Origin of the sequence: Enterobacter sp. AC1 (genome assembly GCF_050434705.1) — a bacterium.
Classification (GTDB): domain Bacteria; phylum Pseudomonadota; class Gammaproteobacteria; order Enterobacterales; family Enterobacteriaceae; genus Enterobacter; species Enterobacter cloacae_L.
Genome location: NZ_JBNDIZ010000012.1, coordinates 1 through 104,057, shown reverse-complemented (window position 1 = coordinate 104,057; position 104,057 = coordinate 1). Strand labels below are relative to the sequence as shown.

At 56.0% G+C, this 104,057-nt stretch carries 94 protein-coding genes and 1 riboswitch; of the genes, 49 read left to right on the top strand and 45 right to left on the bottom strand.

Features of this window, described 5'->3' with window-relative positions; all coding sequences use genetic code 11:
- Window positions 1–147: 147 nt before the first annotated feature.
- Window positions 148–651: a molybdopterin-guanine dinucleotide biosynthesis protein MobB gene (gene mobB, locus M2433_RS22830; protein WP_429057824.1), complete on the bottom strand. Its 504-nt coding sequence runs from the start codon at window positions 649–651 to the stop codon at window positions 148–150.
- Window positions 648–1,232, bottom strand: a complete 585-nt coding sequence (mobA, locus tag M2433_RS22825) for a molybdenum cofactor guanylyltransferase MobA (RefSeq protein ID WP_429057823.1) — start codon at window positions 1,230–1,232, stop codon at window positions 648–650. Before mobA ends, mobB begins: the two co-directional genes overlap by 4 nt.
- Before the next feature lie 68 nt (window positions 1,233–1,300).
- On the opposite strand from mobA, the gene M2433_RS22820 reads away from it, so the two are divergent.
- The 3 genes from M2433_RS22820 to dsbA all read left to right on the top strand — a co-directional run bounded on the left by M2433_RS22820 (window position 1,301) and on the right by dsbA (window position 3,283).
- A complete protein-coding gene (locus tag M2433_RS22820) occupies window positions 1,301–1,570 on the top strand; it encodes a YihD family protein (RefSeq protein WP_003861904.1) in 270 nt (89 codons plus the stop codon).
- Window positions 1,571–1,645: 75 nt separating this feature from the next.
- On the top strand, window positions 1,646–2,632 hold the full coding sequence (locus M2433_RS22815) for a serine/threonine protein kinase (protein ID WP_429057820.1): 987 nt from the start codon (window positions 1,646–1,648) through the stop codon (window positions 2,630–2,632).
- A gap of 27 nt (window positions 2,633–2,659) precedes the next feature.
- Window positions 2,660–3,283 (top strand): thiol:disulfide interchange protein DsbA, encoded by a 624-nt coding sequence (gene dsbA / locus M2433_RS22810; protein WP_429057818.1) that lies wholly within the window; start codon window positions 2,660–2,662, stop codon window positions 3,281–3,283.
- Between the two features lie 23 nt (window positions 3,284–3,306).
- On the opposite strand, the gene M2433_RS22805 is transcribed toward dsbA, so the two are convergent.
- Window positions 3,307–4,215: an acyltransferase gene (locus M2433_RS22805; RefSeq protein ID WP_429057816.1), complete on the bottom strand. Its 909-nt coding sequence runs from the start codon at window positions 4,213–4,215 to the stop codon at window positions 3,307–3,309.
- Window positions 4,216–4,655: 440 nt separating this feature from the next.
- Here M2433_RS22805 and polA point away from each other — a divergent pair, with 440 nt between their 5' ends.
- Window positions 4,656–7,448: a DNA polymerase I gene (gene polA, locus M2433_RS22800; RefSeq protein WP_429057815.1), complete on the top strand. Its 2,793-nt coding sequence runs from the start codon at window positions 4,656–4,658 to the stop codon at window positions 7,446–7,448.
- A 312-nt stretch (window positions 7,449–7,760) separates the two neighbouring features.
- On the opposite strand, the gene yihA is transcribed toward polA, so the two are convergent.
- Window positions 7,761–8,390, bottom strand: a complete 630-nt coding sequence (yihA, locus tag M2433_RS22795; RefSeq protein WP_023309768.1) for a ribosome biogenesis GTP-binding protein YihA/YsxC — start codon at window positions 8,388–8,390, stop codon at window positions 7,761–7,763.
- A 578-nt stretch (window positions 8,391–8,968) separates the two neighbouring features.
- Between yihA and yihI the strand changes: the two genes are divergently transcribed.
- Both yihI and hemN read left to right on the top strand, forming a co-directional pair.
- Window positions 8,969–9,484 carry a Der GTPase-activating protein YihI gene (yihI, locus tag M2433_RS22790; protein ID WP_047345538.1) on the top strand — a complete coding sequence of 172 codons (516 nt, stop codon included), beginning with the start codon at window positions 8,969–8,971 and terminating at the stop codon, window positions 9,482–9,484.
- A 188-nt stretch (window positions 9,485–9,672) separates the two neighbouring features.
- Window positions 9,673–11,046: an oxygen-independent coproporphyrinogen III oxidase gene (gene hemN / locus M2433_RS22785; protein ID WP_429057812.1), complete on the top strand. Its 1,374-nt coding sequence runs from the start codon at window positions 9,673–9,675 to the stop codon at window positions 11,044–11,046.
- A gap of 66 nt (window positions 11,047–11,112) precedes the next feature.
- Here hemN and M2433_RS22780 read toward each other — a convergent pair whose 3' ends face one another.
- From M2433_RS22780 to glnA, 4 genes are all read right to left on the bottom strand, one after another.
- On the bottom strand, window positions 11,113–11,223 hold the full coding sequence (locus M2433_RS22780) for a YshB family small membrane protein (protein WP_032670298.1): 111 nt from the start codon (window positions 11,221–11,223) through the stop codon (window positions 11,113–11,115).
- A 110-nt stretch (window positions 11,224–11,333) separates the two neighbouring features.
- Window positions 11,334–12,746, bottom strand: coding sequence for a nitrogen regulation protein NR(I) (gene glnG, locus M2433_RS22775; RefSeq protein ID WP_028014893.1), 1,413 nt, complete (start codon window positions 12,744–12,746; stop codon window positions 11,334–11,336).
- An 11-nt stretch (window positions 12,747–12,757) separates the two neighbouring features.
- Window positions 12,758–13,807: a nitrogen regulation protein NR(II) gene (glnL, locus tag M2433_RS22770; RefSeq protein WP_014885760.1), complete on the bottom strand. Its 1,050-nt coding sequence runs from the start codon at window positions 13,805–13,807 to the stop codon at window positions 12,758–12,760.
- Between the two features lie 170 nt (window positions 13,808–13,977).
- Complete coding sequence (glnA, locus tag M2433_RS22765) at window positions 13,978–15,387, bottom strand: glutamate--ammonia ligase (protein WP_023333896.1); 1,410 nt, start codon at window positions 15,385–15,387, stop codon at window positions 13,978–13,980.
- A 378-nt stretch (window positions 15,388–15,765) separates the two neighbouring features.
- Between glnA and typA the strand changes: the two genes are divergently transcribed.
- The 5 genes from typA (at window position 15,766) to fabY (ending at window position 20,614) form a co-directional block, all read left to right on the top strand.
- Entirely contained in the window at window positions 15,766–17,589 is a 1,824-nt protein-coding gene (gene typA / locus M2433_RS22760) for a ribosome-dependent GTPase TypA (RefSeq protein WP_023333895.1), read from the top strand.
- A 130-nt stretch (window positions 17,590–17,719) separates the two neighbouring features.
- The gene (yihX, locus tag M2433_RS22755) at window positions 17,720–18,319 is read left to right on the top strand and encodes a glucose-1-phosphatase (protein WP_429057810.1); all 600 of its coding nucleotides are present in this window, start codon (window positions 17,720–17,722) and stop codon (window positions 18,317–18,319) included.
- Complete coding sequence (locus tag M2433_RS22750; protein ID WP_047345533.1) at window positions 18,313–19,194, top strand: virulence factor BrkB family protein; 882 nt, start codon at window positions 18,313–18,315, stop codon at window positions 19,192–19,194. Before yihX ends, M2433_RS22750 begins: the two co-directional genes overlap by 7 nt.
- Window positions 19,191–19,628 carry a D-aminoacyl-tRNA deacylase gene (gene dtd, locus M2433_RS22745; RefSeq protein WP_047345532.1) on the top strand — a complete coding sequence of 146 codons (438 nt, stop codon included), beginning with the start codon at window positions 19,191–19,193 and terminating at the stop codon, window positions 19,626–19,628. Before M2433_RS22750 ends, dtd begins: the two co-directional genes overlap by 4 nt.
- A 44-nt stretch (window positions 19,629–19,672) precedes the next feature.
- On the top strand, window positions 19,673–20,614 hold the full coding sequence (gene fabY, locus M2433_RS22740; RefSeq protein WP_429057809.1) for a fatty acid biosynthesis protein FabY: 942 nt from the start codon (window positions 19,673–19,675) through the stop codon (window positions 20,612–20,614).
- 11 nt (window positions 20,615–20,625) lie between these two features.
- On the opposite strand, the gene M2433_RS22735 is transcribed toward fabY, so the two are convergent.
- Window positions 20,626–21,543: an alpha/beta hydrolase gene (locus M2433_RS22735; protein ID WP_429057808.1), complete on the bottom strand. Its 918-nt coding sequence runs from the start codon at window positions 21,541–21,543 to the stop codon at window positions 20,626–20,628.
- Window positions 21,544–21,741: 198 nt separating this feature from the next.
- On the opposite strand from M2433_RS22735, the gene M2433_RS22730 reads away from it, so the two are divergent.
- Both M2433_RS22730 and M2433_RS22725 read left to right on the top strand, forming a co-directional pair.
- Complete coding sequence (locus M2433_RS22730; RefSeq protein ID WP_045909092.1) at window positions 21,742–21,984, top strand: ribbon-helix-helix protein, CopG family; 243 nt, start codon at window positions 21,742–21,744, stop codon at window positions 21,982–21,984.
- A 2-nt stretch (window positions 21,985–21,986) separates the two neighbouring features.
- On the top strand, window positions 21,987–22,358 hold the full coding sequence (locus M2433_RS22725; RefSeq protein WP_429057806.1) for a type II toxin-antitoxin system VapC family toxin: 372 nt from the start codon (window positions 21,987–21,989) through the stop codon (window positions 22,356–22,358).
- Between the two features lie 38 nt (window positions 22,359–22,396).
- Here the strand turns inward: M2433_RS22725 and fdhE are convergent, their stop codons facing one another.
- The 4 genes from fdhE to fdnG are packed head-to-tail and all read right to left on the bottom strand — an operon-like array spanning window position 22,397 to window position 27,920.
- On the bottom strand, window positions 22,397–23,326 hold the full coding sequence (gene fdhE, locus M2433_RS22720) for a formate dehydrogenase accessory protein FdhE (RefSeq protein ID WP_047345529.1): 930 nt from the start codon (window positions 23,324–23,326) through the stop codon (window positions 22,397–22,399).
- Window positions 23,323–23,958: a formate dehydrogenase cytochrome b556 subunit gene (gene fdoI / locus M2433_RS22715; RefSeq protein ID WP_429057805.1), complete on the bottom strand. Its 636-nt coding sequence runs from the start codon at window positions 23,956–23,958 to the stop codon at window positions 23,323–23,325. The genes fdhE and fdoI overlap by 4 nt, the downstream gene beginning before the upstream one ends.
- A complete protein-coding gene (gene fdxH, locus M2433_RS22710) occupies window positions 23,955–24,857 on the bottom strand; it encodes a formate dehydrogenase subunit beta (protein ID WP_429057804.1) in 903 nt (300 codons plus the stop codon). Before fdxH ends, fdoI begins: the two co-directional genes overlap by 4 nt.
- A 12-nt stretch (window positions 24,858–24,869) precedes the next feature.
- Window positions 24,870–27,920, bottom strand: coding sequence for a formate dehydrogenase-N subunit alpha (fdnG, locus tag M2433_RS22705; protein ID WP_123138606.1), 3,051 nt, complete (start codon window positions 27,918–27,920; stop codon window positions 24,870–24,872).
- A gap of 371 nt (window positions 27,921–28,291) precedes the next feature.
- Between fdnG and fdhD the strand changes: the two genes are divergently transcribed.
- Both fdhD and M2433_RS22695 read left to right on the top strand, forming a co-directional pair.
- A complete protein-coding gene (fdhD, locus tag M2433_RS22700) occupies window positions 28,292–29,128 on the top strand; it encodes a formate dehydrogenase accessory sulfurtransferase FdhD (protein ID WP_063431197.1) in 837 nt (278 codons plus the stop codon).
- 114 nt (window positions 29,129–29,242) lie between these two features.
- The gene (locus M2433_RS22695; RefSeq protein ID WP_023309747.1) at window positions 29,243–29,455 is read left to right on the top strand and encodes a DUF1471 domain-containing protein; all 213 of its coding nucleotides are present in this window, start codon (window positions 29,243–29,245) and stop codon (window positions 29,453–29,455) included.
- 40 nt (window positions 29,456–29,495) lie between these two features.
- Here M2433_RS22695 and M2433_RS22690 read toward each other — a convergent pair whose 3' ends face one another.
- Both M2433_RS22690 and M2433_RS22685 read right to left on the bottom strand, forming a co-directional pair.
- Complete coding sequence (locus M2433_RS22690; RefSeq protein WP_059311776.1) at window positions 29,496–29,819, bottom strand: AzlD domain-containing protein; 324 nt, start codon at window positions 29,817–29,819, stop codon at window positions 29,496–29,498.
- Window positions 29,819–30,478: an AzlC family ABC transporter permease gene (locus M2433_RS22685; RefSeq protein WP_429057803.1), complete on the bottom strand. Its 660-nt coding sequence runs from the start codon at window positions 30,476–30,478 to the stop codon at window positions 29,819–29,821. The genes M2433_RS22690 and M2433_RS22685 overlap by 1 nt, the downstream gene beginning before the upstream one ends.
- A 102-nt stretch (window positions 30,479–30,580) precedes the next feature.
- On the opposite strand from M2433_RS22685, the gene M2433_RS22680 reads away from it, so the two are divergent.
- The 4 genes from M2433_RS22680 to M2433_RS22665 all read left to right on the top strand — a co-directional run bounded on the left by M2433_RS22680 (window position 30,581) and on the right by M2433_RS22665 (window position 35,692).
- Window positions 30,581–31,129, top strand: a complete 549-nt coding sequence (locus M2433_RS22680) for a helix-turn-helix domain-containing protein (RefSeq protein WP_429057802.1) — start codon at window positions 30,581–30,583, stop codon at window positions 31,127–31,129.
- Between the two features lie 17 nt (window positions 31,130–31,146).
- The gene (locus M2433_RS22675) at window positions 31,147–32,142 is read left to right on the top strand and encodes a LacI family DNA-binding transcriptional regulator (RefSeq protein WP_059311778.1); all 996 of its coding nucleotides are present in this window, start codon (window positions 31,147–31,149) and stop codon (window positions 32,140–32,142) included.
- 104 nt (window positions 32,143–32,246) lie between these two features.
- Window positions 32,247–34,370: an alpha-galactosidase gene (locus M2433_RS22670; RefSeq protein ID WP_429057801.1), complete on the top strand. Its 2,124-nt coding sequence runs from the start codon at window positions 32,247–32,249 to the stop codon at window positions 34,368–34,370.
- A 44-nt stretch (window positions 34,371–34,414) separates the two neighbouring features.
- Window positions 34,415–35,692: an MFS transporter gene (locus M2433_RS22665; RefSeq protein WP_429057800.1), complete on the top strand. Its 1,278-nt coding sequence runs from the start codon at window positions 34,415–34,417 to the stop codon at window positions 35,690–35,692.
- On the opposite strand, the gene rhaM is transcribed toward M2433_RS22665, so the two are convergent.
- The 5 genes from rhaM to rhaB all read right to left on the bottom strand — a co-directional run bounded on the left by rhaM (window position 35,680) and on the right by rhaB (window position 40,862).
- A complete protein-coding gene (gene rhaM / locus M2433_RS22660) occupies window positions 35,680–35,994 on the bottom strand; it encodes an L-rhamnose mutarotase (protein ID WP_429057798.1) in 315 nt (104 codons plus the stop codon). The genes M2433_RS22665 and rhaM overlap by 13 nt on opposite strands.
- Window positions 35,991–37,139: a lactaldehyde reductase gene (gene fucO / locus M2433_RS22655; RefSeq protein WP_429057797.1), complete on the bottom strand. Its 1,149-nt coding sequence runs from the start codon at window positions 37,137–37,139 to the stop codon at window positions 35,991–35,993. The genes rhaM and fucO overlap by 4 nt, the downstream gene beginning before the upstream one ends.
- A 46-nt stretch (window positions 37,140–37,185) precedes the next feature.
- Entirely contained in the window at window positions 37,186–38,016 is an 831-nt protein-coding gene (rhaD, locus tag M2433_RS22650) for a rhamnulose-1-phosphate aldolase (protein ID WP_429057795.1), read from the bottom strand.
- 120 nt (window positions 38,017–38,136) lie between these two features.
- Entirely contained in the window at window positions 38,137–39,396 is a 1,260-nt protein-coding gene (rhaA, locus tag M2433_RS22645) for an L-rhamnose isomerase (protein ID WP_429057793.1), read from the bottom strand.
- Window positions 39,393–40,862: a rhamnulokinase gene (rhaB, locus tag M2433_RS22640; protein WP_059311785.1), complete on the bottom strand. Its 1,470-nt coding sequence runs from the start codon at window positions 40,860–40,862 to the stop codon at window positions 39,393–39,395. Before rhaB ends, rhaA begins: the two co-directional genes overlap by 4 nt.
- A gap of 301 nt (window positions 40,863–41,163) precedes the next feature.
- On the opposite strand from rhaB, the gene rhaS reads away from it, so the two are divergent.
- Window positions 41,164–42,000 carry an HTH-type transcriptional activator RhaS gene (gene rhaS / locus M2433_RS22635; RefSeq protein ID WP_429057792.1) on the top strand — a complete coding sequence of 279 codons (837 nt, stop codon included), beginning with the start codon at window positions 41,164–41,166 and terminating at the stop codon, window positions 41,998–42,000.
- Between the two features lie 73 nt (window positions 42,001–42,073).
- Entirely contained in the window at window positions 42,074–42,922 is an 849-nt protein-coding gene (gene rhaR, locus M2433_RS22630; protein ID WP_429057791.1) for an HTH-type transcriptional activator RhaR, read from the top strand.
- Here rhaR and rhaT read toward each other — a convergent pair whose 3' ends face one another.
- A complete protein-coding gene (gene rhaT / locus M2433_RS22625; RefSeq protein ID WP_057072168.1) occupies window positions 42,923–43,957 on the bottom strand; it encodes an L-rhamnose/proton symporter RhaT in 1,035 nt (344 codons plus the stop codon). It abuts the gene before it with no gap.
- Window positions 43,958–44,245: 288 nt separating this feature from the next.
- Here rhaT and sodA point away from each other — a divergent pair, with 288 nt between their 5' ends.
- The gene (gene sodA / locus M2433_RS22620; protein WP_004203668.1) at window positions 44,246–44,866 is read left to right on the top strand and encodes a superoxide dismutase [Mn]; all 621 of its coding nucleotides are present in this window, start codon (window positions 44,246–44,248) and stop codon (window positions 44,864–44,866) included.
- A gap of 7 nt (window positions 44,867–44,873) precedes the next feature.
- Window positions 44,874–45,611, top strand: a complete 738-nt coding sequence (yiiM, locus tag M2433_RS22615; RefSeq protein ID WP_429057789.1) for a 6-hydroxyaminopurine reductase — start codon at window positions 44,874–44,876, stop codon at window positions 45,609–45,611.
- Window positions 45,612–45,709: 98 nt separating this feature from the next.
- On the opposite strand, the gene cpxA is transcribed toward yiiM, so the two are convergent.
- Both cpxA and cpxR read right to left on the bottom strand, forming a co-directional pair.
- Window positions 45,710–47,083: an envelope stress sensor histidine kinase CpxA gene (gene cpxA / locus M2433_RS22610; RefSeq protein WP_023309731.1), complete on the bottom strand. Its 1,374-nt coding sequence runs from the start codon at window positions 47,081–47,083 to the stop codon at window positions 45,710–45,712.
- Entirely contained in the window at window positions 47,080–47,778 is a 699-nt protein-coding gene (cpxR, locus tag M2433_RS22605) for an envelope stress response regulator transcription factor CpxR (protein WP_006179159.1), read from the bottom strand. Before cpxR ends, cpxA begins: the two co-directional genes overlap by 4 nt.
- A 150-nt stretch (window positions 47,779–47,928) precedes the next feature.
- On the opposite strand from cpxR, the gene cpxP reads away from it, so the two are divergent.
- The 6 genes from cpxP (at window position 47,929) to M2433_RS22575 (ending at window position 54,042) form a co-directional block, all read left to right on the top strand.
- Window positions 47,929–48,435 carry a cell-envelope stress modulator CpxP gene (cpxP, locus tag M2433_RS22600; protein WP_059311790.1) on the top strand — a complete coding sequence of 169 codons (507 nt, stop codon included), beginning with the start codon at window positions 47,929–47,931 and terminating at the stop codon, window positions 48,433–48,435.
- A 153-nt stretch (window positions 48,436–48,588) separates the two neighbouring features.
- Window positions 48,589–49,482 carry a CDF family cation-efflux transporter FieF gene (gene fieF / locus M2433_RS22595; protein ID WP_429057786.1) on the top strand — a complete coding sequence of 298 codons (894 nt, stop codon included), beginning with the start codon at window positions 48,589–48,591 and terminating at the stop codon, window positions 49,480–49,482.
- Window positions 49,483–49,656: 174 nt separating this feature from the next.
- The gene (gene pfkA, locus M2433_RS22590) at window positions 49,657–50,619 is read left to right on the top strand and encodes a 6-phosphofructokinase (protein WP_023309696.1); all 963 of its coding nucleotides are present in this window, start codon (window positions 49,657–49,659) and stop codon (window positions 50,617–50,619) included.
- Between the two features lie 204 nt (window positions 50,620–50,823).
- Complete coding sequence (locus M2433_RS22585) at window positions 50,824–51,813, top strand: sulfate ABC transporter substrate-binding protein (protein WP_134347561.1); 990 nt, start codon at window positions 50,824–50,826, stop codon at window positions 51,811–51,813.
- Between the two features lie 107 nt (window positions 51,814–51,920).
- A complete protein-coding gene (locus M2433_RS22580; protein WP_059311799.1) occupies window positions 51,921–52,664 on the top strand; it encodes a CDP-diacylglycerol diphosphatase in 744 nt (247 codons plus the stop codon).
- A 73-nt stretch (window positions 52,665–52,737) separates the two neighbouring features.
- Entirely contained in the window at window positions 52,738–54,042 is a 1,305-nt protein-coding gene (locus M2433_RS22575; protein ID WP_429057784.1) for an SLC13 family permease, read from the top strand.
- A 47-nt stretch (window positions 54,043–54,089) separates the two neighbouring features.
- Here M2433_RS22575 and tpiA read toward each other — a convergent pair whose 3' ends face one another.
- Both tpiA and M2433_RS22565 read right to left on the bottom strand, forming a co-directional pair.
- Window positions 54,090–54,857, bottom strand: a complete 768-nt coding sequence (tpiA, locus tag M2433_RS22570; protein ID WP_003862019.1) for a triose-phosphate isomerase — start codon at window positions 54,855–54,857, stop codon at window positions 54,090–54,092.
- A 111-nt stretch (window positions 54,858–54,968) separates the two neighbouring features.
- Window positions 54,969–55,565, bottom strand: coding sequence for a DUF1454 family protein (locus tag M2433_RS22565; RefSeq protein ID WP_429057783.1), 597 nt, complete (start codon window positions 55,563–55,565; stop codon window positions 54,969–54,971).
- Between the two features lie 112 nt (window positions 55,566–55,677).
- Between M2433_RS22565 and M2433_RS22560 the strand changes: the two genes are divergently transcribed.
- The gene (locus M2433_RS22560; protein ID WP_023293600.1) at window positions 55,678–56,097 is read left to right on the top strand and encodes a DUF805 domain-containing protein; all 420 of its coding nucleotides are present in this window, start codon (window positions 55,678–55,680) and stop codon (window positions 56,095–56,097) included.
- On the opposite strand, the gene fpr is transcribed toward M2433_RS22560, so the two are convergent.
- From fpr to M2433_RS22540, 4 genes are all read right to left on the bottom strand, one after another.
- Window positions 56,098–56,844 carry a ferredoxin--NADP(+) reductase gene (gene fpr / locus M2433_RS22555; protein WP_429057781.1) on the bottom strand — a complete coding sequence of 249 codons (747 nt, stop codon included), beginning with the start codon at window positions 56,842–56,844 and terminating at the stop codon, window positions 56,098–56,100.
- A gap of 96 nt (window positions 56,845–56,940) precedes the next feature.
- Window positions 56,941–57,951, bottom strand: a complete 1,011-nt coding sequence (gene glpX / locus M2433_RS22550; protein ID WP_429057779.1) for a class II fructose-bisphosphatase — start codon at window positions 57,949–57,951, stop codon at window positions 56,941–56,943.
- 154 nt (window positions 57,952–58,105) lie between these two features.
- A complete protein-coding gene (gene glpK / locus M2433_RS22545) occupies window positions 58,106–59,614 on the bottom strand; it encodes a glycerol kinase GlpK (protein WP_059311795.1) in 1,509 nt (502 codons plus the stop codon).
- Window positions 59,615–59,635: 21 nt separating this feature from the next.
- Window positions 59,636–60,481, bottom strand: a complete 846-nt coding sequence (locus M2433_RS22540; RefSeq protein WP_010436934.1) for an MIP/aquaporin family protein — start codon at window positions 60,479–60,481, stop codon at window positions 59,636–59,638.
- A gap of 399 nt (window positions 60,482–60,880) precedes the next feature.
- Here M2433_RS22540 and zapB point away from each other — a divergent pair, with 399 nt between their 5' ends.
- Window positions 60,881–61,120, top strand: a complete 240-nt coding sequence (gene zapB / locus M2433_RS22535; RefSeq protein ID WP_010436935.1) for a septal ring assembly protein ZapB — start codon at window positions 60,881–60,883, stop codon at window positions 61,118–61,120.
- A 582-nt stretch (window positions 61,121–61,702) separates the two neighbouring features.
- On the opposite strand, the gene rraA is transcribed toward zapB, so the two are convergent.
- The 7 genes from rraA to priA form a co-directional block, all read right to left on the bottom strand.
- Window positions 61,703–62,188 (bottom strand): ribonuclease E activity regulator RraA, encoded by a 486-nt coding sequence (gene rraA, locus M2433_RS22530; protein ID WP_025758826.1) that lies wholly within the window; start codon window positions 62,186–62,188, stop codon window positions 61,703–61,705.
- Between the two features lie 92 nt (window positions 62,189–62,280).
- Window positions 62,281–63,201: a 1,4-dihydroxy-2-naphthoate polyprenyltransferase gene (menA, locus tag M2433_RS22525; RefSeq protein ID WP_032639965.1), complete on the bottom strand. Its 921-nt coding sequence runs from the start codon at window positions 63,199–63,201 to the stop codon at window positions 62,281–62,283.
- A gap of 68 nt (window positions 63,202–63,269) precedes the next feature.
- Window positions 63,270–64,604, bottom strand: coding sequence for an HslU--HslV peptidase ATPase subunit (gene hslU, locus M2433_RS22520; protein WP_023309685.1), 1,335 nt, complete (start codon window positions 64,602–64,604; stop codon window positions 63,270–63,272).
- A gap of 9 nt (window positions 64,605–64,613) precedes the next feature.
- A complete protein-coding gene (gene hslV / locus M2433_RS22515) occupies window positions 64,614–65,144 on the bottom strand; it encodes an ATP-dependent protease subunit HslV (RefSeq protein WP_008501802.1) in 531 nt (176 codons plus the stop codon).
- A gap of 94 nt (window positions 65,145–65,238) precedes the next feature.
- Window positions 65,239–66,237: a cell division protein FtsN gene (gene ftsN, locus M2433_RS22510; RefSeq protein WP_429057776.1), complete on the bottom strand. Its 999-nt coding sequence runs from the start codon at window positions 66,235–66,237 to the stop codon at window positions 65,239–65,241.
- 93 nt (window positions 66,238–66,330) lie between these two features.
- Window positions 66,331–67,356, bottom strand: a complete 1,026-nt coding sequence (gene cytR / locus M2433_RS22505) for a DNA-binding transcriptional regulator CytR (protein WP_047345506.1) — start codon at window positions 67,354–67,356, stop codon at window positions 66,331–66,333.
- 119 nt (window positions 67,357–67,475) lie between these two features.
- A complete protein-coding gene (gene priA / locus M2433_RS22500; RefSeq protein ID WP_429057775.1) occupies window positions 67,476–69,671 on the bottom strand; it encodes a primosomal protein N' in 2,196 nt (731 codons plus the stop codon).
- Between the two features lie 200 nt (window positions 69,672–69,871).
- Between priA and rpmE the strand changes: the two genes are divergently transcribed.
- Window positions 69,872–70,084, top strand: a complete 213-nt coding sequence (gene rpmE / locus M2433_RS22495; protein WP_003862040.1) for a 50S ribosomal protein L31 — start codon at window positions 69,872–69,874, stop codon at window positions 70,082–70,084.
- A gap of 48 nt (window positions 70,085–70,132) precedes the next feature.
- Here the strand turns inward: rpmE and metJ are convergent, their stop codons facing one another.
- Window positions 70,133–70,450, bottom strand: a complete 318-nt coding sequence (metJ, locus tag M2433_RS22490) for a met regulon transcriptional regulator MetJ (RefSeq protein ID WP_003862042.1) — start codon at window positions 70,448–70,450, stop codon at window positions 70,133–70,135.
- A 276-nt stretch (window positions 70,451–70,726) separates the two neighbouring features.
- Here metJ and metB point away from each other — a divergent pair, with 276 nt between their 5' ends.
- The 4 genes from metB (at window position 70,727) to katG (ending at window position 77,808) form a co-directional block, all read left to right on the top strand.
- Entirely contained in the window at window positions 70,727–71,887 is a 1,161-nt protein-coding gene (gene metB / locus M2433_RS22485) for a cystathionine gamma-synthase (RefSeq protein WP_429057772.1), read from the top strand.
- A 2-nt stretch (window positions 71,888–71,889) separates the two neighbouring features.
- A complete protein-coding gene (locus M2433_RS22480; RefSeq protein WP_047345503.1) occupies window positions 71,890–74,322 on the top strand; it encodes a bifunctional aspartate kinase/homoserine dehydrogenase II in 2,433 nt (810 codons plus the stop codon).
- Between the two features lie 269 nt (window positions 74,323–74,591).
- Window positions 74,592–75,479, top strand: coding sequence for a methylenetetrahydrofolate reductase (gene metF / locus M2433_RS22475; protein WP_059312366.1), 888 nt, complete (start codon window positions 74,592–74,594; stop codon window positions 75,477–75,479).
- A 148-nt stretch (window positions 75,480–75,627) separates the two neighbouring features.
- Entirely contained in the window at window positions 75,628–77,808 is a 2,181-nt protein-coding gene (gene katG, locus M2433_RS22470; RefSeq protein ID WP_429057770.1) for a catalase/peroxidase HPI, read from the top strand.
- 84 nt (window positions 77,809–77,892) lie between these two features.
- Here katG and gldA read toward each other — a convergent pair whose 3' ends face one another.
- From gldA to ptsP, 3 genes are read right to left on the bottom strand one after another with little or no spacing between them, the layout of a single operon-like run.
- Complete coding sequence (gene gldA, locus M2433_RS22465) at window positions 77,893–78,996, bottom strand: bifunctional L-1,2-propanediol dehydrogenase/glycerol dehydrogenase (RefSeq protein ID WP_429057768.1); 1,104 nt, start codon at window positions 78,994–78,996, stop codon at window positions 77,893–77,895.
- 12 nt (window positions 78,997–79,008) lie between these two features.
- A complete protein-coding gene (fsa, locus tag M2433_RS22460) occupies window positions 79,009–79,671 on the bottom strand; it encodes a fructose-6-phosphate aldolase (protein ID WP_429057766.1) in 663 nt (220 codons plus the stop codon).
- A 14-nt stretch (window positions 79,672–79,685) separates the two neighbouring features.
- A complete protein-coding gene (ptsP, locus tag M2433_RS22455; RefSeq protein WP_429057765.1) occupies window positions 79,686–82,187 on the bottom strand; it encodes a phosphoenolpyruvate--protein phosphotransferase in 2,502 nt (833 codons plus the stop codon).
- Window positions 82,188–82,492: 305 nt separating this feature from the next.
- On the opposite strand from ptsP, the gene M2433_RS22450 reads away from it, so the two are divergent.
- Genes M2433_RS22450 through M2433_RS22430 form a run of 5 tightly spaced genes read left to right on the top strand, consistent with a single transcriptional unit; the run spans window position 82,493 to window position 87,453 of the window.
- A complete protein-coding gene (locus M2433_RS22450; protein ID WP_429057764.1) occupies window positions 82,493–83,572 on the top strand; it encodes a PTS fructose transporter subunit EIIC in 1,080 nt (359 codons plus the stop codon).
- Window positions 83,573–83,586: 14 nt separating this feature from the next.
- Window positions 83,587–83,907, top strand: coding sequence for a PTS fructose-like transporter subunit IIB (locus tag M2433_RS22445; RefSeq protein WP_429057762.1), 321 nt, complete (start codon window positions 83,587–83,589; stop codon window positions 83,905–83,907).
- 51 nt (window positions 83,908–83,958) lie between these two features.
- Entirely contained in the window at window positions 83,959–86,253 is a 2,295-nt protein-coding gene (locus M2433_RS22440; protein ID WP_429057760.1) for a formate C-acetyltransferase, read from the top strand.
- Window positions 86,219–87,094, top strand: a complete 876-nt coding sequence (locus M2433_RS22435) for a [formate-C-acetyltransferase]-activating enzyme (protein ID WP_429057759.1) — start codon at window positions 86,219–86,221, stop codon at window positions 87,092–87,094. Before M2433_RS22440 ends, M2433_RS22435 begins: the two co-directional genes overlap by 35 nt.
- Window positions 87,095–87,096: 2 nt before the next feature.
- The gene (locus M2433_RS22430) at window positions 87,097–87,453 is read left to right on the top strand and encodes a PTS fructose-like transporter subunit IIB (protein ID WP_429057757.1); all 357 of its coding nucleotides are present in this window, start codon (window positions 87,097–87,099) and stop codon (window positions 87,451–87,453) included.
- Here the strand turns inward: M2433_RS22430 and M2433_RS22425 are convergent.
- The 3 genes from M2433_RS22425 to argE all read right to left on the bottom strand — a co-directional run bounded on the left by M2433_RS22425 (window position 87,440) and on the right by argE (window position 92,455).
- Entirely contained in the window at window positions 87,440–88,288 is an 849-nt protein-coding gene (locus M2433_RS22425) for a helix-turn-helix transcriptional regulator (protein WP_429057756.1), read from the bottom strand. The two genes, M2433_RS22430 and M2433_RS22425, sit on opposite strands and share 14 nt — an antisense overlap.
- 55 nt (window positions 88,289–88,343) lie before the next feature.
- The gene (gene ppc, locus M2433_RS22420) at window positions 88,344–90,995 is read right to left on the bottom strand and encodes a phosphoenolpyruvate carboxylase (RefSeq protein WP_429057754.1); all 2,652 of its coding nucleotides are present in this window, start codon (window positions 90,993–90,995) and stop codon (window positions 88,344–88,346) included.
- A gap of 308 nt (window positions 90,996–91,303) precedes the next feature.
- Window positions 91,304–92,455, bottom strand: a complete 1,152-nt coding sequence (gene argE, locus M2433_RS22415) for an acetylornithine deacetylase (protein ID WP_023309677.1) — start codon at window positions 92,453–92,455, stop codon at window positions 91,304–91,306.
- Window positions 92,456–92,543: 88 nt separating this feature from the next.
- On the opposite strand from argE, the gene argC reads away from it, so the two are divergent.
- The 4 genes from argC to oxyR all read left to right on the top strand — a co-directional run bounded on the left by argC (window position 92,544) and on the right by oxyR (window position 97,019).
- Window positions 92,544–93,548, top strand: coding sequence for an N-acetyl-gamma-glutamyl-phosphate reductase (argC, locus tag M2433_RS22410; protein ID WP_429057752.1), 1,005 nt, complete (start codon window positions 92,544–92,546; stop codon window positions 93,546–93,548).
- 6 nt (window positions 93,549–93,554) lie between these two features.
- The gene (gene argB, locus M2433_RS22405; protein ID WP_128568645.1) at window positions 93,555–94,331 is read left to right on the top strand and encodes an acetylglutamate kinase; all 777 of its coding nucleotides are present in this window, start codon (window positions 93,555–93,557) and stop codon (window positions 94,329–94,331) included.
- Window positions 94,332–94,405: 74 nt separating this feature from the next.
- The gene (gene argH / locus M2433_RS22400) at window positions 94,406–95,779 is read left to right on the top strand and encodes an argininosuccinate lyase (RefSeq protein WP_429057751.1); all 1,374 of its coding nucleotides are present in this window, start codon (window positions 94,406–94,408) and stop codon (window positions 95,777–95,779) included.
- Between the two features lie 313 nt (window positions 95,780–96,092).
- Window positions 96,093–97,019: a DNA-binding transcriptional regulator OxyR gene (gene oxyR, locus M2433_RS22395; protein WP_429057749.1), complete on the top strand. Its 927-nt coding sequence runs from the start codon at window positions 96,093–96,095 to the stop codon at window positions 97,017–97,019.
- On the opposite strand, the gene sthA is transcribed toward oxyR, so the two are convergent.
- Window positions 96,993–98,393: a Si-specific NAD(P)(+) transhydrogenase gene (gene sthA / locus M2433_RS22390; protein ID WP_003862057.1), complete on the bottom strand. Its 1,401-nt coding sequence runs from the start codon at window positions 98,391–98,393 to the stop codon at window positions 96,993–96,995. The two genes, oxyR and sthA, sit on opposite strands and share 27 nt — an antisense overlap.
- Before the next feature lie 196 nt (window positions 98,394–98,589).
- Between sthA and fabR the strand changes: the two genes are divergently transcribed.
- Window positions 98,590–99,228 carry an HTH-type transcriptional repressor FabR gene (gene fabR, locus M2433_RS22385; protein WP_008501784.1) on the top strand — a complete coding sequence of 213 codons (639 nt, stop codon included), beginning with the start codon at window positions 98,590–98,592 and terminating at the stop codon, window positions 99,226–99,228.
- 9 nt (window positions 99,229–99,237) lie between these two features.
- Window positions 99,238–99,597: a YijD family membrane protein gene (locus M2433_RS22380; RefSeq protein ID WP_042713638.1), complete on the top strand. Its 360-nt coding sequence runs from the start codon at window positions 99,238–99,240 to the stop codon at window positions 99,595–99,597.
- A 79-nt stretch (window positions 99,598–99,676) separates the two neighbouring features.
- Here the strand turns inward: M2433_RS22380 and trmA are convergent, their stop codons facing one another.
- Window positions 99,677–100,777: a tRNA (uridine(54)-C5)-methyltransferase TrmA gene (gene trmA / locus M2433_RS22375; RefSeq protein WP_429057746.1), complete on the bottom strand. Its 1,101-nt coding sequence runs from the start codon at window positions 100,775–100,777 to the stop codon at window positions 99,677–99,679.
- A gap of 104 nt (window positions 100,778–100,881) precedes the next feature.
- A riboswitch (cobalamin riboswitch) is annotated at window positions 100,882–101,057 on the top strand.
- 66 nt (window positions 101,058–101,123) lie between these two features.
- Between trmA and btuB the strand changes: the two genes are divergently transcribed.
- Together btuB and murI are read left to right on the top strand one after the other, a co-directional pair.
- A complete protein-coding gene (btuB, locus tag M2433_RS22370; protein ID WP_429057745.1) occupies window positions 101,124–102,962 on the top strand; it encodes a TonB-dependent vitamin B12 receptor BtuB in 1,839 nt (612 codons plus the stop codon).
- Window positions 102,907–103,758: a glutamate racemase gene (gene murI / locus M2433_RS22365; protein ID WP_429057743.1), complete on the top strand. Its 852-nt coding sequence runs from the start codon at window positions 102,907–102,909 to the stop codon at window positions 103,756–103,758. Before btuB ends, murI begins: the two co-directional genes overlap by 56 nt.
- Window positions 103,759–104,057 lie beyond the last annotated feature (299 nt).

Genomic DNA, 104,057 nt, shown 5'->3' with positions numbered 1-104,057 from the left:
CGATGGTAGTGTGGGGTCTCCCCATGTGAGAGTAGGGAACTGCCAGGCATCAAATAAGTAGAGAGGCCATCCGCAAGGATGGCCTTTTTGCGTTTTTGAATCACCGAATTTTGTAGGTCGGGTAAGGCAAAGCCGCCATCCGGCAAGTCAGACCTCACTCCACGCCACAATAAACTCCGCAATCCCATCCACATCGTTTAAATCCAGCAGCGGAACCTCAAGCGACAGCACAACATCACTGGCTACGGCAATCACGTGCTCATCAAGCGCTAACTCGCTGACATCATGCCCGACATCGCTTCGGAACAGCAGGATCTTAGGCACGGCCTCATGCTTAAAACCCTCAACCAGCACCAGATCCAGCGTGGAATGATCCATCCGGCTAACCAGATAAGCCAGATCCAGCGGTGCTTCATCCGGCGTTTCTGTCATTAATGCCCAGCGCTGAGTACTTGCCACCATCATTTGCGCGGCACCCGCTTTACGCAACTCATAGCTATCTTTTCCCGGTTTATCGACATCCATATTATGGTGGGTGTGCTTGATCAACCCTGGACGAATGCCTCTGGCACAAAGGGAAGGAATGAGCTTCTTCAGCAGAGTGGTTTTCCCGGTCCCGCTCCAGGCGGAAATGGCTACAACAGGTATCATCTTTTCTCCTGCATCATCTGCAAATCTTCACTCGTATTCACGTTCACAAACGCTGGTTTCAAATCGCTAAAATCAACGGAATGGCCGCCGGACTCGCGCATAAAGACCATCACCCTGCGCTCTCCCGCAGCCAGATATGCCTGCAGGGCAGGCGCTAACGATCGGTGCATCAACGCGATTGCAGGATGGTCACGCTCGCCGTCATGTACCCAAACCACAGGCGCTGCGCCACGGAGCAGTAACAAACGCTCGACAAGGCAGGACGGAATAAACGGCGTATCGCAGGGACAGAACATAAACCACTCTCCGTGCGACTGTTGCATGACCGAAAGCATACCGGCCAGCGGTCCCGGGTAATCCTCAAGGCTATCCTGATAAACGGCGTACCCGCTGCGCTGGTAAGTGGCAATATGCCTGTTCGCACTGATGGCCATTGTGGTCACCTGGCCTGCAAGCGTATCAGCGACACATTGCCATAAGGGTTTGCCGTTAAGGAGCTGGAGCCCCTTATCTTTTCCCCCCATTCGTGTTGCTCGGCCACCCGCCAGAACGACCCCGATGATTTCCTGGCTACGATTCACAAATATCGCCTCTTTTATTGTGGGATTGACCCTGCTAACGTGTCACTCTAAATGAAAGGAGCACCACCATGAAATGTAAACGTCTGAATGAAGTTATTGAACTCCTCCAGCCCGCCTGGCAAAAAGAGCCAGAGCTGAATCTGATGCAATTTTTACAGAAACTGGCGAAAGAGTCAGGTTTTGACGGCGAACTAGCAGACCTTTCTGACGACATCCTGATCTATCACCTCAAAATGCGTGACTCTGCCAAAGATGCTGTTATTCCTGGTATTCAGAAAGATTATGAGGAAGATTTTAAGACCGCATTATTGCGCGCCCGAGGCGTAATTAAAGAGTAAAAGCTTGTAAGCGGCGGCACCGAAATCGCCACAAGATGATATCCTGAATCATTCGTATAATTTCCGGATGATCGGATGAACGACCAGGCTTTTACTTTCCAGACATTACACCCGGACACCATTATGGATGCCCTGTTTGAACAGGGCATTCGGGTGGATTCCGGGCTAACGCCGTTAAACAGCTACGAAAACCGCGTCTATCAATTTCAGGATGAGGATCGTCAGCGCTTCGTCGTAAAGTTCTATCGTCCTGAACGCTGGTCCGCAGAACAAATTCAGGAAGAGCATCAGTTTGCTCACGATCTGCTGGATGACGATGTCCCCGTTGCCGCACCGCTAAAATTCAATAACCAGACGCTCCTCACGCACGAAGGGTTTTATTACGCGGTATTCCCGAGTCTGGGTGGTCGCCAGTTTGAGGCGGATAATATCGATCAAATGGAGTGGGTGGCTCGCTATCTGGGGCGTATACACCAGACGGGACGCAAAAAAGCCTTTATTGTCCGCCCGACTATCGGGATTCAGGAATACCTTCTTGAACCGCGTGAAATATTTGAAACGTCTGCAATGATCCCTGCTGCGCTAAAGGATGATTTCCTCAACGCCACCGATAAGCTGATTGCTGCGGTTAAAACCTGCTGGCGCGATGATATTTCCGTTTTGCGCCTGCATGGCGATTGTCACGCCGGCAATATTCTTTGGCGTGATGGCCCGCTGTTTGTCGATCTCGATGATGCGCGCATGGGCCCAGCTGTACAGGATCTGTGGATGCTGCTCAATGGCGACAAAGCCGAGCAACGCATGCAGCTTGAAACCATTATTGAAGCCTACGAAGAGTTTAGTCCGTTTAATTCAGACGAAATTGCCCTGATTGAGCCTTTACGTGCTATGCGTTTTGTTTATTATCTCGCATGGTTAATCAGGCGTTGGGACGATCCCGCATTTCCTCGAAATTTCCCGTGGCTTACCGGAGAGGATTACTGGCGTAGCCAGATATCTACATTTACTGAGCAGGTCAAGGTTCTTCAGGAGCCCCCTCTGCAATTAACGCCGATGTATTAATTAGACACACCCAGGAGAGAGTTAATCATGAAAAAAATTTGGCTGGCGCTGGCAGGTATGATTCTGGCATTTAGCGCTTCTGCGGCGCAGTTTACCGACGGCAAACAGTACATCACGCTGGACAAGCCTGTCGCTGGCGAGCCACAGGTTCTGGAGTTCTTCTCGTTCTATTGCCCACATTGCTATCAGTTCGAGCAGGTACTGCATGTTTCTGACAACGTGAAGAAAAAGCTGCCTGAAGGCACTAAAATGACCAAGTACCACGTTGAGTTCCTGGGTCCATTGGGTAAAGACCTGACTCAGGCGTGGGCGGTAGCTATCGCACTGGGCGTTGAAGATAAGGTAACGTCCCCATTGTTTGAAGCCGTGCAGAAAACCCAGACCGTTCAGACCACTGCGGATATCCGTAAAGTGTTCGTAGATGCCGGCGTGAAAGGTGAAGATTATGACGCAGCATGGAACAGCTTTGTGGTGAAGTCACTGGTGGCTCAGCAGGAAAAAGCGGCGGCTGACCTGCAGCTTCAGGGCGTTCCGGCGATGTTTGTTAATGGCAAATACCAGCTGAATATGCAGGGCATGGACACCAGCAGCATGGATATCTTTGTACAGCAGTACGCCGATACCGTGAAATACCTGGTTGAGAAGAAGTAATTTCGCTGATGTAAAAACGCCGGTCACTGACCGGCGTTTTTGTATGAAGATTTAATGCTGTTTATCTGTTCGTCTTTCTCTTTCCAGAGCGCATTAAGCCACTGCTGGAAACGACGCTTGAAATTCTTATCGTTAACATAGTCACCATGCAGTTCGGCATCTATCGGGACCAGATCGACACGTACAACAATGCGCGTCAGTTTGCCGCTGAGCATATCGAAGAACGGCGTCCTATCGTTTTCCGGATAGCAGAGCGTGACGTTAAGGAGCTTATCGAACTGCGTGCCCAGCACATTAAGCGCCATCGCAATGCCCGCGGCCTTTGGCGGCAGCAGGTTCTGATAAGGGGAACGAGTTTGTTGGTGCTTCTCTTGCGTAAATCGGGAGCCTTCAACAAAGTTTACGATGGTGGTTGGATGCGCGCGAAACTTTTCGCAGGAACGGCGTGTGGTCTCCACATCCTTACCGCGACGCTCCGGATGACGAATCAAATAGCTGCGCGAATAGCGTTTCATAAACGGCATATCGAGCGCCCAGCAGGCCAGGCCGATAAAAGGTACCCAGGCGAGCTGCTGTTTAAGGAAGTATTTATTCATCGGGATGTGTTTGCGGAAAAGCACACACAACACCACGATATCAGCCCAGCTGTGATGATTGCAGATCAGCAGATACCAGTTTTTTTTGTTGAGGCTCTCCAGCCCTTTGACATCCCACTTCAGGTGTGGGTTCAGGCACAACAGGACTGCCAGTCCTTCACACCAGCAGTACATCATGAAATTACAAAATGCGGACACGGCTCGCCACACCGCGGGTACAGGCAGCAGCAGTTTAACGAGCCCGGCGATAATGATCGGCACAGAACAGGCGATAGTCACCAGGATAGTTAAAATGATGCTTAACAGTAATGTTATTGCAGCGAGCAATCTCGACATGATGAGCTTTTTCAAATGGTTAGCTGTAAGTGGGCAGCCGACTATTCGGCGCTGGGCGCTGATTTTATCAGAAAACAGACAAAGTAATGGGGCTTTCACGTGAGGAACTGGCGGCTTTTCCTCTGTCGCAGACGATTTCTCTGTGATTCTGCGCGAATCAAGGCTAATATCCACATAGTCTAAATTGCCACCAGTTGGCCATATAGAGAAGATCTCACAGCATAACAATATGATAATTAAGATCTAAATATTAACACCAATGTGTTTTTAGCGTCTGTTATTCATATGAAGTGAAAATATACACAAACTTATCCACAGTTTTAATTTTGCGAACGATCCTCACGATCGCAAAATCTTTTCCGGTATCTGGCGCTAATAACTGATGTTTTCATCCTTCTGTGGCATCCTTTACGCATAAATTGATTAAAGGCACGGACATTATGGTTCAGATCCCAGAAAACCCTCTTATTCTCGTTGATGGCTCTTCTTACCTGTATCGGGCGTATCATGCGTTTCCTCCTCTGACCAACAGCGCAGGGGAACCTACCGGCGCAATGTACGGCGTACTGAATATGCTTCGCAGCCTGATTCTTCAGTATCAGCCAACCCATGCGGCAGTCGTTTTTGATGCGAAAGGCAAAACGTTCCGCGACGAGTTGTTTGAGCATTACAAATCCCACCGTCCGCCAATGCCTGACGATCTGCGAGCGCAGATTGAGCCGCTGCACGCCATGGTGAAAGCGATGGGCCTGCCGCTGCTGGCCGTCTCTGGCGTCGAAGCCGATGACGTCATCGGCACGCTGGCGCGTGAAGCTGAAAAAATGGGCCGACCGGTACTGATCAGCACCGGTGATAAAGATATGGCACAGCTGGTGACGCCGGGTATCACCCTGATTAACACCATGACTAACACCATTCTGGGACCTGAAGAGGTGGTTACAAAGTATGGCGTGCCGCCTGAACTGATTATCGATTTCCTCGCGTTGATGGGTGACTCCTCGGATAACATCCCTGGTGTGCCGGGTGTTGGTGAAAAAACCGCGCAAGCGCTGCTTCAGGGGCTGGGCGGGCTGGATACGCTATATGCGGAATCGGATAAAATCGCCGGGCTCACCTTCCGTGGTGCAAAAACCATGGCCGGAAAACTGGAAGAGAACAAAGAGGTGGCTTATCTCTCTTATAAGCTGGCAACCATCAAAACCGATGTCGAACTGGAACTTGGCTGTGAACAGCTGGAGGTACAACAGCCTTCTGCTGACGATCTGCTGACCCTGTTTAAGAAATACGAATTTAAGCGCTGGACCACTGACGTGGAAGCCGGCAAATGGCTGCAGGCAAAAGGGGCCAAACCTGCTGCAAAGCCGAAAGAGACAATTGTTGTTGATGCAGAAGAGCAGGCGGAAGAAGCCGCCGCGGTGCTTTCCTCTGACAATTATGAAACCATTCTTGACGAGTCGCAGCTGATTGCCTGGATCGAGAAGCTGAAAAAAGCGCCGGTCTTTGCCTTTGATACCGAAACCGACAGTCTCGATAACATCTCTGCCAATATGGTGGGCCTCTCCTTTGCGACTGAGCCCGGTCTTGCGGCCTATGTGCCCGTCGCGCACGATTACCTGGATGCGCCGGAACAGCTCTCCCGTGAGCGCGTGCTTGAGCTGCTGAAGCCGATCCTGGAAGACGAGAAGGCGCTGAAGGTCGGGCAAAATCTCAAGTACGACCGCGGCATTCTGCAGAACTACGACATTGAACTGCGCGGAATAGCCTTCGACACTATGCTTGAATCCTACATTCTGGACAGCGTCGCGGGCCGTCATGATATGGATTCCTTATCTGACCGCTGGCTCAAGCACAAAACGATCACGTTTGAAGAGATTGCCGGTAAAGGGAAAAATCAGCTTACCTTTAACCAGATTGCTCTCGAAGAGGCAGGGCGCTACGCGGCGGAAGATGCTGATGTCACGCTGCAGCTGCACCTGAAGATGTGGCCAAAACTGCAGAAGCATGAAGGACCGCTGAACGTGTTCCAGCATATTGAGATGCCGCTGGTCCCCGTACTGTCCCGCATCGAACGCAACGGCGTGAAGATCGATCCAACGGTGCTGCATAACCACTCCGGTGAGCTCGCGCAGCGTCTGACCGAGCTTGAGCAAAAAGCGCATGAGCTTGCCGGCGAGCCGTTTAACCTCTCTTCACCGAAACAGCTGCAAACCATTCTGTTTGAAAAGCAGGGCATCAAACCGCTGAAGAAAACACCTGGCGGCGCGCCTTCAACCTCTGAAGAGGTGCTTGAGGAACTGGCGCTGGATTATCCGCTGCCAAAAGTGATTCTGGAGTATCGTGGACTCGCGAAGCTGAAGTCTACCTACACCGACAAGCTTCCGCTGATGATCAACCCGAAAACAGGCCGCGTGCATACCTCATATCATCAGGCTGTAGCGGCGACGGGGCGTCTCTCGTCAACCGATCCAAACCTGCAGAACATCCCGGTACGTAATGAAGAAGGCCGCCGTATTCGTCAGGCTTTTATTGCGCCCGATGATTACCTGATTGTCTCGGCCGACTACTCGCATATTGAGCTGCGCATTATGGCACACCTGTCCCGCGACAAAGGTTTGCTGACGGCCTTTGCGGAAGGGAAGGATATCCACCGGGCGACCGCGGCGGAAGTTTTCGGTTTGCCGCTGGACAGCGTGACGAACGAACAGCGCCGCAGCGCTAAAGCGATCAACTTCGGTTTAATTTACGGCATGAGCGCGTTTGGTCTTTCGCGCCAGCTCAATATTCCGCGCAAAGAGTCGCAAAAGTATATGGATCTCTACTTCGAACGCTATCCGGGCGTGCTGGAATACATGGAGCGCACCCGCGCGCAGGCGAAGGAGAAAGGTTACGTCGAAACGCTGGATGGCCGCCGTCTCTACTTGCCGGACATCAAATCCAGCAACGCGGCGCGGCGTTCTGGCGCAGAGCGTGCGGCGATCAACGCCCCGATGCAGGGTACCGCGGCGGACATTATCAAGCGCGCCATGATCGCCGTTGATGCCTGGCTGGAAAAAGAGAAGCCTCGCGTGAAAATGATCATGCAGGTACACGATGAACTGGTATTCGAAGTGCATAAAGACGATCTCGACGCCGTATCGAAAAAGATCCACGAACTGATGGAAAGCAGCATGACGCTGGACGTGCCGTTGCTGGTGGAAGTAGGAAGTGGTGAAAACTGGGATCAGGCTCACTAACGCTTCTGCGAATAACGCGCGTTTTATGTAAGTTTGCAACATAACAACGCGCGTTTTGTGACAATCATTAGAATTCCCTATGTAAAGAATGAAAAAAAACTACAAAAAGTGCTTTTTCTGCAGCTTAAAAAGGGGTAGAGTTATCGGCGTAGGGTACAGAGGTAAGATGTTCTATCTTTCAGACCTTTTACTTCACGTAATCGGATTTGGCTGAATATTTTAGCCGCCCCAGTCAGTAATGACTGGGGCGTTTTTTATTGCGGCAAAGAAAAATTCAGGCAAAAAAAAGCGCGGCCATCGCCGCGCTCGGTATTACTCTTCTTCCGCTTCCGTCGCGGGTTCCAGCTCGCTAAACCAGGTATCGAGCTTCTGACGCAGCTTGTCCACGCCCTGCTTTTTAAGCGAGGAGAACGGCTCAACCTGCACATCACCATTGAACGCCAGTACCGCTTCGCGAACCATATTCACCTGCGCTTTACGCGCGCCGCTTGCCAGCTTATCGGCTTTCGTCAGCAGCACCAGCACGGCGATATCGCTTGCTACAGCCCAGTCGATCATCTGCTGATCCAGATCTTTAAGGGGATGGCGAATATCCATCAGCACTACCAGACCTTTCAGGCACAGGCGCTTTTCCAGGTATTCACCCAGCGCACGCTGCCATTTGATTTTCATCTCTTCCGGTACCTGTGCGTAACCGTATCCCGGTAAGTCGACAAGGCGTTTGCCTTCTGCCACTTCAAACAGGTTGATCAGCTGGGTACGGCCAGGTGTTTTTGAGGTACGCGCCAGGCTCTTCTGATTGGTCAGCGTATTCAGGGCGCTGGATTTCCCCGCATTGGAGCGGCCAGCAAATGCCACTTCAATACCGGTGTCAGAAGGAAGGTGGCGAATATCGGGCGCACTGGTGACAAAATGCGTCTGTTGGTAGTTCCAGGTAGTCACGTGGTCGTCTCCAAAATCGTAATCTGAGGGGGATTATACCCGAATGCAGGCAAAAGGCTTTTCTGATTGCATGTGACCTGTAGGTTAAAGCCCCAGACGGTGTGAGAGATCGGCCAGAGATGCTATGGGAGATTTCAGAGAATTCGCAGGCGTTAAAAAATGCAAACTGTTTTAAATCATAAGCTTATTTCTGGGTAATTATCTGAAAATCTCTTTTTGTACCGTTTCGTTGCTTGTTAGTTTATGCGAACAAGGTAAAGTGTGCGTCAGGGCGAGGAAGCCATCAGGAAATCGACTTAAGGATTAGGGTCAGGAGCGCCAGGAGGCGAAGACGCAGGATTGTCAGGATGACCAGCGCCTGGAGGCGTTTTAACAGGAAATGGAACCGTATCATGGACGGTATTTGCCAAGGGATAAACAGGGTTTGTTGTTGGCAAACACGGATTGTCTGACCCGCTAAGGGTTGTGAGTCAGGAAAAAAGGCGACAGATTGCTCTGTCGCCTTTTTTCTTTGCTTGCTTTCTGCTAGATTTCGCCGCAATTCTATACTGAAGAAAACGACTTAAAGATAAAACATCATGAAAAAACCAACCTCCGCTGCGGGTGCGAAACGCCCTGCAAAAGCACGCCGCAAAACGCGCGAAGAACTGAACCAGGAAGCGCGCGATCGTAAACGCGATAAAAAACATCGCGGTCATGCTGCGGGTAGCCGTGCCAGCGGTGTTGGTGCAGCGGGCGCTTCTGCAAAAGGCAAACAGCAGAAAGATCCTCGTATCGGCAGTAAAACTCCCATTCCACTGGGCGTGACAGACACCCCGGTCACTAAGCAGCACAAACCAAAGAGCGAGAAACCTATGCTTTCACCGCAGGCTGAGCTGGATTTGCTGGAGAACGATGAGCGCCTGGACGCGCTGCTGGAACGTCTTGAAGAGGGGGAAACCCTGACCGCCGAAGAGCAGTCATGGGTTGATGCCAAACTGGATCGCATCGATGAACTGATGCAGAAGCTGGGCCTGTCATACGACGATGACGAAGATGAAGAAGAAGACGAAAAGCAGGAAGATATGATGCGTCTTCTGAAGGGTGGAAACTAACATTTGCACCCGGCAGGCACGATAGTCCTGCTTATAACCCTTCCGGTTATATGTTATCTGGTGTGGTTATTCGTTAAACTACGGCGGTTGTCGCGGCGACAGAAGTGGCTGCGCACCCGAGTGATGGCCCGCAATGGGGCCGGAACGGGCCGCCGTATACGAACGCGACACCAACGGAAGGAGTGAGCATGTCTGTACCATCTATCGACTGGGATTTGGCCCTAATCCAGAAATATAACTATTCCGGGCCGCGTTATACGTCATACCCCACTGCGCTGGAGTTCTCCGATGCTTTCGGTGAGGATGATTTTCAGCAGGCTGTCGCGCGCTATCCGGAGCGTCCGCTGTCTCTCTACGTCCATATTCCGTTCTGCCACAAGCTCTGCTACTTCTGCGGCTGCAATAAAATCGTTACCCGTCAGCAGCACAAAGCCGACCAATATCTTGATGCGCTCGAACAAGAAATTCTGCATCGTGCGCCGCTGTTTGCTGGCCGTCACGTCAGCCAACTTCACTGGGGTGGCGGCACGCCAACCTATCTGAATAAAGCGCAAATAAGCCGCCTTATGACCCTGCTGCGCGGCAATTTCAGTTTTAACGACGACGCTGAAATCTCGATCGAAGTCGATCCGCGCGAAATTGAACTGGATGTGCTGGATCATTTACGTGCCGAGGGCTTCAATCGCCTGAGCATGGGCGTGCAGGACTTCAATAAAGAGGTCCAGCGCCTGGTGAACCGCGAGCAGGACGAAGAATTTATCTTTGCCTTACTCAACCATGCGCGTGAAATTGGCTTCACCTCGACCAATATTGACCTGATTTACGGCCTGCCAAAGCAGACGCCGGAAAGCTTCGCCTTCACGCTGAAGCGCGTGGCCGAACTTAACCCTGACCGCCTGAGCGTCTTTAACTATGCGCATCTTCCGACGCTCTTTGCCGCTCAGCGTAAAATCAAAGATGCTGACCTGCCTTCTGCCCAACAGAAGCTGGATATTCTGCAGGAAACCATTACCTCGCTGACCGAGACCGGCTATCAGTTTATCGGTATGGATCATTTTGCCCGTCCGGATGACGAGCTGGCCATCGCCCAGCGTGAAGGGGTACTGCACCGTAACTTCCAGGGCTACACGACCCAGGGTGATACCGATTTACTGGGGATGGGCGTCTCCGCCATCAGCATGATTGGCGACTGTTACGCGCAGAACCAGAAAGAGCTGAAGCTGTACTATCAGCAGGTTGATGAAACGGGCAACGCGCTGTGGCGCGGCATTGCGTTAACGCGCGACGACTGCATCCGTCGGGACGTGATTAAGGCGCTTATCTGCAATTTTCGTCTCGATTTCAGCGACGTTGAGTCGCAGTGGGGTCTGCACTTCAGCGATTATTTTGCAGAAGACCTGAAGCTCCTGGCGCCGCTGGCAAAAGACGGGCTGGTGGATGTATCAGAGAGTGCAATTGAGGTCACGCCGAAAGGGCGTCTGTTGATTCGTAACATCTGCATGTGCTTTGATGCCTACCTGCGGCAGAAAGCGCGTTTGCAGCAGTTCTCGCGGGTGATTTAAGCCGCATTGCTGAAAACGTAGGCCGGGTAAGGCGTAGCCGCCACCCGGCTTTTACGTTTTAACTCGCTAGCTAAACAGCCCAACCAGCGCCGCACACAGCACAGCCGCAACGGCGGTTTGTGGCGTGTGGCTTTCAGCGGCTCCGCTAGAGAGCATATTCACTAATGTTTCCAGCATGATGTTCACCCTCAATTTCCGGGCACGATCTTACAAAACTTAACGGAACAGTAAAGCGCAAAATAACACCACTTTGCGCTCAATTAATAATCTTTACACCGCGGTAAAGATCACTCCATTCCGAGCTCTTTAAGCTTGCGCGTCAGGGTATTACGTCCCCATCCCAGCAGGCGAGCGGCTTCCTGTTTATGACCCTGAGTATGACGAAGCGCGGTGGTTAATAACGTACGCTCCATCTCAGGCTGAGCTTCAGACAGCAGGTTTTGATGACCGGAACGCAGCGCGCGGTCCGCCCACTGCGCCAGCAGCGTCGCCCAGCTGTCCGGCAGCGCGTGCCCGGTACTGCTTTCTGGCGCGGTCGCTTCAAACAGCTCGGCCGGTAAATCCTGAATCAACACTTCCTGTCCGGCGGCCATCACGGTTAACCAGCGACAGGTGTTTTCCAGCTGACGTACGTTGCCCGGCCACGCCAGACGCGTAAGGGCCGCATCGGTTTCCGGGTGAAGCTGTTTGGCTTCCACACCGAGCTCGCGGGCTGCCACCTGCAGGAAATGACGCGCCAGGCGAGGGATATCTTCACGGCGTTCACGCAGCGGCGGCAGATGAACGCGAATAACGTTCAGGCGATGGAATAAATCCTCACGGAATTTTCCCTCCTGCACCCGCAGCTCCAGGTTCTGGTGGGTCGCGGCGATAATGCGCACGTCCACCTTCACTGGCGCATATCCGCCCACGCGATAAAACTGCCCGTCAGCCAGCACGCGCAGCAGGCGGGTCTGGACATCCAGCGGCATATCGCCGATCTCATCCAGGAACAGCGTACCGCCGTCAGCCTGTTCGAACCGCCCCTGGCGAATGGTATTTGCGCCGGTAAACGCCCCTTTTTCATGACCGAACAATTCCGATTCAATCAAATCCTTCGGGATTGCTGCCATATTCAGGGCGATAAACGGCGCTTTTGCTCGCGGACTGTGGCGATGTAATGCATGTGCCACAAGCTCTTTACCGGTTCCCGATTCACCGTTAATCAATACGCTGATGGACGAGCGGGACAAGCGGCCAATAATGCGAAACACATCCTGCATCGCCGGCGCTTCGCCGATGATGTCAGTCGTTGGACCAAAATCGGGTGCGTGGCGCGGCTGTTGCTGCTCCTGATAATGGCTAATCGCGCGCTCAACCAGCGCCACCGCTTCGTCAATATCAAACGGCTTGGGCAGGTAATCGAATGCCCCTTGCTGGTAGGCGCTCACCGCGGCATCCAGATCGGAGTGTGCCGTCATTATGATGACCGGAAGCATAGGGTGGCGTTGTTTGATCTGCTTTAAAAGCGCCAGCCCGTCCATGCCCGGCATGCGAATATCCGAAAGGAGAACATCCGGCGTTTTGGTGGTGAGTGCGTCGAGCACTTCGCTGCCGCTCTCAAACGTCGTGCAGCTTAATCCTGCCCCTGTGAGCGCGCGTTCAAGCACCCAACGGATGGAGCTATCGTCATCGACTACCCAGACTATCCCTCGTTGCATAAACGTCACCTTTATTTTTTAATCGGCAGGAAAACCGAAAACTCGGTATGTCCCGGCCAACTGGTAAATTCAATTTTGCCAGAGTGTTGATCGATCAAACTGCGGGCGATGGATAAGCCCAGGCCGGTCCCGCCTTCGCGACCGCTTACCATCGGATAGAACAGGGTATCCTGCAGATGTGATGGAATACCGGGCCCGTTATCCTCGACGTCGATTCGGGCCGCCAGCCGATAGCGAACGCCATGTAACGTGAGCTGGAAGGCGGTTCGGGTGCGTAAAATGATCTCGCCCCCTTCCGGTCCCAGCGCCTGCAGGGCGTTGCGCACAATATTCAACAGGACCTGCTCAATCTGATCCGGGTCATGCGCCAGTTCCGGCAGGCTTGGGTCGTAATCACGTACCAGCGTGACGTTCTCCGGCAGCTCCATCGAGACGAGCTTCACCACCCGTTCAGCCACTTTATGGATGCTTTCTGTGACATGCATTCCCGGCTGCTGCGGCCCGAGAAGGCGGTCAACCAGATTACGCAGACGGTCTGCCTGCTCAATAATGACGTTGGTGTACTCCGCCAGCGCAGGGTCGGGCAGCGCCTTGGTCAGAAGCTGCGCCGCGCCGCGTAATCCACCCAGCGGGTTTTTAATTTCATGTGCCAGGCCGCGCACCAGGTCTCGGGCAGCAATTTGCTGCGCATGCTGAAGCTGCTCCTGGCTCAGTCGACGCTGATTATCCATCGGCGCCATCTCAAGCAGGATCATGCCTTCGGGAAGACGTTGCGCGGTCAGCGACAGGATATGCGAGCGCCCGTCGATAACCAGCGTCACTTCGTTATCCGTGAACCCTTGACCCGCCTGCAAACTTTCCTGCATCAGGCCAATATTCAGCGAAAAATAGCTCAGGAGTTCCGGAAGCGGGGTGCCAAACAGTTTGCGTGCGCTTTGGGCAAGCAGCTGCTGCGCTGCCGGGTTGGCGTAATGAACCGCCAGCTCGTCATCGACCAGCAAAATGCTGTTAATCAAAGAATTGAGGATCTGCCCAGCATCGGGCAGCGTGCCAGTTGCCATTCAGCAGTCTCCTGGAGTCGTTTGCACTAATTTAGTGCAGTATAGCGTTTTCGGCGTAAAAAGCGCGTGAGATCAGGTTGTTGGTGGAGAAAAAAGCCCATCCGGAGATGGGCTAAAAGTTTCCACGGCAACTACTCCCGGCGCTTGTTACGCCGGGTAAAACAACTTTATTAAACGCTGTAGTACAGCTCGAACTCAACCGGGTGCGGAGTCATACGTACACGGTCGTTCTCTTCAGTACGCAGCGCGATGTAAGCGTCAATCGCTTCATCAGTGAACACGCCACCGGCAGTCAGGAACTCACGGTCTGCGTCCAGCGCCTGCAGGGCTTCTTCCAGAGAGCCAGCAACCTGTGGGATCTCTTTCGCTTCTTCTGGCGGCAGGTCGTACAGGTTTTTGTCCATCGCTTCGCCTGGGTGGATCTTGTTCTTGATACCGTCCAGACCCGCCATCAGCAGTGCTGCGAAGCACAGGTATGGGTTAGCCGCTGGATCCGGGAAGCGCACTTCGATACGACGCGCTTTCGGAGAGGCAACAACCGGGATACGGATAGAAGCAGAACGGTTACGGGCAGAGTAGGCCAGCATCACTGGTGCTTCGTAGCCCGGGACCAGACGCTTGTAGGAGTTAGTGGTTGGGTTCGCCAGGGCGTTGATCGCTTTAGCGTGTTTGATAACACCACCGATGTAGTGCAGCGCCTGCTCAGACAGACCCGCATACTTGTCGCCAGAGAACAGGTTGGTACCGTTCTTGGACAGAGACATGTGGCAGTGCATACCGGAACCGTTGTCGCCGAACATTGGTTTTGGCATGAAGGTCGCGGTTTTACCGAAACGGTGCGCAACGTTGTGCACAACGTATTTGTAGATCTGAATCTCATCCGCTTTCTTGGTCATGGTGTTGAAGCGGGTTGCGATTTCGTTCTGGCCAGCGGTCGCCACTTCGTGGTGGTGAGCTTCAACAACCAGGCCCATCTCTTCCATGATCAGACACATGGTAGAACGGATGTCCTGTGAAGAATCGACCGGAGGAACCGGGAAGTAACCGCCTTTCACGCCAGGACGGTGACCTTTGTTACCACCTTCGTATTTGGTGGAAGAGTTCCATGCGCCTTCGATGTCATCGATAGCCACGTGGGAACCAGAAATTGAAGCGCCGAAACGGATGTCGTCAAACAGGAAGAATTCTGGCTCTGGCCCGAACAGAACGGTATCTGCGATGCCGGTAGAACGCAGGTACTCTTCAGCACGTTTTGCGATAGAACGTGGATCGCGGTCGTAGCCCTGCAGAGTGCCTGGCTCGAGGATGTCGCAACGAATGATCAGAGTCGGTTCTTCAAAGAACGGGTCAATGAGCGCAGTGGTCGCATCTGGCATCAGAACCATGTCGGATTCGTTAATGCCTTTCCAGCCACCAATGGAGGAGCCGTCAAACATTTTGCCTTCTTCAAAGAATTCGGCGTTCACCTGATGAGCAGGGATTGTGACGTGCTGTTCTTTACCTTTGGTATCGGTGAAGCGCAGATCAACAAACTTCACTTCATGTTCGTTCAGCATCGTCAAAACGTGTTCAGCGGACATACTTAACTCTCCAGATTGGTCATTGTCGTCGTGGTAACGAGGTCTTCAATTTCTGTTTGTACTGGCTGTTGCCATGTATTTTTTATAAAGCGAAATCTGTGCCAACTTTTAAAACACCCCAAAAAGGCGTTATCATGCGCACCATAGTGCAAAAGGGCTGCACCACAATGGATTTGTTGCACCAGTATAGTGCCTCAATGTGAACATTGAGCACCATATTGGTGCAATTTACGTTAAAGTGCCCTTTTACCGCTCCGTGAAAGCGATCACAAAGCATCTCTGCAATACTTGTTTGCGGGGGATGTTTGTGATCCTGTTTTGTAGTGCGATTAATCCGTGTACAATAACGCGCTATTTCTAAATGCCTGAGGCAAAGTTGTGATCGAAAATTTGCGTAACATCGCCATCATCGCGCACGTTGACCATGGTAAAACTACCCTGGTTGATAAGCTGCTGCAGCAATCCGGTACGTTTGATGCTCGTGCCGAAACCCAAGAACGCGTGATGGACTCCAACGATTTGGAGAAAGAGCGTGGGATTACTATCCTCGCGAAAAACACCGCGATTAAATGGAATGACTACCGTATCAACATCGTTGATACCCCAGGGCACGCCGACTTCGGTGGTGAAGTTGAACGTGTAATGTCCATGGTAGACTCCGTTCTGCTGGTCGTTGACGCAATGGATGGCCCAATGCCACAGACGCGCTTCGTGACCAAAAAAGCATTTGCCCATGGTCTGAAGCCAATCGTTGTTATCAACAAAGTTGACCGCCCTGGCGCGCGTCCTGACTGGGTTGTTGACCAGGTATTCGACCTGTTCGTTAACCTCGACGCGACCGACGAGCAGCTGGACTTCCCTATCGTTTACGCGTCTGCGCTGAACGGTATCGCGGGTCTGGACCACGAAGACATGGCTGAAGACATGACCCCGCTGTACCAGGCGATTGTTGACCGTGTTCCTGCGCCAAACGTCGATCTCGACGGCACCCTGCAGATGCAGATCTCTCAGCTCGACTACAACAACTACGTTGGTGTAATCGGCATTGGTCGTATCAAGCGCGGTAAAGTGAAGCCTAACCAGCAGGTCACTATCATCGATAGCGAAGGCAAAACCCGTAACGGTAAAGTGGGTAAAGTACTGACTCACCTGGGTCTTGAGCGTATCGAGAGCGATGTTGCTGAAGCGGGCGACATTATCGCTATCACCGGTCTGGGTGAACTGAACATCTCCGACACCATCTGCGATCCGCAGAACGTCGAAGCGCTGCCAGCCCTGTCCGTTGATGAACCAACCGTATCGATGTTCTTCAACGTCAACACCTCTCCGTTCTGTGGTAAAGAAGGTAAGTTCGTTACCTCTCGTCAGATCCTTGACCGCCTGAACAAAGAGCTGGTGCACAACGTTGCGCTGCGCGTTGAAGAAACCCAGGACGCTGATGCGTTCCGCGTTTCTGGTCGTGGTGAGCTGCACCTGTCTGTTCTGATCGAAAACATGCGTCGTGAAGGTTTCGAAATGGCGGTTTCCCGTCCGAAAGTAATCTTCCGCGAAATCGACGGTCGTAAACAAGAGCCGTTCGAGAACGTGACGCTGGACGTTGAAGAGCAGCACCAGGGTTCTGTAATGCAGGCGCTGGGCGAGCGTAAAGGCGACCTGAAAAACATGAATCCAGATGGCAAAGGCCGCGTACGTCTCGACTACGTAATCCCAAGCCGTGGTCTGATCGGCTTCCGTTCAGAGTTCATGACCATGACCTCTGGTACCGGTCTGCTGTACTCCACCTTCAGCCACTACGACGACGTTCGTCCGGGCGAAGTAGGCCAGCGTAACAACGGCGTGCTGATCTCTAACGGTCAGGGTAAAGCGGTTGCGTTTGCGCTGTTCGGTCTGCAGGATCGCGGTAAGCTGTTCCTGGGTCACGGTGCTGAAGTTTATGAAGGCCAGATCATCGGTATTCACAGTCGTTCTAACGACCTGACTGTAAACTGCCTGACCGGTAAGAAACTGACCAACATGCGTGCGTCCGGTACTGACGAAGCAACGGTTCTGGTTCCACCGATCAAGATGACCCTGGAGCAAGCTCTGGAATTCATCGATGACGACGAACTGGTAGAAGTGACTCCTCAGTCAATTCGTATTCGTAAACGTCACCTGACCGAGAACGATCGTAAACGTGCAATGCGCGGTGCGAAAGAAGAGTAATAGACTCATTCTGGTCAACAAAACCCCGTCCTTATGGCGGGGTTTTTCTTTTTCTACCCTGTGCGTACTTCATAGCCAAAGCTTATCTTTCCCGCTACAGTTACTTTTCCACGGCGAGCAGGAGATAAACATGCTTTATATCTTTGATTTAGGAAACGTAATCGTCGATATCGATTTCAATCGGGTGCTGGGCGCATGGAGCGATTTTAGCCGTGTCCCACTGGCGACATTGAAGCAGAGTTTCGCGATGGGCGAGACCTTCCATCAGCATGAGCGCGGCGAGATTAGCGATGAAGAATTCGCTGAACGTTTCTGTCAGGAGATGGATCTCCCGTTAAGCTACGAGCAGTTTTCACACGGCTGGCAGGCGGTATTTGTCGCCATACGGCAGGACGTGATCGACATCATGCATAAACTTCGCGAGCAGGGGCATCGGGTGGTTGTACTTTCGAATACCAACCGCCTGCATACCACGTTCTGGCCTGAGGAGTACCCTGAAGTTAAAGCCGCGGCAGATAAGATCTATCTCTCGCAGGAGATGGGCATGCGTAAGCCTGAAGCGCGAATCTATCAGGCTGTTCTCCAGGCAGAAGGTTTTACCGCAGCCGATGCGGTCTTTTTTGATGACAATGCCGATAATATAGAGGGAGCTAACCAGTTGGGTATCACGTCAATTCTGGTGACCGGGAAAGAGACGATACCAAACTACTTTGCGAAGCAGTTATGCTAAAAACCGTTCATCAAAAAGCCACGCATCATACTCGCCCGCTGAGGGCCTGGCTGAAGCTGCTCTGGCACCGCATTGATGAGGACAACATGACCACGCTGGCGGGTAACCTCGCCTACGTGTCGTTGCTCTCGTTAGTGCCGCTGGTGGCGGTTATCTTTGCCCTGTTTTCCGCTTTTCCGATGTTTGCGGACGTCAGCCTGCAGCTTCGTCATTTTGTCTTTGCAAATTTTATCCCTGCGACCGGGGATGTCATCCAGAACTACATTGAGCAGTTTGTCGCCAACTCCAGCAAGATGACGGCAGTGGGGGCATGCGGTCTTATCGTCACTGCGCTGTTGTTGATGTACGCCATCGATAACGCGCTGAACACCATCTGGCGGAGTAAAAAGGCACGGCCAAAGGTCTATTCCTTTGCCGTATACTGGATGATTCTCACGCTGGGGCCGTTGCTGGCCGGGGCGAGCCTGGCAATCAGTTCTTATCTTCTTTCCCTGCGCTGGGCGAGTGATTTAAACGGCGTTATTGATAACGTACTTCGCATTTTTCCATTGATCCTGTCGTGGCTCTCGTTCTGGCTGCTCTACAGCGTCGTGCCGACCACGCGCGTGCCTAACCGCGATGCGGTCGTGGGGGCGCTGGTGGCGGCGTTGCTCTTTGAACTGGGCAAAAAAGGGTTTGCCCTCTACATCACCATGTTTCCGTCCTATCAGCTGATTTACGGCGTGCTGGCGGTGATCCCCATTTTGTTTGTCTGGGTTTACTGGACCTGGTGTATCGTCTTGCTTGGTGCTGAAATAACTGTCACTCTCGGTGTATACCGCGAACTTAAAAAAGCAGCAGCAGCTGAAAAACAACAAGAAGCAGACCAACCATGATTGCATTGATACAGCGCGTAACCCGTGCCAGCGTCACCGTGGAGGGAGAGGTGACGGGTGAAATTGGCCCAGGACTTTTGGTGTTGTTAGGTGTCGAAAAGGATGATGACGAACAAAAAGCCAACCGCTTGTGTGAGCGCGTGCTGGGCTACCGTATTTTCAGCGATGCGGAAGGTAAAATGAACCTGAACGTCCAGCAGGCGGGCGGCAGCGTGCTGGTGGTTTCCCAGTTTACGCTGGCTGCGGATACCGAGCGCGGCATGCGCCCGAGTTTTTCTAAAGGCGCCGCGCCGGATCGTGCAGAAGAACTTTATGAATACTTTGTTGAGCGTTGTCGCCAGCAGGAAATGAATACGCAAACCGGACGATTCGCTGCAGACATGCAGGTATCGCTGGTGAACGATGGCCCCGTCACATTCTGGCTCCAGGTATGAGCCAACTGGCGGCGTGGCCGCGGGTAACAAGAGAGAGTACAGCTATGTATCACCTTCGAGTACCGCAAACGGAAGAAGAGTTAGACGCTTATTACCAGTTCCGCTGGGAAATGCTACGCAAGCCATTACATCAGCCAAAAGGGTCTGAACGCGACGCCTGGGACGCGATGGCCCACCATCAGATGGTGATGGACGAAGAGGGCAACCTCGTCGCCGTCGGGCGTTTGTATATCAACGCCGATAACGAAGCCTCGATTCGCTTTATGGCGGTTCATCCCTCCGTGCAGGACAAAGGTCTGGGGACGCTTATAGCGATGACCCTGGAATCCGTCGCTCGGCAGGAAGGCGTTAAGCGCGTCACCTGTAGCGCCCGCGAAGATGCCGTCGAGTTCTTTGCCAAGCTCGGTTTTGTGAATCAGGGGGAGATCACGACCCCGCAAACCACCCCGATTCGTCATTTTTTGATGATCAAACCCATCGCCACGCTGGATGATATTCTCCATCGCGCTGACTGGTGCGGACAGCTGCAGCAGGCCTGGTATCAGCACATTCCGCTCAGCGAAAAAATGGGCGTGCGTATTCAGCAGTATACCGGGCAAAAATTTATTACCACCATGCCGGAAACCGGCAATCAGAACCCTCACCATACACTTTTTGCCGGCAGCCTGTTCTCGCTGGCCACGCTTACCGGCTGGGGGCTTATCTGGCTGATGCTTCGCGAGCGCCATCTGGGCGGCACGATCATTCTTGCCGACGCTCATATTCGCTATAGCGCACCGATAAGCGGCAAGCCAAGCGCGGTGGCCGACCTGGGTTCACTGGGTGGCGATCTCGACCGCCTGGCTCGCGGTCGCAAAGCCCGCGTCCAGATGCAGGTTGAACTGTTTGGCGATAAAACGCCAGGTGCGGTGTTTGAAGGCACCTATATCGTTCTTCCGGCGAAGCCCTTTGGCGCGTATGAAGAGGGTGGGAACGAGGAGGAGTAACTTCTCCAGCATTATCGCAGGGCGGAGCTTATCCGCCAGGCGATGTCCCGCATAACGTCTCGCGCTGACTGGCTAATGCCGCCAAGCTGAAAGAAGCCATGAATGACCCCCAGCCACCGTTGAGCGGTGCACCTCACCCCCTGCTCTGCCAGATACTGGTACAACATTTCTCCCTCATCGCATAGCGGATCGTACTCGGCGGTAATAATGTGCACCGGCGGAAGACCGTTAAAATCGTTCCGCCACAGCGGGCTGGCTTCGGGATGTTGACGGTCGGTGTCTGCGAGATACATTTCATATCCGCTGAGCAGAGTATCGCGGGTAATCACGTAATCCTGGCCATTAAGGGTATAGCTTTCAAAACTGGCCGTAGCGTCGAGCATGGGGTAGATAAGAATGAGCTGGGCCGGGTTCCAGAGGCCTTTGGCCTTAATACGCAGAGCCGTCACCAGCGCCAGATGCCCCCCTGCGCTGTCTCCGCAAAGGGTGATGCGGTTTTTGTTCACGCCAAATATTGCTGCATTTTGCCAGACAAGCGCAGCCGCTCGCTCTGCGTCATCATGCGCAGCAGGGAACGTATGCTCGGGTGCCAGTCTGTACTGAACCGCAATGACCCGGCAGTTACCGTAAAACGCCAGCTGGCGGAGCTGGTTATCATGGGTTTCAAACCCTCCGCTGACAAAGCATCCGCCGTGAAAATAGAGGGCACCGGGTAACGTTTCGGTGGCATTGAGAGGCGAATAAATCTGAAAGGTGAGGTCATCAATGAAGCGAGTTTCAACCTGGACGCGAGCTTCTTTTTTCCCGGCAAGTACCGTACTGGCTATATACCCTTTTCTTCGGTCATCAATATTCTGGTCACGCGAAGAAGGCTTTCCTGCATCAATAAAGTCCTTAACTAACTGCGCGATCCCGTTTTCCAGAGCCATATTAACGTTCTTTTAAGCTGTATGAATATACAGTTATAGCCTGGTTTCATGCGGAAGAAAACAACAAATTTTGTGAAGTCAGGAAACTGGAAAGCGGTTCGCAGATACCGGGTAAACGCTTGTCAGCTGCTTTAACCCTACTTAAAAAAAGCGTATGTTGCCTTAAAAATGGTCAATAATGATATACTGAGGTGATATATGAGTTTACTGGCGGAGCTTAACATGGGCAGGATCCTGATCGATTTGTCGGATGACGTTATTCAGCGTCTCGATAACCTCAAGCAGCTGCGTAACCAACCTCGTGCCGAATTACTGCGTGAAGCAATCGAGCAATATCTCGATCAGCAGAGTTCTTCGGTTATTCGCGACGCGCTTGGACTCTGGGGAAACCAGCAGGAAGATGGGCTTGAGTATGAACGTAAGCTGCGTGAGGAGTGGTAGGTATGGAACACATGGCGGTGTTTGATACTAACATTCTGATCGACCTTTTCAATAATCGCGTCGAGGCAGCAAATACAATCGAAAGCGCAGCATCGCACCGAGCTATCAGTCTAATCACATGGATGGAAGTCATGGTGGGGGCACGTAAGCATGGTCATGAAGCGAAAACAGCGGCGGTAATGGGCGCTTTTGAGATTATTGATGTAACCCGAGAGATAGCGGAAATAAGCGTAGTGCTCCGCGAAAAGCATGGCATGAAACTTCCGGACGCCATTATTTTAGCGACTGCCCAAAGCAGAAATTGCCCGTTAATCACCCGGAACACCAAAGACTTTCAGGGCATCGCCGGGGTGGTTTTACCTTATCAACTGTAGGCCGGGCAAGCTTGCGTCGCCCGGCCTGTCACAGAAGACTACTCCCCTTCACCCGGGAACAGGAACGGGTTGATAGAGCTGCGGGCAAAGCCCTCCTGCTCCATTTTCGCGTCCAGGATCAGCGAGGCGAGATCGTCAGCGACCGCTTCAACTTTCGGGTCTTTTTCCTGATAGAGAATCTTCAGGTAGGTACCGCAGTCACCGCAGCTTTCGGCTTTCACCGCTGCTTCTTCGTTTTCCAGCGACCAGTAGTTCAGATCGCGGGTCTGCTCGCAGTTGCTGCACTTGATGCGCACCACGTGCCACTCGGTTTCACACAGGTTGCAGTGCAGGTAGCGTAGCCCCTGAGTGGTGCCGATTTGCACCATGCTGGAGACCGGCATTGAGCCACACACCGGGCAGAACTGACGTGCTTCGCCGTATTCAGCGCGGGCTTTACCTGGGATCAGGCTGGCCATTTGCGCCCAGTAAAGCGACAGCGCAGCCCAGATAAACGGTGCTTTATCGCTGCTGACCAGCGAGAAGTCGGAAGCGAACAGCGCGCTCGCCATCTCCTCCAGCTCCTGCTCGGACGCTTTTTCCAGATTCTCGATAACCGCCAGCGCGGTGCCGCTCATCTCGGGCTTCAGCTCGGCAATCAGCGAATTCAGCAACTTATGCCAGTGTTTGTCGCGCGGCAGGACGTGAATATCCAGCGGCGGCTTGCCCTGTGCGTTGGCTTCTTTGATGCGCGCGGTCAGATCCATTTGCAGCGGGTGGTCGTACAGCACCACTTCCTGCGCATGGGCTACCAGCGCGGCAAAACGCAGAAAATCGCCCAGCGGGTTGTTCTCTGCCAGCTCGCGCAGACGCTCTGCGCGGCGGTTGTAGAGGTTCTTGAGTCTGGGGAATAACAATGGCGGAATATAATCCGCCGTGCGTTTCTCGCTCGACCCCAGCTCATCTTGCGGGATTATGCGAATACTCATTCAGATGACTTTTCCTGTTTCTGGCGGACCTCACGGTACCAGCGCGGGTGATGTTTCTTCGCCCACGTGCTGGTTACCCATCCTTCTACCATCGCGGTAATGGTGCCTTTCACCCAGAGGGCGGCGTAAATATGCACCATGATAACCACAATTAACGCCACTGCGGCAAATGAATGCAGCATCAGCGCGAATCGGATCACCGGGATTGAGAAAGCAGGCGCAAAGTACGGACGCCAGATGATCACGCCGCTGACCAGCAACAGGACCAGGAAGATAATCGCCGCCCAGAATACGCATTTCTGGCCGAAGTTATAGCGTCCGGTATCACCTACTTCCTCGTTGACGACGATCTTACGAATATTCTTCGCCCAAAAGATATCATCCCGATTGATTAGGTTATGGTGCCAGTAGCGGAAAAACATGATGATAAACGAGGCAAACATCATCACACCCACAAACGGGTGAAGGATGCGCGCCAGCTGCGGCGTGCCCAGTACCTGCATCAGCCAGTTGAAGGACGGGAAGAAGAACCCCAGCCCGCTTATCGCCGCCAGCATGAAGCAGAAGGCGGTGACCCAGTGGTTGATGCGTTCCGGCGCGGTATAGCGCACGATGGTGTCACGTTTTCTCATTTGCGCACCTCGTCTTTCTCTTCATGCAGGTTGTCGTCTTCCTCTTCCGCACGGTTCGGACCAACGCCGACGTAGTGGAAGATGCTCGCTGCGAAGGTGGCAGCAAAACCGACCGCTGCCAGCGGTTTCCAGATGCCTTTCCAGAACTTCACGGTGGCGCTGATTTCCGGGTTCTCCGGCAGCCCGTGATACAGGTTCGGCTTGTCGGCGTGGTGCAGCACGTACATCACGTGCGTACCGCCAACCCCGGCCGGATCGTACAGGCCCGCGTTGTCGTAACCACGGGTTTTCAGCTCGCCCACGCGCTCTGCCGCCAGCGTTTTCATATCCTCTTTGGAGCCAAAGTGGATAGCGCCGGTTGGGCAGGTCTTCACGCACGCGGGCTCCTGGCCGACGGTGACGCGGTCAACGCACAGCGTGCATTTGTAGACGCGGTTGTCTTCCGGGTTCAGGCGCGGTACGTCGAACGGACAGCCCGCGATGCAGTAGCCGCAGCCGATGCACTGCTCGGACTGGAAGTCGACGATGCCGTTAGCATACTGAATGATAGCCCCTTCTGACGGACATGCCTTCAGGCAGCCCGGATCCGCACAGTGCATACAACCGTCTTTGCGGATAAGCCATTCCAGCTTGTCGTTCTGCTCCACTTCCGAGAAACGCATCACCGTCCAGGACTTGGCGGTCAGGTCCCCCGGGTTGTCGTACACCCCGACGTTGTGACCCACTTCGTCACGCAGATCGTTCCACTCTGAACAGGCCACCTGACAGGCTTTACAGCCGATACAGGTGGTCACGTCGATGAGCTTCGCCACTTCCTGCTGGTGGTCCCGCGCCTGAGGCGCGGGCGTGAAACTGTTTGTCGCGGAACGACGGATAATGTCCTGAGATTGATAAGCCATAAGTCGTCTCCGTTACACCTTTTCCACGTTCACGAGGAAGGCCTTAAACTCCGGCGTCTGCGTGTTCGCATCGCCGACGAACGGCGTCAGGGTGTTCGCAATGAACCCTTTCTTCGCCACGCCCTCATAGCCCCAGTGGATCGGAATACCGATGGTATCTACCTGCTGACCGTGAACGTTCAGCGTGCGAATACGCTTGGTCACCACCGCCTTGGCTTTGATATAGCCGCGGTTAGAGGAGACCTTCACGGTATCGCCATGGGCGATGCCGAGCTTGCCCGCCAGCTTCTCGCCGATCTCCACAAACTGTTCCGGCTGCGCGATGGCGTTAAGCAGCGCGTGCTTGGTCCAGTAGTGGAAGTGCTCGGTCAGACGGTAGGTGGTGCCCACGTACGGGAACTTGTCTTTTTTACCCAGCGCGTCGAAATCGCCCTTGAAGATACGGGCTGCCGGGTTAGAGACCACGTTCGGGTGCAGCGGGTTGGTGCCCAGCGGCGTCTCAAACGGCTCGTAGTGTTCCGGGAACGGCCCTTCCGCCATCTTATCGATAGCAAACAGGCGTCCCATCCCTTCTGGCTGCATGATAAACGGCCCAACGTCGCTGCCCGGTGCGGCAGTGCTGTAGTCCGGAATATCCACGCCGCCCCATTTCGCGCCGTCCCACTTCAGAAGCTGACGCTTCGGATCCCACGGGTTGCCCTGCGGGTCAGCGGATGCGCGGTTATAGAGGATGCGGCGGTTGAGCGGCCACGCCCATGCCCAGCCCAGCGTATTGCCGAGGCCCGACGGGTCGGCGTTATCGCGGTTGGCCATCTGGTTGCCTTTCGGCGTCCAGCTACCGGCAAAGATCCAGCAGCCGCTGGAGGTGGTACCGTCATCACGCAGGTGCGCGAAGGTGCTGAGCTGATCGCCTTTCTTCGCCAGCACGGTGCCGGTGGCCGGGTCGATAACGTCCGCCAGCGCCTTACCGTTGCTCTCCATGGCCACTTCTTCCGGCGCTGGATTTTCTGGCGTCGAGTAGTTCCAGGTCATGTTCAGAACCGGTTCCGGGTTCGCGCCGCCTTCAGCCGCGTACATCTTACGCAGGCGTAAGAAGATGCCGGCCAGGATTTCGCCGTCGTTCATGGCGATGCCCGGGGCGTCCGCGCCTTTCCAGTGCCACTGGAGCCAGCGTCCGGAGTTGACGATAGAACCGTTCTCTTCCGCAAAGCAGGTCGATGGCAGACGGAACACTTCGGTCTGAATCTTCGATGGATCGACATCGTTCGATTCACCGTGGTTCTGCCAGAAGGTCGAGGTCTCGGTATTGAGCGGGTCAATCGTCACCAGGAACTTCAGTTTCGACAGCGACTCAACAACCTTGTTCTTGTTCGGGAACGAGGCAACCGGGTTAAAGCCCTGGCACAGATAGCCGTTCACTTTGCCCTGATGCATCATCTCGAAATACTGCAGAACGTCGTAACCTTTGTCCCACTTCGGCAGCCAGTCAAAGCCCCAGCTGTTTTCCGCTGTCGCTTTGTCACCGAAGAAGGCTTTCATCATCGAGACGAAGAACTTCGGATAGTTGCCCCAGTAGTTCACCTGGCCTTCTAGCAGCGGCTTAGGCGTGCTGGCCGTCAGGTAGGTTTGCAGGTCGGTCTGTTTCTCGCTCGGCAGGTTCATGTAGCCCGGCAGGCTTTGAGACAGCAGGCCGAGGTCGGTAAGACCCTGAATGTTGGAGTGACCGCGCAGGGCGTTCACGCCGCCGCCTGCCATCCCCATGTTGCCGAGCAGGAGCTGAACCATCGCCATGGTACGGATGTTCTGCGCGCCGATGGAGTGCTGCGTCCAGCCGAGGGCATACAGGAACGACGCGGTTTTGTCTTTCGCGCTGGTTTCGGCGATAAGCTCGCACACCTTCAGGAAGTCCGCCTTCGGCGTACCGCAGATGTTTTCAACAACTTCCGGCGTGTAACGGGAAACGTGCTCTTTCAGCAGGTTCCACACGCAGCGCGGGTGTTGCAGGGTGGTGTCGCGCTTCGCAAAGCCTTTCTCATCCAGCTCGTAGTTCCAGCTGGTTTTATCGTATTTGCGTTTTTCAGCGTCGTAACCGCTGAACAGGCCATCTTCGAAGTGGTAATCCTCACGCACGATCAGGCTGGCGTTGGTATAGGCTTCGGTGTATTCGCGGTTATATTTTTCGTTGGTCATCAGGTACAGCAATACGCCTGACAGGAAAGTGATGTCAGTACCTGAACGAATAGGAGTGTAGAAATCCGCCACTGACGCAGTACGCGTAAAGCGGGGATCGATCACAATCAGTTTCGCACCGTTGTGGATTTTGGCTTCCATCGCCCAGCGGAACCCGACAGGGTGCGCTTCAGCGGCGTTACCGCCCATCACCACAATGAGGTTGGCGTTCTTGATGTCGACCCAGTGGTTGGTCATCGCACCGCGACCAAATGTTGGAGCAAGACTTGCTACCGTTGGTCCGTGTCAGACACGCGCCTGGTTGTCGACCGCGAGCATACCGAGTGCGCGCGTAAATTTCTGGGTTAAATAACCGGTTTCGTTGCTGGAAGCAGAGGCACACAGCATCCCGGTGGAGAGCCAGCGGTTGACCGTGACGCCATCGGCGTTCTTCTCAACAAAGTTGGCATCGCGGTCTTCTTTAATATGTTTTGCGATGCGGTCAAATGCCTCTTCCCAGCTGATTTGCTGCCATTTGTCGGAGCCAGGCGCGCGATATTCAGGGAATTTGAGGCGGCTTTCGGAGTGGATAAAGTCCACCAGACCAGCCCCTTTTGGGCACAATGCGCCGCGGTTGACCGGATGATCCGGGTCGCCTTCGATATGGAAAATAGACGCTTTGGCGTTTTTAGCACCGTCGCCGAGGCTATACATCAACAGCCCGCAACCGACAGAGCAGTACGTACAGGTATTACGGGTTTCACGGGTGCGCAGCAGTTTATACTGCCGCGTTTCCGCCAGCGCTACGCCGGGCGCAAAGCCCAGTGCCGCTGCCGTGGTGCCTGCCATACCGCCAGCGCAGATCTTAAAGAACTGCCTTCTGCTGACCTGCATGGGTCACTCCTTGTTTCGACATTGCTTACATATGTAGTTTTGACTTCACGGTTGAAAAATGACCGCAAAGGAAAAAATTTGCGTTAATCCCTCAATTCCACGAGGGATATCATCAGAATACCACAATGTCGGTACAGCTGTTCTAATGGCGTTAATACAAAGTGAACGTATTATCACCATGTTGATTATAAAGTGTGATATCGATCACATTAATAGCTCAGCATGTTAAAGCGGTGTAGCGGGCGTCAGGTTGCACCCCTTCTAAATGAGTAGGAGAATGGTTGTCGAAAAGTTGATCCATACTATGCGTAACGCCTGTGGTTTGTGCTGCAATAGCAGGCTCGCTTCCGTGGTTGTTCAGGAATACCGCTGTGTCTAAACAAAACCGTGCTCCCCATCCGTCACCCCTGCCTGTCGGCATTGTGGAACTGTCTGTACACAGACCGCCCCACATTACCCATGCCACGCCCGATTATCTGGCGGAAGAAGTACCCGTTGCGCTCGTTTACAACGGCATCTCGCATGTGGTGATGATGGCTTCGCCGAAAGATCTTGAACTGTTCGCGATAGGGTTCTCCCTTTCGGAAGGCATCATCGAGCAGCCACAGGAGATCTACGGCATGGACGTGGTGCAGGCATGCAACGGCCTTGAAGTGCAAATCGAACTCTCCAGCCGCCGCTTTATGGGATTAAAAGCGCGCCGCCGGGCGCTGGCCGGACGCACCGGCTGCGGCGTCTGCGGCGTTGAGCAGCTCAACGATATTGGTAAGCCTCTTGTACCTCTGCCGTTTACTCAGACCTTCAATCTGGCGCACCTCAACCATGCGCTTGAGCACCTCAACGACGTACAGCCCATCGGCCAACTGAGCGGCTGCACGCACGCGGCAGCGTGGGTGTTGCCGTCGGGCGATATCGCCGGGGGACATGAGGACGTTGGCCGCCACGTGGCGCTCGATAAGCTGCTCGGTCGTCGTGCGCGTGAAAGTGAGGTCTGGCAGCAGGGTGCGGCACTCGTTTCCAGCCGGGCCAGCTATGAGATGGTGCAAAAATCGGCGATGTGCGGGGTAGAGATCCTGTTTGCCGTGTCGGCGGCAACCACGCTGGCGGTGGAGGTGGCGGAGCGCTGCAACCTGACGCTGGTGGGCTTCTGCAAGCCGGGAAGGGCGACAATTTATACCCATCCGCAGCGATTAATAGTTAATCAGTAATTTTGAATGATAATAGCAAATCCTTCCGCTTTTAGTTGTTCACGATGAGGTCTAGTATTTATCTCATCAAGGCACGGCGCCTTACCTAAACAACTTAATGAAAGGGTTTAAATCATGAAAAGCATCAAAACTTTTGTCGCTGTAATCGCTCTGGCTACTTCTTTCGGTTCTTTCGCTGCGCAGACCGTGACCGCAACCGCATCCACCATTGACGGTGCAGAAGCGAAAATCGCGGCCCAGGCTCAGGAAGCGGGTGCGTCATCGTACAAAATTACCCAGGCGTTCTCAGGTAACCGCGTACACATGACCGCTGAACTGACTAAATAAGCGAGTCACACCGTCGAAAGAGCGCCCCCGGGGCGCTTTTTTAGTTTATGCCCGCCAGACGCAGCAGCGCCGTCACTACCGCCGCCGCAACGATCACCACAATTAACGGCATCTTCCGCCAGGCCAAAAACACCGCAAACGCCACACCCAGCACCCGCGCCATCCCGGCGAAGTGTTCCCCTTCATAAAACGTGGTCGCCAGCGCCACCGAAAACAGCAATACCGTTGCCGCATCTGACAGCAGCGCCTGTGAACGCTCTGACAATGCCAGCCTGCTGCCCAGTTTTGCCCCGCCGAGGCGCATCAAATACGTTCCCGCAGACAGGATCGCGATGCCGAGAATAAAGACCGTCATGTTTTCCATTATTTTTTCCTCGCAGCGAGACCCAGTAAAGAGAGCAGCACCGGTAATCCTACCGGGGCAAACGGCACGGCGGCCAGCGACAATACGGCACCGCTGCAGGCGCGGATTAGCGTGGTGCGGTTTTTAAACGCGGGCACCACTAACGCCAGCAATATGGCCGGGAACACAGCATCCAGGCCAATGGTTTCCGGATCCGGCAGCAATTTGCCGACCATGGCACCCAGCAGGGTCCCCAGCGGCCAGATAATCGCCACGCCTAAACCGCATAACCAGTACGCCGCCTTCCGCTGTTCGGGCGTTTTTTGCGACAGGCCAAAGACCACGCTTTCGTCGTTCATGATGTGACAACCCAACAGGCTCAGGCCCCGTTTGCCCACCAGTTCACGCACCGTTACGCCGAACGGCACATGGCGCGCGTTGACCAGCAACCCCGCCGCCGCTGCCGCCAGCGGGTTACCGCCGCTCGCCACAATGCCGATGAACATAAATTCGGACGCGCCCGCAAGCACGGTAATGGAAAGTACAAACGGTACCCAGACCGGAAAACCGTAGGCCATCGCCAGGGAGCCGTAGGACATCCCAACCACGCCGACCGCGAGGCAAACCAGGATGATTGCTTTTATGGTGTCGCCTTTCAGGCAGGAGAGATGATGCTTCATACAATTTTAGCCATATCGAACGAATATCCATTATAATGAACGCAACAGAACTGTTTTTCAAGATGAACGATTCGTTCGATTTATAGAACAAGAGGCCGTTATATGACGCAGCCAATCAGCGTGATCGCCAAAAGTCTGGTGCGAGAACGCCTGCGAACCGGACTTTCACTGGCGGAAATTGCCCGCCGTGCCGGGATCGCCAAATCCACGCTTTCCCAACTGGAGTCCGGTAACGGTAACCCGAGCCTGGAGACGCTGTGGTCGCTTTGCGTGGCGCTGGATATTCCTTTCGCCCGCCTGCTGGAACCACAGCAGACGACAACACAGGTCATCCGCCGTGGAGAGGGAACGAAGGTCGTTGCGGGGCAGGCGAACTACGAAGCTGTTTTGCTGGCGGCGTGTCCGCCGGGCGCGCGGCGCGACATCTATCTGCTGCTCACCCAGCCGGGCGCAGACCGTATATCCCAGCCACATCCCCCGGGGTCAGTCGAGCACATCATTGTGACGCAGGGTAAAGCGCTGGTAGGCCTGATAGACGCGGCGGAAGAGTTGGGGCCGGGGGATTACATCTGTTATCCCGCCGACCTGCCGCATATCTTTAAGGCGCTGGAGCCGGATACGCACGCGCTGCTGGTGGCGGAACAGAACTAACAGAGGTACGGAAACTCATGTCGCTTAAAGCCATTGCCAAAGAACTGGGGCTGTCAGTCACCACCGTCAGCCGCGCCCTCAACGGATATGACGACGTCTCTGCCGAGACGCGCGCTCGCGTGGAAGCAGAGGCTCAGCGCCGTGGCTACCGACCTAACACCTTCGCCCGCCGCCTCAAGATGGGCAAAATCGATGCCGTCGGGCTGGTGTTCCCCGTGCATCCCGTTCCGCTCAATAATAGCGTTTTTATGGACATGGTCGGCGAAATTAGCCACGAACTGGCGCGACATGAGATCGATTTACTGCTGATTGCCGATGATGATTTGGCCGATAAGCACAGCTACATGCGCATGGTGCAGAGCCGCCGCGTGGATGCGCTGATCGTCGCGCACACGCTGGACCACGATCCGCGTCTTGAGCAGCTTCAGGCCGCCGGTTTTCCTTTCCTGGCGCTTGGGCGCAGCCACCTACCGCAGCCGTACGCGTGGTTTGACTTCGACAACTACGCCGGTACGCATCAGGCTACCCGCTGGCTGATCGAGAAAGGCCATCAGCGCATCGCGCTGCTGGGTGAAAGCAACAATCAGGCGTTTATTACCCAGCGTCGTCAGGGCTTTCTCGATGCCCTGCGAGAAGCCGGGCTTTCCAGCGAATGGCTGCGCGCCATGCCGCCGTCGCGCCGCGTGGGGTATGCCACCACTAAAGAGCTTCTCGCGCTGCCGCAGCCGCCCACGGCCATCATTACCGACTGCAATACCCACGGCGACGGCGCGGCGATGGCGCTGGCGCAGATGGGGCGCTTATCCGGCGACAACGCCGTCTCGCTGGTTGTCTACGACGGCCTGCCGCAGGACAGCATTGTCGATATCGACGTAGCGTCAGTCATTCAGTCCACCCGTCAGGGCGTCGGAAAACAGATTGCCGATATGGTGCGCCAGCTGATTAACGGCGACGATATCGAGCAGCTTCAGGTGCTCTGGCAGCCTGAATTCTCTCCGGGCCAAACGGCCTAAACCCACTAAAATTCCAAACCCGATCACAGAACCGAAACGTTTTGGTTTGTATCCGAAACGTTTCGGATCAACACTCAGGACATCCCGACGACAGGAGATGTCTGATGCAAGATTCCATTTTTCGACTCGAAAGCAATACGGTAGACGTGGTGGTTAAAACCCACCCGTTCGCCGAAATTCTCTACTGGGGGCCGCACCTTCAGCACTTTTCGCCACGCGATGTGCTGAGCATTGCGCGCCCGGTGGCGAACGGCAGGCTGGACGTAGACTCCCCGGTCACGCTGATGGCGGAGCTGGGGCACGGCCTGTTTGGCTCGCCGGGCATTGAAGGGCATCGCCAGGGACTGGACGGTTCCCCGGTGTTCAAAACCACACAGGTGCAGCAGGAATTAAACACCCTGACGGTTACCGCTGAGGATGAGCTTGCGGGGCTGCGCCTGACCAGCGAGCTGGTGCTGGATGCCAGCGGCGTGCTGGTCGTGCGTCACGGCCTGACCAATCTGAAAGCGCTGCCGTGGCAGGTGGACCGTTTCGCCGTCACGCTGCCGGTGGCCGAGCGCGCGCAGGAGGTGATGGCCTTCCACGGACGCTGGATCAGAGAATTTCAGCCGCACCGCGTCAGGCTTGAACACGACAGCTTCGTGATTGAAAACCGCCGGGGTAAAACCTCCCACGAGCACTTCCCGGCGCTGATTGCCGGTACGTCGTCGTTTAGCGAAATGCAGGGCGACGTCTGGGGCGTGCATCTGGGCTGGAGCGGCAACCATCGCCTGCGCGCGGAAGCGAAAACCGATGGTCGTCGCTACCTGCAGGCCGAAGCGCTCTACCTGCCGGGAGAGATGGCGGTTGAAGAGGGAGGCACGCTTTGGACGCCGCGCCTGTATGCCAGCTACTCCACGCGGGGCCTGAACGGCATGAGCCAGCAGTTCCACCGCTACCTGCGCGACAACGTTATCCGCTTCCCGGACGACAAACCGCGCCCGGTGCACCTCAATACCTGGGAAGGGATCTACTTCAATCACGACCCGGACTACATCACGCGCATGGCCGACGAGGCCGCGGCGCTTGGGGTGGAACGCTTCATTATCGACGACGGCTGGTTCAAAGGCCGCAACGACGATCATGCCGCGCTGGGCGACTGGTATCTGGACGAAAAAAAATACCCGAACGGCCTGACGCCGGTGATCGACCACGTCAAACGGCTCGGCATGGAGTTTGGCATCTGGGTTGAGCCGGAGATGATCAACCCGGATTCCGAGCTGTACCGCGCGCACCCTGACTGGGTGCTGGCGCTGCCGGGCTACGCCCGGGCGACCGGGCGTCATCAGCTGGTTCTCAACCTGAACATCCCGGAAGCCTTTGACTACCTCGTGGAGCGCATGAGCTGGCTGCTGGGCGAGCACGCGGTCGACTACGTGAAGTGGGACATGAACCGCGAGCTGGTGCAGCCGGGACACAAGGGTAAAGCCGCCGCCGACGCGCAGACCCGCCAGTTTTACCGCCTGCTGGACGTGCTGGGCGAGCGCTTCCCGCACATTGAGTTTGAATCCTGCTCGTCGGGCGGCGGGCGTATTGATTACGAAGTGCTGACCCGCAGCCACCGCTTCTGGGCGTCCGACAACAACGACGCGCTGGAGCGGAACACCATCCAGCGCGGCATGAGCTACTTCTTCCCGCCGGAGGTGATGGGCGCGCATATCGGTCATCATAAATGCCACGCCACCTTCCGCCAGCACAGCATCCAGTTTCGCGGGCTGACGGCCCTGTTTGGCCATATGGGGCTGGAGCTGGATCCGCTTACCGTCGATGAAGATGAACGCGAAGGCTATCGGCACTATGCTGCGCTGCACAAGCAGTGGCGCAAGGTGATCCACCATGGTACCCAGTGGCGTATTGATATGCCGGACGCTACCACCGTGGCACAGGGGATTGTGAGCAAAGACAAAGCGCAGGGGCTGTTTATGGTCAGCCAGCTTGCGATGCCGGATTACACCCTGATGATGCCGCTGCGCATGCCGGGGTTAGACGCCAGCGCGCAGTACCGCATCACGCTGCTCGATCACCCGAACATCCAGATTACGGGTGAGGGTGGACACACCATGCGCAAGCTGCCTTCGTGGATGGAAGCGCCGCAAACGGTGAGCGGCGAGTGGCTGAGTCAGGCGGGTATTGCGCTGCCGATTCTGGACCCGGAGACCGCCATTTTGATTGGCGTCGAACGCGTGTAAGGTTGAAGGGCCGGGCAGCCGGCCCTCCGTTGAGGATAAAAATAATGAACACAACAACCTGTACCCACAAAGACAACCCTAACTTCTGGATCTTCGGGCTGTTCTTCTTTCTCTACTTCTTCATTATGGCCACCTGCTTTCCGTTCCTGCCGATCTGGCTGTCGGACATCATCGGCCTGAATAAAACCCATACCGGAATTGTCTTCTCCTGCATCTCGCTGTCGGCCATCGCCTTCCAGCCGGTGCTGGGGGTGATTTCGGACAAGCTTGGGCTGAAAAAACACCTGCTGTGGATCATCGCGGTGCTGCTGTTCCTGTTCGCGCCGTTCTTCCTGTACGTCTTCGCGCCGCTGCTGAAAACCAATATCTGGCTGGGCGCGCTGAGCGGCGGGCTGTATATCGGCTTTGTCTTCTCGGCGGGATCGGGGGCAATTGAGGCCTACATCGAGCGCGTGAGCCGCAACAGCTTCTTCGAATACGGCAAGGCGCGCATGTTCGGCTGTCTCGGCTGGGGGCTGTGCGCCTCAACGGGCGGCATCCTTTTTGGCATCGATCCGTCATACGTTTTCTGGATGGGCTCGGGAGCAGCGCTGTTGCTGATGCTGCTGCTGGTCGTTGAGAAGCCGAAGCCCAACCAGACGGCGCAGGTAATGAACGCCCTGGGCGCAAACCAGCCGCAGATCACTGCCAAAACCGTGTTCAACCTGTTCCGCCAGCGCAGAATGTGGATGTTCATTCTGTACGTGATTGGCGTGGCCTGCGTGTATGACGTTTTCGACCAGCAGTTTGCCACCTTCTTTAAAACCTTCTTCGCCACGCCGCAGGAAGGCACCCGCGCCTTTGGCTTTGCCACCACGGCGGGGGAAATCTGTAACGCCATCATCATGTTCTGCTCGCCGTGGATCATTAACCGCATCGGCGCGAAAAACACCCTGCTGATCGCCGGGGTGATTATGGCGACGCGCATTATCGGCTCGTCGTTCGCCACCACCGCCGTGGAGGTGATCGCCCTCAAGATGCTGCACGCGCTGGAGGTCCCGTTCCTGCTGGTGGGCGCATTCAAGTACATTACGGGCGTGTTTGATACGCGGCTTTCGGCCACCATCTACCTGATTGGCTTCCAGTTTGCCAAACAGTCGGCGGCGATTTTCCTCTCCGCCTTTGCCGGGAATATGTATGACCGGATCGGCTTCCAGGAGACGTACCTGATGCTGGGCTGCTTCGTGCTGGCGATTACGGTGGTGTCGGCGTTTACGCTGAGTGGCAGGCGGGAGATTGCTGCCGCCTCGGGGGCAGCAGCGTTAACACATCAGTCCAGGTAAAACACCTCTTCCAGCCCGGCACTCACCGGGCTATTGTCCGGGTTCGACGGCATTACATCACGCATGTGTTTCCACCAGCGCTGGCAGACGTCGGTATTCGCGACCGCGTTCCAGCGCTCCTCCGATTCAATCTCCACGGTTGCAAACAGCAGGTTGCGGGCTTTGTCGAGATAAATGGCGTAGTGGTGCGCACCATGATCTTTCAGCACCGCTTCCAGCTCTGGCCAAATCGGATTGTGGCGCCGCGCGTACTCCTCGTGCGCATTCGGGTTCACCTGCATCACAAACGCTTTGCGGATCATAGGGCCTCCAGATAGAGCTCGCGAACTTCCTCACGGCTGGCGGGGCGCGGATTGCATGGGGCACAGGGATCGGCGAGGGCTTTATCCAGCCAGCCTTCAATATCGGCTTTGGTCACGCCGAGCTGGCTGAAGCCCACAGGGATACCGACGCGAGCGCTCAGGTCGCGAATTGCCTGAATGGCGGACATGCTGGCGGCGTCATCACTCATGCCGCGAGTATCGACGCCCATCGCCTGCGCTACGCGGGCGAAGCGGACGACCGCGTTCGGGCGGTTAAAGTTTTCGACGATAGGCAACAGGATGGCGTTGCACACGCCGTGCGGCAGGTTGTGCGTCGCGCCCGGCTGGTGCGCCAAAGCATGCACAAGGCCAAGGCCCGCGCTGTTAAACGCCATGCCCGCCAGATACTGACCAAACGCCATTTGCTCGCGCGCTTCAAGGTGATGACCGTTGTTGACCGCTTCCGGCAGCCACAGGTTGATCAGGCGAATCGCTTCCAGCGCGTTGGCATCAGTCAGCGGGTGCGCGCCAACGGACACGTAGGCTTCAATGGCGTGGGTCAAGGCATCCATACCGGTTGCGGCGGTCACGGAGGCAGGAATATCCAGCATGACGCTGGCATCGTCCACGGCGATATCCGGGATGATGTTCGGGTCAATAATCACCTCTTTCACCTGACGCGCGGAGTCGATGATCACCGCGTTGCTGGTCATCTCCGCCGCCGTGCCTGCGGTGGTGTTGATCGCCACCAGCGGCACGCCCGCGTTTTTCACCTTGCCGACGCCGGAATAATCGGTTGACGGGCCGGGGTTGGCGGTGAGGATTTTAATCGCCTTGGCGGTATCAATTGGGCTGCCGCCGCCGAAGGCGATGAGGTAATCACACGCGGCTTCCCGGTATGCCGCGAAACCCTTCTGTACCAGCGCCTCCGTTGGGTTGGGAAAGACCGCGTCAAACAGCTGATATGACATCTGGTGCGCATCCAGCGCGGTAAACAAACCGTCCAGCAGGCCCAGCTTTACCAGCTGACCGTCGGTGACAATTAACGCTTTGCCCCACCGTTTGTTCGCCACCAGGTTGACCATGTCACCAATAGCGCCCGCGCCGTGCAGGCTGATTTTTGGAAGTGCCAACATAAAGCTCATGATAATTCTCCTTAACTATCGCCCGTACCGTCCGGTCAGCGAGGGTTTATGCGTATATTTCCAGCGCTGAACGTAGCGGGGTCACACCGAAGCGCTTGCCGAGCGCAATAAGCTCTTCGCGGGTAATGGTTTGCTTCATGCCGCCCATGGAGTACACCTTCACCAGCACTTCCGCTGATTTCTCGGCGGTGTCGATCAGGCCGAAGGTTTCATCAAGCGTAGGGCCGCTGCCGAACACGCCGTGGAACGGCCACAGCACCAGCGAATGTTTTTGCATATCCCGGGCGGTTGCCTGGCCGATTTCGTCGGTACCCGGTACCATCCAGGGCAGAATGCCTACGCCGTCCGGGAACACCACCAGACACTCGGTACTGCCTTCCCATAGCTTGCGGGTGATGAAATCGGAGCTGTTTTCCAGCACGTAGGTCAGGGCGATCAGGTTGGTGGCGTGGCAGTGCATAATCACGCGGTCTTTGCCGTTAGTTGCCTTGATGCGCTCGCAGTGGGAGAGGAAGTGCGCCGGCAGTTCGGAGGTGGGCACCGCCTCGTCGGTCAGGCCCCACAGGATGTGATAGCCCGCGCCGTCGCTGTCCACCTTCACCACGCCGAGGTTGGCCGCTGGATCGAGCTGGACGTTACGGAAGAACTTACCGGAACCGGTGACGATAAACGGCGTGTTGGCGAGCAGCGGCATCGGCTGGCTCAGCGCGATATAGCGCGGCTTCTGGTGGAAATCGGCCGCGAACGGTTCGATATCCGCGTCGTCCAGGCGCAGCGTCAGGTTGCCGCCGTTGCGCTCGTCCCAGCCCTTCAGCCAGGCGTCTGAGGTGGCTTTGATCATGCCCTGGACGAACCAGGAATGGGTGATGGTCTGCATAGTTATTTTTCCAGTTATCGCGGTGAGGTTGAACCCCTCACCCTAACCCTCTCCCCAAAGGGGAGAGGGGATGGTTTGCTCCCTCTCCCCTTTGGGGAGAGGGCAGGGGTGAGGGGGCAGTTACCCGCGCTTACTCAACACGTCTTTCTCATACGCCCGCACGTTGTCCAGCCACTGGCTGCCTGCCGGCGCGTCGTGACGCTGGCAGTACATCTCCCACACCGCCTGCCACGGCAGGGATTTTTGCTCTTCCAGCAGCGCCAGGCGCGCGGTGTAGTCGCCGTTTGCTTCCAGCTGTTTCAGCGCCGCGACAGGCTCCAGCAGCGCGCGCAGCAGGGCTTTTTTCATGTTGCGGGTGCCGATCGTCCATGCCGCGATGCGGTTAATGGAGGCATCGAAGAAGTCGAGGCCAATGTGGACGCGGTCAAAGAGGTCGTGACGGATGATCTCGCTGGCAATCGCCTGGGTTTCGTCATCCAGCAGCACCACGTGGTCGCTGTCCCAGCGCACCGGACGGCTGACGTGCAGCAGCAGACGCGGTACGAAGAGCATGGCGGCGGAGATTTTGTCGGAGATCACCTCAGTCGGATGGAAGTGGCCGGCATCCAGGCACAGCGCGGTCTGGCGGCTGGTGGCGTAACCCATATAGAACTCGTTTGAGCCGACGGTGTAGCTCTCCGCGCCGATGCCGAACAGCTTGCTCTCCACCGCGTCGATGTGGTGCGCCGGATCCAGTTTTTCGCTGATGGCCTCATCCAGCGCGGCCAGCAGGCGCTGACGCGGGGCCAGGCGGTCGACGGTGATGTCCTTCATGCCGTCCGGGATCCAGATGTTCATTACCGACGGCGTGCCAAGCTGCTCGCCAAACCAGGCCGAGACGCGGCGGCTGGCTTTTACGTGATCGATCCAGAACTGGCGGATTTCGTCGTTGGCATGCGCGAGGGTAAAACCGTCCGCGCTCAGCGGGTGCGAGAAGCAGGAGGGGTTAAAGTCCAGGCCCAGCTTGTTGGCTTTCGCCCATTCCACCCAGTTTTTGAAGTGTTCCGGTTTGATCTCGTTACGCGCCACCGGTTCGTCGGACTCCAGATAGATCGCGTGCAGGTTCAGGCGTTTTGGCCCCGGAATCAGGCTCAGCACCAGTTCCAGGTCGGCACGCAGTTCGGTAGCGTTGCGCGCTTTGCCCGGGTAGTTACCCGTCGCCTGAATGCCGCCCGTCAGAGAGCCGCCTGGGTTCTCGAAACCGGCGACGTCATCGCCCTGCCAGCAGTGCATGGAGACCGGCAAACGGTCGAGCTGGCGCAGCGCCGCTTCGACATCTACGCCGACGGCGGCGAAACGCTGTTTAGCCAGTTCCCAGGCTTGTTGAAGTTGAGTGGTCATGCGCAAAGCTCCTTAGTCAGTCGTTTTTGCTGAAACTGCGCCCGGTAGCGGGCAATTTCATGGCAGGGATTAGGGATGAAGGTGGTCAGGCGGGTATTCGCGGTGACCACCGAACGGAATTCGTCGACGTCTGCAAGTTCGTCCAGGGTCATTAGCTGAATACCGATGTTGCCGAGCGTCGAGGCCTCCACCGGACCCGCCACCACGGTGATACCGCAGGCATCGGCGCAGAGCTGGTTCAGCAGATGGTTCTGGCAGCCGCCGCCCACGATATGCAGCTGGCTGAACGGTTTGCCGCGAAGGCTCGCCAGCTCGCTCAGGACATCCGCGTAGAGCAGGGCGAGGCTGTCAAAAATGCAGCGCGCCAGCTCGGCAGGACTGGAGGGCACCGGCTGCCCGGCTTCGAAACAGGCGGCCTGGATTTCGGCGCTCATATGCACCGGGTTAATAAAGCGGTCGTCGTTCGGGTTGATCAGGAACGTACAGGCCTTCAGCTTTTCGGTTTCTGCGATAAGCGCAGGCAGGTCGGAAATGTGCTGCTCTTTCAGTATCCGCTGGAGCAGCCAGAGACCCATGATGTTCTTCAGCACACGGTAGCGTCCTTCGGCACCGCCTTCGTTAGTGATGTTCGCCGCCAGCGCGGCGTCGCTGGTGTACGGCGTTTTGCTCTCAAAGCCCATCAGCGACCAGGTGCCGGAAGAGAGGTAGGCCGCGTCTTTACTGGCCAGCGGGGATGCAATCACCGCGCTGGCGGTATCGTGACTGGCGACGGCAACCACCGGGATTTCATTCCCCTGCGGGCAAATCCAGTAACCGATCACATTACCCGGATGGGTCGGCGCGCCGAACCAGGAAGGCGAGGCGCCCGTCCAGGCCAGCAGGTGTTCATCCCAGCTATCGGTGTTGATGTTGACCAGCTGCGTGGTGGTGGCGTTGGTGTATTCCCAGTTCATGTTGCCGGTCAACCTATAGCTTAAGTAGTCCGGGATAAGCAGGGCATGCGCCACCTTTTTGACCAGCTCCGGCTGCTGCTTAACCAGCGCACGCAGCTGATACAGCGTGTTAAACGGCAGAAACTGTATGCCGCTGCGGCCATAGATGTTGTCCTTGCCAAGCTGTGTGATGGCGTGCGCCATCAGCCCATCGGTGCGGCTGTCGCGATACGAGACGGGCAGGCCAATTCGTTCACCGTGGCTGTCGAGCAGAACGTAGTCCACGCCCCAGGTATCAATACCGATGCTGTCGATGCGTATGCCGTTATTGCAGACGTTGTTCAGCCCGGTGCGGATCTCCGCTTCCAGGGCATCAATATCCCAGGTATCAAAACCGTCCTGTTTTTGCAGGCAATTGGCGAAACGGTGCATTTCGCGAAGCGTAAATGTGCGCTCGCTGCAGTCCCAGGTGGCGAGCATTACGCGGCCGCTGGAAGCGCCTAAATCGACAGCCACACAATGGCGAAAAGTCATGGTCAGGTCCCTTCTTAAGTCATTGGTGCTGAGTGTAAAAAAGGGAAGAAAAGACCACCTTCTCATCACTGACAGCACGAATCTCGCGCTGGCAAGAAAGCAAAGATGAACGTGAGGGAGTTCACAATTTCCAGTCATGGTGGGGTGTTAGGGCAATGTGACGCTGACCGCATTTCCCGTTTTTTTCGTCTGTTTCTTGAAAAACGGACAGCTTTTGCGACGTTTGCCGTCAAAAATTTAAGGTGAGTGCGGAAGGCCTTAATTACTATTTTGAGAACTTTTCTCATTGGTGGGAGCCGTTATGACCGTACTGCACAGCGTCGATTTTTTCCCGTCGGGAACGTCTCCGGTTGCGATTGAGCCGCGGCTCCCGCAGGCTGCGTTTCCTGAACATCATCATGATTTTCATGAAATTGTGATTGTCGAGCATGGGACGGGCATTCATGTCTTCAACGGCCAGCCGTACACCATCAGCGGCGGTATGGTGTGCTTCGTGCGTGACCACGACAGGCATTTGTATGAACATACCGATAACCTGTGCCTGACCAACGTACTCTATCGTTCGCCGGACGCGTTCCAGTTTCTGTCGGGGTTGCACAAGCTACTGCCCCAGGAGCAGGATGGACACTACCCGTCTCACTGGCGGGTGAATCAGTCCACGTTGCAGCAGGTGCGCCAGCTGGTGAATCAAATGGAGCAGAGCGAGGACGGGCAGGAGACCCATGCCATTGCCACCCGCGAGCTGCTGTTTATGCAGCTGCTGGTTCTGCTGCGTCGCAGCAGCCTGGTGGAAGGGCTGGCAAATAACGACGCGCGGCTGAACCAGCTGTTGGCCTGGCTGGAGGACCATTTCGCTGATGACGTATGCTGGGAAGCGCTGGCGGATGATTTTTCGCTGTCGTTACGCACGCTCCATCGTCAGCTGAAGCAGTACACGGGGCTCACCCCTCAGCGCTACCTCAACCGCCTGCGCCTGATCAAAGCGCGTCACCTTTTACGTCACACCGACGAAAGCGTCACGGATATCGCCTATCGCTGCGGTTTCGGCGACAGTAATCACTTTTCGACTCTTTTTCGCCGCGAGTTTAGCTGGTCGCCGCGCGATATCCGTCAGGGGAAGGATGCTTCGCTCCAGTAACGCGAAGGCAATCACCGTTTTATTGCCGTAAAAAGGCTAATAATGTCCGGTTATTCACCGTAGAGGTTGTGGTGTGGCCGCTCAGTTAATTCTTCGCAAAGATGACTTTTTTGCCTCCGCGAGCCAGGCCGTCGCGGTGGCCGACCGCTATCCGCAAAATGTCTTTGCCGAGCATACGCACGAGTTTTGCGAGCTGGTGCTGGTGTGGCGCGGCAACGGCTTACACATCCTTAACGGCCGGCCCTACCGCATCACGCGTGGCGATCTGTTTTACATCCGCGCCGAAGACAAACACGCTTACGCCTCGGTTAACGATCTGGTGTTGCAGAACGTTATCTACTGCCCGGACAGGCTCAAACTGAATGTCGACTGGGCGGCCTATATCCCCGGTTTTCTCAATGCCAGAGGCGAACCCCACTGGCGCTTAAGCAGCAACGGCATGGCTCAGGTGCGCCAGACGATCTCCCAGATGGAGCAGGAGAGCCAAAAGCACGATCCGGTGGCAAACCCGATGGCGGAGCTGCTGTTCGCCCAGCTGGTGATGACTCTCAAGCGCCATCGTTACGCTACCGATAACCCCTCCGCAACCGTCCAGGAAGCGCTGCTGGACAAGCTGATCGCCCGGCTTGCGGGCAGCCTGAACAAAAGTTTTGTGCTGGAAAAGTTCTGCGAACAGGAGCAGTGCAGCGAGCGCGCGCTGCGCCAGCAGTTCCGCACCCAGACGGGGATGACGGTGAACCACTACCTGCGCCAGCTGCGCATCTGCCACGCCCAGTACCTGTTGCAGCATACTGAGCTGATGGTGAGCGAAGTGGCGATGCGCTGCGGATTTGAGGACAGTAATTACTTTTCGGTGGTGTTTAACCGCGAGGTGGGGATGACGCCGGTTCAGTGGCGTCATCGCAGTCGAAAGGCGGCGTAGTCAGTTCGCCATGCCGAGGCCGACAATATTCGCGGCAATGATGATCACCACGCAGCCCAGGCTTAGAACGCCCACCGGACGACGCCCGGCGTTATTCCACTCCTTCAGTACCAGCCCAACCAGTCCGCCACACAGCACGTAGAAGCTCATGTGCAGCATCCAGCTTATGTAGTCGTACTGCGGTGGAATGCTGGCGTGGCCCCAGGCGTAGAAAAAGAACTGCAGATACCACATGAGGCCGCCCAGCATCGACAGCAGCACATTGGTGATGATTAAGGATTTTGCCAGTGAGAAATCGGCTTTTACCGACAAATCCTTCACTTTTGCCAGACGAATGAAGCAGAAGCCGAGGTTGACCAGCGCGCCGCCGCCCATGATGACAACGTAGCTTGGCAGTGCCACGTACAGCGGGTCGACGCCCAGCGCGGCGGCCGCTTCGTGCATGGGCTTCGCGGCGTTCATGGCGAACGACATGCCCGCCGAGAAGATGCCGCACATCACTGCCAGCAGCAGCCCTTTCTTCAGATTAAAGTCTTCGGCTTTGATGCCCATCTTGCGCTCTTTCAGCTGACCCGCGCGGGTGACGATACCCACGCCGATCACCGCGACGAGCACGCCCAGCAGCGTCATCTGCCCGCCTTTGGTGTTGAGCAATACGTCAACATTGCCGTTAAGAATGGGCGTCATCAGCGTGCCAACGATCAGCGTAATGCCAATCGCGATGCCGATACCCATCGACATCCCGAGGTAGCGCATGGTCAGGCCGTAGTTGATGTTGCCGATGCCCCACATCGCACCGAACAGAAACACCGGCAGCAAGGTGGAGGCATTGAAGGAGGTGAAGTAGCCCCAGAAATCCGGGAGCAGCATGGCGCTAATGGTCCACGGCAAAATCAGCCAGGACACGGTACCGCCAACCGACCACATGGTTTCCCACGACCACCCTTTCACCTTTTTGAACGGGGCATAGAAACAGGCTGCACTGGCCGCGCCTATTAAATGCCAGAAGATACCCATCGTAATCGCATGATTCATTTTTACGTCCTCATCGTTTTTATAGTCGGTGGCGTCCCTCCGACTTGATGAGTGTAAAAATTAGGCGGTTCAGGAACCTTCAGAAGGTTGCCGCACTTTTGTTCTGGATGGCAATCAGCACGTTAACCGGGTGAGCAGACTCACAATTTTGTGTTTAGGCAAAACCTGAATAACCTTATAAAAACTACGGCATTGATAATCATTTTCAATATCATTTAATTAACTATAATGAACCAACTGCTTACGCGGCATTAACAGCTGTGCCGCCCGACAATAATGGAGAGGATTATGAGTTATACACTGCCATCCCTGCCGTATGCCTACGACGCACTGGAACCGCATTTCGACAAGCAGACGATGGAAATCCATCACACTAAACACCACCAGACCTATGTGAACAACGCGAACGCCGCGCTGGAAAGCCTGCCAGAGTTCGCTAACCTGTCTGCTGAAGAGCTGATCACCAAACTGGACCAGCTGCCAGCGGACAAGAAAACCGTTCTGCGCAACAACGCTGGCGGTCACGCTAACCACAGCCTGTTCTGGAAAGGCCTGAAAACCGGTACCACCCTGCAGGGTGACCTGAAAGCGGCTATCGAGCGCGACTTCGGTTCCGTAGACAACTTCAAAGCGGAATTCGAAAAAGCCGCTGCAACCCGTTTCGGCTCTGGCTGGGCGTGGCTGGTACTGAAAGGTGACAAACTGGCGGTGGTTTCTACCGCTAACCAGGACTCCCCGCTGATGGGTGAAGCGATCTCTGGCGCATCCGGTTTCCCAATCCTGGGTCTGGACGTGTGGGAACACGCTTACTACCTGAAATTCCAGAACCGTCGCCCGGACTACATCAAAGCCTTCTGGGACGTGGTCAACTGGGACGAAGCAGCAGCGCGTTTCGCCGCTAAAAAATAAGGTTGCATTGACGCCTGCGAGAAGCGAGTCTGATGACTCGCTTTTTTTGTATCTGCAGAAAGGAGCAGCGATGCATTATCCGGTGAATGTATTTACAGGCAAGGTAAGGGAATACGACGGCAGCCGCCCGAGCGCCATCGCCAAAATTCAGGTCGACGGTGAGCTGACGCTAACCGACCTCGGGCTTGCGGGCGACGAGCAGGCCGAAAAGAAAATCCACGGCGGGCCGGAGCGCGCGCTGTGCCACTATCCGCGCGAACACTATCAGCACTGGAAAACCGAGTTCCCCGAGCTGGCGGATCTCTTCGTCGCCCCCGCGTTTGGCGAGAACCTCTCCACCGAAGGGCTGACCGAAAAGAACGTGTTTATTGGCGATATCTACCGCTGGGGCGATGCCCTGATTCAGGTGACGCAGCCGCGCTCGCCGTGCTTCAAGCTCAACTTCCATTTCGGCATCCAGGATATGTCAGCCCAGCTGCAAAGCGCGGGTAAAACAGGCTGGCTGTACCGCGTGGTGCTGGCAGGGCAGGTATCAGCGGATGCACCGCTGGTGCTGGCGTCGCGCCTGAGCGATGTCTCCGTGTATGAGGCCTGCGCGATTGCCTGGCATATGCCGTTCGACGACGAGCAGTATCACCGCCTGCTGGCGGCGCCAGGTTTATCCACCAGCTGGACGAGAACGATGCAGAAGCGGCGCTTAAGCGGCAAGATTGAGGATAATTCGCGGAGATTGTGGGGGAAATAATTGCCCCTCACCCCGGCCTCTCCCCAAAGGGGCGAGGGTGAAAAGACCGCACCGAGCCGTCCCCTCTCCCCTATGGGGAGAGGGTTAGGATGAGGGGATTACGAACGCTTATACAGCGGCAGCCACAGCGTTAACCGCAATCCGCCCAGCGGGCTGTCGTCGGCTTTGACCCAGCCGCGGTGCTGCTGCATGGCGGTTTCAACAATCGCCAGACCCAGTCCCGTACCGCCAGACTCGCGGTCGCGCGCCTCGTCGGTGCGGTAGAACGGACGGAAAATCTGCTCGCGATCTTCCGGGCTCACGCCAGGACCGTCGTCATCGACAATCACCGTAATCCCGTCTTTATCCACCGAGAACGCCACCTCAATCTTCGTATGCGAGTAGCGCAGGGCGTTACGCACGATATTCTCCAGCGCGCTTTCCAGCGTGTTGGGGTTACCGTACAGCGGCCATGGCCCCGGCGGGAAGTTGACGGTGAACGATTTGCCCATCTGTTCCGCTTCGAACGCCGCGTTATCCAGCACTTCATGCCACAGATGATTGGCTTTGACCGTTTCGCTGACCAGCGCGTTTTTCTGCTGGTTGCGCGACATGACGAGCAGGTCGTTGATCATACTGTCCAGGCGGTGAGCTTCCGTTTCAATACGCTCCAGCTCCTTGCTCTCACCGCTGCGGCGACGCAGCAGCGCGGTGCCAAGCTGCAGGCGCGTGAGCGGGGTGCGCAGTTCGTGCGAGATATCCGACAGCAGGCGCTGCTGTGCCGTCATCATGCGATCGAGCGCGCTCACCATCTGGTTAAAACTGGTCCCGGCGGCAAGGAACTCCTGCGGTCCGGCTTCCAGTTCAGGATGCTGTCGCAGGTTGCCCTGAGCCACCTCATCGGCGGCATTTTTCAGCTTACGTGCCGGTTTTGCCAGGCTCCACGCCAGCCATAACAGCAGCGGCGAGCTGACCAGCATGGTAACAATCAGCAGCAGAAGCGGACGGTCAAACAGCAGGTTAATAAAATCGGACTGGGAGTTGCTCGCCGGGCGGATCAGGTAGAGCTGATAATTATCCTCCCCGTCCCTGACGGAGAAAGGCCCCACCATCTCTACGCGGCCATATTTCTTCTTCTGGGGGTGATCGGCGTTATCCGCCTGGCCAATGAAGTTGCGGATGATCTGCATCTCGTTGCGATCGGCCCCAATCACGCGGCCTTCGCTGGTGACCAGCAAAAGACGCTGCCCGGGCGGCGCCCATTTGTCGATAGCGCGAAACAGCCTGCGCCACCACATCAAATCGTTCGGCGGATCGTTTGCCAGCTCGGCTTCCACGTGCTGCTCGATCATCACGCCCTGACGTTGCTCGCTGTCGAGAAGCTCCGTCATCTGGCGTGAGTCGAGTTTTGGCAACATCAGTACGAGCATTAAAACCAGTGCCAGCGTCAGCCAGAAGATGGCGAAGATGCGGGCGGTTAAGCTTCCTATCATGAAGCGGAAACCATCAGATAACCGCGACCACGCAGGGTTTTAAACCATGGGTGACCGTCCTTACGCTCCGGCAGCTTACGGCGCAGGTTAGAGATGTGCATGTCGATGGCGCGGTCAAACGGGGTGAGGCGTTTGCCCAGCACTTCCTGACTTAAATGTTCACGCGATACCACCTGGCCGAGATGCTGCGCCAGCAAATAAAGCAGGGTGAACTCCGTGCCGGTGAGTTCCAGCGTCTGGCCATCGAAGCTCGCTTCCTGGCGGCCCGGGTTCAGGCTCAGGGAATCGACTTCAAGGGTGGGTGAGCTGTTGTCGGTATTCTGCTGCTGCTCGCTCCAGTGGGAACGTCGCAGGATAGCGCGAATACGGGCAACCAGTTCACGGTCGTTAAATGGCTTGGGTAAATAGTCATCCGCGCCCAGCTCAAGGCCGAGTACGCGATCAAGTTCGCTGCCGCGTGCGGTCAGCATGATAACGGGAGTCTGGTGTGTCTGGCGAAGCTCTTTCAACGTATCGATACCGTTCTTCTTTGGCATCATCACGTCGAGCAAAAGTAAATCGATGCTGTCGTCAAGGAGACTCAGCGCCTGCTCGCCATCATGGGCAACCAGGACGTTGAAACCTTCCATGTCGAGCAACTCCTTTAAAAGGGATGTGAGCTCTCGGTCATCATCAACTAACAGGATTTTATTCATTGTTTAAATACCTCCGAGGCAGAAATTACGACATCAAGGCTGTCTAATCCATGACTTTACGTTGTTTTACACCCCCTGACGCATGTTTGCAGCCTGAATCGTAGACTGTCTCTCGTTGAATCGCGACACGAAAGATTTTGGGAGCAAGTGATGCGCAAAGTTACCGCTGCCGTCATGGCCTCAACGCTGGCGTTCAGTGCGTTTAGCCAGGCTGCTGTAGCTATCATCAGCGATAACGGTTCCTCAAAAGAGGACACAACGCAGCACAGTAGCCAAAGCCATATGTTTGACGGCATAAGTTTAACCGAACATCAGCGTCAACAGATGCGAGATCTGATGCAGAGGGCAAGACATGACCAGCCCCCTGTTAATGTTAGCGAAATGGAGACAATGCATCGCCTTGTCACCGCAGAAAATTTTGACGAAAGCGCGGTTCGCGCTCAGGCCGAAAAAATGGCACAGGAACAGATTGCTCGCCAGGTAGAGATGGCGAAGGTCCGCAACCAGATGTTCCACCTGCTAACGCCCGAGCAGCAAGCGGTTTTGAATACCAAACATCAGCAGCGAATGGACCAGCTGCGCGAGGTTGCACGGATGCAGCGAAGCTCAGAAACGACGTTTTTCAGTAGCAATAGCAGTACCCGTAGTAACCAGTAAACCCTGTTTTCCTTGCCATAGACACCATCCCTGTCTTCCCCCACATGATGTGGGGGTTTTTTTTGCCCCGCATTCTGATTCGTTAACCGTTTATTCATCCTAAGACTCCTCATGCTTCCGTTATACTAGCGGCATGACATGACAGGAGCGTTTATGAATCAATCCTATGGAAGACTGGTAAGCCGGGCCGCCATGGCCGCGACGGTAATGGCGTCGTGTTTGCTGGTCATCAAGGTTTTCGCGTGGTGGTATACCGGCTCGGTCAGTATTCTGGCGGCGCTGGTGGACTCGCTGGTGGACATTGCCGCCTCGTTGACCAACCTGCTGGTGGTGCGTTACTCGCTGCAGCCGGCAGATGAAGAGCACACGTTTGGGCACGGCAAAGCGGAGTCGCTGGCCGCGCTGGCGCAAAGTATGTTCATTTCCGGTTCTGCGCTGTTCCTGTTTTTAACCGGCATTCAGCATCTCGTCTCGCCGACTCCGATGAAGGATCCCGGTGTAGGCGTGATTGTGACCATCGTTGCACTTATATGCACAATTGTTCTGGTAACGTTCCAGCGCTGGGTTGTTCGCAAAACGCAAAGTCAGGCTGTACGGGCGGATATGCTTCATTATCAATCTGATGTTATGATGAATGGGGCTATTCTTATTGCGCTCGGTCTGGCCTGGTATGGCTGGCATCGGGCCGATGCGTTGTTTGCGTTAGGGATTGGTATCTATATTTTATATAGCGCCCTGCGGATGGGGTACGAAGCGGTGCAATCACTGCTTGACCGCGCCCTCCCTGACTCGGAACGCAATGAAATTTTTTCTATCGTGACCTCCTGGCCCGGCGTCAGCGGTGCACACGATCTTCGAACGCGGCAGTCAGGGCCGACCCGCTTTATTCAGATTCATATTGAAATGGAAGACAACCTGCCACTGGTTCAGGCTCACGTTATTGCTGAGCAGGTCGAGCAGGCGATTTTGCAGCGTTTTCCTGGTTCAGACGTCATCATTCACCAGGATCCCTGCTCGGTTGTACCCGGACATGTTGGGCTTTCGTAATTCGTTGTAAAAAAGTGAGCCAGGCCAGCATTTTGTGTATAAATTACCGCCATTTGGTCTGACCTGAATCAATTCAGCTGGAAGGGATTGATATACTATTTGCAGTATTCGTTGGTCGATAAATTTCTTCCGGCAACAGATTTCAATTTTGCATTCCTAAGTTCAGAGGTAGTCATGATTAAGAAAATCGGTGTGTTGACAAGCGGCGGTGATGCGCCGGGCATGAACGCGGCAATTCGTGGTGTTGTCCGTGCAGCGCTGACGGAAGGCCTGGAAGTTTTTGGCGTTTATGACGGTTATCTGGGCCTGTATGAAGATCGTATGGTTCAGCTTGACCGCTACAGCGTGTCTGACATGATCAACCGTGGCGGTACTTTCCTCGGTTCTGCGCGCTTCCCGGAATTCCGTGATGAACACGTGCGTGAAGTGGCTATCGAAAACATGAAAAAACGCGGCCTGGATGCTCTGGTGGTTATCGGTGGTGACGGCTCCTATATGGGCGCAAAACGTCTGACCGAAATGGGCTTCCCGTGCATCGGCCTGCCAGGCACTATCGACAACGACATCAAAGGCACTGACTACACGATCGGCTTCTTCACTGCGCTGGGTACCGTTGTTGAAGCGATTGACCGTCTGCGTGACACCTCGTCTTCTCACCAGCGTATCTCCATCGTAGAAGTGATGGGCCGTTACTGTGGCGACCTGACTCTGGCGGCAGCCATTGCGGGCGGCTGTGAGTTTATCGTCGTGCCAGAAGTCGAATTTAGCCGTGAAGATCTGGTGGCTGAAATCAAAGCGGGCATCGCGAAAGGTAAAAAACACGCGATCGTGGCTATCACCGAGCACATCTGTGACGTTGACGAACTGGCGAAGTACATCGAAGCGGAAACCAAGCGCGAAACCCGCGCAACCGTTCTGGGTCACATCCAGCGTGGCGGTTCCCCTGGCCCTTATGACCGTATCCTGGCATCCCGTATGGGCGCGTACGCTATCGATCTGCTGCTGCAGGGCCACGGTGGCCGCTGCGTCGGTATTCAAAACGAAAAACTGGTTCACCATGACATCATCGACGCCATTGAAAACATGAAGCGTCCGTTTAAAGGTGACTGGCTGGACTGCGCGAAAAAACTGTATTGATCGGCATCCAGCGTAAATGCAAAACGGTAACCCCTGGGTTACCGTTTTTTTATGTTTGCTCCCTCTCCCGTGGGTGAGGGCATCAGGCCACTCATTCACTTGTTTATTCCACTACGTTATAGCCAATCTTTTTTTATTCTTTAATCCTCGATTCGCTTTCTGGCACGCTGCATTCATCAAAACACTACATAAGAGAGCTGGGCGATGAATAAATGGGGCGTGGGTTTTACATTATTGCTGGCATCGACCAGCGTTCTGGCTAAGGACATCCAGTTACTGAACGTGTCATACGACCCGACGCGTGAACTGTACGAGCAATACAACAAAGCGTTTGCGGCACACTGGAAGCAGGAAACCGGCGACAATGTGGTGGTTCGCCAGTCTCACGGTGGTTCTGGCAAGCAGGCAACCTCCGTCATCAACGGCATTGAAGCCGACGTGGTAACCCTGGCGCTGGCCTACGATGTTGATGCTATCGCCGAGCGTGGCCGTATCGACAAAAACTGGATCAAACGCCTGCCGGATAACTCCGCGCCATACACCTCGACCATCGTTTTCCTGGTGCGTAAAGGCAACCCGAAACAGATCCATGACTGGAATGACCTGGTTAAACCAGGCGTGTCAGTCATCACACCAAACCCGAAAAGCTCGGGTGGCGCTCGCTGGAACTACCTGGGCGCGTGGGGCTACGCGCTGCATCACAACAATGGCGACCAGGCCAAAGCGCAGGAATTCGTGAAAGCGCTGTATAAAAACGTTGAGGTGCTGGACTCCGGCGCGCGTGGCGCCACCAACACCTTCGTCGAGCGCGGGATTGGCGACGTGCTGATCGCATGGGAAAACGAAGCCCTGCTGGCCACCAACGAGCTGGGTAAAGACAAGTTTGAGATCGTGACCCCAAGCGAATCGATTCTGGCTGAGCCGACCGTCTCTGTAGTTGATAAAGTGGTTGAGAAGAAAGACACCAAAGCGGTAGCTGAAGCGTACCTGAAGTATCTCTACTCGCCAGAAGGTCAGGAAATTGCGGCGAAAAACTTCTATCGTCCACGCGATCCGGCGGTTGCGAAGAAATACGAAAGCGTCTTCCCTAAACTGAAGCTCTTCACCATTGATGACGAGTTCGGCGGCTGGACGAAAGCGCAGAAAGAGCACTTCTCTAACGGCGGCACTTTCGACCAGATTAGCCAGCGCTAACCATTAGCCAATGACACGGTAACCCGGCGTGAGAAATCCGCCGGGTTTTTTATTTGGTCATCATTTTGCGTTACTCTTTTGCCTCTATTGAAAACAGGGAACGCGTTGTGAAAAAAATTATCGTATTGATCCTGATTGTCATCGCCCTTGCCGCTGGCGGCGCGTACTGGATGAAGGCGGGTAATCCGAATGCGTTGCGACATATCGTTCTCGACCAGTGTGTGCCGAATCAAATCCAGAACCGTAACCCGGCGCCGTGTGCGCAGGTGAAAACGGATGCAGGCTACGTGGTGTTTAAAGACCGCAACGGGCCGCTGCAGTATCTGCTGATGCCAACCTACCGCATCAACGGCACCGAAAGCCCGCTTTTGACCGAATCACATACGCCGAATTTTTTCTGGCTGGCCTGGCAGTCGCGAAGCTTTATGACGTTGAAGCGTGGCTCCGAGGTCCCTGACAGCGCTATTTCGCTGACGATCAACTCCCCGACGGGCCGTACGCAAAATCATTTTCATATTCATATCTCCTGCCTGCGCCCGGACGTGCGTGAGAAGCTCAATGCGGCTCAGGGAGAAATCACCACCCAGTGGCTACCGTTCCCGGGCGGGCTGGAAGGGCATGAATATCTTGCCCGTCGAGTGACGGAGAATGAGCTGGTCCAGCGCAGCCCGTTTATGATGCTGGCAGAAGAGCTGCCGGAAGCGCGCGACCATATGGGGCGCTTCGCGCTGGCAATGGCGCAGCAGTCGGACGGCTCGTTTGTGTTGCTGGCGACCGAGCGCAACCTGCTGATGCTGAACCGCGCATCGGCTGAGGAATTGCAGGATCATCAATGCGATATCCTGAAGTGACCCCACTATAAATAGCGTTTACTCGTCCTGCCTGTCGCCGTAGACTTGCTGAAAAATTCTACAGGAGACAGGTATGTCGCTCTGGTTAACGTATCCTCTGCTGCTGCCCTCGCTGATCGTTGGCGTCACCATCGTGCTCTGGGCGACGTCGCTTTTGCCGGAGTTTATCACCGCGCTGCTGTTCTTCACGGCGGCGATGACCGCGAAAATTGCCCCGCCGGAGACGGTCTTCGGCGGTTTTGCCTCGTCGGCTTTCTGGCTGGTCTTCAGCGGCTTTGTGCTCGGCGTGGCGATACGTAAAACCGGACTGGCGGACAGGGCCGCCCGGGCGTTGTCTGCAAAGCTCACCGACTCCTGGGTATTGATGGTGGCGAGCGTGGTGCTGCTGAGCTACGCGCTGGCGTTTGTGATGCCGTCGAATATGGGACGTATTGCGCTGCTGATGCCGATTGTCGCCGCGATGGCTAAACGTGCTGGTATCCCTGACGGCTCCCGCGCCTGGTTTGGTCTGGCGCTGGCGGTTGGGTTCGGGACTTTCCAGCTCTCGGCGACGATTCTGCCTGCTAACGTTCCTAACCTGGTCATGAGCGGTGCGGCGGAAGGCTCGTACGGCATCCATCTGAACTATGTCCCGTATCTGCTGCTGCACACGCCGGTGCTGGGCATTCTCAAAGGCCTGATCCTGATCGGCCTGATCTGCTGGCTTTTTCCCGGCAGCCCAAAGCCACCGAAGGAACTAGCACCGTCTGAACCCATGGGGCGCGATGAAAAGCGTCTTGCCTGGCTGCTGGCGGTGGTGCTGGGGATGTGGGTGACGGAAAGCTGGCACGGCATTGGGCCCGCGTGGACGGGGCTGGCGGCATCGGTCATCGTTATGCTGCCGCGCGTTGGCTTTATCACCGGAGAGGAGTTTTCTGCGGGGGTGAATATGCGTACCTGTATCTATGTTGCAGGTATTCTTGGGCTGGCGACTGTCGTGACGCAAACCGGTATCGGAACGGCGGTGGGAGAGGCGTTGCTCCGCATTATGCCGCTGGATGCAGATAAACCGTTCACCAGTTTCCTGGCGCTGACCGGTATTACCACAGCGCTCAACTTCATTATGACCGCCAACGGCGTTCCGGCGCTGTACACTACCCTGGCACAGAGCTTTTCGGATGCGACCGGCTTCCCGCTGCTGTCGGTGATCATGATTCAGGTGCTGGGCTATTCCACGCCGCTGCTGCCGTATCAGGCGTCACCGATTGTCGTGGCGATGGGCTTAGGGAAGGTGCCTGCAAAGGCGGGGATGCTGCTCTGTCTGGCGCTGGCGATTGCCACGTATCTGGTGCTGCTGCCGCTGGATTATTTGTGGTTTAGCGTCTTAGGTCGTTTGTAGCGATCTTGTCGGGCGGGTAAGCGCAAGCGCCACCCGCCACAACAGCATTACGCCTGTTTAGCCGCTTCTGCTGCTTTCACGATCACCGCGAAAGCGTCAGCTTTCAGGGATGCACCGCCAACCAGCGCGCCATCGATGTCTGGCTGGGTGAACAGCTCAGCAGCGTTGGATGCATTAACGGAACCGCCGTACTGGATGATGACCTGCTCAGCCACTTTCGCGTCTGCTTTAGCAATGTGATCGCGGATGAATTTGTGAACCGCCTGCGCCTGTGCAGGGGTTGCAGATTTGCCGGTACCGATCGCCCAAACTGGCTCGTATGCGATAACCGCGCCTTCGAACGCTGCCGCGCCCTGGGTTTTCAGCACCGCGTCGATCTGACGTGCGCACACTTCTTCGGTTTTGCCTGCTTCGTTTTCTGCTTCGGTTTCACCGATGCACAGAACCGGGATCAGACCCTGCTCTTTCAGCACGGCGAATTTCTTCGCGATGAACTCGTCGGATTCTTTGTGGTAGGTGCGACGCTCGGAGTGGCCGATGATGATGTATTTCGCGCCGATATCTTTCAGCATTTCAGCGGAGGTTTCACCGGTGAACGCGCCAGACAGGTTAACGTCAACGTTCTGCGCGCCCAGAATGATGTGGCTGCCGTCAGCGGCGCGTTTAGCCAGATCCAGGTACATATCCGGCGGAGCGATAGCAACCGCGCAGCCGGTCACGCCAGCCAGCTCTTTACGCAGGTTCGCAACCAGTTCGTTTACCATGTGGCGGCTGCCGTTCAGTTTCCAGTTACCCATCACTAAAGGATGTCGCATTTCAATTCTCCACGCTAAATAAGCGAATTAAGGAATATGGCCACCCTGACGGGCAGCATGGTCTGTGAATCAGTATAGAGATTTTCCCTCGAAAGGCTTTGCTTTTTGTCATTAATTCGCCCCGCCAAGGGTGTCAGATAGTGCCAGCTTAATCGGTTCAACTGCGAAGGTCAGTCCTTTTTCGCCGTTGTCTGCCACAACATAGCGGATCGCGCCTTCGGTATCGGCGTAGTAACGCTTATTTTTACCGGCGGTCAGGAGTTTTTGCAGCTTTTGCTGGCTTTGTTTTTTCGTTAGCGCAGGGGTAAAAGCCTGCAATACTGCGCTCATGTACTCCATCGCCTTCGCCTTAGCGGCTTTCTGCTCAGGCCCCTGTATCGGCAGCCAGGTGATTTGCATGCTTTTGATTTTTAACGTACCGCGCTCCAGCGCCGTGGAAGCATACAAATTCTCGTTAATCTTGCTTGCCGCACGGGTCAGGGTAGGGGTATCGCGGGAGCCATCAATGGCGCGAAATTCATCCAGCGGCAGCGTTGGATTGACCTGATTAAAGGTTTCACGAAACTGGCTGATGGACTGATCGAACGACGGCGCGCCCGCCAGCAGATACGGCGCGGTGGCCGGGGCAGTGGTTTCGGCGGCGTGCAGGGGAATACCCGCGCCGAGTAGCGCTAAACACAGGTAAAGAGAACGTGCCGAACTTTTCATCAACATTGCCCCTGGCCGTAAGTGCTCATGATTAAAACGATATCTGGTCGGCTTGTCAAAAGGTCACAACTCCAGGGTAAAATGCGCGCTATACGATAATAAGGAACCTTACATGACCATACAGCAGTGGCTGTTTTCATTCAAAGGGCGTATTGGACGCCGTGATTTCTGGATCTGGATGGTGACGTGGGTTGTCGCCATGCTGCTTCTGTTTTTCGTTGCTTACAATGCCTGGCTGAGCACGCAAACGGCGGCCTTCGCGCTGGTCTGCCTGCTATGGCCAACGGCCGCCGTCGTGGTGAAACGTCTGCACGATCGCGGTCGTTCCGGCGCGTGGGCATTTCTGATTATTCTGGCGTGGATGCTGGTGGCAGGAAACTGGGCGATGCTTCCGTCCATTCTGCCGTGGGTCGTGGGCAGGCTCCTGCCGTCGGTCATCTTCGTGATGATGATTGTCGATCTGGGCGCGTTTATCGGCACCCAGAGCGAAAACAAATACGGTAAAGATACCGTTGAGGTGAAGTACCGCTGATCACCAGTAGTGTTCGGCGGTCATATGGCCCGGCCGGCGGCGAAGATGTTTCGTCATCTGCCGGGTATCCTTCAGAAGCTGCTGCGTGTCCCGCACCATCTGAGGGTTACCACACAGCATGACGTGGCTGGTTTCAGCGTTTAACGGCAATCCAACAGCCTCTTCCAGGGCGCCGCTCTCAATAAGCGCCGGCACGCGACCGGTAAGCGTGCCTGCTACGGTTTCACGGCTGACCACCGTCTGAATCTTTAACTTTCTGCCGTACTGCTGTGCCAGCGCCTGCATCTGCGGCAGGTAGCTCAGGTCTGCGGCGTAGCGCGCAGCGTGAACCAGCACGATGTTTTTAAAACGCTCAAGATCTTTTCCGTACTGCAAAATAGAGAGATAAGGGCCGATGGCCGTACCGGTTGCCAGCATCCAGAGCGTGTCACAATCTGGGATCTCTTCGAGCACAAAGAAGCCTGCCGCTTCACTCACAATTTGCACCTCGTCGCCGGGTTTAAGCGCGGCAAGGCGCGGGCTGAGTTTGCCGTCCGGAACGGTGACAAGATAGAACTCGAGGTCCGGGTTATCAGGTGCGTTAACGTAAGAGTAGGCGCGCTGCACGCGCTCGCCGTCGACATCCAGCCCCAGCTTCGCAAATTGCCCGGCTTTAAACGGGTGGACGGGAGCATGTACGGTGAGACTAAATAGCGCATCGGTCCAGAACTGTATCTTTGTGACTTTACCTGTTACCCAGTCCGCCATGATCTTCTCCTGTGCTGTTTCTCTGTTCTATCTTCCGTACTTATGGTGACAATTTCCAGCCCGTCAGGGCCGGAAAGCTCTATCGATCAAACGGCTTTACAGAATGTGCGTCTGCACGTCCGGGTCTTTACGGTCGAGATAGTGAATAGACTGGATGCGGCGAATAGTGCGCGATTTACCGCGGATCAGCAGCGTTTCAGTGGTGGCCATATTGCCCTTACGGCTAATACCGTCCAGCAGATCGCCTTTAGTGATGCCGGTTGCCGAGAAGACGACGTTATCGCTACGGGCCATCTCGTCCAGCGCGAGAACTTTATTGGCCTCGATACCCATCGCTTCGCAGCGTGCCAGCTCATTTTCCCCGATGCGGCGGTTCTCTTCGCTGTCGCCTTTCACCTCATGGCGGGGCAGCAGACGGGCCTGCATATCGCCATCCAGCGCGCGGATCACGGCTGCTGATACCACACCTTCCGGCGCACCGCCGATGCCGTACAGCACGTCCACTTCGCTGTCCGGCATGCAGGTCAGAATAGAGGCAGCAACGTCACCATCAGGAATGGCAAACACCCGCACGCCGAGCTTTTGCATCTGCGCGATGGTGGCGTCGTGGCGCGGTTTGGCCAGAATAGTCACGGTAAGTTCGCTAAGGGGTTTGCCCAGGGCTTTTGCGACGTTGCGCAGGTTCTCTTCCAGCGGCAGGCTGAGGTCGATTGCGCCCTTCGCGCCAGGTCCGACAATCAGCTTTTCCATATACATATCCGGCGCGTTGAGGAAGCAGCCTTTATCGCCTACCGCCAGCACAGCCAGGGCATTGGCCTGACCCATTGCCGTCATGCGGGTGCCTTCGATCGGGTCGACGGCAATATCCACGGCATCGCCGTTGCCGGTACCGACTTTTTCACCGATATAGAGCATCGGCGCTTCGTCGATTTCGCCTTCACCGATCACGATAGTGCCGTCGATGTTGACCTGGTTAAGCACAATGCGCATGGCATGGACGGCGGCGCCGTCTGCGGTATTTTTGTCACCACGACCCAGCCATTTATAGCCTGCGAGGGCAGCTGCTTCGGTGACGCGGGAAAACTCGATAGCAAGTTCACGTTTCATGAGGTACTCGTGCAATCAAAAGGAATTGCACGAAGTTTATCACAGAGTGGGTAAGGTGCGGCCTGTACTCCCCTCACCCTAACCCTCTCCCCAAAGGGGCGAGGGGACTTAAAACACCCTCTCCCCTTTGGGGAGAGGGTCGGGGTGAGGGGGATTACTCGTCGTGCTCTTCCCACGCCAGAGCGCGTTTCACCGCTTTTTTCCAGCCGCTGTAGCGGAAGTTACGCTCGGTGGTTTCGATGCCAGGGCGGAATTCGCGTTCGATCACCGCTTTTTCCTGCAGCTCGTCCAGGTTCTGCCAGAAGCCTACCGCCAGACCGGCAAGGTACGCCGCGCCCAGCGCCGTCACTTCACGCACTTCCGGGCGCTCCACGCGGGTGCCCAGAATGTCGGACTGGAACTGCATCAGGAAGTTGTTCGCAACCGCACCGCCGTCCACGCGCAGGGCATGCAGACGAATGCCGGAGTCAGCCTGCATCGCTTCCAGCACGTCGCGCGTCTGATAGGCGATAGATTCCAGAGTGGCGCGAATAATGTGGTTAGCGTTCACACCACGCGTCAGGCCGAAAATTGCGCCGCGTGCATACGGATCCCAGTACGGTGCGCCCAGACCGGTGAACGCAGGCACCACGTACACGCCGTTGGTGTCTTTCACTTTGGTCGCGAAGTATTCGGAGTCGAACGCATCGCTGATCAGCTTCATCTCATCACGCAGCCACTGGATAGACGCACCGGCCATGAACACCGCACCTTCCAGGGCATAGTTCACTTCGCCGCGCGGGCCGCAGGCGATGGTGGTCAGCAGGCCGTTTTCTGATTTCACCGCTTTCTCGCCGGTGTTCATCAGCATAAAGCAGCCGGTGCCGTAGGTATTCTTCGCCATCCCTTCTTTAACGCAAAGCTGGCCGAACAGCGCCGCCTGCTGGTCACCGGCGATACCGGCGATAGGAATACGCGTACCGCCTTTACCCCCGATGTTGGTCTGGCCGTATACTTCAGAAGACTTGCGCACTTCAGGCAGCATCGCGCGCGGGATATCCAGCGCGTCCAGCATCTTGTCATCCCACTCCAGGGTGTTGATGTTGAACAGCATAGTACGCGAGGCGTTGGTGTAGTCGGTGACGTGGACGCGTCCCTGAGTCATCTTCCAGATAAGCCAGGTGTCAACGGTGCCGAACAGCAGCTCGCCGCGCTTAGCACGCTCACGTGAACCTTCCACGTGGTCGAGGATCCACTTCACTTTGGTGCCGGAGAAATACGGGTCAATCACCAGGCCTGTTGCGCTACGGATGTAATCTTCCATGCCCTCGCGCTTCAGTTTTTCGCAAATTTCTGAGGTACGGCGGCACTGCCAGACGATGGCGTTGTAAATAGGCTTACCGGTTTCGCGCTCCCAGACGACGGTGGTCTCACGCTGGTTGGTAATACCAATGGCGGCAATCTCGTCGGAACTGATATCTGCCTTCGCCAGCACTTCGACCAGCGTGGAGCTTTGTGACGCCCAGATCTCCATCGGGTCGTGTTCTACCCAGCCTGGACGAGGATAAATTTGTTCAAATTCGCGCTGTGACACGCTGACGATGTTCGCGTCATGATCCATTACGACAGCGCGGGAGCTGGTAGTGCCCTGGTCGAGCGCAACGATATATTTTTTTTCGGTCATGGTATGTGTCCCGTAGTCAGATTACAGCGAAGCTTTTTGTTGTGCGGTAGAAGTCGTTTCCTTCTCCTCTTCCACACAGGTGTCGCACGGTAAGTGGCGACCAATTAATTTGCGATAGCCAAATGCGCCGAGTGCCGCCCCTACGATTGGCCCGAACAGCGGTACCAGGAAGTAAGGAATATCTTTGCCACCGGTGAAGGCCACGTCGCCCCATCCTGCAAAGAAGGCGAAGGTTTTTGGACCCAGGTCACGCGCCGGGTTCATCGCAAACCCTGTTAATGGGCCCATGGACGCACCGATAACGGCGATCAGCAGGCCAATCAGTAATGGCGCCAGAGGGCCACGCGGAATGCCGTTGCCATCATCGCCCAGCGCCATAATGACGCCCATCAGAATAGCGGTAATCACCATTTCAACTGCGAACGCCTGCACAAAATTGATATGCGGGTTTGGATAGGTTGAGAAGATACCTGCCAGATCCAGACTTTCGACGCTGCCGCGCACCATATGATGCGTCTGTTCGAAGTCGATGAAAAGATTGTAATAAAGCCCGTAAACTAACGCCGCTGCGCAAAACGCGCCGGCAAACTGAGAAATAATGAAAGGAACAACTTTGCGTCCGTCGAAGCACGCAAACAGCCACAGTGCGATAGTCACCGCCGGGTTAAGATGTGCACCGGAAACCCCTGCAGTCAGGTAGATGGCCATCGCCACGCCCAGACCCCAGATGATACTGATTTCCCACTGACCAAAACTGGCACCCGCCACTTTCAGTGCAGCGACACAGCCCACTCCGAAGAATATCAGCAACCCGGTACCAAGGAACTCGGCAATGCACTGGCCTTTTAAGGTTGATGTCTGACTCATAATCGGAATCCTGAAGAGATTGATGTTTATTGTTAGCATGGCCGCCCGTGACAGCCACGATGTCCTGTAGACATAGTGTTAATTTATCGTTAACGAGCAAAAACGAGAAATATCGAAATCAAAATGTGTGGTCTGTGTCAATAAAATGAGCGTTTTCGCGCCATAAAGCACATTTTTGCATCAGCGTCGGAATGTGAGCTGAATCATTTCATTAACGAATGAGTTAACAATTTAGGGGTATATGACGCGAACGCACCAGGACCAGACCTAAAAGTGTTGCAAACCGCGATCTGCGCGGTGTGTCGCTGGACACAGAGCGCCGCGCTCCATACAATCGACGGTATATGTCGTGCGCGTTTATGTTAAAGCGTCGCCTTGCAATTCAGGAGAGGTAGCATCATGTCTTTAGAAGTGTTTGAGAAACTGGAATCGAAAGTACAGCAGGCGATTGACACCATCACCCTGCTGCAGATGGAAATTGAAGAGCTGAAAGAGAAGAACAACAGCCTGGCGCAGGAAGTTCAGAACGCTCAGCACGGCCGCGAAGAACTGGAGCGCGAAAACAACCAGCTGCGTGAACAGCAGAACGGCTGGCAGGATCGCCTGCAGGCGCTGCTGGGACGTATGGAAGAAGTCTGATCCCCTTAAGGATTACTGACCAGGCCGGGTAAGGCGAAGCCGCCACCCGGCTTTTTTATGGTTATCGCTCGCGGATTTCAACCATAAAAAAGGCCGCCCGAGGCGGCCTTAACGCTACTTGTCCTGCGCTGTCATAGCATAAGCAACAAACCCACTCGGTTCATCACTCTTTACCACGAGTACGCTGGCGACAATGAACGCGATACATAAATAGCGTTTCATTATGCGGTCCCTGCAGCTAACCGCTCCACCGTTCACCACCGGTGATAAGTCGGTGGACTCAAGCCCGGTTAAAGGTTGCTTTACGGTTGTGAATACACCTTTCCCTGGACCGATGCCCATGTGCGAGATGGCGGAAAGGGACGATGCATCATAATGAGCAACAGTAGCGTAGTTAAGGCCTTCAGAGGAAATTAGGAATTTATAAAGGGTCGACGGGGATTACCAGAGGGATGAACCAAGGTAAGATAAAAATCCTGGTTAAAGGTTGCAAGATAACCCAACGGACCGCGAATCCCGAGGGACAAAAAAACCGCCACATTGCTGTTGGCGGTTTTTTTATGGTTCACGCTGACTGTTCTACTACTCGATATCCAGCGGATCTTCGGAAAGGATAATGCCGGTATTATCGGCGTAGAGATGGTCCCCGGAGAAGAAAGTCACGCCGCCGAAATTAACGCGCACGTCGCTTTCGCCGATGCCGTCACCCGCCGCCCCTACCGGTATGGCCGCGATGGCCTGAATCCCGATATCCAGCTCTTCCAGATCGTCCACCTGGCGCACGGAACCGTACACTACAAGGCCTTCCCACTCATTCTGAACGGCAATGCCGGCCAGTTCAGCATCAATTAATGCGCGGCGCACGGAACCGCCGCCGTCGACCACAAGAACGCGGCCGCGACCGTTCTGCTCGAGCAGATCGTACAGCAACCCGTTGTCCTCGAAACATTTCACCGTGACGATTTGACCGCCAAATGACGACCGTCCACCAAAGTTGGAGAACAGCGGTTCAACGACGTTGACATCTTCCTGGTAGATGTCACAGAGCTCGGAGGTATCGTATTTCATAGGTTTAACGCTCGGTTGCTGCGAATGTGTTCAGTATATCGTGCGAAATGCGTTGTTGGCAAAATCATCAATTGTTAATTGATATTTGTCAGCTAACTGAGCGTCTGGCTTAACACAATCCCGATGACGAACAACAGGTTAGTCAGCAGGGCGCCTTTTACCGTTCGCTCCAGCATCGGCGGCATGGCTGCCGGGCTGAGTTCACGCATCACAAAGCGGGCCTGCTTAATCAGCAGCGGTGCGGCAAGCACAAACAGCCACCCCCACAAACTCTGCAGGGAAATCAGATTAAACAGCGCCAGGCAGACCAGCGCGCCAATGAGCAGACAGGCATGATAGCGGCGCGCATTCACCGGACCCAGACGCACCGCCAGGGTGTTTTTGCCGTTCTCGCGATCGCTGTCGATATCGCGCAGGTTGTTGATATTGAGCACCGCTGTCGCCAGCAGACCGCAGGCGGTTGCGGGCAGGAACAGGGCAGGGATGACCGTATGCGCCTGTAAGTACCAGCTGCCCATCACGCTCAGCCAGCCGAAGAACACCAGTACGGAAATATCCCCGAGTCCAATATAACCGTAGGGGCGCGTACCAACCGTGTAAGTGATGGCCGCGATAATGGCCAATAAACCCAACACCAGGAAGCCAATAAAATCGCTGGTGGTCTTAGACGCAACCGTCACCAGCGCCAGGCCGGACACGCAGATCAGCACCACGGTGATAATCAGCGCGCGTTTCATCTGCGCCTGGGTAATTACCCCTTTCTGCATCCCGCGCAGCGGCCCTATACGGTCAGGCTTGTCGCTGCCTTTCACCGCGTCGCCGTAGTCGTTGGCGAGATTGGAGAGGATTTGCAGCAGGCCTGCGGTAATCAATGCCAGCGCGGCGACCAGCGGATCAAAATAACCCTGCCACCAGGCAAGCGCCGTGCCGACGATAATCGCGGCAAAGGCCAGAGGAAGTGTTTTAGGGCGCAGACTTTCGAGCCACGCCTGAGTACGGCTGATGTCAGTCATAAGTATTTAGCCAATAAAAATGGGGGCATTAGCCCCCATTAAACGTGATGAGAATCCAGTAACCGCGATTATAGGATAAAACGGCTCAGATCTTCATCTGCCACTAACGCATCCAGATGTTTACTCACATATTCTGCGTCAATGGTAACGGTTTGGCCGTTCAGGTCGCTCGCATCATAAGAGATATCTTCCACCAGGCGTTCCAGCACGGTGTGCAGACGACGCGCACCGATGTTCTCGGTGGTTTCGTTCACCTGCCATGCGGCCTGGGCGATACGTTTGATACCGTCTTCGGTAAACTCAAGGTTCACACCTTCGGTTGCCATCAGCGCTTTGTACTGCACGGTGGCAGAGGCGTTAGGCTCGGTCAGGATACGTTCGAAATCTTCGGTGGTCAGCGCCTGAAGCTCAACGCGGATTGGCAGACGCCCCTGCAGCTCAGGGATCAGATCTGACGGGCTGGCAACCTGGAACGCGCCTGAAGCGATAAACAGGATGTGGTCCGTTTTCACCATGCCGTGCTTGGTAGAGACGGTGCAGCCTTCAACCAGCGGCAGCAGGTCGCGCTGAACGCCTTCACGGGACACATCCGGGCCGGAGCTGTTGCCGCCGCGCTTACAAATTTTATCGATTTCGTCGATAAACACAATTCCGTGCTGCTCAACCGCGTCGATAGCGTCCTGCTTCAGCTCTTCCGGGTTCACCAGCTTCGCCGCTTCTTCTTCAATCAGCAGCTTCATCGCGTCTTTGATTTTCAGCTTACGCGCTTTCTGCTTCTGGCCGCCCAGGTTCTGGAACATGGACTGCAGCTGGCTGGTCATCTCTTCCATTCCCGGAGGCGCCATGATTTCCACTCCCATTGGCGCGGCAGCGAGATCGATCTCAATCTCTTTATCATCCAGCTGGCCTTCACGCAGCTTTTTGCGGAACGCCTGACGTGCGGCAGACGGTTCCGCCTGCTGCTCAGCCTGACCCCAGTTGTTTTTTGCCGGTGGGATCAGCACGTCGAGAATGCGCTCTTCGGCCATCTCTTCCGCGCGATAGCGGTTTTTCTCAATCGCCTGGACGCGCACCATTTTGATCGCCGAGTCGGTCAGATCGCGGATGATGGAGTCCACTTCTTTACCCACATAGCCCACTTCGGTGAACTTGGTGGCTTCAACTTTGATGAACGGTGCGTTAGCCAGCTTGGCGAGACGACGGGCAATTTCGGTTTTACCGACGCCGGTCGGGCCGATCATCAGAATGTTTTTCGGCGTGACTTCGTGGCGCAGCTCTTCGTCAAGCTGCATACGGCGCCAGCGGTTACGCAGAGCGATAGCCACGGAACGCTTCGCGTTATCCTGGCCGATAATGTGTTTGTTCAGTTCGCTGACAATTTCGCGTGGGGTCATTTCAGACATGGGAGATCCTTACGCTTTGGAGGTCAATTCTTCGATGGTGTGGTTGTGGTTGGTATAAATGCAGATATCACCTGCAATATCCAACGCCTTCACCGCGATATCACGCGCGTTCATGTCGGTATTTTCCAACAGGGCGCGGGCTGCAGCCTGGGCATAAGGGCCGCCAGAGCCGATGGCAATCAGGTCATTTTCCGGCTGAATCACGTCACCGTTGCCGGTGATGATCAGCGATGCCGTTTCATCGGCTACCGCCAGCAGCGCTTCGAGTTTGCGCAGCATGCGGTCGGTACGCCAGTCTTTTGCCAGCTCAACGGCGGCTTTCACCAGATGACCCTGGTGCATTTCCAGTTTGCGTTCAAACAGTTCAAACAGCGTGAAGGCATCAGCCGTGCCGCCCGCAAAACCGGCGATCACTTTGTCGTTGTAGAGACGACGCACTTTCTTCACGTTGCCTTTCATGACGGTATTACCCAGCGTGGCCTGGCCATCACCGGCGATTACCACATGGCCGTTACGGCGTACACTTACTATTGTTGTCACGAGCAGACCCCCTGGTTACAGAATCGGGAAACAGAAGCCCTGAGCCTGTGCTCAGGGCTGAATTAAATGATAGATGGGGGGGAATTTGGGGGTTTCAACCCCCGGAGGCGAGTCGAATACAGTTTGTGTGACCGGCAATTTTCAAACGAGAAATGGTGCCATCGGCATTTTCTTTGCCTTTGACTGGACCAATCACCACGCGATTCCAGCCGTTATTGGTGGTAATACGCGAATCAAACCCTTCAAAGGCCAGCTGTGCACGCACCGTTTCCGCCTGCTCGGCGCCTTTGAACGAACCGCACTGCACCATCCAGCGGCGTTCGTCTTTTTTCTCTGCCGTCTGCTTCGGCGCCTCGGTCTCTTTAGTGACCGGGGCGGCCTGCTGCGTTTTTGGCTGCTGCGCGGTAGTATGCGCTGGCGTCTGCAGCAGATCCTGATACGGCTGAGCCGCTTGTTTCTGCGGCTGCGCTTTTGGCTGCTGCTGAACAGGCTGGGACTGCGCCGTTCGCGTCTGCTGCTGGTATGGCTGTTCCGTTACCCGCGGCTGTGCTTTTGGCTGCTGCACCGGCTGTGTTTGCGCCCACTGTTGTTGCTTCTGTTGCTGCTGAATTTGCTGTTGCGCCTGACGTCGCTGCAGCGTTTGCTGGCGCTGTTCCGGCGTCTGCTCATTCCACGGCACTTCGTTCAGCTGCGTAGGCTGCTGGCGCATATCGGCCTGCATTTGTGCCAGCAGTTGACGCTGTTCATCCGTCAGCTGATTTGCATTCTGCACTTCACCACCCGCAGAAGGTTCGGTTGGCGCACGTACACCAGGCTGACGGCTTTCCAGCTCTTTGATATAGCGCCAGCGCTCTTCAGGCTTCGGAGGTAGGCCATTCCCGGCCACTTTGCTGGCCTGAAGCGCCTCAGACTCTTCTTTTTTATGGTGCGTGATAAAGTACAGGCCACCAATAAAGGCGACGACTACAGCCGCAGCAATAGCGACCATTGCTGGCGAGACAGCAGGCAGGTTACGTTGCTTTTTCCTTGAGCTACTCTTTTTGCGTCGCGAAGGTGCCGGCTGGCCGCGACGTACATAATCTCGTTGTGCCACTATCGTTTCGCTGTATTTATTCGTTCGTCAGTCCGCCATGTTACTTAAGCGGCGGGGCTTTGACCAGATAAGGGTGTCCTAAAGACGTTTACTTTAAGTCAATGCCTGGGTAGAGCCGCGGACAATCAGTTCGCAGTCCAGCAACCGCGAACCGCTGCTAACTGTTTGACCGTGAAGCTGATCCAGCAAAAGCAGCATCGCTTCACGACCGATTTGATAGCGCGGCTGAGAGACCGTTGAGAGCGGCGGATCGCAAAATTCTGAAAGCGAAATATTATCGAATCCGATGATCGATAAATCTTTTGGGATCCGCAGGCCGCGGCGTTTGGCATATGATAATGCGCCCAGCGCCATCACGTCGCTGTGACAAAATACGGCGGTTGGCGGTTCAGGCAGGTCCAGAAGCTTTTCCAGCGCCTGTCCACCGGCTGCGAAGGTAAAGTCTCCGCGCGCAATGTAATGCGGATCGACGGTAGCGCCGGTACGGCGCAGCGCCTGAACGTATCCCTGCAGGCGGTAGTGGCACAGCGGCATCTCTTCCGGCCCGGCAATGCAGCCTATACGCTTGTGCCCCAGCTCCTGGAGATAATTGACGGCGTTGAACGCGGCGGTGAGGTTATCAATATGGACGGTCGGCAGTTCCAGCTCTGGCGCGAACTCGTTGGCCATTACCATAGGCGGTAGATTGCGCTGCTCTTCAATGCTGGCATCAAACGGCAGGCGCGAGCCAAGCAGCAGCATGCCGTCAATCTGCTTGGTAATAATGAGGTCGATAAAGGTTTTTTCCTGCTGGTTCTGATGAGCACAATCGCCAATCAGCACCAGGTAACCCTGTTCCGCGGCCGTGACTTCAATACCGCGGATAATCTCGCTGAAGAAGGGATCGCAGATGTCCGGCACAATCACCAGGATAGTGCGTGACTCATTGCGCTTCACGTTACGCCCCATCGCCTGCGGGAAATAACCCACTTCCAGCGCTGCCTGCTCAACCTTGTTACGGGTCGCCTGGGAGACTTTGTCCGGGTTCATTAATGCGCGGGACACGGTTGCCGTTGAGACTTGTGCTTTCTCGGCAACGTCTTTCATGGTCGCTGTGGCAACCTCTTTCCTGGACTTCAACGTCTTCTCCTCGCCTGAACACCGAACTTCTGCCATCACCATTTTTACAGATAGTTAATGGAATCGGTTACAGAATTTTCATAAAAAGTGTGAGGAGCGTTAAATTTTTCGATCCGTCTTCAACCTTCGATGGGATCGACGTCAAGCACCCACTTCACTTTTCGCGCTTCGGGCAGGGTGTTAATCAGTACCAGCGCGCCGCTGACGATGTGCTGAAGGCGAACCCGCGAGGGGTGCTGGAGCAAAATTTGCCAGCGAAAGCGTCCGCCGCGTTTTGGTGCCAGCGCCGGCACCGGGCCCAAGATCCACAGCTGGTTATCCACCAGCGGGCTGGCCTGCAGGAGGTTTCGCAGCTGCTGCAGGAAAAGCGGTGCCTGCTGGTTGTTATGATCTTCCGCGCGGATGATAACGTGGCTGGTCCAGGGAGGAAGCTGCATGGTCTGGCGCTCGGCCAGCGCCTGCTCGGCAAAGGCGTCATAGCCTTTATGCAGCAGGGTTTGCAGCAGCGGGTGTTCCGGGTGATGCGTTTGCAGCACCACTTCGCCCTGTTTGCCGGCGCGTCCAGCACGTCCCGCCACTTGAGTATAAAGCTGGGCGAAGCGTTCGGCTGAGCGGAAATCCGCAGAAAACAGCGCGCCATCCACGTCCAGCAGGGCGACCAGCGTTACGTCCGGAAAGTGGTGCCCTTTGGCCAGCATCTGGGTGCCAATCAAAATGCGCGCCCCGCCGCGATGCACTTCCGCCAGCTGCTGTTCCAGCGCCCCTTTGCGGCTGGTGGTGTCCCGGTCGATTCGGGACAGGGGCACGCCGGGGAAGAAGGGCGCAAGGGCCTGTTCCAGCTGCTCCGTTCCCAGACCGACCGGCACAATATGCGTTGAACCACATGACGGGCACTGGCGCGGCACCGGGCGCTGGCTGTCGCAGTGGTGGCAGCGCAGATGACGCTGGGCCTGGTGGAAGGTGTAGTAATGGTCACAGCGCGGGCACTCGGCAATCCAGCCGCAGTCGTGGCACAGCAGGGCGGGCGCAAATCCGCGGCGGTTAAGGAACAAAATGACCTGGTTCCCCGCCTGCAAATGCTGGCGCATGCGGGAAATAAGCGCGGGCGCTAGTCCCGCCTGAACCTGCTGACCTTTCAGATCCAGCACGTGCTGAATGGCCGGACGGGCATTCCCCGCCCGACGCGTCAGGCGCAGCATATGGTATTTACGCTGGCGCACGTTGTGCAGCGTTTCGAGCGCAGGCGTGGCGGAGCCGAGAATAATAGGAATTTGCTCGCTGTGGGCGCGATAAACAGCCAGATCGCGGGCGTGATAGCGCCAGCCTTCCTGCTGTTTATAGGAGCTGTCGTGCTCTTCGTCGATCACGATAACGCCAAGGTTTTTAAACGGCGTAAACAGCGACGAGCGGGTGCCGATCACAATCGCTGCCTCGCCGTTTTTCGCTTTCAGCCAGGCGCTGAGGCGTTCGCTGTCGTTCAGGCCGGAATGCAGCACCTCAACGGGCGCATTAAAGCGTTCGCGAAAGCGGGCGATGGTTTGCGGCGTCAGGCCAATTTCCGGCACCATCACCAGCGCCTGTTTACCCTGTGCGAGCACGTTTTCCAGTACGCTCAGGTAGACTTCGGTCTTGCCGGAACCGGTGACCCCCGCCAGCAGCCAGGCAGAGAAATGATCGGAGGCGCTATGAATCGCGCCGACGGCGGTGGCCTGCTCGGTATTCAGACGCAGGCGATCCCCCGAAACGGAGAAATTCTCCCGCCAGTCGTAAAGGGCAGGTGCTTCGCTTGCCAGTTCGCTCAGCCCTTTCTTTCTTAAGGCCTGGAGCGCCGTTTCGCTGACCTCGAGCTCATCAACCTGATGACGCCAGATTTTCCCCTGACGCAGCGCCGCCAGCGCCTGCTGCTGTTTCTGGGAGCGCTTCAGGCTGTTGATGTCGACCGCCTGACCCTGCTCGGTCGCAAACCAGTACCACATTGGCGCATGGCTGGCGCTCTTGCCCTGGCGCAGCATGATCGGCAGGGCGTGGAACAAGACGTCGCCGATGGGGTGATGATAATAATCCGCCGCCCACAGCAGCAGTCGCCAGGTGCTGGTGGAGTAAACCGGCTCGCTGTCCAGCACCTCAACGACCGACTTGAGTTCGTTAAGCGGCAGTTCGCTCTTATCGCTGACGGAGACAACTATCCCCACGCGCTGCTGTTTGCCAAACGGCACGGTCACGCGACAGCCCGCTTTGGCGCTCATGCTGTCAGGCAGCAGATAGTCAAAGGTGCGGGGAAGCGGAACGGGCAGGGCAACGTGAGCGACGGGCATCGAATCTTCCTGACTTGAAAAGTGGCGCGTTAGTATACACATTAGTGAAAGCGGCGTGCGGATCAGTTTGCATACGTTGGTCAAATTCTGTATGATTCGCCGCCTTTGGTGTACTTTACGCCAAAGAACTTACAATCAACATCGCGTGGTGTCTGGCGTTAGGGCTGGAAGAGCGACGCGGCCTTAACTGAGGTTCTCCCATGAAAAAAGATATTCACCCGAAATACGAAATGATTACTGCAAACTGTTCTTGCGGTAACTCTATCCAGATCCGCTCTACCGTGGGTCACGATCTGAACCTGGACGTGTGCGGCAAATGCCACCCGTTCTACACTGGTAAGCAGCGTGATGTTGCAACCGGTGGCCGTGTTGACCGCTTCAACAAGCGTTTCAGCATCCCGGGCGCTAAATAAGTTTCCCGAAAAAAAGGCACCGCAAGGTGCCTTTTTTGTATCCGCTTATCAGTATTCCCACGTCTCCGGGTCAATACCCAGTTCACGCATGATCACCTTCGCCTCTTCCGGGATTTCGTCACTACGCTCTTTGCGCAGATCGTCATCGTTTGGCAACGGTTGACCGGTAAACGCATGCAGAAACGCTTCGCACAGCAGTTCGCTGTTGGTTGCGTGGCGCAGGTTGTTCACCTGACGACGCGTACGTTCATCGGTGAGGATCTTCAACACCTTCAGAGGAATGGAAACCGTAATTTTCTTTACTTGCTCACTCTTCTTACCGTGCTCAGCGTATGGGCTGATATATTCGCCGCTCCATTCAGCCATGAGATACCTTTAATCCTCTCAGTCATTTATCTAAAGGTGCAAAACCTGTAACCACCCGTTTTGAACCGCAATCTTGCCTAGTTTACCGTAGAGACGATACCGTGGCACGGATATTGCCGCTGCAGCGTGCACTAAAGCATATAATTTCAACGGCTATTTGCGCATTGCTCAATCTATACGCAAAGAAGTTTAGATGTCCAGATGTATTGACGTCCATACTTTCAGTGTTTACTCTGGTGCCTGACTTTTCACCTCATTCGCCAGGAAGCCCTCACCATGACGCGTAAACAGGCCACTATTGCAGTGCGTAGCGGATTAAATGATGACGAGCAGTACGGCTGCGTTGTCCCGCCGATTCATCTTTCCAGTACCTATAATTTCACCGGATTTAATGAACCCCGCGCGCATGATTACTCGCGTCGTGGCAACCCTACGCGTGATGTGACCCAGCGCACGCTGGCGGAGCTGGAAGGTGGCGCAGGTGCAGTATTAACCAATACGGGAATGTCCGCCATTCACCTGGTGACCACGGTGTTCCTTAAACCGGGTGACCTGCTGGTTGCGCCGCACGATTGCTACGGCGGCAGCTATCGTCTGTTTGATAGTCTGGCGAAACGCGGCTGCTATCGCGTGCTGTTTGTCGATCAAAATGACGAACAGGCGCTGAAACAGGCGCTGGCAGAGAAGCCGAAGCTGGTGCTGGTGGAAAGTCCAAGCAATCCATTGTTGCGCGTTGTCGATATTGCGAAAATTTGTCAGCTCGCAAGGGATGCGGGAGCGATAAGTGTAGTGGATAATACGTTCCTCAGTCCGGCCCTTCAGAACCCACTCGCACTGGGTGCCGATCTGGTATTGCATTCATGCACAAAATATCTGAACGGCCATTCTGACGTGGTCGCGGGCGTGGTGATTGCCAAAGATCCTGACGTTGTCACCGAACTGGCATGGTGGGCGAATAACATTGGCGTCACCGCCGGGGCCTTCGATAGCTATCTGCTGTTACGCGGCATTCGCACGCTGTCGCCGCGTATGGAAGTGGCGCAGCGCAATGCCCAGGCGATTGTCGATTTCCTGAAAAAACAGCCGCTGGTGAAGAAGCTTTATCACCCGTCGCTGCCTGAAAACCAGGGACATGAAATTGCCGCGCGCCAGCAGAAGGGATTTGGCGCGATGTTAAGTTTTGAACTGGACGGTGACGAGCAAACGCTGCGTCGCTTCCTGAGTGGGCTGTCATTGTTTACGCTGGCGGAATCCTTAGGTGGGGTTGAAAGCTTGATCTCCCACGCCGCGACCATGACGCACGCAGGTATGGCACCCGAAGCACGTGCCGCCGCCGGTATTTCTGAGACGCTGCTGCGAATCTCAACCGGTATTGAAGATTCTGAAGATTTAATTGCCGATCTGGAAAATGGCTTCCGGGTCGCAGCCAAGGGGTAATCATGAGTGTGATAGCGCAGGCAGGGGCGAAGGGTCGTCAGCTGCACAAGTTTGGTGGTAGTAGTCTTGCCGATGTGAAATGTTACCTGCGCGTCGCAGGGATCATGACGGAGTATTCGCAGCCGGGGGACATGATGGTTGTCTCTGCGGCAGGCAGCACCACCAACCAGTTGATTAGCTGGCTCAAACTGAGCCAGACCGATCGCCTTTCTGCGCATCAGGTGCAACAGTCCTTACGTCGTTACCAGAGCGAGCTGATTGCCGGCCTGCTGCCTGCGGACGTGGCGGACGGGCTGATCAGCGCCTTTACCCATGACCTTGAGCGTCTGGCGGCTCTGCTGGACAGCGGAATTACCGATGCGGTGTATGCCGAAGTGGTGGGCCACGGTGAAGTGTGGTCCGCGCGCCTGATGGCCGCCGTTCTGCAACACCTGGGTGTCGACGCAGCCTGGCTCGACGCGCGCGATTTCCTGCGCGCCGAACGCGCCGCGCAGCCGCAGGTGGATGAAGGCTTGTCCTACCCGCTGCTGCAACAGCTGCTGGTGCAGCACCCGGGCAAACGCATTGTGGTGACCGGCTTTATCAGCCGCAGCAACGCGGGCGAAACCGTGCTGCTGGGGCGTAACGGCTCCGATTACTCGGCGACGCAAATTGGTGCCCTGGCGGGCGTGTCCCGCGTCACCATCTGGAGCGACGTGGCCGGTGTTTACAGCGCGGACCCGCGTAAAGTGAAGGATGCCTGCCTGCTGCCGCTGCTGCGCCTGGATGAAGCCAGCGAGCTGGCGCGTCTGGCCGCGCCGGTACTGCACGCCCGTACGCTGCAGCCGGTTTCCGGTAGCGATATCGACCTGCAGCTGCGCTGCAGCTATACCCCGGATCAGGGCTCCACGCGCATTGAGCGCGTGCTGGCGTCCGGTACCGGGGCGCGTATTGTCACCAGCCACGACGACATCTGCCTGATTGAGTTCCAGGTTCCTGCGGGCCAGGACTTTAAGCTGGCGCATAAAGATATCGACCTGGTGTTAAAGCGTGCCCAGGTGCGTCCGCTGGCGGTTGGCGTGCATAACGATCGCCAGCTGCTGCAGTTCTGCTATACCGCTGAAGTGGCGGACAGCGCGCTGAAAATCCTGGATGAAGCGGGCCTGCCGGGCGAGCTTCGCCTGCGTCAGGGGCTGGCGCTGGTAGCGATGGTGGGCGCGGGCGTCACCCGTAACCCGCTACACTGCCACCGCTTCTGGCAGCAGCTCAAAGGCCAGCCGGTGGAGTTTACCTGGCAGTCGGAAGAGGGTATCAGCCTGGTCGCCGTCCTGCGCAAAGGGCCAACCGAAAGCCTGATTCAGGGTTTGCATACCTCTCTGTTCCGCGCGGAAAAACGCATCGGCCTGGTGCTGTTTGGTAAAGGCAACATCGGTTCCCGCTGGCTGGAGCTGTTTGCCCGCGAACAGGTTACCCTCTCGGCGCGTACCGGATTTGAATTCATTCTCGCGGGCGTCGTGGATAGCCGCCGCAGTCTGCTGAACTACGAAGGGCTGGACGCGAGCCGGGCGCTTGCCTTCTTTAATGATGAAGCCGTCGAGCAGGATGAAGAGTCGCTGTTCCTGTGGATGCGCGCGCACCCGTATGACGATCTGGTGGTGCTGGACGTCACCGCCAGTGAACAGCTTGCCGATCAGTACCTTGATTTCGCGAGCCACGGTTTCCACGTCATCAGTGCGAATAAGCTGGCGGGTGCCAGCAGCACCGATAAATACCGTCAGATCCACGATGCGTTTGAAAAAACAGGGCGCCACTGGCTCTACAACGCCACCGTTGGGGCTGGTCTGCCGGTTAACCATACGGTGCGCGACCTGATTGAGAGCGGCGACAGCATTCTGGCGCTGAGCGGTATTTTCTCCGGCACGCTCTCCTGGCTGTTCCTGCAGTTTGACGGCACCGTACCGTTCACCGACCTGGTGGATCAGGCATGGCAGCAGGGCTTAACGGAACCCGATCCGCGCGTTGACCTCTCAGGTAAAGACGTCATGCGTAAGCTGGTTATTCTGGCGCGTGAAGCCGGTTATGACATCGAACCGGATGCCGTCCGCGTCGAATCCCTGGTGCCTGCCGGCTGTGAAGAAGGTTCTGTGGACCATTTCTTTGAAAACGGTGAAGAGCTTAACGAGCAGATGGTGCAGCGTCTGGAAGCGGCGAACGAGATGGGGCTGGTACTGCGCTACGTTGCGCGTTTCGAGGCGAACGGAAAAGCGCGAGTCGGCGTCGAGGCGGTGCGTCCTGAGCATCCGCTGGCGGCACTGCTGCCGTGCGATAACGTCTTCGCCATCGAAAGCCGCTGGTACCGCGATAACCCGCTGGTGATCCGCGGTCCTGGCGCGGGACGCGATGTCACCGCAGGAGCGATCCAGTCCGATATCAACCGTCTGGCTAAGCTGCTGTAACCCCCTCACCCTAACCCTCTCCCCAAAGGGGAGAGGGGACTGCTCGGTGCGGTCTTTCCCCCTCGCCCCTTTGGGGGGAGGGCCGGGGTGAGAGGTCTTCTCACCCGCATCATGAATTTCCCTCACATTCCCTGAACAAACCTCACCGTTATTGTTGATTATTTATGTTGACGTCCCTCCGCTTTTCCGTCATTTTTACATCTGGACGTCTAAACGTATAGAAGTTCACAACACAACAAACAACGACACGCGATTGATAGAGGTAAGGTATGAGCTTTTTTCACGCCAACCAGCGGGAAGCACTGAATCAGAGCCTGGCTGAGGTAAACGGCCAGATTAACGTCTCTTTTGAATTTTTCCCGCCGCGCACCAGTGAAATGGAGCAAACCCTGTGGAGCTCTATCGATCGTCTCAGCAGCCTGAAACCGAAGTTTGTCTCGGTGACCTACGGGGCTAACTCCGGCGAGCGCGACCGTACGCACAGCATCATTAAGGGTATTAAAGATCGTACCGGTCTGGAAGCGGCGCCGCACCTCACCTGTATCGACGCCACTCGCGACGAGCTGCGCGCCATTGCCCAGGATTACTGGAACAACGGTATCCGCCATATCGTTGCGCTGCGCGGTGACCTGCCGCCGGGTAGCGGCAAGCCGGATATGTATGCAACCGATCTGGTCGCGCTGCTGAAAGATGTGGCCGACTTTGATATCTCCGTTGCCGCTTATCCTGAAGTTCATCCGGAAGCGAAAAGTGCCCAGGCCGATCTGCTTAACCTGAAGCGTAAAGTGGACGCCGGCGCGAACCGTGCCATTACCCAGTTCTTCTTTGATGTGGAAAGCTACCTGCGCTTTCGTGACCGCTGCGTCTCCGCGGGCATCGACGTCGAAATCATCCCGGGGATCCTGCCGGTCTCTAACTTCAAACAGGCAAAGAAATTTGCCGATATGACCAACGTGCGCATTCCGCTGTGGATGTCCAAAATGTACGAAGGTCTGGACGATGACCCGGAAACCCGCAAGCTGGTGGGGGCCAATATCGCGATGGACATGGTGAAGATCTTAAGCCGTGAAGGCGTGAAAGATTTCCACTTCTATACGCTGAACCGCGCGGAGATGAGTTACGCCATTTGTCATACCCTCGGCGTGCGCCCGGCGTAATGAGCATAAAGCCCTCAAAAATATGAGGGTTTTTTAGTCAGATAATAAGTTAAAAGGTATTAGCTATCGAATCTGTGGATTAATTCAACTATATCTTATTGCTAGTGGTGTATATCGTAACGGTAACACTGTAAAAGGGAGCATAGCGATGAGCACGTCAGACGAGACCAATAAAGCGGCATCAGTCGGCAAATGCCCGTTCCACCAGGGCGGCGTCGATCACAGCGCGGGTGCAGGTACAGGCAGCCGTGACTGGTGGCCAAAACAACTCCGCATCGATCTTCTTAGCCAACATTCCAACCGTTCTAACCCTCTGGGTGAAGACTTCGACTACCGCAAAGAATTTAGTAAACTCGATTACTCTGCCCTTAAGGGCGACCTCAAAGCACTTTTAACCGACTCTCAACCGTGGTGGCCTGCCGACTGGGGCAGCTATGCGGGCCTATTTATCCGTATGGCCTGGCACGGTGCGGGTACCTATCGCTCCGTTGACGGGCGCGGCGGGGCAGGACGCGGTCAACAGCGCTTTGCGCCGCTGAACTCCTGGCCGGATAACGTTAGCCTCGATAAAGCGCGTCGTCTGCTGTGGCCCATCAAGAAAAAATACGGACAAAAAATCTCCTGGGCTGACCTGTTTATCCTCGCGGGTAACGTGGCGCTAGAGAACTCTGGCTTCCGCACCTTTGGTTTTGGTGCCGGGCGTGAAGACGTCTGGGAACCGGATCTCGACGTAAACTGGGGCGATGAAAAAGCCTGGCTGACCCATCGTGACCCGGAAGCGCTGGCGAAGCGCCCTCTGGCAGCGACCGAAATGGGGCTGATTTACGTTAACCCGGAAGGGCCAAACGCCAGCGGTGAACCGCTGTCAGCGGCAGCGGCGATTCGCGCCACCTTCGGCAACATGGGCATGAACGACGAAGAGACCGTGGCGCTGATTGCCGGCGGCCACACCCTCGGCAAAACTCACGGCGCGGGTGAAGCCACCCACGTGGGCACCGACCCGGAAGCCTCACCGATTGAAGCGCAGGGCCTGGGCTGGGCCAGCACGCACGGCACGGGGGTTGGCGCTGACGCTATTACCTCTGGTCTGGAAGTTATCTGGTCCCAAACCCCGACCCAGTGGAGCAATTACTTCTTCGAGAACCTCTTCAAATTCGAATGGGTGCAGACCCGCAGCCCGGCAGGCGCAATTCAGTTTGAAGCCGTGGATGCGCCGGAAATCATGCCTGACCCGTTCGACCCGTCGAAAAAACGTAAGCCAACGATGTTGGTTACCGACCTGACGCTGCGTTTTGACCCGGAATTCGAAAAGATTTCCCGCCGTTTCCTGAACGACCCGCAGGCCTTCAACGAAGCCTTCGCGCGCGCGTGGTTCAAACTGACCCACCGCGATATGGGACCCAAATCGCGTTATCTTGGACCGGAAGTGCCGAAAGAAGATCTGATCTGGCAGGATCCGCTGCCGGAGGCGGTATTCAATCCGACCAAAGAGGACATTGAAAGCCTGAAGGCGGAAATTGCGGCATCTGGGCTGTCCGTCAGTGAACTGGTTTCCGTTGCCTGGGCGTCAGCGTCAACTTTCCGCGGTGGCGATAAGCGTGGCGGTGCCAACGGTGCGCGTCTGGCGCTGGCCCCTCAGCGTGACTGGGACGTGAACGCCGCAGCGGTTCGCGCACTGCCGGCTCTGGAAGCTATCCAGCGCACCACCAACAAAGCCTCCCTGGCCGATATCATCGTGCTGGCGGGTGTGGTAGGCGTAGAGCAAGCCGCGAAAGCTGCAGGCGTGTATGTCACCGTACCGTTCACGCCGGGCCGCGTGGATGCGCGTCAGGATCAAACGGATATCGAGATGTTTAACCTGCTCGAGCCGGTTGCCGATGGCTTCCGCAACTACCGCGCGCAGGTGGATGTATCCACGACGGAATCTCTGCTGATTGATAAAGCCCAGCAGCTGACGCTGACCGCACCGGAGCTGACGGTGCTGATCGGTGGCCTGCGCGTGTTGGGCGCTAACTTCGACGGCAGTAAGAACGGTGTATTCACTGACCGCGAAGGCGTGCTGAGCAATGATTTCTTCGTGAACCTGCTGGACATGAATACCCAGTGGAAGGCGACCGATGAATCAAATGAACTGTTTGCCGGAAGCGATCGTGCCAGCGGTGAAGTGAAATATACCGCCACCCGCGCCGATCTGGTCTTCGGTTCTAACGCCGTCCTGCGCGCGCTGGCAGAGGTTTATGCCAGTGATGATGCGCACGAGAAGTTTGTCCGCGACTTCGTTGCAGCATGGGCGAGGGTGATGGATCTGGACCGGTTTGACGTGAAGTAACCATTGTGCCGGGTGGCGGTTACGCCTTACCCGGCCTACGGGCAAAAAAATCCCCGCCGATGCGGGGATTTTTATTCATGCTATTTACTCCCACTCCTGCAAAAACCGCTGTCCATACTGGTCGGCCACAAGAAGCGCTGCATAGACCTGATCCGGCGTGACGCCGCCAGGCATATTGTGGATGGTTTCTCCTTGCGCACAGGACGCTTCGGCAATCAGACGCATTTTGGCCGGAATGTCTTCTTTGATATTCAGCTGCGCCAGCGTAATGGGCAGCCCAACGCTGTGGCAAAGCGCCGCGACGGTCTCTATTTCTTCTACTGGCGCATTTTCCAGCACCAGCTGCGTCAGTGTACCAAACGCCACTTTTTCGCCGTGATAGAAATGATGCGCGTCCGGCACGGCCGTCATACCGTTATGAATAGCGTGTGCAGCCGCCAGCCCGCCGCTCTCAAAGCCTACACCGCTGAGATAGGTGTTGGCTTCGATAATGCGTTCCAGCGCCGGCGTTACCACGTGCTGTTCCGCCGCCAGCATCGCTTTTTCACCCTCTTCAACCAGCGTGTTGTAGCACAGCTCGGCGAGCGCTAATGCCGCCTGGGTGCATTTACCGCCGGCCATGGTGGTCGCGCCGCTGCGAGAGCAGGCGCGTGCTTCAAACCAGGTCGCCAGCGCATCACCAATTCCGGCGGCAAGCAGACGCGCAGGCGCACCCGCCACCACTTTCGTATCCACAATGACCATGTTCGGGTTGTGCGGCAGCAGCAGGTAGCGTTCGAACTCGCCGCTGTCGGTATAAATGACGGAAAGGGCGCTGCACGGCGCATCGGTGGACGCGATCGTCGGCGCAATCGCGACGGGCACGTCCATAAAGTGGGCCAGCGCTTTGGCGGTATCCAGCGTTTTACCGCCCCCGATGCCCAGCACCGCCATGCAGTCGGCGCCGTCAGCGAGTTTTTTCAGTCGATCGATTTCATTTTGTGAACATTCGCCGCCAAACGGCGCGATTTCGGCATGCAGCTCTGCTTTTTTAAAGCTTTGTCGCAAGGTTTCTTCGGCAAAACCCAGTACAAATTTATCGCCGACAACCAGCCAGCGCTGTGCCAGGGGTTTCAGATAGTCGCCGAGACGGGTAAGCACATCAGCGCCCTGGATATATTTCCCCGGCGATTGAATGATACGGTCCATAACAGTTCTCCCTTACAGGTTGAGGTTACCAAACGCGTTTTTCCAGTCCTGCTCGAACTTCTCTATGGCTGACTCTACCGCCGGGGTGCCGAGCATTTGTTGCGCTACGTCTAAAGGAAGCGTGATTGCCTCACATCCCGCGAGCAGACAGTCCAGCGCCTGACGCGGCGTTTTGAAGCTGGCGGCCAGCACTTTGCTGTCCGGTGCGTGCAGCTCCAGCAGGGACTGCAGCTCCTGGACCATGCGAATGCCGTCACCGCCCTGAGCGTCGACGCGGTTGACATACGGCGCGACATATTTCGTCCCCGCCAGTGCGGCGAGTAAGCCCTGCGCAGCGCTGTAAACGGCGGTCCCCAGCGTGGTTATCCCCTCTTTTTTCAACTCTTTAATCGCGATAAGCCCCTGCGCGGTAACCGGGATTTTGACCACGATATCCGGTACGGCGTTACTCAGGCGTTTGGCTTCCGCCACCATGCCTTCTGCATCACGGCTCAGGGTTTGCGCAAACAGCGTGCCTTCCGGCCCGATGGCTTTTTGCAGGCGTGGCAGCACGTCCCAGATGGATTCGCGGCTGGCAGCGACGATGCTTGGGTTGGTGGTGACACCCGCAATAGGGAAGATGCGGGCCAGACGTTCTACTTCTGCCACGTTGGCGGTATCCAGATACAGTTCCATTACTCTTCCTCGTTTCAGAGTTCTAATTCGTGTTGCAGCAGGGAGGCGATGGCCTCCCCGGAGCTGGCGTTGACCAGCGCACTGCGGAAATCGTCATGCATGATGCGGCGGGCCAGGCGGGAGAAAATACGCATATGCTGGTCGCCCGCGGCGTGTTTGTTCAGCGTCAGCATGATGATGAATTGTGCTTTTTCATCTCCCCACATGACGGGGGATTTCAGGCGCGCAACGCTGATGGTGGATTGCTCAATATGCTCCGATTTGCTGTGCGGAATGGCGAAGCTGAAGCCAAGCCCGGTGGAGAAGACGGCCTCGCGCGCCCACAGATCGGCCTCCAGCTTGCGGGGGTAGCGGCAACGTCCTGCAAGCAGCAGGTTATCGGTCATCCCTTTCATGACCTCTTCTTTGCTGTTCCAGTCATTGTTCAGTGAAATGCAGCGAGGTGTGACCAGCGGCGTGTCCTGCTGATTCATGCGGAACTGCGCAAGCAGGTGTTCCACTTCAAGCGAAGTGCGGCACGCCATGGCCTGATTCAGCAACTGGCGGCAGGCGCGGCTATCAAGCTGTGCCAGGCGCGCTTTGGTGGCCGGAATAGCGGGCGACCCCATGCTCAGCTCATCCAGGCCCAGACCCACCAGCAACGGCAGTACTGAACCTTTTGCGCCCAGCTCGCCGCACAGGCCAATCCATTTCCCCTGGCGATGAACAGCCTGTACCGCATAATCCAGCGCCCTCAGGAAGGCCGGATTCAGGCTGTTGTAGTGGCGTGTGACTTTGGCGTTGTCGCGGTCGACGGCCAGCAGATACTGCGTCAGGTCATTGCTGCCAATGCTAAAGAAATCAATCTCTTCACAGCACTGATCGATGATGAACATCACCGAAGGCACTTCCAGCATGATGCCGAGCGGGATTTTTTCTTCAAACGGAATATGTTCAGCTCGGAGCTGCTGTTTCGCTTCGGCAAGTTTCTCTTTGACCCACATGATCTCTTCCATAGAAGAGATCATCGGGATCATGATCTTCAGATTACCGTGAGCAGAGGCGCGCAGGATCGCCCGAAGCTGGGTAGTGAAAAGCGCTGCATACTCTTCGTAAATACGTACGGCGCGGTAGCCCAGGAACGGGTTGTTTTCGGCCGGGATATTCAGGTACGCCACCGGTTTATCGCCGCCGATATCCATGGTGCGCACGATAATGCTGCGCTCGTTCGCGCTTTCCAGTGCCTGACAGAAAATGTTGTACAGCTCGTTTTCACCAGGCGCGCTGCTGCGGTCCATATACAACATTTCGGTGCGAAACAGGCCAACGCCCTCGGCGCCGTTCCCGAATGCTGCCTGCGCTTCCACCGCATGAGCGATGTTAGCGGCAATCTCAATGCGCAGGCCATCCGCGGTTCTGGATTCACGATCGAGCCAGATGCGCTGCTGCTCGCGTAGTGCCTGTTGTACCCGTGCTTCCTGGCGATAGTAGCGCGCTACCGCATCGCTGGCGTTGACCACGACCGCACCGGCATTGCCATCAATGAATACGGGGTTATTGCGCCACGGCAGCAGGCTTTCACTGTCGACGCCCACCAGCGTCGGAATATTAAAGGAACGTGCAAGAATAACGGTGTGAGAGGTTGTTCCGCCGCTTTTTAACAGCAGCCCCTTAAGCAAGGTTTTATCGAGTTCCAGGAACTGGCCGGGCGTAAGATCATCCGCAAGGCAGACGCTCGGTTGCGTCAACTGGCCGGGGGCCGGGAAATGCGCTTCCCCGTAGATATGTTGTAAAAGCTGGTAGCAGACGTCGCGCACGTCCAGCACACGCTCCTGCAAATAGGCGCTGCTGGAACGGGAGAACGTGTCGCAAAAATGGTTCGCTGTGGCAATGATGGCCTGGGCGCAGCTTAAGCCCTGGTTGACGCCTGACAAGAGGTGCTGACGCAGTGAGGTATCTGTAGCCAGCGAGCGGTGGGCGTCAAAAATAGCGCTGGCGGTGCTGTCGCTGTCCAGCGCGAGCAGCTCAATGTGTCTGACCAGCAGCATCAGGCCCCTATCCAGCGCCGACTGCTCAGCTTCTACACTTTGCACGTCGGGCAATTCGGTCAGGGCGTTGAGATCCAGCGAGGTCAGTAACGTCAAGATGCCTTGTGCACTGCCGCTACATACCGGAGTGGCGCGAAAAAGAGTCGGGTTCAGGCGTGTCAGTGACTCCGGCAACGGATCCAGCTCCGTGCTGATTACCCCTTCAAGCGGCGCGTCGCAATGCGGGAACTCCTCTCTTAGCCACAGCTCCAGCCGCTGCCGGGCATGCTGCTCATCTTCACCGCTGATCACCAGGCGGCAGGCATCGCCTGCCAGCGTATCGGTACCAATAAGTGCCAGTGCGCTCTTGGCATTTCCTTTGCGGTCAGTGCGCAGGTTATGCCACTCGATTTGTGAGATAAACGTATTGCACAGCGTTTCCACGTGACTTGCCGGACGCGCGTGAACCCCGTTGGGTAATTCACAGGTAAATTCCACTACCAGAGCCATACACACTCCTGAAATCAATCCTCATTCATTGGGGAACAGCATACGAGTGTGTTGATGACGCGCGCCATGTGACAAATCTGCCAAAAGCTGGACAAATGTAATGTCACGTGAAAAGTGAGATTTGACTCACAGGTTGTGGTTTTTTGTCTTATGTGTACCGTTTATCCGAAATGTCGAGGCGGATCGCATTTTCATTTTGACATTACAAAAATCCAGTAAATGGCCTTTTTGTCTCCTGTCCGCCGTCTTCCTGATTGCCTATTGTTTGCCACAACATCTTTATGGTTTTAGGCCAGGAGCGACATATGAAAGAGTTGGTGCATATTCTCAAGAACACGCGGCAGCATCTGATGACCGGGGTGTCGCACATGATCCCGTTCGTGGTCGCGGGCGGTATCTTGCTGGCGGTTTCGGTCATGCTGTACGGCAAGGGCGCGGTACCGGATGCCGCAACCGATCCCAACCTCAAAAAGCTATTCGATATCGGCGTAGCGGGGTTAACGCTGATGGTGCCCTTCCTGGCCGCCTATATTGGCTATTCCATCGCCGAGCGCGCCGCGCTTGCTCCCTGCGCTATTGCCGCGTGGGTTGGCAACAGCTTCGGCGCGGGTTTCTTCGGTGCCATTATTGCCGGGATCCTCGGCGGGATTGTGGTCTGGTATCTGAAAAAACTGCCGGTTCCGAAAGTGCTGCGATCCGTCATGCCTATCTTCATCATCCCTATCATCGGCACCTTTGTTACTGCAGGCATCATGATGTGGGGTCTGGGCGAACCGGTTGGTGCGTTGACGACGGGCTTAACCCAGTGGCTACAAGGGATGCAGCAGGGCAGCATCGTCGTGTTGGCCATCATTATGGGGTTGATGCTGGCCTTCGACATGGGTGGCCCGATTAATAAAGTCGCCTATGCCTTCATGCTGATCTGCGTTGCTCAGGGCGTCTACACCGTGGTGGCGATTGCGGCGGTAGGCATCTGCGTGCCTCCTCTGGGCTTAGGTCTGGCGACGCTGATTAACCGCAAAAACTTTACCGCTGAAGAACGCGAAGCGGGCAAGGCGGCGCTGGTAATGGGCTGTGTGGGGGTCACCGAAGGGGCCATTCCGTTCGCCGCAGCCGATCCTCTGCGTGTCATACCCTCCATCATGCTCGGCTCCGCGTGCGGTGCGGTGACGGCCGCCGTGATGGGCGCGCAGTGCTACGCCGGATGGGGCGGGCTCATCGTTCTGCCGGTAGTCGAAGGCAAGCTGGGCTACATCGCGGCGGTCGCTGTCGGGTCTGTGGTGACGGCCATTAGCGTCAACGTGCTGAAGAGTATTGCCCGTAAGAATGCAAAACAGGTCGAGGAAAATGAGGATGACCTGGATCTGGATTTCGAAATTAACTGAGTGAGGAAGAGAACATGGCCCGAATTATCGCAGTAACAGCATGCCCGTCAGGCGTTGCCCATACCTACATGGCGGCCGAAGCGCTGGAAAGCGCCGCTAAAGCCAAAGGCTGGGAAGTGAAGGTTGAAACGCAGGGGTCGATTGGTCTGGAGAACGAACTGACGGCAGAAGACGTTGCCGCCGCAGATATGGTGATTCTGACCAAAGATATCGGCATTAAGTTCGAAGAACGTTTTACCGGGAAAACTATCGTGCGCGTCAACATCAGCGACGCGGTAAAACGCGCTGACACCATCATGAACAAAATTGATGCCCACCTGGCGCAAACCGCCTGACGCTCTCCCGCCCTTCGGGGCGGGCTCGTTTTCCGTTACAGGAGTTCCCTCATGACGAATCGCACCCAGCGTTTGAAAGACGCACTTTTTGCCAATCCGCGTGAAATCTCGCTTGAGCGTGCTTTGCTCTACACCGCCAGCCATCAGCAGACGGAGGGCGAGCCGGTTATCCTCAGGCGCGCAAAAGCCACGGCGTACATTCTTGACCATGTGAATATCGCGATTCGTGATGAGGAACTGATTGCCGGAAACCGGACCGTTAAACCGCGTGCGGGCATCATGTCTCCTGAGATGGATCCGTACTGGCTGCTTAAGGAGCTGGACCAGTTTTCCACGCGTCCGCAGGACCGCTTCGAGATCGGCGAAGAGGATAAACAGATCTACCGTGACGTGCTGTATCCCTATTGGGAAAAACGGTCGATGAAGGATTTCATCAACAGCCAGATGACGGATGAGGTGAAAGCCGCTGTGGGGACGCAAATTTTCAGCGTCAACCAGACGGACAAAGGACAGGGGCATATCATTATTGATTATCCGCGCCTGCTCAATAACGGCCTGGGTACGCTGGTGGAGGAATTGCGCGAACACTGCGCCCGCGATGCGCAGAACGCGTTCTATGCCGCCGCGCTGATTCTGCTTGAAGCGTCCCAGCGTCATATTCTGCGCTATGCGGCATTGGCCGACGAGCTGGCCGAACACAGCAATACGTCACGGCGTGAAGAATTACGGAAGATGGCAGAAATCTCGCGCCACAACGCGCAGCATAAGCCACAAACGTTCTGGCAGGCGTCTCAGCTTTTCTGGTATATGAACGTCATTTTGCAATACGAATCCAACGCCAGCTCGCTCTCCATCGGGCGCTTTGACCAGTACATGCTGCCCTTTTATCAGGCCTCGCTCACACAGGGCGACGAGCCCGCGTTCCTGAAAGAGATTCTGGAATCGCTGTGGGTGAAGTGCAATGACGTGGTGCTTTTACGCTCGACCAGCAGCGCCCGCTATTTTGCCGGGTTCCCGACCGGGTATACCGCACTATTGGGCGGTCTGACGGAGAGCGGGCGTAGCGCGGTGAACGTGCTTTCCTTCCTGTGTCTGGATACCTACCAAAGCGTTCAGCTTCCTCAGCCGAACCTCGGCGTGCGGGTTAACGAACTTATCGACCGGCCCTTCCTGCTTAAAACGGCGGAGACAATCCGCCTGGGCACCGGCATCCCGCAGATCTTCAATGATGAAGTGGTGGTGCCTGCTTTCCTCAATCGGGGGGTGTCGCTGGAAGATGCACGTGATTACGCGGTGGTTGGCTGTGTAGAACTGTCAATTCCGGGGAAAACCTACGGTCTGCACGATATCGCGATGTTTAACCTGCTGAAAGTGATGGAAATCGCGATGCAGGAGAACGAAGGCAATGCAGCGCTGAGTTATGAAGGCTTGCTGGAGCACATTCGGGCCAAAATTAATCACTACATTGCGCTGATGGTTGAGGGGAGCAATATCTGCGATATCGGCCATCGTGACTGGGCTCCGGTGCCGTTGCTCTCTTCTTTTATCAGCGATTGTCTGGATGCGGGAAAAGACATTACCGACGGTGGCGCGCGCTATAACTTCTCCGGCGTGCAGGGGATCGGGATAGCCAATCTGAGCGACTCGTTGCACGCCCTGAAAGGGCTGGTCTTTGAACAGCAGCGCTTAAGTTTTGACGAGCTGTTAGGCGTGTTAAGCGCTAACTTTGCCACGCCTGAGGGCAAAAAAATCCGGGCCCGGTTGATCAATCGCTTCGAAAAATACGGTAATGATATTGATGATGTCGACAACATCAGCGCTGAACTGCTGCGTCATTACTGTAAAGAGGTCGAAAAATACCGGAACCCGCGCGGCGGGCAGTTCACTCCGGGCTCTTATACCGTATCGGCACACGTGCCGCTCGGGGCGGTGGTGGGGGCAACACCCGATGGCCGCTTTGCCGGAGAGCAACTGGCAGACGGTGGGCTTTCGCCGATGCTTGGGCAAGATATGCAGGGCCCGACGGCGGTACTTAAATCGGTAAGTAAGCTGGATAACTATCTGTTATCTAACGGTACGCTGCTAAACGTTAAATTTACTCCTGCGACGCTGGAAGGCGATACCGGGCTGCAAAAGCTGGCGGATTTCCTTCGCGCCTTCACCCAGCTTAAGTTGCAGCATATCCAGTTCAACGTGGTGAACGCGGAGACACTGCGTGAAGCGCAGAAGCGTCCGCAGGACTTTGCCGGGCTGGTGGTGCGCGTTGCCGGATATAGCGCCTTCTTTGTTGAGTTATCGAAGGAGATCCAGGATGACATTATCCGCCGCACAGCGCATCAGCTGTGACGTGGTTGAAACGCGCGTCGACGTGGCGCGTATTTTCAACATCCAGCGCTACTCATTGAACGACGGACGCGGCATCCGCACGGTGGTTTTTTTTAAAGGCTGCCCTCACCGCTGTCCGTGGTGCGCGAATCCAGAGTCGATTTCGCCGAAAATCGAGACGGTGCGACGGGAGAGTAAATGCCTGCGCTGTGCTCCCTGCCTGCGGGATGCTGAGGAGTGCCCTTCCGGCGCGTTCGAGCACATTGGGCGCGATGTGACGCTGGATGCGCTGGAAAACGAGGTAATGAAAGACGATATCTTCTTTCGTTCCTCGGGAGGCGGGGTGACGCTTTCCGGCGGGGAAGTGTTGCTGCAGGCACCTTTTGCGACACGGTTTTTACAGAGGCTGCGTCGTTACGGCGTGCATACGGCCATCGAAACGGCGGGGGATGCGCCTTTGTCCCGATTAATGCCGCTGGCTCGCCAGTGCGATGAAGTGCTGTTTGATTTGAAGATCATGGACGCGGAGCAGGCGCACTCGCGGGTGGCAATGAACCTGCCCAGAGTGTTGCATAATTTTATACAGCTGGTGGCAGAGGGGATAAACGTGATCCCTCGCGTGCCGCTTATTCCGGGCTATACGCTCAACGAAGCGAACATGGCGCGCGTGCTGGCGTTTCTGCTACCTTCGGGAATACGGCAGCTGCATTTACTGCCGTTCCATCAGTTTGGAGAGCCGAAATACCGCCTGCTGGGGCAGAAGTGGGATATGCGGCAGGTGGCTCCGCCGACGGAAGAAGAGGTGTCAGCTATTCGTCTGATGGCGGAACGTGAAGGATTTCAGGTCACCGTAGGAGGTTGAGAATGACAGTGCTAACGGGGCGTCATCTGGTGGCGGTGACCGCGTGCGTCAGCGGCGTCGCACATACCTATATGGCCGCCGAACGGCTGGAGAAAATTTGCCAGCAGGAGAAATGCAGTGTTCTCATTGAAACGCAGGGCGCACTGGGCGTTGAGAATGCGCTAACGGATGACGATATTCGCCGCGCCGATGTGGTATTGCTGATCGCGGATATCGAACTGGCGGAAAGCGAACGCTTTGAAAACGCACGCTACGTGAAGTGCGGAATTAATGCTTTTTTACGCGATCCGCAGAAGGTGATGGGCGCAGTACGAAAATTGCTATCCGCTCCGCAGCATACTCAGGTCATTCTGGATTAGCGGTCTTCCCGGTGAGCTGGCTGTGATACTGGCGACGGTATTCTGAAGGCGAACGCTCCGTGTTCTTGCGAAATAACCGGCAGAAATAGTTGCTATCGACAAATCCGCAGGCATGCGCCACTTCTTTCACTTTTAAATCATACCCTTTCAACAGCTGGCGCGCGTGTTCCAGCCGGGTATGCGTCAGATACTCATTGAAACCCACTGCGCCCGTTTTCTGAAACAGATGCGACAGGTAGTTTGGGGAGATATAAAACGCCTGCGCGACGGATTCCCGGGTAAGCGGAGTGGCGTAGTGTTCATCGATGTAAACCCTGATGGCTTCGAACAGGGCCTGACTGCGGGTGGCGGTCTGGATCTGACTGCCCAGCAGGTCAACACAGTGGCTAAGCAGGCTGGCGACAATCAGCCGTGCGGTTTGCTGCTCGTGCGGTTGCATCTGCATTTCATGCAGCGTCTGTAAAAGAAGCGATCCAATGCGCGGTCCGCGGCGGGCAACGTGCTGCTTCGCCAGATTTCGGACTTCTACACCGTCCCAGTGCAAAAGGCTAAACCCAAGCTGCTGTTTGCCAAACAGGATGCTCAACGTCGTCGCGGGCGTTTGCCATTGCGGATCGTTCCATCCGCCAGCCGGAACGTATAAAACGTCACCCTGCTGTAAAACACTCGCAGCCTGGTCTTTCACCGAGCCTTCGAGCACGATTTCCAGACGTGGGAAATCGACCTGCAGGGCAAGGTTGGGTGCGGAGGTGGCTGGGTTTGCAAAATGCACCTGACGCAGCGGCAAGGTGCCGTTGATCAGGTCATTCAGGATGTGGGGGATATCGTGGTGCATGGTGTGGATACCAGGGTATTGCCCGGCGGCGCTGGCGCTTGCCGGGCATAAAGCATTAACCGGTGTTACGCATACCCGCCGCAACGCCCGCAATCGTCACCATCAGCGCCTGTTCAACGCGTGGATCCGGCTCTTTCCCTTCTTCTTCCGCCAGGCGCGAACGGTGCAGCAGCTCTGCCTGCAGAACGTTCAGCGGGTCGGTATAGATGTTACGCAGCTGGATAGACTCGGCAATCCACGGCAGGTCTTCCATCAGGTGGGAATCGTTGGCGATATCCAGCACCACCTTGATGTCGCCTTGCAGCAGCTCGCGCAGCTCTTTGCCCAGCGCCCACAGCTCAGGCTTCACCAGACGCTGATCGTAGTATTCCGCCAGCCACAGGTCGGCTTTTGAGAAGACCATTTCCAGCATACCCAGGCGGGTAGAGAAGAACGGCCAGTCGCGACACATGGTTTCCAGCTCGCTCTGTTTACCGTCTTCCACCACTTTTTGCAGCGCGGCGCCGGCACCCAGCCAGGCGGGCAGCATCAGGCGGTTCTGCGTCCAGGCGAAGATCCATGGAATAGCGCGCAGAGACTCGACGCCACCGGTCGGGCGGCGCTTAGCAGGGCGCGAGCCCAGAGGCAGTTTACCCAGCTCCTGCTCAGGCGTTGCCGAGCGGAAGTAAGGGACGAAATCTTTGTTCTCACGCACGTAGCCGCGGTACAGATCGCAGGAGATATCCGACAGCTCGTCCATGATGCGGCACCAGGAGTCTTTCGGCTCCGGCGGCGGCAGCAGGTTCGCCTCCAGAATGGCGCTGGTATAAAGCGACAGGCTGCTGATGGTCACTTCAGGCAGGCCATACTTGAAGCGGATCATCTCGCCCTGTTCGGTGACGCGCAGGCCGCCTTTCAGGCTTCCCGGCGGCTGCGACAGCAGAGCCGCGTGAGCCGGCGCGCCGCCACGGCCAATTGAGCCACCGCGTCCGTGGAACAGCGTCAGCTCAATGCCGGCTTTCTCACAGGTTTTGATCAGCGCGTCCTGCGCCTGATACTGCGCCCAGGATGCCGCCATTACGCCCGCATCTTTTGCGGAGTCGGAATAGCCAATCATTACCATCTGTTTGCCCTGAATAAAGCCGCGATACCAGTCGATGTTCAGCAGCTGGGTCATGACGTCGTTGGCATTGTTCAGGTCGTCGAGGGTTTCAAACAGCGGTGCGACCGGCAGAGCATAGTCGATACCGGCTTCTTTCAGCAGAAGGTGAACGCCCAGCACATCGGACGGAGTTTTCGCCATGGAGATCACATAGGCAGCCACCGATCCTTTCGGCGCGTCGACGATCGCTTTACAGGTGTTGAGCACCTCGCGGGTGTCGTTGCTTGGCTCCCAGTTGCGCGGCAGAAGAGGGCGCTTCGAGTTCAGTTCGCGGATCAGGAAGGCCTGTTTATCGGCTTCGGACCAGCTTTCATAATCGCCAATGCCGAGATAGCGGGTCAGCTCGCCCAGGGCTTCGGTATGGCGGGTACTTTCCTGACGCACGTCGATGCGCACCAGCGGCACGCCAAAACACTTCACGCGACGCAGGGTGTCGAGCAGTTCGCCGTTGGCGATGATGCCCATCCCGCAGGCCTGCAGCGATTTATAACAAGCGTAGAGCGGCTCCCAGAGCTGTTCGTTCTGGCTGAGCAGGCCTTCTGGTTTTGGCAGGCGCTGGCCTTTCAGACGCGCTTCCAGCCAGGCCTGAGTGGCCATCAGCTGACCGCGCAGTTTTTTCATAAGGAAACGGTACGGCTCGCTGGCGCCTTCTTCTCCGGCCAGCGCGCGCAGTTCCGGCGTCGCTTCAACCATCGACAGCTCGGAGATCAGAACCTGAATGTCCTTCAGGAACAGATCGGTCGCTTTCCAGCGGCTCAGCAGCAGGACGTGACGGGTGATTTCCGCGGTCACGTTCGGGTTGCCGTCGCGGTCGCCGCCCATCCAGGAGGTGAAACGGACCGGAACAAAGTCGACCGGCAGGCGGTAGCCCAGGTTCTCTTCCAGCTGCTCGTTCAGCTCGCGCAGGTAGTTAGGTACCCCTTCCCACAGGCTGTTTTCCACCACCGCAAAGCCCCATTTGGCTTCGTCGACCGGGCTTGGGCGATGCTTACGAATTTCATCGGTGTGCCAGGACTGGGCAATCAGCTGGCGCAGACGGCGCATCAGCTGGTTGCGTTCGTAGTCGGCAATGTCTTTATTATCCAACTGCTTGAGGCAGTTGTTCACTTCCACCATTTTGTGGATCAGGGTGCGACGGGTGATCTCGGTTGGGTGAGCGGTCAGCACCAGCTCCAGCGAAAGTGACTCCACCGCTTTTTTGATGGTGGCTTCGTTGAGATTGGGCTGGTCTTTCAGTTTACGAAGGGTGCGGGCAATGACTTCCGGGTTGCTGGCCGCTTCGCCGTTTGGCGAAATGCTGTGGTATTGCTCAGCGGTATTTGCCAGGTTCAGGAACTGGCTGAAGGCGCGTGCAACGGGCAGCAGCTCGTCGTTAGAGAGGTTCTGCAACGTTGTAAGCAGCTCCTGACGACTGGCCTCGTTACCTGAACGGGAAGATTTAGACAGCTTGCGGATGGTTTCAACGCGGTCGAGGATGTTCTCCCCCAACGCATCTTTGATGGTATCTCCAAGCACTTTGCCGAGCATACTGACATTACTACGCAACGCGGAATATTGTTCGTTCATAAAAACCCAGTCACCCCATCATTTTTGTTTATGCCCAATCGAAAATCTTTTGGACATTATTTTGTCATCTCCCTTTATAAAGCCACGTAAAACCCCCGTCGTCAATTGCTGCGAAAACGGTTCAGCAAACGAATAAATGTGGGCAATTTACGAAATTTAATTCGCTTCGCGTCAGATAAGAGATGCTTATGGGAATGTGACGGAGATCATGCGATTTACTCCCCTCACCCTAACCCTCTCCCCAAAGGGGAGAGGGTGTTCAAGTTCCCTCTCCCCTTTGGGGAGAGGGTTAGGGTGAGGGGCAGTTTTTAATGCCAGCAGAAGTGGTGCACAACCTGAGTAATCAGTTCGCGGGTAGGCTTGATGAAGCGGGTTTCCAGATATTCGTCCGGCTGGTGCGCCTGGTTGATCGAACCGGGGCCAAGGACCAGCGTCGGGCAAAGGGTCTGAATAAACGGCGCTTCGGTACAGTAGTTCACCACGTCGGTTTTTTCGCCGAGCAGCTTTTCCACCACTTCGACCAGCTGATGATCCGGCGGGCACTCATAGCCCGGGATCGGCGGATGCAGCTCAGAGACCGTCAGACGGCCCGGCCAGCGCTCGCTGACTGGGGCCAGCGCTTCATTCAGCAGGCCGTCGAGATCGCTCAGCGTCATGCCCGGCAGCGGGCGGATATCCATGTGCAGTTCGCAGCAGGCGCAAATACGATTGGAGGCATCGCCGCCGTGCAGGCTGCCGAGGTTCAGAGTCGGATACGGCACGGTGAACGCGTCGTAGTGGTAACGCTCTTTCAGGTCGTCGCGCAGGGTCATGATGCGGCCGATGGCGTCATGCATCAGCTCAATGGCGTTAACGCCGCGCGCCGGATCGCTGGAGTGGCCGGACTGGCCCAGCACGCGCACGGCGGTAGAGATATGGCCTTTATGCGCACGGATTGGCTGCAGAGACGTTGGCTCGCCGATGATGGCGCAATCCGGGCGAATTGACGTGTTTTCAGAGAAGTAGCGCGCGCCTGCCATGCTGGTCTCTTCATCGGCGGTCGCCAGGATGTAGAGCGGTTTTTTCAGCTTCGTCACGTCCACGTCACGCAGCGCGTCGAGGATAAAGGCGAAGAAGCCTTTCATGTCGGCGGTGCCCAGGCCGTAGAGCTTGTTGTCGTGCTCGGTCAGCGTGAACGGGTCGCGCGTCCAGCGGCCATCGTCAAACGGTACGGTGTCGGTATGACCGGCCAGCAGCAGGCCGCCCGCACCGGTACCGGTGCTGGCGAGCAGGTTGAATTTGTGGCGTGTTCCGGGGACGGGCTGAACCTCAACGTTAAACCCAAGATCGCTAAACCAACCCGCCAGCAGATTGATTAAAGACTCATTGCTCTGATCCAGCGCTTCTTCCGTTGCGCTGATGGACGGAGTGGCAATCAGGGCGCGGTAGATCTCGATAAATGGCGGTAAGTTCATTTTCATTGTTGACACACCTTAGGTCGTGATAGTATCAATATTCATGCAATAAATGTGAATAAAAATACATTAACGTTGAGCATAAAGGAACCCGATGTTGAATACGCTGATTGTAGGCGCTAGCGGTTATGCGGGCGCAGAGCTTGTAAGCTACGTGAATCGCCATCCACATATGACCATAACCGCTTTGACCGTGTCAGCGCAAAGCAATGATGCAGGAAAGTTAATTTCCGATTTGCATCCGCAGCTTAGGGGCATTGTCGATCTGCCGCTGCAGCCCATGTCTGACATCAGCGAGTTTACCGACGGCGTCGACGTGGTGTTTTTAGCCACCGCGCACGAGGTCAGCCACGACCTGGCGCCGCAGTTTCTGGCGGCTGGCTGCGTAGTCTTCGATCTCTCCGGCGCGTTCCGCGTTAACGACGGCGCGTTTTACGAAAAATATTATGGTTTCACCCATCAGCACCCGGATCTGCTTGAAAAAGCGGTGTACGGCCTGGCGGAGTGGAGCGCAGAGAAACTGAAAGAAGCGAACCTGATTGCCGTGCCGGGCTGTTACCCGACGGCGGCGCAGCTTTCCCTGAAGCCGCTGATCGACGCGGGCCTGCTGGATCTCAACCAGTGGCCGGTGATCAACGCCACCAGCGGCGTGAGCGGAGCAGGGCGCAAGGCCGCTATCTCCAACAGCTTCTGCGAAGTGAGCCTTCAGCCCTATGGCGTGTTTAATCACCGCCATCACCCTGAAATCACCACCCATCTGGGCGCGGACGTTATTTTCACGCCGCATCTGGGCAGCTTCCCGCGCGGGATCCTCGAAACCATTACCTGCCGACTGAAGCCTGGCGTAACCAAAGAGCAGGTGAGCGAGGCCTTCACGCAGGCGTACGCGGATAAACCGCTGGTACGTCTGTACGACAAAGGCGTGCCGGCGCTGAAAAACGTGGTTGGCCTGCCATTCTGCGATATCGGCTTTGCCGTGCAGGGCGAGCACCTGATTGTGGTGGCCGCAGAAGATAACTTACTCAAAGGCGCTGCCGCACAGGCAATGCAGTGTGCAAATATTCGTTTCGGTTTCCCGGAAACGCAGGCTCTTATTTAAGGTGTGATGATGAACCCATTAATTATCAAACTCGGTGGTGTACTGCTGGACAGCGAAGAAGCGCTGGAGCGTCTGTTTACCGCGCTGGTGAACTATCGCGAATCACATCAGCGTCCGCTGGTGATTGTCCACGGCGGCGGCTGCGTGGTGGACGAGCTGATGAAAGGGCTCAACCTGCCGGTGAAAAAGAAGAACGGCCTGCGCGTCACGCCTGCCGATCAGATCGACATCATTACCGGTGCGCTGGCGGGTACGGCGAACAAAACGCTGCTGGCGTGGGCGAAGAAACACCACATTGCCTCCGTTGGCCTCTATCTGGGCGATGGCGACAGCGTAAAAGTGACCCAGCTCGACGAAGCGCTCGGCCACGTTGGACTGGCACAGCCGGGTTCGCCTAAGCTGATTAACACGCTGCTGGAAGGCGGTTTCCTGCCGGTAGTGAGCTCTATCGGTGTGACCGAAGAGGGCGAGCTGATGAACGTCAACGCGGACCAGGCGGCGACTGCCCTGGCGGCAACGTTGGGTGCGGACCTGATCCTGCTCTCCGACGTGAGCGGCATTCTGGACGGTAAAGGCCAGCGCATTGCGGAAATGACCGCCGCCAAAGCCGAGCAGCTGATCGAACAGGGCATTATTACCGACGGCATGATTGTTAAAGTGAACGCCGCGCTGGATGCGGCGCGTACGCTGGGCCGCCCGGTGGATATCGCCTCATGGCGTCACGCGGAGCAGCTTCCGGCGCTGTTTAACGGCACGCCGATTGGCACGCGTATTTTAGCCTAAGTTTTTATTGAATGACCGTAGGCCGGGTAAGCGTAGCGCCACCCGGCGGAACTAACGAATAAAGGAAGCATGTTATGGCACTTTGGGGTGGGCGTTTTACACAGGCAGCGGATCAGCGGTTCAAGCAGTTCAACGACTCTTTGCGCTTCGACTACCGCCTGGCCGAACAGGATATCGTCGGCTCTGTGGCCTGGTCCAAAGCGCTGGTGACGGTGGGCGTGCTGACCGCAGAGGAACAGCTGCAGCTGGAAGAGGCGCTCAATAATCTGCTGGAAGAAGTGCGTCTGGATCCGCAGCAAATCCTGCAGAGCGATGCCGAAGATATTCACAGCTGGGTGGAAAGCAAACTGATCGACAAAGTCGGTCAGTTGGGTAAAAAGCTGCACACCGGCCGTAGCCGTAACGACCAGGTCGCCACCGACCTGAAGCTGTGGTGTAAAGATACCGTTGGCGAACTGCTGGCGGCCAACCGTCAGCTGCAGAGTGCGCTGGTGGAGACCGCGCAGAACAACCAGGACGCGGTGATGCCGGGTTATACCCACCTGCAGCGCGCCCAGCCGGTGACCTTTGCGCACTGGTGTCTGGCCTACGTTGAGATGCTGGCGCGTGACGAAAGCCGTCTGCAGGATACCATGAAGCGCCTGGACGTCAGCCCGCTGGGCAGCGGCGCGCTGGCCGGTACGGCGTATGAAATTGATCGTGAACAGCTGGCAGGCTGGCTGGGCTTTGCCTCCGCCACCCGTAACAGCCTGGACAGCGTTTCTGACCGCGACCACGTGCTGGAGCTGCTCTCCAATGCCTCTATCGGGATGGTGCACCTGTCGCGCTTTGCCGAAGACCTGATCTTCTTTAACTCTGGCGAAGCGGGCTTTGTCGAGCTGTCCGACCGCGTGACCTCAGGCTCATCCCTGATGCCGCAGAAGAAAAACCCGGACGCACTGGAGCTGATCCGCGGCAAGTGTGGCCGCGTGCAGGGGGCGCTGACCGGCATGATGATGACCCTGAAAGGGCTGCCGCTGGCGTACAACAAAGATATGCAGGAAGATAAAGAAGGGCTGTTCGACGCGCTCGACACCTGGCTGGACTGTCTGCATATGGGCGCGCTGGTGCTGGACGGCATTCAGGTGAAGCGTCCGCGCTGTCAGGAAGCGGCGCAGCAGGGCTATGCGAACTCTACCGAACTGGCGGATTATCTGGTGGCGAAAGGCGTACCGTTCCGTGAAGCGCACCATATTGTGGGTGAAGCGGTGGTTGAAGCCATTCGCCAGGGTAAACCGCTGGAGGATCTGGCGCTTGCCGACCTGCAGAAATTCAGCGCGGTGATTGGAGACGATGTGTATCCGATTCTGGCGCTGCAGTCATGCCTGGACAAGCGTGCGGCGAAAGGCGGCGTGTCGCCGAAGCAGGTGTCGCAGGCGATTGCGGATGCGAAAAACCGGTTGGTTTGATTTGGTTTGAACCGTGCGGGCTGGTGCCCTCACCCCGGCCCTCTCCCACAGGGAGAGGGAGAAAAACGGAGCCCGGCTTAGCGCTGGGTTTTTTTTGCCAAAAAAAAGCGGACCACGGGGTCCGCAAAAGTTCACGTTGGCTTTAGTTGTTCGAGTTTTGAGAGAAACTCGATGACGGTGCGGGGACGTCAAGGGTCAAACACGTGCCGCCTCGTCTATGTGGCGTATTATTCAACAGAATGCTTGATAGGGATAATCGTTCATTGCTATGCTATCTATCGCCATGAACTATCGTGGCGACGGAGGATGAATAATGAATATTCGTGATCTTGAATACCTGGTAGCGCTAGCCGAGCATCGTCACTTTCGCCGCGCGGCAGATTCCTGCCACGTCAGCCAGCCCACGCTGAGCGGTCAGATCCGCAAGCTGGAAGACGAGCTGGGCGTGATGCTGCTGGAGCGCACCAGTCGTAAGGTTCTGTTCACACAGGCAGGTCTGCTGCTGGTGGATCAGGCGCGCACCGTGCTGCGCGAGGTCAAAGTGCTCAAGGAAATGGCAAGCCAGCAGGGGGAGGCGATGTCCGGCCCTCTGCATATCGGCCTGATCCCAACCGTTGGCCCGTACCTGTTGCCGCACATCATCCCGATGCTGCACCAGACGTTCCCGAAACTCGAAATGTACCTGCATGAAGCGCAAACGCATCAGCTGCTGGCGCAGTTAGATAGCGGCAAGCTCGACTGCGCCATTCTGGCGCTGGTGAAAGAGAGCGAAGCCTTTATTGAAGTGCCGCTGTTCGATGAGCCGATGATGCTGGCGATCTATGAAGATCACCCGTGGGCGAACCGCGATCGCGTGCCGATGGCCGATCTGGCCGGTGAAAAGCTGCTAATGCTGGAAGACGGCCACTGTCTGCGCGATCAGGCGATGGGCTTCTGCTTCGAAGCGGGTGCGGATGAGGATACCCATTTCCGCGCAACCAGCCTGGAAACGCTGCGTAATATGGTCGCGGCGGGAAGCGGTATCACGCTGCTGCCCGCGCTGGCGGTACCGCGCGAGCGTAAACGTGATGGCGTGGTCTATCTGCCGTGCATTAAGCCGGAACCGCGTCGTACGATTGGCCTGGTGTATCGCCCAGGTTCACCGCTGCGCAGCCGCTATGAGCAGCTGGCAGAGGCCATCCGTGGTTCGATGGATGGCCATTTTGACAGCGCGTTAAAACAGGCGGTTCAGACCGTTTAGTGCCGCAACCCGATAGGCTTCCGCCATGGTCGGGTAGTTGAAGGTGGTGTTAACGAAGTACTCAATGGTGTTACCACCACCTTTCTGCTCCATGATTGCCTGGCCGATATGAATGATTTCCGCCGCGCGTTCACCGAAGCAGTGAATCCCGAGGATCTCTTTCGTCTCGCGATGGAACAGGATCTTCAGCGTACCCACGCTCATCCCCACGATTTGCGCCCGCGCCAGATGTTTGAACTGCGCACGTCCCACCTCGTAAGGTACCTTCATGGCCGTCAGCTGCTGCTCGGTTTTCCCGACAGAACTGATTTCCGGGATGGTATAGATGCCCGTCGGAATATCTTCGATAAGATGCGCCGTTGCTTCGCCTTTCACCAGCGCCTGAGCCGCAATGCGGCCCTGATCGTAAGCGGCAGAGGCCAGGCTCGGGTAGCCGATCACGTCGCCGACCGCGTAAACGTGCGGCAGCGCGGTCTGGTACATGCTGTTGACCTTCAGCTGACCGCGGCTGTCGGTCTCAAGCCCGATATTTTCCAGCTGCAGCGAATCGGTGTTGCCGGTACGACCGTTGGCATACAGCAGGCAGTCGGCTTTCAGCTTCTTGCCGGACTTCAGGTGCATGATTACACCGTCGTCGCAGCCTTCAATCTTCTCGTACTCTTCGTTGTGGCGAATCACCACGCCGCTGTTCCAGAAGTGGTAGGAGAGAGAGTCTGACATCTCCTGATCGAGGAATGCCAGCAGGCGGTCGCGGGTGTTAATCAGGTCAACTTTGACCTCCATGCCCCGGAAGATTGACGCATATTCACAGCCAATAACGCCGGCGCCATAGATGATCACATGGCGCGGCTCATGGTGCAGGCTGAGGATTGAGTCGCTGTCGTAGATGCGCGGATGCGAGAAGTCCACGTCAGCCGGATGGTACGGGCGTGAACCGCAGGCAATCACGAATTTTTCAGCCGTGAGGGTTTCAACCGAACCGTCGTGGCATTCGAGCGCGAGCGTGTGTTCATCCACAAAATGCGCGTTGCCCTGCAAAATTTCACAATGGTTACGCTCATAAAACCCCTGACGCATGCGTGTCTGCTGGTTAATGACGGTATCCGCGTGATTCAGGATGTCAGCAAAGGATGAACGAAGAAGTCGGGAGTGGTCGCTGTAAAGAGGGTTCTGGTTAAATTCGATAATGCGGCTAACGGCGTGGCGGAGGGCTTTGGAAGGGATGGTGCCCCAGTGGGTGCAACCGCCGCCGACATTATGGTAGCGCTCGATGACCGCTACTCTGGCTCCCTGTTTTACCAGACCCATAGCAGCACCTTCGCCGCCGGGGCCGGAACCAATAACTATTGCGTCGTAATCGTAGGAATGTGGCATGGCAAGGCTTACCTGTTCTTATACATAAAAGCAACAGAATCATAACATCATTGCCGGAGTAACCCAATTATCGTTGTGCTTTTTTCCGGCAGTGGAGCACAAACCGCACGTAAACAATCATTCACAAAGCTGAGCAAACAGATTAATTTTATTCTCTGGTATAGTGCCATCAGGCCTTTGGAAGGATTCAACTATTGTGATGGGCGTTAGAGCACAACAAAAAGAGAAAACCCGGCGTTCGCTGGTGGAAGCCGCATTCAGTCAACTGAGTGCTGAGCGGAGTTTTGCCAGTTTGAGCCTGCGCGAAGTCGCACGCGAGGCCGGGATTGCGCCAACGTCTTTCTATCGTCATTTCCGTGATGTGGATGAACTGGGCCTGACCATGGTCGACGAGAGCGGCCTGATGCTGCGCCAGCTGATGCGCCAGGCGCGTCAGCGGATTGCAAAAGGAGGCAGCGTGATCCGCACCTCCGTCTCGACCTTTATGGAATTTATCGGCAATAACCCCAACGCGTTTCGTCTGCTTCTGCGCGAGCGCTCGGGCACATCGGCGGCGTTTCGTGCCGCCGTCGCGCGTGAAATTCAGCACTTCATCGCGGAACTTGCCGACTATCTGGAACTCGAAAACCATATGCCGCGTGCGTTTACTGAAGCACAGGCGGAGGCGATGGTGACGATTGTTTTCAGCGCGGGTGCCGAAGCGCTGGATGTCAGCATTGAACAACGCAAGCAGCTCGAAGAGCGACTGGTATTGCAGCTCAGGATGATCTCCAAAGGCGCGTACTACTGGTATCGCCGTGAACAAGAGAAACTGGCACATCAAACCGAAGAGTGAAGGTGAGTAATGAAACAGTCAGGTCAGGATAAAGGGACGCTGTTGCTGGCATTGATCGCTGGCTTATCCATTAACGGTACGTTTGCCGCTATTTTTAGCTCAATCGTTCCGTTTTCGATTTTCCCGCTTATTGCGCTGGTGCTGACGGTTTACTGCCTGCATCAACGTTACCTGAACCGCACCATGCCGGTGGGGTTACCGGGTCTGGCCGCCGCCTGCTTTATTCTGGGCGTCTTGCTGTATAGCACGGTGGTGCGCGCGGAGTATCCGGATATCGGCTCTAACTTCCTGCCTGCGGTACTGTCTGTGGCGCTGGTGTTCTGGATTGGCTCGCGCATGCGTAGCCGCAAGAGCCAGTTACCCGAGTAATGAATGATTTGTAGGGCAGGTAAGCGAAGCGCCACCTGCCAAAAACGCCGGATGGCGCTACGCTTATCCGGCCTACCGATCACCGTGCGGTAAGTAAAACACCGCACTCCATATGGTGCGTATACGGGAACTGATCGAACAGCGCCAGGCGTTCAACCTTGTGCGTCTGGCCTAACGTTTCCAGATTCTTGCACAGCGTCTCCGGGTTACAGGAGATGTACAAAATACGCGGATACGCCTGCACCATCTTCTCGGTTTCGCTGTCCAGGCCACTGCGCGGCGGGTCGACAAAAATTGTCTCACACTGGTAGCTTTTCAAATCGATCCCTTCCAGGCGGTTAAACGCCCGCACGCCGTTCATGGCCTGGGTAAACTCTTCAGCGGCCATACGAATGATCTGCACGTTGTCGATATGGTTGGCGGCAATGTTGTACTGCGCGGCGGCCACCGACGGCTTGGCGATTTCCGTGGCCAGGACGCGATCGAAGTTACGCGCCAGCGCCAGGGAGAAGTTGCCGTTACCGCAGTAGAGTTCAAGCAGGTCGCCCGTTGACCCTTCCGTTGCCTTCAGCGCCCACTCAAGCATCTGCACGTTCATTGCGGCGTTCGGCTGGGTGAAGCTGTTCTCGACCTGACGATAAACCATCTCTTTACCCGCCACCGGCAGACGCTCGTCGACGTAATCCTGATCCAGCATGATTTTGGTTTTTGTCGCGCGGCCGATCAGGTGAACGTTGATGTTTTGCGCACGCAGCGCATCGCGCAGCGCTTCTGCCTGCTCGCGCCACTCGTCATTCAGCGCTTTGTGGTACAGCAGGGAGACAATCGCCTGGTTGCTTTGCGTGGTCAGATAGTCAATCTGGAATAGCTTGTGGCGCAGCACCGGGTTATTGCGCACGCCTTCCATCATCAGCGTCATGAGCTGGTTGATTAATTCACTTGCCGCCGGGAAGCTGTCCACGCGAATGCGCGATTTCGTCTGCTGATCGAAAATGATGTGATACAGGTCATCACCGTCATGCCAGATGCGGAATTCGGCACGCATGCGGTAATGGCTGACAGGGGAGCGGAACACCTCGGGAACGGGCGCGTTGAACGGCGTCATCATACTTTGCAGGCGGACAACTTTCTCTGCCAGCTGCGCGTCGTACTGTTCTGTCGGGAGGTGTTCGGGGGTCATGATGCGTCCTGAGTGATAAAGAATTACGCGGGGATTGTAGGCATTGTTCAGGGGATGTCCAGATTTAATGGCTAATAGCTGTCTGGACATCTATACGTGTCTAATTGTAGCATTCTGTTTCCGGTCTCATGAGAGTGAAAAGGGAATCCAGTGTAAATCTGGAGCTGACGCGCAGCGGTAAAGACTGGCGGGATGAGCGTTGTAGACACTGTGAAAATGGGAAGTCTTCATCCTTTTAAAGCCACCTAGCCCGAAGACCTGCCGGGATCACGTCGCATTTGGTTTCATCATCGCGTGCTATCGATGGGGCCTGCGGCATCCTTCTTATATTGTGGATGCTTTAACAATGATTAAAAAAGTATCGCTGTTGACGGCGTTGTCCGTCACGGCATTTTCGGGCTGGGCGCAGGATAGCGCTGACTCGTTGGTGGTGACGGCAAATCGTTTTGAACAACCTGAAAAATCTATTCTGGCGGCAACCTCCGTTGTCACTCGTGCCGATATTGACCGCTGGCAGTCAACCTCGGTTCTGGATGTCATGCGCCGCCTGCCGGGTGTGGATACCGCGCAAAACGGCGGAATGGGACAGTCTTCTTCACTCTTTATTCGTGGCACAAACTCCAGCCATGTGCTTATCCTCGTCGACGGGATCCGCCTTAATCAGGCGGGTGTTACGGGGTCGTCCGATCTCAGCCAGTTCCCTATCGCGCTGGTGCAGCGAATCGAATACATTCGTGGCCCGCGTTCGGCGGTGTATGGCTCGGATGCGATTGGTGGCGTAGTGAACATCATTACCACCCGCGCCAAGGACGGTACGACTCTGAATGCAGGCGTAGGCTCGCACGGTTACCAAAATTACGGTGGCAGTACACAGCAGACGCTGGGTGACGCCACGCGCGTGACGCTGGCAGGGGATTACACGTATACCAAAGGCTTTGACGTGGTGGCGGACGGTAACAACGGCGGCGTTCCCCAAACCGATCGTGACGGCTACATGAATAAAACGATCTACGGTGCGCTGGAGCATGCGTTCTCCGATCAATGGAGCGGCTTCGTTCGCGGGTATGGCTACAGCAACCGTACTGCCTATGACGCTTATTACAGTCCAAACGCGCTGGTTGATACCCGGCAGCTATATAGCCAGACCTGGGATGCTGGACTGCGCTTCAACGAAGATATCTTCCATTCGCAATTGCTTTCCAGTTACAGCCACAGTAAGGATTTTAACTACGATCCGCATCTGGGTCGTTATGACTCCACGGCGACGCTGGATGAAATCAAACAGTACAACGTTCAGTGGACCAACTCCGTTGACGTCGGACACGGCAACATTGGCGCGGGTGTCGACTGGCAGAAGCAGAGTACAGAACCTAACACCAACTATGTGTCGAATGCCTACGACATTCGCAACACGGGCGTCTACCTGACCGGGTTGCAGCAGTTTGGTGACGTCACTCTGGAAGGGGCGGTTCGCAGCGACGACAACTCTCAGTTTGGTCGTCATGGCACCTGGCAGAGCAGTGCGAGCTGGGAGTTTATTGACGGCTATCGTTTCATTGCTTCTTATGGCACGGCTTATAAAGCGCCGAATCAGGGGCAACTCTACGGAATTTACGGCAATGACCGTCTTGATCCTGAAGAGAGCAAGCAGTGGGAAGGCGCGTTTGAAGGTCTGACGGCAGGCGTTAGCTGGCGGATATCCGGCTATCGTAATGACGTTGATAACCTCATCGACTTCAACAATAACCTCCTGGAGTATTACAACGTCGGCAAAGCGCGTATCAAAGGTATCGAAGCTACTGCGTCGTTTGATACGGGCCCGGTCATTCATACTGTGGGTTATGACTATGTCGATGCACGCAATGCGGCAACCAACCAGCTACTGGATCGTCGCGCTAAGCAGCAGGTGAAGTATCAGCTTGATACGCAAATTTATGATTTTGACTGGAGCCTGACTTATCACTATCTGGGAACGCGGTACGATACCGACTTCGGTACCTGGCCGAGTCAGAAGGTGAAAATGGGCGGCGTTAGCCTGTGGGATGTCGCAGTTTCGTATCCTGTCACCTCACACCTCACAGTTCGTGGTAAAATAGCCAACCTGTTCGATAAAGATTACGAGACAGTTTATGGCTACCAAACTGCAGGACGGGAATACACCTTGTCTGGCAGCTACACCTTCTAATCCGCTTCCCACCGTGCTGGTGTTTGATTCCGGCGTCGGTGGGCTTTCGGTCTATGATGAGATTCGGCATCTCCTGCCGGATCTCCATTACATCTACGCCTTCGATAACGTCGCGTTCCCGTATGGGGAAAAGAGCGAAGACTTTATTGTTGAGCGTGTGGTTGAAATCGTGACTGCGGTACAACAGCGCTATCCCCTGGCGCTGGTGGTTATTGCCTGCAATACGGCGAGCACGGTCTCCCTTCCTGCCCTGCGTGAAAAATTCCCGTTCCCGGTTGTGGGCGTTGTTCCGGCAATAAAGCCTGCTGCCCGCCTGACGGCGAACGGTATTGTGGGTTTGCTGGCAACGCGGGGTACGGTGAAGCGTCCTTATACCCGCGAGCTGATCGACCGTTTTGCTAACGAATGCCAGATTGCGATGCTCGGCTCGGCCGAGCTGGTAGAGATGGCCGAAGCGAAGCTGCATGGAAAGGCGGTATCACTCGAAGAGTTGCGTCGTATTCTTCGTCCATGGCTGCGGATGCCTGAACCACCGGATACCGTTGTGCTGGGCTGCACCCACTTCCCGCTATTACAGGAAGAGCTGTTAGAGGTACTCCCGGAGGGAACGCGCCTGGTGGATTCGGGGGCGGCTATCGCCCGTCGTACAGCCTGGCTGCTGGAACACGAAGCGCCGGATGCAAAATCTGCCGATGCGAATATCGCTTTTTGTATGGCAATCACCAAAGAGACCGAGCAACTTTTACCCGTTTTACGCCGTTATGGCTTTGAAACGCTCGAAAAACTGGCGCTGTAGCACGGTTTTGAGCAAAAAAGAGACGGTTGAACGTTTTTTTTAAAAGAGGGGTTGTCAACGTCTGAGAACTCCCTATAATGCGCCTCCACTGACACGGAACAACGGCTTACAGGCCGCCGGGTTAGCGGGGTTCAGAGATGAACGCCAACAGAGAAAAGCGAAAATAATCACTTGACTCTGAATGAGGAAAACGTAATATACGGGACCTCGCAACGGTGAGCTGAAAGCCGCGTTGCAACTGCTCTTTAACAATTTATCAGACAATCTGTGTGGGCACTCAAAGTGACATGGATTCTTAA

Bases quoted from the DNA above. Each gene is read 5' to 3' on its own strand.
- mobB (WP_429057824.1), bottom strand. From the start codon at position 651: ATGATACCTGTTGTAGCCATTTCCGCCTGGAGCGGGACCGGGAAAACC.
- M2433_RS22820 (WP_003861904.1), top strand. From the start codon at position 1,301: ATGAAATGTAAACGTCTGAATGAAGTTATTGAACTCCTCCAGCCCGCC.
- M2433_RS22815 (WP_429057820.1), top strand. From the start codon at position 1,646: ATGAACGACCAGGCTTTTACTTTCCAGACATTACACCCGGACACCATT.
- dsbA (WP_429057818.1), top strand. From the start codon at position 2,660: ATGAAAAAAATTTGGCTGGCGCTGGCAGGTATGATTCTGGCATTTAGC.
- M2433_RS22805 (WP_429057816.1), bottom strand. From the start codon at position 4,215: ATGTCGAGATTGCTCGCTGCAATAACATTACTGTTAAGCATCATTTTA.
- polA (WP_429057815.1), top strand. From the start codon at position 4,656: ATGGTTCAGATCCCAGAAAACCCTCTTATTCTCGTTGATGGCTCTTCT.
- yihI (WP_047345538.1), top strand. From the start codon at position 8,969: ATGAAAAAACCAACCTCCGCTGCGGGTGCGAAACGCCCTGCAAAAGCA.
- hemN (WP_429057812.1), top strand. From the start codon at position 9,673: ATGTCTGTACCATCTATCGACTGGGATTTGGCCCTAATCCAGAAATAT.
- M2433_RS22780 (WP_032670298.1), bottom strand. From the start codon at position 11,223: ATGCTGGAAACATTAGTGAATATGCTCTCTAGCGGAGCCGCTGAAAGC.
- glnG (WP_028014893.1), bottom strand. From the start codon at position 12,746: ATGCAACGAGGGATAGTCTGGGTAGTCGATGACGATAGCTCCATCCGT.
- glnL (WP_014885760.1), bottom strand. From the start codon at position 13,807: ATGGCAACTGGCACGCTGCCCGATGCTGGGCAGATCCTCAATTCTTTG.
- glnA (WP_023333896.1), bottom strand. From the start codon at position 15,387: ATGTCCGCTGAACACGTTTTGACGATGCTGAACGAACATGAAGTGAAG.
- yihX (WP_429057810.1), top strand. From the start codon at position 17,720: ATGCTTTATATCTTTGATTTAGGAAACGTAATCGTCGATATCGATTTC.
- M2433_RS22750 (WP_047345533.1), top strand. From the start codon at position 18,313: ATGCTAAAAACCGTTCATCAAAAAGCCACGCATCATACTCGCCCGCTG.
- dtd (WP_047345532.1), top strand. From the start codon at position 19,191: ATGATTGCATTGATACAGCGCGTAACCCGTGCCAGCGTCACCGTGGAG.
- fabY (WP_429057809.1), top strand. From the start codon at position 19,673: ATGTATCACCTTCGAGTACCGCAAACGGAAGAAGAGTTAGACGCTTAT.
- M2433_RS22735 (WP_429057808.1), bottom strand. From the start codon at position 21,543: ATGGCTCTGGAAAACGGGATCGCGCAGTTAGTTAAGGACTTTATTGAT.
- M2433_RS22730 (WP_045909092.1), top strand. From the start codon at position 21,742: ATGAGTTTACTGGCGGAGCTTAACATGGGCAGGATCCTGATCGATTTG.
- M2433_RS22725 (WP_429057806.1), top strand. From the start codon at position 21,987: ATGGAACACATGGCGGTGTTTGATACTAACATTCTGATCGACCTTTTC.
- fdhE (WP_047345529.1), bottom strand. From the start codon at position 23,326: ATGAGTATTCGCATAATCCCGCAAGATGAGCTGGGGTCGAGCGAGAAA.
- fdoI (WP_429057805.1), bottom strand. From the start codon at position 23,958: ATGAGAAAACGTGACACCATCGTGCGCTATACCGCGCCGGAACGCATC.
- fdxH (WP_429057804.1), bottom strand. From the start codon at position 24,857: ATGGCTTATCAATCTCAGGACATTATCCGTCGTTCCGCGACAAACAGT.
- M2433_RS22695 (WP_023309747.1), top strand. From the start codon at position 29,243: ATGAAAAGCATCAAAACTTTTGTCGCTGTAATCGCTCTGGCTACTTCT.
- M2433_RS22690 (WP_059311776.1), bottom strand. From the start codon at position 29,819: ATGGAAAACATGACGGTCTTTATTCTCGGCATCGCGATCCTGTCTGCG.
- M2433_RS22685 (WP_429057803.1), bottom strand. From the start codon at position 30,478: ATGAAGCATCATCTCTCCTGCCTGAAAGGCGACACCATAAAAGCAATC.
- M2433_RS22680 (WP_429057802.1), top strand. From the start codon at position 30,581: ATGACGCAGCCAATCAGCGTGATCGCCAAAAGTCTGGTGCGAGAACGC.
- M2433_RS22675 (WP_059311778.1), top strand. From the start codon at position 31,147: ATGTCGCTTAAAGCCATTGCCAAAGAACTGGGGCTGTCAGTCACCACC.
- M2433_RS22670 (WP_429057801.1), top strand. From the start codon at position 32,247: ATGCAAGATTCCATTTTTCGACTCGAAAGCAATACGGTAGACGTGGTG.
- M2433_RS22665 (WP_429057800.1), top strand. From the start codon at position 34,415: ATGAACACAACAACCTGTACCCACAAAGACAACCCTAACTTCTGGATC.
- rhaM (WP_429057798.1), bottom strand. From the start codon at position 35,994: ATGATCCGCAAAGCGTTTGTGATGCAGGTGAACCCGAATGCGCACGAG.
- fucO (WP_429057797.1), bottom strand. From the start codon at position 37,139: ATGAGCTTTATGTTGGCACTTCCAAAAATCAGCCTGCACGGCGCGGGC.
- rhaD (WP_429057795.1), bottom strand. From the start codon at position 38,016: ATGCAGACCATCACCCATTCCTGGTTCGTCCAGGGCATGATCAAAGCC.
- rhaA (WP_429057793.1), bottom strand. From the start codon at position 39,396: ATGACCACTCAACTTCAACAAGCCTGGGAACTGGCTAAACAGCGTTTC.
- rhaB (WP_059311785.1), bottom strand. From the start codon at position 40,862: ATGACTTTTCGCCATTGTGTGGCTGTCGATTTAGGCGCTTCCAGCGGC.
- rhaS (WP_429057792.1), top strand. From the start codon at position 41,164: ATGACCGTACTGCACAGCGTCGATTTTTTCCCGTCGGGAACGTCTCCG.
- rhaT (WP_057072168.1), bottom strand. From the start codon at position 43,957: ATGAATCATGCGATTACGATGGGTATCTTCTGGCATTTAATAGGCGCG.
- sodA (WP_004203668.1), top strand. From the start codon at position 44,246: ATGAGTTATACACTGCCATCCCTGCCGTATGCCTACGACGCACTGGAA.
- cpxA (WP_023309731.1), bottom strand. From the start codon at position 47,083: ATGATAGGAAGCTTAACCGCCCGCATCTTCGCCATCTTCTGGCTGACG.
- cpxR (WP_006179159.1), bottom strand. From the start codon at position 47,778: ATGAATAAAATCCTGTTAGTTGATGATGACCGAGAGCTCACATCCCTT.
- cpxP (WP_059311790.1), top strand. From the start codon at position 47,929: ATGCGCAAAGTTACCGCTGCCGTCATGGCCTCAACGCTGGCGTTCAGT.
- fieF (WP_429057786.1), top strand. From the start codon at position 48,589: ATGAATCAATCCTATGGAAGACTGGTAAGCCGGGCCGCCATGGCCGCG.
- pfkA (WP_023309696.1), top strand. From the start codon at position 49,657: ATGATTAAGAAAATCGGTGTGTTGACAAGCGGCGGTGATGCGCCGGGC.
- M2433_RS22585 (WP_134347561.1), top strand. From the start codon at position 50,824: ATGAATAAATGGGGCGTGGGTTTTACATTATTGCTGGCATCGACCAGC.
- M2433_RS22575 (WP_429057784.1), top strand. From the start codon at position 52,738: ATGTCGCTCTGGTTAACGTATCCTCTGCTGCTGCCCTCGCTGATCGTT.
- tpiA (WP_003862019.1), bottom strand. From the start codon at position 54,857: ATGCGACATCCTTTAGTGATGGGTAACTGGAAACTGAACGGCAGCCGC.
- M2433_RS22565 (WP_429057783.1), bottom strand. From the start codon at position 55,565: ATGAAAAGTTCGGCACGTTCTCTTTACCTGTGTTTAGCGCTACTCGGC.
- M2433_RS22560 (WP_023293600.1), top strand. From the start codon at position 55,678: ATGACCATACAGCAGTGGCTGTTTTCATTCAAAGGGCGTATTGGACGC.
- fpr (WP_429057781.1), bottom strand. From the start codon at position 56,844: ATGGCGGACTGGGTAACAGGTAAAGTCACAAAGATACAGTTCTGGACC.
- glpX (WP_429057779.1), bottom strand. From the start codon at position 57,951: ATGAAACGTGAACTTGCTATCGAGTTTTCCCGCGTCACCGAAGCAGCT.
- glpK (WP_059311795.1), bottom strand. From the start codon at position 59,614: ATGACCGAAAAAAAATATATCGTTGCGCTCGACCAGGGCACTACCAGC.
- M2433_RS22540 (WP_010436934.1), bottom strand. From the start codon at position 60,481: ATGAGTCAGACATCAACCTTAAAAGGCCAGTGCATTGCCGAGTTCCTT.
- zapB (WP_010436935.1), top strand. From the start codon at position 60,881: ATGTCTTTAGAAGTGTTTGAGAAACTGGAATCGAAAGTACAGCAGGCG.
- rraA (WP_025758826.1), bottom strand. From the start codon at position 62,188: ATGAAATACGATACCTCCGAGCTCTGTGACATCTACCAGGAAGATGTC.
- menA (WP_032639965.1), bottom strand. From the start codon at position 63,201: ATGACTGACATCAGCCGTACTCAGGCGTGGCTCGAAAGTCTGCGCCCT.
- hslU (WP_023309685.1), bottom strand. From the start codon at position 64,604: ATGTCTGAAATGACCCCACGCGAAATTGTCAGCGAACTGAACAAACAC.
- priA (WP_429057775.1), bottom strand. From the start codon at position 69,671: ATGCCCGTCGCTCACGTTGCCCTGCCCGTTCCGCTTCCCCGCACCTTT.
- rpmE (WP_003862040.1), top strand. From the start codon at position 69,872: ATGAAAAAAGATATTCACCCGAAATACGAAATGATTACTGCAAACTGT.
- metJ (WP_003862042.1), bottom strand. From the start codon at position 70,450: ATGGCTGAATGGAGCGGCGAATATATCAGCCCATACGCTGAGCACGGT.
- metB (WP_429057772.1), top strand. From the start codon at position 70,727: ATGACGCGTAAACAGGCCACTATTGCAGTGCGTAGCGGATTAAATGAT.
- M2433_RS22480 (WP_047345503.1), top strand. From the start codon at position 71,890: ATGAGTGTGATAGCGCAGGCAGGGGCGAAGGGTCGTCAGCTGCACAAG.
- metF (WP_059312366.1), top strand. From the start codon at position 74,592: ATGAGCTTTTTTCACGCCAACCAGCGGGAAGCACTGAATCAGAGCCTG.
- katG (WP_429057770.1), top strand. From the start codon at position 75,628: ATGAGCACGTCAGACGAGACCAATAAAGCGGCATCAGTCGGCAAATGC.
- gldA (WP_429057768.1), bottom strand. From the start codon at position 78,996: ATGGACCGTATCATTCAATCGCCGGGGAAATATATCCAGGGCGCTGAT.
- fsa (WP_429057766.1), bottom strand. From the start codon at position 79,671: ATGGAACTGTATCTGGATACCGCCAACGTGGCAGAAGTAGAACGTCTG.
- ptsP (WP_429057765.1), bottom strand. From the start codon at position 82,187: ATGGCTCTGGTAGTGGAATTTACCTGTGAATTACCCAACGGGGTTCAC.
- M2433_RS22450 (WP_429057764.1), top strand. From the start codon at position 82,493: ATGAAAGAGTTGGTGCATATTCTCAAGAACACGCGGCAGCATCTGATG.
- M2433_RS22445 (WP_429057762.1), top strand. From the start codon at position 83,587: ATGGCCCGAATTATCGCAGTAACAGCATGCCCGTCAGGCGTTGCCCAT.
- M2433_RS22440 (WP_429057760.1), top strand. From the start codon at position 83,959: ATGACGAATCGCACCCAGCGTTTGAAAGACGCACTTTTTGCCAATCCG.
- M2433_RS22435 (WP_429057759.1), top strand. From the start codon at position 86,219: ATGACATTATCCGCCGCACAGCGCATCAGCTGTGACGTGGTTGAAACG.
- M2433_RS22430 (WP_429057757.1), top strand. From the start codon at position 87,097: ATGACAGTGCTAACGGGGCGTCATCTGGTGGCGGTGACCGCGTGCGTC.
- M2433_RS22425 (WP_429057756.1), bottom strand. From the start codon at position 88,288: ATGCACCACGATATCCCCCACATCCTGAATGACCTGATCAACGGCACC.
- ppc (WP_429057754.1), bottom strand. From the start codon at position 90,995: ATGAACGAACAATATTCCGCGTTGCGTAGTAATGTCAGTATGCTCGGC.
- argE (WP_023309677.1), bottom strand. From the start codon at position 92,455: ATGAAAATGAACTTACCGCCATTTATCGAGATCTACCGCGCCCTGATT.
- argC (WP_429057752.1), top strand. From the start codon at position 92,544: ATGTTGAATACGCTGATTGTAGGCGCTAGCGGTTATGCGGGCGCAGAG.
- argB (WP_128568645.1), top strand. From the start codon at position 93,555: ATGATGAACCCATTAATTATCAAACTCGGTGGTGTACTGCTGGACAGC.
- argH (WP_429057751.1), top strand. From the start codon at position 94,406: ATGGCACTTTGGGGTGGGCGTTTTACACAGGCAGCGGATCAGCGGTTC.
- oxyR (WP_429057749.1), top strand. From the start codon at position 96,093: ATGAATATTCGTGATCTTGAATACCTGGTAGCGCTAGCCGAGCATCGT.
- sthA (WP_003862057.1), bottom strand. From the start codon at position 98,393: ATGCCACATTCCTACGATTACGACGCAATAGTTATTGGTTCCGGCCCC.
- M2433_RS22380 (WP_042713638.1), top strand. From the start codon at position 99,238: ATGAAACAGTCAGGTCAGGATAAAGGGACGCTGTTGCTGGCATTGATC.
- trmA (WP_429057746.1), bottom strand. From the start codon at position 100,777: ATGACCCCCGAACACCTCCCGACAGAACAGTACGACGCGCAGCTGGCA.
- btuB (WP_429057745.1), top strand. From the start codon at position 101,124: ATGATTAAAAAAGTATCGCTGTTGACGGCGTTGTCCGTCACGGCATTT.
- murI (WP_429057743.1), top strand. From the start codon at position 102,907: ATGGCTACCAAACTGCAGGACGGGAATACACCTTGTCTGGCAGCTACA.